Source organism: Martinezella lusitana (assembly GCF_900094565.1).
In the GTDB taxonomy this organism is placed as follows: Bacteria; Pseudomonadota; Alphaproteobacteria; order Rhizobiales; family Rhizobiaceae; genus Rhizobium; species Rhizobium lusitanum.
The window spans coordinates 1-94,816 of sequence record NZ_FMAF01000023.1 but is presented as its reverse complement, the minus strand read 5'-3'; the positions used below and the strand labels follow the sequence as shown (position 1 = coordinate 94,816).

Here is a 94,816-nt window from a genome sequence, read left to right as displayed (position 1 = left end):
AGAGCGGCCTTGCTGATCAACAGGGAGCCCGAAACGAAGGTGATGTCGTAGCCTAACTGGCTGGAGTAAAGCCCGGAGAGCTTCAGGCCGGTACCGGTATAGGTGCCGGCATTGGCACTGCTTGCAGTATAACTTGCAGTGCCTTGCACAAGAGATGTGGTGTAGCCGGACGGGCTGTAAACCAGGGTCCCCACATCGGAAGAGGTAGCCGACCCATCATAGGTCTTGGTACCGCTACCGCCGGTGACAGTGAGGCTGGTCATGAAACTGCGCAGCAACGGCATGGTGTCGCCATCATAGATGCGCCATACAGAGGACGTGCCCCCAGCATCGTCGATGCTCCAGCCGGCGCCGGTGAAGGTCGCCAGAGTTTTCATGGCTGCCGTGGTCAGGCCCGTCACGCTGCCTGGGCCACCGAATATGCCAACCGACTGGCCGCTGGTCTGCGTATCCCAATAGGCCGACGTGATGGCCGAGGCGCCGGCGTTGTTATAGCCCGCAAACCCACCGAGCTGCGTGCCACCAGAGACATAGCCGGTCGAATAGGCGTTGCTGATGGTGCCATCGGTGAAGTTCACGCCGACGAAGCCGCCGATATTGCTCGCGCCGGAAAGACCGATCACACGGCCAGTGGCATAGGCATCGGTGATCGTCCCCTCATTGTGGCCGATGAAGCCGCCGATCGGGCCAGAGCTGCCGGTGACGGTGCCGGTGGCATATGATTGGCTGATGGTACCGCCGTCATTACCGGTGAAGCCACTAGCACCCACGAGGCCGCCGATATAGCCCATGCCGGCGCCCGTATTGGTGCCGGTGACGTTACCCGTGGCATAGGACTGCGTGATGCTGCCGCCATTGACGAGATAGCCGACGAGGCCGCCGATCTGATAGCCCGCGCCGGTGACATTGCCGCTCGCGGAGGCGCGGCTGATGGCGCCGCCGTCATTGGCTCCCACGAGACCGCCGGCGTTGGTTTCCGAGGTGCTGGCGCCGGTGACCGTGGCGCCGGCGGACGCCGAGGAGACGGAGCCGCCGTGCATGTAGCCGATCAACGCGCCCACATCATCATTGCCGGTGATGCTGCCGCCGGAGAGCGTGACGTTGCTGATCGTCGCGCCGTTGGTGTAGCCGAACAGGCCGACGTAATTTGTCCCACTGCGATTGATGGTCAGGCCGGTGATGGTATACGACTGGCCGTTGAAACTACCCGTAAATTTGCTTGAACTGCTGCCGATCGGCACGAAGCCGGAAGCCCCCCAGAGGCCGCCGTAATAGCCGTTGCTGCCAATGGCGAGCGCGCTTGTCATGTCGATGTTCGCCCCCAGCTTGTAGCTGCCGGTGAGATCCTGCGACATCAGTTGCAACGCCGCCGGCGTGGCGATGACTGTCGAATACTCGTTGCGCAGCATCGGCCGTGTCTCGCCGGCGATCATCACCCAGACGTTGGAGAAATCGAAACCCGAATAGGTCGATTGCGCACGGGCGCTGCCGGAGCTGAAGCCGTTGCCCACCACGCTGGTGGACTGGCCCGTCGAATCCATGTCCCAATAGACGTTGGTACTGGTGATGGTCGTGCCATCCCCGCTACCGACGACGCCGCCAGTGCCGCTCGCGCCGGTCACCAAACCGCTGGCATAGGTATCGGTCAGCGTGGAGCCTTGCACCGTGGTGCCGACCAGGCCGCCGATCCCGATGCCCGTACCCGTAACCGCCCCTGTGGCGTATGACGTGGCGATCGAACCGGCGCGGTTCCGTCCAACGAGGCCGCCGACTTCATCCGTGCCGGCCACGCTGGCGGCGGAGGACGAAAGTCCGATCACGGCGATATCGCTCCACCCGACGAGGCCGCCGACCTGTGCGTTTTGCCCGGTCACCGTCCCCGTGACATGGACATTCGACAGCGTACCGCCCGAGAGGCGTCCCGCAACGCCGCCCACGGTGCCGTTGCCATTGATCGACACATTGGAGAGGGTCAGATCGCGGGCCGTACCGAACAGCATCCCGAACAGGCCCTGCGTCGATTGGGTCGGCCTGTTGATGGTGAGGCTGTCGACGAAGTGCCCGAAGCCCGCCAAGGTACCGGAGAAGCCGGAGATGGCCTCGAAGCCCGCGCCGCTGTTCCAGTTTGAGGTCGCCGATGCGTCGATGTCATTGCCGAGAGCGTAACTACCTGAGCCACCAATGCTTTGAAGGGCGGTGACATCGTGAATGAGCGTGTAGGACGTGCCGTTGAGGGAAAGTGAAGCACCGCCATCCGGCAGGGAAACACGGGCGCCGTTGCTGAGGCTGTAGCTGCCGCCATAGGTGAGGCTGACCGCTGCATTGGTGCCGCTCTGGGTCACATCCTTGGAGAGGATCAGGTCGCCCGCGGCCGACAGCGTGAGGCTGGAGTTCGCGTGGCTGTCGGTCAGCGCGCCGTTTATGGTCAGGGCGCCAGACGTGGTGGCGAGCGACAGTGTACCATTGCTTGTGAGGTTGCCGGAAACCGTCAGGGCCTGCCCACTGGTGAGGGCAAAGGATCCGGCCACGCTCGACGCCCCGAGCGTCGACACCAGATTGCCTGTGTTCGTGAGCGTGACAGAGCCACCATTGGCGGTCGTCGCCGTCAGCGTTCCAGCCTGGATCGCGGTACCGCCGGCCTGGCTGATGCCGCCGGAACCCGCGCTCAGCACCAGCCCGCTGCTGGCATTGCTTCCCGAGATGTTGGCGTTGATGAAGACGCCACCCGTGCTCGCATCCGCAAGCAGTGACAATGTGGTGGCGGCACTCCAGGACACGGCGCCATTTACCGTGATATTACCGGCCTCCGCCCCCCCTCCATTGGTCGTGATCGCAACGTTGGTGGACCCAAGATAGGTGCTCAGGGTCGAGTTATTGATGTTGGCGCCGCTGGCCGATGGCACGACGTTCCAAGGGTTGCCCGACACCGTGACCGAGACATTACTACTGCCCGAGGACGAAATGGTGACGTTGTAAGGGTCGATCAGCCATGTGCCGGTCTCACCCTGCTCCGAGAGGGTTGAAACCGTTATCCTGTCACCGAGAAGCAGGTTGTGTCCGGATGTCTCAACCACCCCACCTGCTGCGTTGCCCGCGCCGGTGGCAGTAATGGTGCCTAAGAAGACGGTCGTGTCGTCTGACCACACGACGGCGCGCCCACCGGCACCCGCCGTGCCGTCCACCCGGATGGTGGCACCGTCTGCCACGTAGGCTTTGTTGGCAGTGGAGACGAGTTCGGAAACGAATTTGTGGCTCGCGTTGCTACCGCCCTGATAGTCGCCACCCAGAAGGACAGTGCCACCCGCAGCGCCGCTTGCGTCGATGACGGAGCCGCCTTCTGCGGCCACGACATTACCGGTTATAATAACCGTTCCTCCGACGCCTGTCCCGGTCGCTCTGGCGTCCACCACCGAGCCGACGTCGATGATGGCGCTGCCATCCGAGTCAACGGTAGCTGCCGTGATCTTGACGGTACCGCCGCCCTTGGCGCCCGATGCATCGACGGTCGCGCCTTTCAGCGCAACGGATCTGCCGGTCACGGTGATCTTGCCGCCCTTGCCAGTTGCCGAGCTTGCCTTGACCTTACCGGAGATTGCGACCTTGCCGCCGTCTCCGCCGCCAAGGGTGATCGCACCATCGCTACCCGAGACGCTGTTGGCTTCCACCACGCCGGACAGGTTGATGGAATTGCGCGCCGCATTGCGGGCCGCGGCAGCCTTCATGACCACGGTGCCGCCTTCGGCCGAAATCGTGCCGCCGTTCTCGATCAGCGCGCCATTGCCCTCCGCGCCGTCCTTCGTGGGTACTGCCACCTGCAAGAAACCGTCGCCCGATAGGTCGAGCGTCGCCTGCTCCCCGGAACCCAGGCCCACCTTGCCCATGGGAACGGCAATCAGCCCATCATTCTTCACGGTACCGCCGAGCAGCGCGGCATAGCCGCCACGACCGACGGTGATCACGCCTTCATTGCTGACACCGGCAGACGCGCCATTGCCATTGAAGTTATACTGGCCCTTGAGGAAGTCGTCGTTGGAGATGTCGAGCGTCGAGGCGACGAAGCCGCCACCGACCCTGACCGTACCCGTTGGGGTGATGGCGATGCCATTCGGATTGATCAGATACACCTGTCCATTGGCGCTGAGTGTGCCGGCAATGGTCGAACTCGTGTTACCGGTAACACGGTTGAGAATAGCCGAACCCGTTCCAGGCTGGACGAAGTTGACGCTATTGCCCTGACCGACGGAAAAGCCGTTCCAATTGACGATGGCCTTGTCGGAGCTTTGGGTGATGGTGGTCGATGTGCCCGATGTTGCGATCGCAACCCCACCCGACACTACCTGACCACCTGTGGGAAGATTGTCTGCGGCAAAGGCAGCGTTTCCAAAAACCGGCTGTGCCACAAGCGCCGTCGAGGTCAGCAAAGCGGCCATCAGCCAGCGCTGGCCGTTGTGCGAGCGTTTCGAGTAGATGCTGGCCGAAGGGCGGATCATTATGCAAAATACCTCAATTATTAGAAAGTCAATCAATTCAACGCAAAATGGCACGTTATCGAAACCTGACTCAAAGCGCAATTCTGAGTCGCGGAAATTCCTACACCCAGGGTATAGGGAAAGCCTTTCACCTAGTACTAAAGTTGCGTTTTGTGACTTGTTTTTGTAGTGGGCGCTGGTTGCGTAGGCTTGATGCTTTCGTCGCCAGAGTGACCATGCGAGAACGAAGCCAGACCTGATTGGTGGTCGCGGTAGGAGCCGCGTGATCAGATAGCGGATCTCTGCGACAGTTGGTAAAAGCGCAAGTTTGTTGGTCAGGCGGCGATTGGCGGGTTTGGACTCGTTTCGTTCGGTTTGCCAGCGGCGCTGCGGCGCAAATCGGAGCCCAACTTGGCGAGGAACGCTGCAGCCGCGATGACGAGCGTCATGTGGCGGTACCAGGCATGCCAGGAACGAGCCTCGGAATGGTCGAGGCCGAGATCGGGTGATGTCAGGTTAATTGAGACGAGTTGGGCAATGGGCAGGCTTGCAGTAATCACGCGGCGATGCCTGCCGCATTCCTCCAATGGGCGATCGCCCTCAGGCGATGCAGGTGGACATCGATAGCTGTCTTTTTCGAGCGGGTTGGGACAAAGAGATTCCGAACCGCGGAGAAGACGCTGACGAAACGTTGCAACGCGCCTGCCGAACGGAACCGCTGCATCACCCGCTCCCGTTTCCGCAGCGGCAGGCGCGAGCGGCACGCCAGAGCCAGTGTTTCCGCCTGCCGATCGTCACGACCACCTCATCCAGATGCCACACGTCATTCGGGCTGGGCGCTTTCCGCCGCAAGCGGGCGGCATAGTCGGGGCCGAACTTCTTTGCCCAGCATCGGATCGTTTCATACGAAACGACGATGCCGCGCTCCAACAGCATTTCCCCGATCAGGCGCAGGCTCAATGGAAATCGGAAGTACTGCCAAACTGCATGGGCAATCAGAGACGGCGGAAAGCGATGACGTTTATAATTGACTGGGCTCTGGCTCATCACCGCGAGATAGCCGCAAAATCTTTCAGCTCCAGTTAACCTGACAGCGCCTTGATATCCCCAAGGCCGCAACGATTATCATCGCCCAGACATTCCACCGCCGCAGCCCCGACAGTTCGTGCACGACGGAGCCTCCGTGAAGGGCTTCGGTGCGCGGAACGAAGAGGAACAGCGCCAGGAGCGTGAGGGCACCCAGCGCAGCCATGGCGAGATAGGTATTCCGCCAACCGAGCGTCTGTCCCAGAAACGTTGCCAACGGCGATCCAAAGATCGTTGCTACCGTCAGGCCGGTCATAACGAGCGCGAAAGCCTTTCCTGCCCGGTCCGCGCCGAAGAAATAGGCCGCCACAACTGCTCCCGCTCCAAAGTAGGCGCCTTGCGGCATGCCGCTTATGAACCGGGCAACCGTAAACAGCCCGATATTGCTCGTCATCGACGACAGGACGTTTCCGACGAGCCACAGTCCCATCAGAAACAGCAAGAGATTGCGCCGATTGAGCTTCGCCGCCGCAAGCGTAACGAACGGTGCCCCAAGCACGACCCCGAAAGCATATCCGGTGACCGCGTTCGTCGCGGTCGGAATATTTATACCGAGATCGGCAGAATACAATTGGATAATGCCCATGCTCGCGAACTCGGACGTTCCGATACAGAAACTGCCCAGCATAAGCGCAAAAAGAACGAGCGTCCGGTTCTCATGGGGCGCATTGGATGGAGCAAGTTTCGTTGCCCGACACTGAGCTTCATAGGCTTTTCCAAACATAGATACCACCTCATCGGTCTGTGCCAACGAAACAACATGGATCGGCGCTCGCGCCTCTGTTCTGACCCAGGGTCCGACCGGTGAAGGCACTCAGTCGGTGCGAAATGACGGCAGGGGCGGTCTTTCGTACGCACCAAGCAGGCTCATTCCGGGCATGGCTGTCCGGCGGCTCCCCATTCCGCCATGTCCCGCAAGTGATCCTCGAAGGTTCCCGGCGGCGTGCTGCGACCCTCCCCAGGCTCCCACCCTCGCGGAATGAACCCGTTTAATGATGCATCGTGTCGAAGATGAGCGAGCAGGGCGACGGCATCGCGGCCGCCGTTGCGGGCTGGATCCCTGAGCTGCTTGCAGATTTCGGCGCTACTTCGGCCGTACCAAAGAAACTCCACCGGAGCGAGCTGCCAAGGAATGCCGGCGCGCGGCGGCGCGGGTGCAGGGTCGTTCGGGAGAGTGGACGTCATATGGCAGGTCGAACAGGGTGCCGCCTCGGCGCCAATCCTGCTCACCCCCCCATGGATGTTCATCCCGTGAACGCGAGACCTCGTTTCACCGGCAGGGGTCCAGATCGGAATACCGCCTGCGTCCACATGGCAATTTGCGCAGCGTGGATGGGTAACAACCGCCTCGATTCGTTTCCATGCTTCCATACCTGCCACACGGCTCACGCTACCCGGGGCCAGGGCATCCCTGGAACCTTCACCTTCGGCGTAGACCATCGCCGTGAGAGGGGCCATTATCCAAGCAGCGAGTACAGCGGCAATCAGAGTTCTGTCCATGACCGCGCCTCTCAAACGAAGTCTATGAATTTGTTGAACGGCATCTCGCGGATGCGCTTGCCGGTCGCGGCGAAAATGGCGTTAGCGAGCGCCGGCGCCGCCGGAGGTACCGGCGGTTCGCCGATGCCGCGCACCGTGTAGTCGTTCTCCAGCCCGCGCACCTCGATCACCGGACACTGATACATCCGCATAGCTTCGTGGTGATTGTAGTTGGTCTGCTGGACTGACCCGTTTGCATAGGTGAGTTCGCAGTTCATAGCATGGCCGAGACCCCAGACAACGCCGCCCTGCACTTGGTTTTCGAAATTGACGGGATCGACGATCTTGCCGACATCGGCTGCCACCCAGACCTTGTCGATCCTGATGCCGGAATCCGTCATGGTCACTTCGACGATCTCGGCAACTGCCGTGCCGAAGGCCTCGACGAAGGCGACGCCGCGGCCCTTTCCGTTGCCGAGCGGTCCGTTCCAGCCGGCCATGTCGCCGACCGTTTGCAGAAGCGTCCGGTAGATAGGAATCTTGCACATGTCGATGCGCGCCTGGAGCGGATCGAGTCCGGCCGCATGGATCAGTTCGTCGATGAAGCTCTCTGTGAAAAAACCATTGGCCGAAGCGCCAACCGACCGCCAGGTGGTAGTCGGCGACACGCCCTGCACCTCGAAACTCGCCGCGCGGTAATTCGGGATGTCGTAGTACATGTTCCAGATACCCACGGCCAATTGGCCGTCTGGGGCATTCGGCGGCATATCCATCCGCCCCAACAGCTCCTTGAAGGGAGGCGTTGAGGCCACTTGGACATCGGCTGCCACGATTTTGCCGTCCTTGACACTGCCTCGATACCTGCCTATCGCAATCTGCCGCGGGATATCTTGCAGGAAGTCCTGTTCGCGCGAGAAGACGATCTTCACGGGCGTCCCGCGCAGTTGGTTCGCGATCTCGGCAAGCGCCCTGACGTTTTCGAATTCCAGGCGGTGGCCGAAGCTTCCGCCCGACCACTCGTTGTGGAAGGTGACCTGTTCGGGCTTCATGCCAATTGCTTTGGCCGCAATGTACTGCACCGATTGCGGCGGCTGGTGGCCAACCCAGATTTCCATCCTGTCGTCGGTCACTATGCCGATGCCGTTGAGCGGTTCCAGCGGCTGGTGGCCGACATAGGGCGCTCGATACTCCGCCTCGAGCAATGTCCCCTCTTTCAGACCGGCATCGATATCGCCGTCGTTACGCCACTGCTTGGCGAGGAATTCCGCGGTGAAGGAGGAACGCACGATGTCCCAGTGCCCATCTTGATCGGGCGGATATCTGGACGGTTCCCACACGCACTCGACGCGCTCCGCCGCCTGCATCGCATACCAGCTGTTCGTCGCTATGACAGCGATGCCGTTGGATATCTTCAGGATCTCACTGACACCCGGCATCGACTGCGCCTTGCTCGCGTCATACGACCTGATCGGCTGGCCCTTATTGGGATTGAGTTTGACTGCCGCATAGACCATGCCGTCCATCTTGCGATCGATGCCGAAAATAATCTCGCCCGTCACCTTGGCGCGTATGTCGAGCCGCTCCATCGGTTTGCCGATCAAGCGCCACTGCGACGGGTTGCGCAGCTTGACGTCCGTGACCGGCGGTATTTTCGCCGCTTCGGCCGAAAGCGCGACATATGGCATTCTTGTTCCGTCTGGCAGGATGACGTGGCCAGCCTCGGTGCGAATATCGGCAATGGCGGCGCCGCTCCGCCTAGCCGCGGCAGCTTTCAGCGTCTCGCGGGCAACTGCTCCGGCGACGCGTAGCTTTTCGTAGGTGTCGGGAATTGCGCTCGAGCCTCCGGTCATCTGCAGGCCCGACTGCCTCAGCCATTCCAGCGCAGCCACGCGGCCCTTCTCGGCTTCAAGGCTCTGGTCCGCCGCCATGAAAGGGGCGATCTCGTGCGCGAATCCGGTGTTGAAGTAGGCGGGGCTGGGGCCGGCGAAACGGACCTCGAACTGGCCGAGTTCTAGATCTAGTTCCTCCGCGATCATAATCGGCTGAATGGAACCAACACCCTGTCCGATGTCGGCATGCTGTGCGATAAGCGTGATCCTGTCGGGGCTGATCTCGACCCATGGATTGAAGGCGACCGAGTCCGGGCCGAGGTCCGCCGCCAGCGGGTTAGTCGTGCCGGGAGAAGCGGGATTGTCCTGAGCCTGACCATAGGACCCAAACACCACACCTCCGGCGACGGCAGCGGAGCCGAATACGAAGGCGCGGCGGGAAAGCACCGGCATCGTGCCCATCTCACTTACCTCCGATCTTTTCCGCGGCTGCGTGGATCGCGACGCGGATGCGCTCATACGTGCCGCATCGGCAGAGATTGCCCGACATGACCTCGTTGATATCCTCATCGGTCGGTTTGGGATGCGTTTTAAGCAGCGAGATCACCTGGATCATCTGGCCCGTCTGGCAGTATCCGCACTGCGCAACCTGGTGCTCGATCCAAGCCTCCTGCACCGGGTGCAGCTTGCCGTTGCCAACCCCTTCGATCGTGGTTATCGCCTTGCCGGCAACGTCTGCGATGCGCGCTTGGCAGGAGCGCACGGCCTCACCGTCGACTTGCACCGTGCAGGCGCCGCATTGGGCTATTCCGCAGCCATACTTCGGACTTGTAATGCCAAGCTCATCGCGCAGTACCCAGAGCAAAGGCATCTCGGGTATCACGTCGACTTGGTGCCTCGAGCCATTCACAACGATATCGAACATCGCAAGCCTTCCTTAGTTTGCTGGCACTTGGCTATTGCATGCAAACGTACCGGCGGCTTCCAACGCTGCAAAGGACAATCCGCCAGAATTTACCTTTTTTAACCAGCGATTAGGCCTCGGCAGAGGGGAGCGTAAGGCGAATTCTTTCGGTTTCGACGAACGCTTTTTTGCCATCGCTATTCCTCAGCAGTGGAATGGCGATGCGCACCGGCACTCCGCCGCCGAAGATGATGACCCGCCCGCCATTGCTTTGCTCTATGCCGAAGAGCGGCGCACCGGGTTGCGCCAACTGGCCCAGAGACGGTGGTCTTATTGAATAAACGCGCAGTCAATGCCTTGCCGATGGCGAGATCGCAAATGCTACAAGCGCGCCACCCCTGATCCACGACGGCTATGTTGTAGGCAATGCCGACGCTTGCGGCTTCGGCTTCGCCCGCCGCCAGCATCCGCTTCGCATCGGAGAGACTGAGGGTGGTGCGAGAACAAGGCATCGTCTTTATCGTCTCGGGTTGCTCTTCAACGGTGATCGATGTTTCCTAAGCTATATGCGTGTGGATGGCGCCGAGGTAAAAAGAGGGTTAAATTCGATGGCCTGCGAAAGCTCCCCAGGCTGGGCGTGGGGCGCACCTCGAAACGTCAAGTTTCATTGGGAAGTTATTCGTGAGTGCATGGAACAATCCGGCAGACTAGACGGCAAAACATACTGTTTCGGGGACTACCGGTTCATTCCAGACCGGCAACTCCTGACGCTTGGCGAAAAGCCGCTGCGCATTGGAGCGCGGGCTCTCGATCTTCTCCACCTGCTCGTCATCCACGCGGGGGAGGTCGTCGGCAAGGACCAGTTGATACGGTACGCCTGGCCGGCCACCTTCGTCCATGAGGGCAATCTGAAGGTCAACATCGCAGCCTTGCGCCGCGCCCTTTCGGGAACGGCCTCCGGGCTGTCGTGCATCGCCACGGTGAGCGGCCGCGGTTATCGCTTCGTTGCACCGTTGCGTGTGTACGGAGGAGACCACCAGCCCCCGCTCGAGACACCCAAGGCAGCGGGCTCGGAATTGCCTCTACAGACGGAGGTCGTCGGTCGCGACCGCGCAATTGCAGACCTTGTCGCCAAGCTTTCTGAATGCAAGCTCCTCACGATCGTGGGGCCAGCCGGGGTAGGCAAGACGACGCTCGCTGTCAGACTGACGCAAAGTCTGCTTGACCGCTTTCGCGACGGCGTTTGTTTTGTCGATCTTGCTGCCATCGGCGACCCACAACTCGTGGATGCCACGATAGCGGCGTCTCTGGGGGCCGGCGGCAAATGGACGAACATGCTTGCCGGCATCGTCGAGACGCTGCGCGATCGCGAAATGCTGCTGATACTCGACAATTGCGAGCACGTTCTCAGTACCGCTTCTGCGATCGCGGAACACCTGACGCTCGCTCTTCCGGGTCTTCATGTCATCGCAACGAGCCGGGAGCCGCTGCGGGCGCGATCCGAAAGCGTCTATCGCTTGTCGCCGCTTCCATTCCCGGATGAGCAGGGCGGCGAGAACCGCGTGGAGGCCATGGCCTTTCCAGCCGTCGAGCTCTTCGTGAAGCGGGCGCATGCGGCATACGGCTACCAGGTCGATGATGCCGACTTTCCCGCCATATCGGCGATATGCCGCCGGCTCGACGGGATTGCGCTGGCGATCGAACTGGCCGCATCCAGGCTGCCGGCCTTAAAGCCGCCGGCCTTGCTCAACCTTCTGAAGGAAAGTTTCACTCCGCTCATCGCCCGTTTGGGTGGAACTCCTCAGCGGCACCAGACGCTGCTTGCGACATTGGATTGGAGCTACCAGCTTCTCTCAAAGGACGAGGCCAGGCTCCTGCGTCTTTTGTCGGTATTCTCGGCAAGCTTTTCTCTTGCCGATGTCATCGGTGTGGCCAGCCACATCGACAGAAGCATCGAGGAGATCGCGATGTACACCGAAAGCCTTGCCGCGAAGTCGCTTTTGTCGACCACGCACGATGCGAGCGGAACACGCTATCGGCTGCTCGACAGTACGCGCAGTTTCACCGGCGAACGGCTCGAAACGGCAGGAGAGGCAGTTGATGCGCAATCGAGCCACGCGCACTATCTCCTCCGGCTGTTCGAGCAAGCCGAGGCGGAGTGGTACTGGCGGCCGAGGAAGGAATGGACCGCCTCCTACGAACCGCGCATCAACGACTTGCGCAAGGCGATCGACTGGGCGTTGGGAGATGGCCTTGAGCACGAGGTCGGCGTACGCCTGACGAGTGCCGCAATTCCGCTTTGGGACGAATTGTCGATGGTCGCGGAAAGCCGGCGACGTGTCGAACGGGCGCTGCAATGTGTCGAAGCCTTGTCGCGCTGCGAACCCGCGGTGAAGATGAAGCTCATCGCATCCTATGCCTCGGGTCTCAATTTCTCCGACCGTCTCGGCCCAGAAGCCGACTCTGCATGGATGGAGGCAAATCAACTGGCGCGACAGATCGACAACGTCGACTACCAGTTCCGCACATTATGGGGCCTCGGCATATTGCAAAGCTTCACCGGGCGGCACCGGCAGACGATGGCGACGCTAACGCAATTTGCGCGGCTCGCGGCCGGCCAGCAAGAGGACCGACAGGTGGCTGCCGAGGGCGAGCGCGTCAGGCTCATGGCCGTCTTCTACTGCGGCGATGTCAGGCATGCGAACGATGACCTGAAACGGCTCGCGCGCGACTACGCAGCGACCGAGAAGCAATCTGGCATGGCCCGCTTCCAGATGGATCGGTTCGTATCGATCCGGGTGGCGTTGGCGATGGCGGCCTGGGTTGCCGGAGATCGTAGGGAGGCGGCTGCGGCACTTCGGGACGCGCTCGGACACAGCATCTCAAGCGATCATCTCGTCTCGCATTCCAATGCTCTTGCGCAGGCTGCCCTTCCCATCGCCTTATGGTCCGGTGAATCCGAGATTGCGCGGCAGCACGTCGCGGCGCTTGCCCGCAATCTCACCCTGCGCGAAATCGCGATTTGGCAACCGGTCTGCCGTTTTTACAAGGGTGTGCTCGCGTGCATGGACGGCGACGCAGAAGGGGTCGGCACGATGCGCCAGGCTACCGAGCAACTCATCGCCAACAATTTCCTCGTTCGGGTGCCGTTTTACCTCTCAATCCTTGCGGAAGCTGCGTTGCGTCACGGACGCATCGCGCTCGCGCGCGACAGCTTGAGCGCTGCTTTCAACCGTGCCGACAGACAGGGCGAGCACTGGTCCCGGCCGGAACTGCTCCGCGTGCGCGGTCTGCTTCAGCGGCTGGACGGCGATCTGGCCGGTGCCTCAGAAACCTTGTTGCTCGCTGCGGAGACCGCGCGGGAAAGCGGCGCTCTTTTCTTCCAGCTGCGCGCCTCGACGTCGCTGGCGGAGTTGTGGGCCGAAACCGACCGGCAGGCGGCGGCCGAGCTGCTTTCGCCGGTATATGCCGAATTCGATGACGCACTGCCTTGCGCGAGCGTTGCGAAGGCCCGTAGGTTGCTTGAGGCCCTCGCGCGGCAAGATGAAGTCGCGCGAAAGGGATTATCCTGAATTGCCCTAGCCGTTCTTGTTGGCAACCAGCGCTGGGTCGAGGACGAAGGCTTTTTGCTCGGCGAGGTCGTTTATCTTCGACAGGTAGTCCTTGAAGCGCGAAGTATCGCGGTGCGCCGCGACCGCGGCATTGTCGACGTAGAATACATCGACCACGTAGCGGTCGGCCTTCGCTTGGTCCGCCACACATCCCACCGCAGATTGCCTGGTTCCATCCGGCAGTGGGGCGCCATGCCGAAGAGCAGCGCCTCCAGAGCTCCGGCCTTGCCTGATCTGGCGAGCAAGGTCGCCATGATCTTGACATGAGACATGATCTGCTTCTCCCCGTTCGCTATTTCGCGGTTGCCGCACTCTCGATGAAAGCTGCAACCTCCTTTGGATGCGAGAGCATCACCGCGTGGCTGCTGTCGATCTCAACAGTGGTGGAACCGGCTCGCTTGGCAAATGCTCGCTGGAACGTCGGCGGGATCATCATGTCCTTCTTGGTGACCATGAAGTGCGAGGGCTTGGTCTTCCACGCGACCTTGTCGATCGGGGTCTGCACCGCCTCCAGGCCCCACGGAACCTGGGCGACGGCCATGAAGCCGGTTATCGTGGGATCGACGTCCGCTGCGAAAGCGGTCGGAAATTTCGAGGGATCAACCAGCAGGTAGCCATCCTTCGGCGGCAGCAGGGGCGCTCCCGACTCTCCCGCAGGCACGGGTTGTTCGGCAAGCGATGCCACCGATTCCTTGGCGTCTGGCGCAAAGGCTGCAAGGTAGACCAGGCTCTGCACCTTCGGATTATTGCCCGCCTCGGTGATGACCATTCCGCCATAGGAATGGCCGACGAGGACGACCGGTTTGCTCGCCGCCTCGATCACACGATTGGTGGCTGCAACGTCGCCGCTGAGGCTGATCGTCGGGTTCTGGACGACCAGAACCTCATACCCGTCGCCGGTCAGGAGGTCGAAGACCGCCTGCCATCCGGAGCCGTCAACGAATGCGCCATGGACCAGAACGATCGAGACAGGCTTGTCGGCGGCAAACGAAGCGACAGGAGAGGCAATAATCATGGCGGCGAGAAATCCCCAGATTGTTCGTTTCACAATTACCTCCAAGGTTGGAAACCCACCGGGACGATATCGCAGCGGCTGCAAGGCGGCTGGTTAAAAGAGGTAAAACCGACAGAAGCCACCGGAGCCGCAAACGGCGCTATGATATTACGGGAACGTTTGGGTTTTCCGGACCGGATACGGCCCCAGGAAAAGAATGAGGAGCGCACCGCCGACGAGCAGCAGCGCGCAGGCTTGAAGTATGCCCGCATAGGTGCCCGTGCGGTCGAAAACGTAGCCGAACAGGCTAGGCCCCACGAAGGCGCCAACCACGAAGATGCCGTACAGCGTGGCGTAGGTCGTTGCGTAGCTTCGCATCCCGAGATAGCGGGCCACCAGATAAGCCATCAGATCGAACTCGATCCCGGACGTGAGCCCAAGCAAAACGATCGCGATAGCGGCCGTCGAGAAACTCACACTGTCTTGTGAAAGGATAAGGCACGATACCGCGCCCATCGTGAGGATGACCGTGCCTACCGCAGGCGCCCAGAAAAGATCAACCAGAAGGCCGCCAAGCAGTCGGCCCGCAACGGCCGCTATCCCCACGAGAGAGGCGAGTCGGACGATATCGCCGGGCGGCAGGCGAAGCGAACGAAGGATGTTCTCGATATTGGGCAGCGGCGCAGCGACGGCGAGCGACATCGGAATAAAGACAATGGCGAGGAGCCAGAACGAGCGAGACAGGAAAGCCCGGCCGGCCATCATGCCTTCGAAGTCCTGGCCCGTGGCGGGCCTGACATGAACGTCCTTGCTTTGCGACCCGGCAAAGCCCCAAAAAACCAAGGGGCATGCGATGAAAACCGGTAGTGCGCCCACAACGAGAATTGCAACGCGCCATCCTCCGATCTCGATCAACAATTGGGCAAGCGGCTTCACCGCAAAAGCAAACAGGCCTGCTCCGGACAACACGATGCCGAGGGCGAGCCCCCGGCGCTCGGCGAAGGCACTGTTGATTACCCGCGTGAAAACGACCGGTGTTGCCCCCAACCCACATATCGCTATGGCGAGCCACGACAGATAGTATTGCGCCACCGAGCCGTTCGATGCCGCGAGAGTCATATAGCTCAGGCCCAGGCACGGCAGGGAAATCGACGCCACCGTGCGCGCGCCGAGCCTGTCGATCAATGTCGCGAAAAACGGACCCACGATCAGAACGGAACCGGCAAGCAACGACAAGCCGCCAAAGATGGTCGCAAACGACCAGCCGAATTCCTCGGCAAAAATCGGCGCGAAGACGCCGATCGTATAGAACGGGATGGCGGGCATTCCCAACAACGACCCGCACAGGCCGGCCAACACGAGCCGCCACCCGTCCCGGAACTCTTCGACACCCGTCCCTCTCACTGGAGCATTTCCTTTGTCCGAACCGGCAGGTCAGCGATCAGATCATGGTGCGATGCACAATGTGCAATTTATCGCGGCCTGTAAAGTCGCGCAAGGTTCACGACAATATGAGACGGTGTTCGATTGATCGGCCCATTCAAGGGCTACCTCATAACGTCCGCTTTCATGATGCGGTTGTTGCTGGATCAACATCCGATATGAAGGCGCAAAGCAGTCGTCCCGCGCTTGGCTGCAACGCCATTTTTTTAAAGATCACGACCCACAGTCAACGAAATCGGATCCGTTGATGTGAAGGGATTCGTTACACCCTGGTGGAAAAGCTCCAGACCATGTCCACCAAATATCGCAAGCAGCAGGAAACCGGACAGTTCCCTGCCAATTTCCTCGGGCATTACTACGACGTCTATTGCCTGCTGGACCAAACGGACGTTCAAGCATTCATCGGTACAGATGCATATCGCACCCACAAAGACCGGCGTTTCCCGAAGCTCGACAATCGCGATATCAGCAGCAATCCGGCGTTCAGCCTCTCCGACCCCGATACCTTCGGACTTTACGAACGCGCGTATGAGCGGACCGCCGCGCTATATTACCACGGCAGGCCCACACTGAAAGAGCTCCTCGCGCGTATCGCGTCCAACGCGGAGCGCCTCTAGCGGTCCGGTCGCATCCCGGCTGCTCTTTATAAGAGACTATTTCACAGCTGGTCGCGAATGGATCCCGCAGCAACCGGTCCGGGTACCGGAGAGGAGGTCGACTTCGTGCCGACCGAACTCAAGATCCGTCAATCAGTGAAAGCAATAAGAGGCACCAGTACCTACGGGGGTTGAAGGACTCAGGGCCAAAGTGGTGATTGCCGCCGGGCGCCCGCCATCAGATGTCTGGCTTCCCTTGATGAGCGGGCTATGCGTCCACCGGCTTGCTTAGGATGGTCTACCGCCTAAACGGCGTAGCAACTCCGCCAAGTTGCCGTCGCTGATGAGATGGTCAACGGGGGTGACACAGGAGTTACTTCGAGCCTACTTCGACCTTACGATGCCGCTAACGGCAATTGGCTCCGCCATCTTGCCCAGGGAAGCCTGGTTCCGGATGAAGGTCGAAGTGCGCCGAAAGATTAGGCAGCCCGCGCAATTGCGGCTATGATCTCCTGGAAGATCACGGGAGGCGGCCTTGAGAGCCGGTGATTGATGGATTTTGCGGATCACGTTAAGGAAATCGAGCGGGTCGGACAGGGAAGCAATACAGGGCGCGACGCCATCGTCGTGGAATCCTGGCGACGTTGCCTGGACACCTACCAGCTTGACCCGGCACAGGCGCGCGAGGCGGTCATCGTCTCGCAGACACGGCTGCGCGAACATCGCCAGCAGGCGGAAGACCTCGTGCACATCGCCCGCTCCGGTCTAGAGCGGCTCTACCGGCAGGTTGCAGAGCAGAACTATGTGCTGCTGCTCTCCGACCGTCAGGGCGTTACCGTCGAATTCCTGGGCGATCCGTCCTTCAACAACAACCTGCGCAAGGCGGGTCTCTATCTCGGCTCCGAATGGGCCGAGCCCCGCGCCGGCACCTGCGCCGTCGGCGCCTGCATCGCCACCGGCGAGGCGCTGACCATCCACCAGACAGACCATTTCGATATCACGCATACGCCGCTCTCCTGCACCGCCGCGCCGATCTACGACACGCAAGGGACCCTGGCCGCCGTCCTCGACATTTCGCTCCTGAGTTCGCCGATCCTCAAGGCGAGCCAGAACATGGCGCGCCATCTCGTCTCTTCCACGGTGCGGCGCATCGAGCTCGCCAACCTCATGGCCAGCAGCCGTCACGATCTGGTGCTGCGCTTTGCCGGCGCACCGGAGTTCCTCGACGTCGACCCGGAAGCGGCGATTTCCGTCGACGGCGCGGGCCGCATCACCGGCATGACCCATGGCGGCGCGCGGCTTCTTGCGGCCTCGCGCGGGCTCGACTGGCGCAGGCCCGAGCTTCTGATCGCACAACCGGTCACCGACTTCTTCGAAGCGGGGCTCGACGAACTCGCGTCCCTCACCCGCGCCAGCCTGCCGCAGAACCGGCGGATCGCCGTGCGCGACGGGTCGACCCTCTATGCCCATGCCATCGAGCCGCAGCAGCGCACGGTGAGCGTGCCTGTTGCGCGTCCGTCCCGGCAACAGCCGGCGATGAGCAGCCTGGGCGGCAACGTTCCGGCCGTCGACGAACTCAGGCGCAAGGTGACGAAACTCGCGTCGAGCAGGCTGCCGATCCTCATCCAGGGCGAGACCGGAACCGGCAAGGAATATCTGGCCCGCATCGTTCACACGGTGAGCGGGCTTTCCGGCCGCTTCGTTGCGGTCAATTGCGCGGCCATCCCCGAACAGCTCATCGAAAGCGAATTGTTCGGCCATGCGCCGGGGGCCTTTACCGGCGCGCTCGCCAAGGGCCGCAAAGGCCTGGTCGAGGAGGCGCAGGGTGGAACCCTGTTCCTCGACGAAATCGGCGACATGCCCTACGCCGCACAAAGCCGGCTGCTCAGGGTTCTGGCCGAAGGCGAAGTCCTTCCCGTTGGCGGCTCGGTCCCCCGCAGGGTCGATTTCCGTGTGCTTTCGGCGTCGCATCGATCGCTGGTCGACATGGTTGCGGGCGGCGCGTTCCGCGAAGACCTCTATTACCGGCTGAACGCCGCGGTGCTTACGCTGCCGCCGCTCTGCGAGCGCGAGGACCTGCCCTGGCTGCTCGAACAGCTGCTCGAAAAGCATGGCACGGAGGGCCGACCTCTCCGGCTCTCGGGTGCCGCCAGACTGCTCCTCCTCCACTATGCCTGGCCGGGCAATATCCGCGAGCTCGATAATGCCATTGCCTTTGCCGCAGCGCTGTGTGACGACGGTCTGGTCGAGGTGACGGATCTGCCGGACCAGCTGTCGGGCATGTCCGCGATCCTCGGCGAAGACAGCCATCAAGCCGACCTCAGGGCAGTGCTTCTGACCTGCAAGGGCAATGTATCCGAAGCCGCACGCCGGCTCGGCATCGATCGCACCACCTTGCACCGCCGCATGAGACGGCTCGGCATAGACCGCCCGCATTGAGCCCCACACTGTGGCATCCGCCACAGCTGTTGCGCCGCAGCTGTTGCATGTCGCGCCGCTGCCGGCACGAAAAGCTGAATGATATCAGTCATCGCCCCGGCGCGCGCCGCTGGCATGGGCATTGCTCCTCCCCTGTTGTCAAAGACAGCCAATGGAGGAAACATGCGCGCACTCAGATTTCATGCAGCCAAGGACTTGCGGCTGGACGACATCCCCGAGCCGAAGCAGCCGGGGCCGGGACAGGTTCTCGTGCGCAACCGCTTCGTCGGCATCTGCGGAACGGATCTTCACGAATACAGCTACGGTCCGATCTTCATTCCCAAGGAGCCGCATCCGTTCACCGGCGCGCACGGCCCGCAGGTCCTCGGCCATGAGTTCGGCGGCGTCGTCGAGGCCGTTGGCGAGGGCGTGACGTCGGTCGCCGTCGGTGATCGCGTCTCGATCCAGCCGCTGGTCATGCCGAGATCGGGCGACTATTTCGCCGATCGCGGCCTCTTCCATCTGAGCACGCAGCTGGCGCTGGTGGGACTGAGCTGGGATGGCGGTGGCATGGCGGAAGCCGCCATGGTCAACGAATACAATGTCCAGAAGATCCCGGACGAGATGACCGACGAGGAGGCCGCACTCGTCGAACCGACGGCGGTTGCCGTCTATGCCTGCGACCGCGGCGGCGTGACCGCCGGCAACAGCGTTCTCGTCACCGGCGCCGGGCCGATCGGGATGCTGACCCTGCTCGCCGCCCACGCGGCCGGTGCCGCGCAGCTCTTCGTCTCCGATCTTAACGATGCCCGGCTGGAGCTGGCCAAGAGCGTGCTGCCCGACGTCATCACGATCAACCCTAAGCGCGACAACGTCGGCGATGTCGTCCGCACGCAGACGGAGGGACAGGTCGGTTGCGACGTGGCGATCGAATGCGTGGGCAACGAACATGCGCTCAAGGCCTGCGTCGATGCGGTACGCAAACAGGGCGTGGTCGTCCAGACCGGATTGCACCCGCACGAAAACCCGATCGACTGGTTCCAGGTCACGTTCCGCGACCTCGAGGTCAAGGGCTCTTGGGCCTATCCGACACATTACTGGCCGCGCGTGATCCGCCTGATCGCCTCGGGCCTGCTGCCGGCGACCAAGATCGTCACCAAGCGCATCACGCTCGACACGGCGGTGAAGGAGGGTTTCGATGTCCTGCTCGATCCGGCCGGCACCCATCTAAAGATCCTGATCGATCTTTCGAAATAAGCATCTCTGCGACGCCTGTTCCGGGAGAGGAGCCCGGCCGGCGGAGGCTTTGACGCTTTCTGGAACGCCCCCATGCGGGCGTTCCATGACCACCCCCAAGCATCCACGGAGGAGAAAAAATGCTTGATATCAGCCCCGGAACCAAGATCGACACGATGCTTTCAAAGCTAGGGCAGGCGCTGGAAAGCGGCGACATCGACGCCGCTGTCAACCTGTTTCAGGCCGATTGCTACTGGCGCGACCTGGTGACATTCACCTGGAACCTGAAGACGCTGGAAGGCCATGAGCAGATCCGCGACATGCTGACCAGCCAGCTTGCCGCCACCAAGCCCTCGAACTTCGTGCAGGACACGAAGGAGGCCGCCTCGGAGGCCGGCGGCGTCACCGACGGCTGGTTCGAATTCGAGACTGCGGTCGCGCGCGGCTATGGCCATATCCGCCTGAAGGACGGCCTGATCTGGACGCTGCTCACCACCATGACGGAACTGAAGGGTCATGAGGAGCCCAAGGGGGTTCGCCGTCCGATGGGGGCGGAGCACGGCCATGACCGGGATCGCAAGACCTGGAAGGAAAAGCGCGAGATCGCGGCCGCCGAACTCGGCTATTCGGTGCAGCCCGAGGTCGTGATTATCGGCGGCGGTCAGGGCGGCATCGCGCTCGGCGCGCGTCTTCGCCAGCTCGGCGTGCCGACGATCATCATCGAGAAGAACGAGCGCCCCGGCGACAGCTGGCGCAAGCGCTACAAGTCGCTCTGCTTGCATGATCCCGTCTGGTACGATCACCTGCCCTACATCCCCTTCCCTGAGAACTGGCCCGTCTTCACGCCCAAGGACAAGGTCGGCGACTGGCTGGAAATGTACACCAAGGTCATGGAGCTGAACTACTGGGGCTCCACCACGGCCAAATCGGCGCAGTATGACGAAAAGACCGGCGAATGGACGGTCGTCATCGAGCGGGATGGCAAGGAAGTGGTGCTGCGGCCGAGGCAGCTGGTGCTGGCGACCGGCATGTCGGGCAAGGCCAATGTGCCGAAATTCGAAGGCCAGGACGTCTTCAAGGGTGAGCAGCAGCATTCCTCGCAGCATCCCGGCCCGGACGCCTATGCCGGCAAGAAGGTCGTCGTCATCGGCTCCAACAACTCCGCCCACGATATCTGCGCGGCGCTCTGGGAGGCCGGCGCGGATGTCACCATGCTTCAGCGCTCGTCCACCCATATCGTCAAGTCCGACTCGCTGATGGAGATCGGCCTCGGCGATCTCTATTCCGAGCGGGCGGTCGAGGGCGGCATGACGACGCGCAAGGCCGATCTCATCTTCGCCTCCCTGCCCTACCGGATTATGCATGAGTTCCAGATCCCGATTTACGACAAGATCCGCGAAAAGGACGCGGACTTCTATTCCTCGCTCGAAAAGGCCGGATTCATACTGGATTTCGGCGACGACGATTCGGGTCTCTTCATGAAATATCTGCGCCGAGGATCGGGCTATTACATCGACGTCGGAGCCTGCGACCTGGTCATCGATGGTTCGATCAAGCTGAAATCCGGTGTCGATGTCTCGCATCTGACGGAAAACGCCGTGGTGCTGAAGGACGGCACGGAGCTTCCGGCGGACCTCGTCGTCTATGCCACCGGCTACGGCTCGATGAACGGCTGGGCGGCCGATCTCATCTCGCGCGAAGTGGCCGACAAGGTCGGAAAATGCTGGGGCCTCGGCTCCAACACGACCAAAGACCCAGGTCCCTGGGAGGGCGAGCAGCGCAACATGTGGAAACCGACGCAGCAGGAAGCGCTGTGGTTCCACGGCGGCAACCTGCACCAATCGCGCCACTATTCGCAATACCTGTCGCTTCAGCTGAAAGCCAGGCAGGTCGGCATCGACACGCCGGTTTTCGGGTTGACCAAGTCGCATCACCTGTCTTAGCGCTCATCAAGGGCGCCGCCTTGGCCGGCGCCCTTTTGCTTTATCGGGTGGCTTATTGTATCGAAGAAAATTAGCGATCTTCAACGGCATCGCCGTGCCAAGACCGCTCGGAATACGAGCCAGCTACCGTCTGAAATGGGCACAACGGAGCCGCGAACCATCCTGCTCGCCTTGATGGGATGTGAACCTGAGACCTTGCTATTCCGATTTTCGCTTGGTGCCAGATTATATACTAGTTGCAGGATCTTGATCCCCTCTCAAGGTGGGATCAGCGCCTATATTCGGTCGTGCCTGCCATGCGTCGTGAACTGACGCATGGCCCATTGTTTGTGAATACTGCTTATCAGAACAAGATAGGGCATGAACGACAGAGAAGCGCTTCCAGACATTGATATCGCTGCAGGTACCTGCAACGACGAGGCTGAGGAGATCAGGCGGCTGAAGAAGGAACTGGCTCGCGTCTCACCCCAGAGACGGCCCTCCTTTTTTTGATGGGGGTGCAATCGCTACGTGCGCTTCCTATATGGGTTGCCATTGAAGTTGATCGCGGACGAACAGGCTAATCCGTTGGCTGTGCTTCAACAAAAGTCTTTTGAAGAGGGGTTTTATGCGCATTAAAGAGCCTTTGGTACGATCGGGTTTCTTTTGGCTTCCCGGCAAGGAGGACTACAGAGCACCAGGAACGTTGACGATTTCAGAAGCCGGAAAGGTTCATCTCGAAATCCTTGGGAGTTTTTCCGGCCCGACCGGGTCCGTCGAGGACCTTAAGGATGAGACGCTGACCATCGGACGCGTGGTCGGCCAGATTGAGAAGGAAGGCATGCTCACTCTTGAGCACTGCTTCTATCGGAAGCTGCCTTACGGTTTCGGCGGTGTCATCAAGTCGAAAGTCGAAGCATCCTGGGCAATTTTGGGTGTGGCATTCGACGCCGATGAGGATATCCTTTCGACGAGCAGTACACCTCTGTCCAAGGCTTCGAGGAGTGGCTTCGTGTTTCAGGGCTTTCCCTGTCGTTAATTGATACCCCACTCGTTTACTCCGTCGAGTACCGTCGCCCCGAGCCGATTACCCTATATGAAGGCGATGATTTCACGTTGTCCGTTGGTTTCGGACACACCATGCCGTCCATGACCGACGTGAAGCATGCAGAGATAAATGCCTCGGCTTATCTGAAAATATCAGCCCGGGAACCGCAGAAGCCCGGCTTCTTTACAAACATCGTCACTATGCTTCGAGAGTTTGTATCGTTCGCCGTCGACACCATGGTGTCGGTGACGGAAGTCTGGGCGATCAATAAAGCCATCACGGAACCGATTGGCGAGGGTAAAACCAAACCAGCCAAGATGGACTTGTACTACCGTTCGAAAAACCACCTCGATAAGACGCCCAAAATTGACAGCTTCCGGATGTTGTATCGCTACCTCGATGTTCAGGGTAATTCCCAGAAGATAGTCGCCAGTTGGTTCGAGTTGTACGATGTAATCCTACCGGTCTTGCACCTCTATTTTTCAACGAGAGCAGGGTTACATACATTTCTGGAGGGACGTTTTCTTTCTCTCGCCCAGGCTGTTGAAACGCTGCACCGTCGAACCTCGACTGAAACCGCGATGGCCGCCGCCGATTTCGGCGCCTTGAAGGACCTTCTGATCAAGGCCGCTCCTGACGCGCACAAGGAGTGGATTGGACAGAAGCTGGCTTTCGCCAATGAGATCAGCCTTGCAGACCGACTGAAGCGGATTCTCGAACCATTCAAGGATCGGTTTGGAAGCGACGCAGACAGAAAGCGTCTTGTCCGGTTGATAGTGGACACCCGAAACTACCTGACGCACTATGACCCTAAATCGGAGCACAAGTCGGCTGATGGAATGCCGCTATATGTGCTTTGCGAGAAGATGGAGGCGCTGCTCCAGCTTCATTTCCTGAAAACACTTTCGTTTTCGGATGAGCAAATTGAGGCTGTTTGTGTCGGACCGCAGGCGTTGAAGGACAAGCTCAATTTGCGCCTCACGTAAGAGACGAATTAGCATTACAGTTGCATTTTTGATTTGAGGAGCGCTTGCCTTGCTGCGGCTTGGTGTACCCGTCGCCAAAGCGACCATGTGATGACGCATGAAGGTTCAATTCGCTGTCGTGCGAGGCGTGTTGCGCTCCGGCGGATTTCCTGGATCGACCAGCGGATCAATTGCTGATGCTGTACCCTAAGCGCTGCCTCGTTTTTGGGGGTGGCATAGTGTTGGCGCGATGACGAATGACCGCCATCATGGCGAATGCGAGCATGACCAGCGAGACATGGCGATGCCAGCCGTGCCAGGAGCGGGTCTCATTGTGGTCAAGGCCGAGCTCGTTCTTGGCGGTTTCGAAGCTGTCTTCGATGGCCCAGCGGTGGCTCTCCACGGTCACCAGCTTTTCCATGGATGTGCCAACCGGACACCATGTGGAGAAGAAAGCGAGATCGCCATCGGCGATTTTGCGGCGGATCAACAGCCCCCGTGTCCAGGTGCCGGGGAATGCCGCCTCGAAATCATCGGCATCGAGGTCGGCCAATTCGAGATAGACCCAATCGTGCAGTCGCGCGCCCTTGATCCCATCGCCTGCCGACATGCGTCGCCAGGCATCGTCAGGCAAGGCTTCGGCGATGTCCTTCGCTGTCCCGGCAACGGCCAGCGGTTTGTCCCATGAGCGAAAGAGATGATTGGCGTTCACGCCCAGCACATAGCCCTTGGCGGCTCGTTTGAGCGCCATTTCGATGTCGCCTACGCCATAGACGCTGTCGGCAGCCACCCAGGAAAACGGCACATCCGAAGCGATCGCCCGCTCGATCATCGTCAGCGCCAGTGCCGGCTTGGTCAGAAAGCCGACCGCTTCCGGCACATGAGCGCTGGCCATACGGCTCCTGTCCTCCGTCCAGACCTTCGGCAGATAGAGCGCCCGGTCGATGAAGGCATGACCATGGCGTGAGACATACGATGCGAACACGCCGATCTGGCAATTGGTGATCTTGCCCGCCGAACCTGTATATTGCCGGCCGACACCACAGGATGCCTTGCCCTGCTTGAGAAAACCGGTCTCGTCGATCACCAGGACCGCGTCAGCATCGGCCAGCGTCTCAAGGGCATAGTCACGCACGATATCGCGCAAGGCGTCCGCGTCCCAATGACCACGCCCCAGAATAGCCTGCTGCCGCCATGGGCCGGGATCGTCGGCCGCCTCCGCCCGCATCCATCCCGTCTTGCGTCGCTCTTCTCCCAGCAAACCGTCCAGGAATTGGCTCGCTGAATTCGCCACCCGCTCCTGTGTAAAAAGCGGTCGCATTCGCGCTTTCACATCTCGTAACGAAAACGCCCAAAGCTCCAGCGCCGTCTCTATAGATTCAGGCAGTGCACAAAGATGCAACTGTAATGCTAGCCCGAATTGCTTGCCCGATTTGCAGCGATTAATTAGCCGTGCCCAATGATGCGAACCACCATAGGCCTCGATCGCGATCAACGTTGACGGGCAGGTCGTGAAGAAGAATGGTCGCGTTGCCATATAGTACGCGAGTGACTGCGATGCGTTGAAGCTCACCGCCGGAGAGCTTCAAGCCACGCTCGCTTGCGCGACGCATTGTCATCTAAATACTGTTGTTATAATAACTTGAGTTTAATTTACAGGATTAATGCACGGGCGGACGCCGGAAGCAGCAAATGATGTTTCAGCCGAGAATGCAGAACAAGATCGGAGGCTTTTCCGTCATCGGCGGCATGCATCGTCGCTACTGGAACGGCATGGTTGCCGATATCTGGAACGTCAATTGTGCCGCACAAGCCGGCGGATACTATGTGGCACGCGATCCACGCCTGTTCATCCTTCTGGAGCAGCGTGGGGCAGGTAAGACCAATGTTCGACCCTCGCCTGGCGCGCAAGGCCAGCTGCAGGATTATAGTAGCGGTCGCATCTCCTATATCCCTGCCGGCATGGAGCTCTGGGTCGACATGGCGGGCGTCGAGTTCGTGCGCCACCTCGATATTCATTTCGATGCGGAAATACTCAGCCAGCGCCTGATGGAAAATATCGATCCGGCACAGCTCGACCGGCCACAGTTGCATTTCAACGACCCGCGGGTGATGGCGCTCGCCGAGCTTATCGCCGCCGAATGTGAAAACCCTGAGCCACTGCACGATCTTTACGGCGATGGTCTGACGCTTTCGCTTTTGATCGACGTGTTGCAGTTGCGCGGAACCCAGCCACGCAAACGCAGTGGCCTTGCCACCTGGCAGTTGCGCCGTGCGGTCGACTATATCGAAGAGAACTGCACGCGCGCCATCCGGCTGGAAGAACTGGCTGAATTGACCGGCCTCTCCCAGTCGCATTTCAGCCATGCCTTCAAGGCGTCCACGGGCGTGCCGCCGCATCAATGGCAAACGCAGGCCAGGCTCGAACGGGCGAAGCAGCTTCTTCTGAACAGCGAGATGCCGCTGACGACCGTCGCCGTCGAAACCGGCTTTGCCGATCAGGCGCATTTCACCCGTGTCTTCCGCAAGAATGTCGGCAGCGCGCCCGCCAGTTGGAAGCGGAGCAGGCTTGCCTGAAAACCACAGTCCGCGATCAATTGTACGTTTTGCGGAGAATTGCCCAAAAACATTCAATTTCCCCCGTGACAGACAAGCCGCACCCATAAATATGAATTAACTACTCATCTTATCGAGGGATCGGCCAACCGGCCGAACGGGCGCAAGAATTCGGGACGAATGACGGAAATGCAGGGATTGAAGCAGGAGGTATCGCGAGCGCGGCTCATAGCGACGGGCGCAGCCATTATCGCGCTGCTAGCGGGCTCCAAGGTCATGGCGCAGGAAACGCCGACGGAGCTGCAGCCTTTGGTTATTCAGGGTTCGCAACAGAAGAGTGAAGACAGCGGCACCGCGCCGGTCAAGGGCTATGTCGCCAGGAAGACCACGGCAGGCTCAAAATCCGACACGCCAATCACCGAGGTACCGCAATCGGTCTCCGTCATCGGCCAGCAGGAAATGCAGGATCGCGGCATCACCAACAAGGTGGATGAGGTTCTGCGTTATACGCCCGGCGTCACCGCGCAGCCCTTCGGCAATGATGGCGATACCGACTGGTTCTACATTCGCGGCTTCGACGCGACGCAGAGCGGCGTCTTCATGAATGGCCTGACGCTCTATAGCTACGGCTTCGGTGGCTTCCAGATCGATCCCTATATGCTCGAGCGCGTCGAAGTGCTGAAGGGGCCTTCCTCCGTGCTTTATGGCGGTGCCAATCCGGGCGGCCTCGTCAACATGGTCCGCAAGGAGCCAACGGACACTCCTCAATATTCGACCGAGATCGGCATCAACAATCTCGGCAATGCCTTCGTCGGCTTCGACTTTTCCGACAAGCTTTCGGCCGACGGCGTCTACCGCTATCGCCTGACCGGCAAGATCGCCGGCGGCGACACCTATAGCGACGGCACCCACGACCTGCGCGGCTTCATCATGCCGCAGGTTACCATCTCGCCCGATGAGTCCACCAAGCTGACCGTCTTCGGCATGCTGAGCGGCCTGGACGAAATCCATAGCGGCAACGGCTTCTTCCCCTATGTCGGCACCGTTGTCGATGCCCCCTTCGGCAAGATCAAGCGCGATGCCTTCTATGGCGAGCGAAGCATCGATAATCTCAAATATGCCCAGCAGATGCTGGGCTACGAATTCTCGCACGATTTCGACGGCGGCTGGACCGTGTCCCAGAACGCGCGCTACGGCCACCTCTACAAGCGCGAGGAAGGCCCGTATCTGAACGGCTATGTCGACGGCAATCCGCTCAGCCCTGGTTATGACGATCCCAACTACATGCTGAACCGCATCGGCTTCTTCGAGCGCTCAAAGGTCGATACGTTCTCCGTCGATACGCGCGCGGAAAACAAGTTCGACACCGGACTGATCAGCCATGATTTCCTGATCGGCACGGACTATTCGATCTACCGCCTCGACCAGATCCAGGCGTGCTGCGGCTCCAATCCGATCAGCGCCATCAACCCCGTCTATGGCACGCCGCAGGGGAGCAACTTCGTCTACCTCAATCAGGTCATGACGCAGCAGCAACTCGGTATCTATACGCAGGACCAGATGCGCTTCGGCGACGGCTGGCTGGTCACGCTCAACGGCCGTTACGACTTCGTCGACACCAATTCCGACTCGAAGGTCGGCACGAGCTACAAGTCGAACGTATCAGCGCCAAGCGGCCGTGCGGGCCTCGCCTACGAGTTTTCCAACGGCATCACGCCCTATGTCAGCGCCGGCACCTTCTTCAATCCTCTGATCGGCACCAGCGTTACCGGCGGTGGTCTGACGCCGGAGAAGGGCGAGCAATACGAGGCCGGCATCAAGTATGAGCCCGACTTCATCGACGGCCTGTTCACGGCGTCCATCTTCCAGATCGACCGCAAGAACATGGCGCTGACCGATCCAGTCACCTTCCTGCAGCGCCAGGTCGGCGAGGTCCGCTCGCGCGGTGTCGAATTCGAAGGCAAGGTCAATCTGGATGACAATTGGAAGCTCCTCGGCTCCTATTCCTACACCGAGCTGACGATCACCAAGGACCTCGACTCCTCCATCATCGGCAACTCGCCCTATCTGGTGCCGAATTCCACCGCATCCCTCTGGCTCGACTACGCCTTCACGAGCGATGCGCTTGACGGACTCAGCATTGGCGCCGGCGTGCGCTACCAGGGCAAATCCTGGGCAGACCAGGCCAATACGCTGCGCGTACCCTCGGCAACACTCTTCGATGCGGGCATCCGCTACGAGAAGAAGGGCTGGGGTGCGGCACTCAACGTCGCGAACCTGTTCGACAAGGAATATGTCTCGGGTTGCGCCGGCGCGAATGTGTGCGGCTACGGCGAAGCGAGAACCATCACCTTCAAGCTCAGCAAGAAGTGGTAAGTTGAGAATTTTAGTATACTTTCATTTTCAATCAAGGCAATCCTCGAACTCGTTTCAAACCGAAGGCAACGCTTACGCATGACGACGCAGTGGCTGCGAATTTACCGCGTCGGCGCGGGGATGCTTGCCCAGTCACAGTGCTGCAGCCTGGTCAGCTATTTCCAATGACAGCAGGAAACACCCATAAGCTGTCTCGAAGACAGTTCATTGCGATGGCAGGCGCAGGCGCGATCGCAGGCCTGACGCCGGCGCGCGCGGCGGCGAGCCCGCGTGTGGCGACGCTCGATTGGGCCATTCTGGAAACCCTGCTGGCGATCGGCGCAAATGTGGTTGCCGGCACCGAATTACTGCAATTCCGCGACGTTGCCGTGACCCCGGCTATTCCCGCGGGCGTTGCCGATCTCGGGCTGCGCGGCACGCCGAACTTCGAAGTCCTTTTTGCATCCAGGCCAAATCTGATCTTCAATTCCAATTTCTATACCTGGGCCGACGATCGCATGCGGCTGATCGCACCGGTCGAGAGCCACGCCATTTATCAACCCGGAGCCAGCCCCTACCAGCTTTCGGAACAGGCAACCCTTGCGATCGGCGATCGGCTTGGACTTATGACAGGTCGCGCCCTCGTCGACGCGATGCGCGAAAAGCTCGAAGCCTATCGCGCCAGTTTCAGCAAGGGCGATCACCGGCCGATCCTGCCGATCAATCTGGGCGACGCCAGGCACTTTCGCGTCTTCGGCTCCGATAGCATGTTCGGGGAAGTTCTCACCCGCACCGGCCTGACCAATGCCTGGCCGGATTTGACGAGTTATTCGGCGACCGCACCGGTCGGCATCGAACGGCTAGCCGCCATGCCGGATGCATGGATCGTCCTCATCCCGCCGCATCCGGCCGAAGCTCTGGCGGAACTCCAGCAAAGCGCATTCTGGAATGCGCTTCCGCCGGTACGGCAAGGTCGTGTCCTCATGCTCGGCTCGATCAATCCCTATGGTGCGCTGCCGGCGGCAGAACGCTTCGCCGATCTCCTTGCAGGAGGGCTCAACCGTGCATGGAACGATTGATCGGCCTGTGATTGCCCAAGGCAAATCGCTGGCACGCAACGGTGCTCTGCTCGCCACTCTCTGCATCCTTGCTTTTGCAGCTCTGCTCTTGCTGCGGCCGCAGCTTGCCGCTGATGTACGCGAGGCAGCCGCACTCAACCATATCTTGCTCACCGATAGCCTGCTGCCGCGCTCGGCTATCGCAATCATAGCCGGTGCGGCTCTCGGCCTTTCGGGCGCCTTGCTGCAAAGAGTCTTGGGCAATCCGATCGCCGACGCCTCGACGCTCGGGATCGCCGCCGGGGCGCAGCTGGCGATGACGATCGCTGTCGGGCTCTTTCCCCTGCTGATCGGCCTGCCGCGGGAGATCTCTGCCTTTGTCGGCGGGCTTGCTGCGGTCCTGATCGTTCTGGCATTGAGCTGGCGGCGTGGTCTCGACCCGGTGACGGTGGCGCTATGCGGCATGATGGTGACGCTGGTTGCAACCGCACTTAGCGTCACCATCATTCTCGCACGCGGCGAATATGCAATGTCCGTCTTCATCTGGGGCGCGGGCGCGCTGAACCAGCAAAACTGGGATGGCGTCGTCACGCTTGCGCCGCGCCTGATCATCGGCTTTGCAGCCGCATTGGCGCTGGTCCGTCCTCTGACGGTGATGAGCCTGGACGACCGCAGCGCCAAGAACCTCGGCCTTGCGTTGCACAGCATGCGCCTTGCCATTCTGGCGCTTGCCGTCTGGCTGGCGGCTTCGGTGACGGCGCAGGTCGGCATCATCGGCTTTCTTGGGCTTGCCGCACCTCACATCGCCAGATTCTGCGGCGCGCGGCGCACCCGGCAGCTGCTGATCGCCGCCCCTATCGCCGGCGCCGGCCTGCTGTTCCTGACGGATTGCCTGGTGCAGCTCCTCTCGCCGGGGTTCACCGACCTTGCCCCGACGGGAGCAGCGACCGCGCTCCTTGGCGGACCGCTCCTGTTGCTGCTTCTGCGGCGCCTGCATTCCGGCAATGCGCTGCGCGCCGTTGGCGGCCCTCGGGCACGACTGACTATTGCAGCACCGGGACGAACGCTTGCTTTGCTCGCGCTCGGCTTCGTTCTTCTGATCCTCATTGTTCTGTCGGTCGGGCGCAGTTTCGATGGCTGGCACATGGCGATCGGCAGCCAGTTTCGGGAACTTCTGCCTTTCCGCCTGCCGCGCACCGTCGTTGCAGCAACTGCCGGCGCGATGCTCGCCGCAGCCGGCTTCATCATGCAGCGCCTCACCGCCAATCCGCTCGCAAGCCCCGAGGTCCTGGGAGTGAGCGCCGGCGGCGGTGCGGGCCTGACGATCGCACTCTTTCTCTTTGCATTCCCCTCGCCCGTCGTCACCATCACCGCAATGACGATCGGCGCGCTGATTGCATTCCTTGGCATGATGGCATTCAGCGCGCGTGGCGGCTTCGACCCCGAGCGACTGCTGCTTTCGGGCGTCGCCATCGGCGCTCTCTGCATGGCAATCGTCACTGTCGTTCTTTCACGCGGCGATCTGCGCGCCTATCTCCTGCTGACCTGGCTGTCGGGCTCCACCAATCGGGCCGGCTCCTTCGAAGCCTGGATCGGGGTCATTTCGCTTGTGCTTCTCGTTCCGATCCTGCCGATCCTGAGGCGATGGTTCGATGTGCTGCCGCTCGGCGGCGACATTTCGCGCTCCGTCGGCCTCTCGGTTGCGGCAAGCCGCCTCACTCTGGCGGTTCTTGCGGCCATCCTGACTGCGATTCCCTCTTTCCTCGTCGGCCCGCTCAGCCTGACGGGGCTGATCGCACCGCATCTTGGGCGCCTCATAGGCTTTCGTAGCACCGTCAAACAGTTGGGCGCGAGCTTGTTGCTTGGTGCCATGCTGCTCGTGCTGGCCGATTGGCTGTCGCACATTGTGATCTTTCCCTATGAGGTTCCCGTCGGTCTGTTCGCGGCGCTGATCGGCGGCCCCTATCTCATCTGGTTCCTGACCCGCAAGGAGACGAAAAAATGATTCATGCAAGGGATTTCACCGCTTCCGGCGTGGCAACCCACAAGGATGCCGGTCAATTGCTGGATAAGTTCTGCGCGCGTTTTGCCGAACATGTCACCATCACGAGAAGCGCGGCCGGAGCCCGCCTCGATACCGTCATCGGCAGCGCCGACATCGCCGTCAGCAATGATCGTCTCGACATCAAGCTACGTTGCCCGACGGCAGCCATGCTCTTCACGATCCGCAGCATGGTCGCCGAAAACCTGTTCGAACTCTCCACCAGCAACACGCTCGCCCTCAATTGGGCCGACGGCCCGCAACCATCAGCCATACCGAACTTCCGCGAAATCAGGGTTGTCGATGCCTACCATATCACCCCGCATATGCGCCGCGTCGTCGTCGCGACCGATGATGCCAGGCATTTCGTCGAGGGCGGCATGCATGTCCGCCTGCTCATCCCGCCGAAGGGTCGCGTGCCGGTCTGGCCGCATACGGAGCCGGACGGCCGCATCCATTGGCCGAAGGGCGATGATGCGCTGACCATCCGCGCCTATACGATCCGCAGCATCGATCTTGACCGAGGCGAGATAAATATCGATTTCGTTGTACATGAAGGCGACGATGTGCCGGGAGCGATCTGGGCGATGACCGCGCGCCACGGCGATCGCGCCGGCCTGATCGGCCCCGGTGGCGGCGGCGTGCCAGCAGCGCGCAAACTCATTCTTGCTGGCGACGAAGCCGCGCTGCCGGCCATCGCCCGCATTGCAGCCTCCGTCCCTGCCGATGCCGAGTTGCGGATCTTTCTCGAGGTCGCCGACAAACAAGAAGAGCAGCCGCTGACATCAAGCGCATCAATGGATGTCACCTGGCTGCATCGCAATTATGCCGCTGCCGGAACGACGGATACGCTTGAACGCATCCTGCGCGACATCGTGCCTGCGGCCGATCCGGAAACCTTTGTCTGGGTCGCCTGCGAACAGAAGCAGGCCCGTGCCGTCCGCGCTTTCGTCAAGAGCGAGATCGCCAGGGATCCCGGCACCTTCAGCATCGCCGCCTATTGGCAGCGTTGTTGAGGAAGTAGCCGTTCACCGATGACGCGTGCGGGTGGCGTCGCCTTAACAGGGTGGAACCCGTGGTGAGGGCGTGTGTCCGGTATTTCAGGTAGCAATCGTGCCAGCGGTTTCACGCCAGATCGAGATGGCGTGAGTGCGAAGCTGGCGATGGTCGGTGGCGGTCAAGCATTTCCTGTGAAGAAGAAAGAGATTGGCGATCTGGCCGTGAGTTGAGACGAAATGCTGGCACTGTCGTGCGGACTTGAACCGCATCATTCGTCACTCTCGTCGTCGCACAGCAAGATGAGAATTCTCAGCTCGGTTGTTCAATCCCTTGTGCGAGCGATGCTCCACGCGTGGCATCAACTCGGCCTTTGCGGCCGAATAGGAACGCAGCTTTTCGGTCACCATCACGCGCGGGGCGATACCTTGATCCTCGAGCAGCTTGCGCATCAGACGCAGGACGGCTGCCTTGTTCCTTCGGCTTTGCAGCAGGGCATCGAGGACATAACCGTTTGCATCGACGGCACGCCACAGCCAGTATTTCCTTCCCTTGATCGTCACCACCATCTCATCGAGCTGCCACTTGTCGGCAAAGTGGCCGCGTGAGCGTCGTCTGAGCTGATGAGCGAACTTCAGGCCAAATTTCGTCGCCCATTCCGGGACAGTCTGGAATGAAACGTTGATGCCGCGGTCAGCCAACAGATCCTCGACGTCGCGAAAGCTGAGCGGGAACCGATAATAGAGCCACACGGCGTGGGCAATGATCTCAGCGGGAAAGCGGTGGCGTCTGAGGTGAACATGCGGGGCTTCGGTCATGACAACCCGAATACCAAGTCGATCCCAACCAGGCCGTTAAGGCGACGCCACCCCCCTGTTGCATGATTGAGACAATGTGGCAGGCTTTGCTTGCATCGGCCAAAGCGGCCTTCCCAATTTGATCTAGCTCAAATCATCACCCTCCCGAGAGCGGATATTTCTCCCAACCGACACGAGTCTCGGATTGAAGGAGAAAGAGATGATATCCAGCAACATCGTTCCCGCCATCGTAACGGCAGCCGCATTAGCCACGGCCTGCACAGCGCAAGCGGCTGATCTGGCTGGCGCGCAGGGTGAGGCGCCCGCCGTAACGAGCCAAAGCCCGTGGCAGATACGCCTGCGCGCGCTCGGCGTGATCACCAGGGACTCGGGCCGCGTCGACGGGTTGGCGGGTTCTGACCTGTCCTACTCGAACACGGTCATTCCGGAATTCGATATTTCCTATTTCTTCAACGACAATATCGCGGCGGAACTGATTCTCGGCACGACATATGCCAAGGTGTATGGCAGCGGCGCGATCACAGGTCTCGGCGAAATCGGCAAAACATGGTTGCTGCCGCCCACGCTGACACTGCAATATCACTTTACCGATTTCGGCGCGTTTCGGCCCTATGTGGGCGCCGGCGTAAACTATACGATATTCTACGATCAATCAGGCAAAAACGCCCGCAGCCTCGACGTCAAGAACGCGTTCGGCGTCGCGCTGCAGGCCGGTTTCGACTACATGCTCGATGAGCATTGGGGTCTCAATGTCGATGCGAAGAAGATCTTCCTGAGGCCGGATTTCGATGCCAGTGTCGGCGGTGCCCATGTCAGCGGCAAAGCCAACCTCGATCCGTGGCTCATCGGCGCCGGCGTCACCTATCGCTTCTAGAGCAAATCGAACAGGTGCCGGGCTCCTACCAGCACTTGTTCCCAGCCGATGGGCGCCGCCGTTTCGGAGCGGTAGCCTCACCCCGCCGCGCTCTTGAGCCCCTTAATCTTGTTCTGCCCCCTACCAAGCCAGCAGCGGAGCGATCTAAAGGAGATCAATCGGGATGAGGGCGCGGCTTTTCCAAGATATTCCGAGTCGCCAAGAGCTGGTATTCATTTCCTCCCCTCTACGGCGTAGTCTTCGCTGCCCTCGCTTCCGCTTTATTCGGTGCTCCCCTGTCGACACTTCACGTAGAGCCTCACGACTGCCCGCGCATGACTCGGGGCCGATGTGGATCGCTGCTCCTTCATCGCAATGGACTTGCACCATCTACTGCTTGCGGTTTGCGTCCGCGTTTCCATCAATCTGCCCCTTTTACTTCGGCCATCGGTAAGTGGGGCAAATTCGATGGCGCCACAGCCACTACGGCGTTGCAAAAATCGCCTATTATTTTCGGGTGAACCGTGCGGAGGCTGACATTGCAAGCACGCCTTCGGTCGAAAATCGCACGGCTTCGCGCCTTGAGTTTAAGTCGCGTCGGATCCTGGATCTGACTATTTTGGTTGCTAAGAAATACAGCTTGCCACCCGCACCACAGATGCCGACGGCCCACCGCCGCGCGGCAACATCCTTCCCCGCGGTTTTCTGAAATTCGCTGCCCCAATTTATCGAAATCTGCCGCCGACGATCAAAAACACAATAACCTTTTGCCAGCACCGATCGGCATGCTAGCCTCACATCGGTTTGCGACACCGAAATCCTGTGCCGTTTGGCCATCGGCCTTCCTCCCAATTATCAAGCTGTCGATAACGGCGGCCCACCAAAGAGTTTTGGAATGCGGCAGCTCAAATTCGCCATGCACCAACTTAACTACACTACCGGCGATTTCAGGGGGAATTTCGAGAAGAGTAGAGACAGCATTTTCTCAGCCAAGGACGCTGACATTCATGTGTTGGTGGAATGCGCTGTCGCGAACTACGCCGCTGGCGACTATCTGCTCGAAGCCGACTATCAAGAGGCGGTCATCCACTGGCTGGATCAATACCGCATTCTTTCAGGGCAATATGGCCTGACGATCGTGGTGGGATCGCCATTGCGTGGCAAAACCCAGGGCCGTAAGATGTGCAACGGCCTCGTCGTATTCCGCAATGGTCGGGACGTTCACAGTTACATGAAAACCCATCTGCCAAACTATGACGTCTTCGACGATGTGCGCTGGTTTGAAAGTCGCCTGGACCAAACTGGAACGGACGCCGAGGCTAACGTTTTGATGTTCGATGGGCCTGTGGGAAAGGCAACCATCGGCTTCTGCATTTGTGAGGATATCTGGTTCGACGACGTGACAGATGAACTCAGGCAGAAAGGCGCTGAGATCATCGTCTCCATCAATTCAAGCCCTTTTGCCATCGCCAAGGGCAATTTCCGCCGCAATATCTTCGCGAAACGTGTCGCCGAGACGGGCGTGCCGCTGATTTACGTCAACCAGGTCGGCGGCAATGACGAATTGGTATGGGATGGCTGTTCGGCCACCATCGATCCAGACGGCACGATCTCTGAGATGGAACCCGGCAAGGAAGGCGTCGAGGTCGTCGCGCTTATCGACAGAGACGGTCGTGGCTTTCGAAATGAAGCCTCCAAGGCGCCTGTTGAACTGACCGACGAGCAGGAGCGCTATCTCATCGTCGGCCTTGGACTGCGTGACTATATTGAGAAGAACGACTTCGAGGATGTCGTACTCGGCCTGTCGGGCGGTGCGGATTCGCTCTTGGTCGCCGCGCTGGCCTGTGACGTATTTGGCCCGACCCGCGTCAATGCGGCGCTGATGCCTTCGCCCTACACGTCCTCCGGCTCGAGCAGTCGAGCCAACGATTTTGCCATCGGCGTGGGCGCTGGTTTCAACGCTAGGACACTCCCGATCACAAAAGAGTATGAGGCCAGCAAAGCCAAGTTCCGGGACGTCTATGGGCGTGACATGTCCGGTCTCGCTGATGAGAACCTGCAGGCCCAGATCAGGGGCAATACGCTGTCCGCGATCTCAAACGACCACGGTCGCAGGGCCATCCTGGGCACAAGCAACAAGAGCGAGATTCTGATGGGATACGGCACGCTCTATGGCGACATGCGTGCTGCCTTCAATCCACTAAAGGATTTGTACAAGGCTATCGACGTGTTTCCCATCCTGGAGATGCGTTACAAACAAGCAATCGACCCCGATCCATTGTTCGCGCGCATTTGGTTCCAGGCCTTTGACAAACCGCTCGAACACTATAACGAGGGTGCGATCGCTTCGATGCGGCAGACCATGGAAGCACCGCCGAGCGCGGAGCTAAGGCCGGACCAGCGCGACACCGACAGTCTTCCACCCTATCCGCGCCTCGACGCCGTGCTGTGGGAGATGGAGGACGCCAAGGAGCGTCACACCGATGCCGAGATCGCCGCCAAGCTTGGCGAACCGCTCGAATTTATACAAATGATCCGCCGTCAGGTCCGGCGCTCGGAGTTCAAGCGTTTCCAGTCTCCTCCTGGGCCGAAAGTTCATCGGAAATCGCCAACGACCAAGGATCGTCGTTTTCCCTTAACGGGACGCTTCAGATAATCTTGCGTCGGAACACCTTATAGAGCTCACCTTTGTTGCTTATACCTTTTGACCGGAGGAAGGCTCTCTTGATCAGAGCCGCACGCGAGTAGTTTTTTGAAGATCTGTGTATAAGCGCTCGCTCGGCGAGCTGATTATTCGCTTGCGGATTCCGTACGTGGGGCAAAATGAGTGGCAGGGGCCGTGAAACCCTCTATCGCCGGACGTCACAAACAGCTCTCGACTTGAGCGCGTACAGCGGTCACGATCGAATGCACAGGACGTTTTGCGCCGGCTCGTGACAAGAATCGACCTAGACGGTCACCGATCCCTGGGCCTATTTCACCTGCTCAGGGTCGCGCTCATCTGCAGCGAAACATCGCTTCCCGAAAGACAGAGCGAGAGAGTCCGTTGATCGCTCATTAATCGGCATGAGCGATTATCCAAGGCTGACCGAAACGAGATACGCAATGGTGGAGCATGGTCCCTTTACGTCCGAGTACGATAATCTGTCCAGTTCTGGTGTTCAGCGGCGTTCTCTGGATTTACGATGTAGGACATTCTCAACTTTACGAAGTCGAGACCGCTGCAATATTGCGAGCCCAGAAGGAGGCGGCGTCGCCTGCATCTGCCTCACATATTCCGGATCAAACGACCGCATTCAGAGCCTCACCGATCGTTTCTGCGGAGGCGCTCGCAAGTGGCGACGATCAGGGGATCGTGGAATCCAATTTCTCTGTTGTGGATAGTCTCCGAGATTCGAAAGTCCCAGAAAACGAGATTAATCGAGCTGCATTGGAGAGCCGTTACGTCGATTTCTTTTATGGCGAAATGGTGGACGGGGGCTTTGCACAGTTTGTGGGAGAATCTGAGTGGGACAGCCAAACGGTAGCAATGGTAAGAAAGGGGCTTGTCGACATCAAGGCGTTCCGACATCTAGAGCTATTCGACGACGGGGCGGCCATTGTCGCCGCCATCGATCCAAAGGAGCTACGACAGTTCATTAATACACCCCAACCCAGTTCCAAAGACCCAGTACTTAGGAAACTGAGTTTGATTGATCGTCAATTCTTTGCTGTTAACGACCGAGAAAGCCTCGTAAAATTGAACGCGGCGTGGCTTCGCCAACAGCCAAATTTGATCGCGCTTTCACCAGAGGCCCTTCGAAATGAACTCCAGGGCCGCGGAGTGTACCTCCCCCATCGCGACAAGATCTCAGTGAAGAGTTGATGGACTTAGGCGCGGATGAGCAACCATGATCAACGTCTAATACCCTTTTGAACATGCCCGGCAAGGCGACCGAGACAATTCTTCATTCCAGCAAACCCCGTTCGTTCGAAGCATCAAACTTCCTCACATCACCCCGCAAGCTTCCCTGCCATCGCGCGACGAAAGCTTTGGTCTCCTCAGCAGCAAGATGCGCGCTCAGCGCCTCCTGACCGGTCCAGCGTTCCGCGATCAGCAGCCTACCCGCCGCGGGATCATCAATTGCGGCATCATAGGAGATGTTTCCAGGCCGCTGTCTTGTCACGATCGCAAGATCCTTCAGTTCCGCAAGAAATTGCGGAACCTCAGTAGGATCGATGTGCATATATCCTGTTATTATCAGCATGATGCTTGCCTTACCTGTTGAGCCTTCGGTGGGGTAACTGCGCTCGTGTGGCCTGGTGCCATCAAACCGCCTTGAGTACGATCTTGCCTTGAATGCTCCCTTGCGAAGCGCGCTGATGGGCAGCAGATGCTTCCGCCAACGAAAACATGCTGTCGATGACGACTCGGATTGTGCCGTCGTCGAGCAATCGACCGATCTCACCCAGCTGCGCGCCGTTTGAGCGAACCTGTGTGGATGAGACCGTAATTCCACGCCTTGCAGCCTCCTCCTGACCGGAGAAACCCAGCGGGTTGACGAAGAGGAGAACTCCTGCCGGCTTGATCACGCTTAGGAAACGCTCCATGTTCGCGCCTCCCACGGCATCCATCACCAGATCGAAATCCTGTGCGACTTCTTCGATGGAAGTCTTGGTGTAGTTGATGAACTGGCATGCGCCGAGTTCGCGCAGAAGTACCTCATGCTTGCCGGAGGCGACCGCGGTAACACTAGCACGCTTCCATTTTGCAACCTGAACCGCCAGGTGGCCGACGCCCCCTCCCGCGCCATTGATCAGGACACGTTTGCCCTCAAGTGGAATTGGCGCATGAGGAAATGACTGGAAGGGGTTGGGCGCGTCATGGCCCAGCTCGACAAGAAACTGCCAGACCGTAAGAGCCGACATCGGCGCGCCGGATGCTTGGAGATGATCGATTTTCGGTGGCTTCTTTGCGAGTTCCGATGCGGGTACGCTGACGTATTCGGCGTAAGCACCACTCCCTTTCATCAGGTCGTCGGGGAAGCGGACCATGGCATAGACCTCATCGCCAACACTGAATTGCGTAACCTGTTCGCCCGTTGCCGCGACTACCCCAGACACGTCGGTGCCAAGGATCAGCGGAAAGGTTGCATTGGGTCGCCATTCGGGAGGTAAAGCCCGATAGCCGTCACGCAAATAAAGGTCCGGTGGATTGAGGCTAGCCGCATGGACACGGACCAGCACTTCGCCACTCGCTAGTGCGGGTCGAGGAGCGTTCTCGTAGCGTAAAACACTTGGGCCACCGAACTCGTGCAGTCGGACCGCCTTCATCATCTCAGTCATGGTGCCCTCGTCTCTCTTAAATTGCGTCTTCCGCAAAGAAATAATAAATTTATCTGACATTGATAATCGCGCTTCAATTCGCTTTAGTAGTTCCATGACGGAACAAATTGGCTTGGACAGATTGACAGGTCTTATCGCCTTCGCGAAAGCGGGGTCTTTAGGCAGCTACACGGCCGCGGCGCGATCGCTATCCATTTCCCCCTCGGCCGTCAGCAAGAGCGTTCAGCGGCTTGAACAACGTCTCGGGGTCTCGCTTTTCACCCGCACGACACGCTCGCTGACGCTGACCGCCGAGGGGCGAGAACTGCATGAGCGGGCACTTCGCCTTTTGCGCGACGCAGAAGAAATCGAGCAATTGGCAAAGGCAGCCCGCGCGGCGCCCTCTGGCAACTTGAAAATTGCGGCGTCGCTTCCAATCGGCCTGCATGTCATCGCTCCAGCCCTTGCGGAATTCAGGAAGCGGTATCCAAGCGTTACGATTGACTTGCGTCTCAGTGATCACATGATCGACCTTATCGCTGAGGGGATTGATCTTTCTATCCGCATCGGCGAACTCGACGACTCGCGTCTCCTATCGCGGCGTCTGTCGCCGCATCGGCTGTGCTGCTACGCATCGCCTGAATATTTGGCTGAACATGGCACGCCGGGGCATCCCGACGATTTGGTGGAGCATGAGACGGTCAATTTGCGGTACAAAAGCACGGGCCAGCTTTTTCGATGGCCGTTCCGGATCGGGGAACGTGAGGTCGAAATCGTTCCATCTTCGGGTATCGTTGTCGATGCAAGCGAAGGCGTCATGACCGCAGTCGCGGCCGGCGCGGGGATTGGAATGGCCACAAGTTTTGCCGCGACCGCCTGGGTCAAGCGCGCGCAGTTGACGCCGATCCCTTCAGAATTTGCCGTCGAGAGACACAATGTCACTGCGGTTTGGCCCCAAAGCCGACGCACCAACCCGGCTGTTCGTGCGTTTCTTAAAATGTTGATCGACGCGTTCTAGCTCAGGCAACGGTCTTCGCGGCAGTGCCGTAAGCGAAGACAACGGGAGGCACAGAATCTAGCCCGCTCCCGTTGATGATTATATGACGGCGGTCGCCAGGAAATCTCCGAGAACTGTCATGCGGCGGCAGCTTGTCGACCAATCAAGGAACTTGCTTATGCAGGGCATCTAAAAAGAGGACCTCTTGTTCGTAAGCGTGCCGCGAATACCAAAGCAGCGATCGCGATGACAATCGCATTGAGCCACAGAACCGAAAACTCTTGTCGAGAGACATGAAAGGCGATCGCTGTAAATTGTAGCAGGACCAATCCCGCCGCTGCAGCGGTCGTCAGCCAAGGAAGGATCCCGAGTGCGGCAGGTAAAATAAGGCCTATGGCACCCAAGATCTCCGTCGAGCCGATCATTGTAATCAGCCAGGTTGGAACTTCCAGGGTCCAATTCCAGCCCATCGCCGCCATCGTCTCCGGAGTCTGCGTCAACTTCGTCCAGCCGGCGTAGCCGAAAAACGCGGCAAGCAGTATTTGCCCGGTCCAAGTGAAAGTGCTCGTTTTGCTCATGCTGGCTCCAAGACGATATGTTAAACCGCGCAGTGATCGAACACCACGCGGTATTTGATAGTCTAGACTATCATATGGAGTCAACAGCATGCGAGAGTGGCCGGAAAGTCACCCCAAGGCCAGGGCAATGGCGCGGCGAAGGAGCGAGATCATCGATGCGGCCAGGCGCTGTTTCATCAGAACCGGTTATGCCGGCACCACGATGGAAACAGTCGCTGAGGCGGCCGGTATTTCGCTCATGACGCTGTACAGGTTTGCAGAAAGCAAGGAGGACCTCTTTGCGGCAACGGTCACTGACGCTTGCCGCGCCCGCGATGAAAATGAGCGGCAATACTATGAAAATCTTGTGAACTTGCCGGTCCGGGAGATGCTGATCACCAGTGGGATCGAGATGCGTTTCAAGATTCTGCATCCTGACAGCATTGCGCTCATGCGTCTTATTATCGCTGAGGCTGACTCTTTTCCGGCTCTGTTACCGCTCGCCTATAGGGCGTTCATAGAACACTTCGAAGAACTGGCGTCGCAAGTTCTAAAGATCGGATTTCCTGATCTCTCCGAAGATGTCGATATTCTATCTCGCCGGTACGTGGACTGTCTTCTGGGTACCGATGTTCTCCGCATATTGCTCGGTGACGAGCAATCGGCCTGCAGCCAAGATTTGTCAAAAGCTGAACTGGCTGCCGATATGGTGCTGAACTCAATGGGTTGAGATCCTATCGCGATCTGGGTCTGCGAGGTCGCAGCGAAGACATGGCGGGCTGTCAATCGGACGACTCACTCTAAATTCAATACAGCATGTACCACCTGTATCCTGATACCACGCGGAACTGAGCTAGTTTTGACAGCAGGGGCTCAAGAACCTCGCCGGCCGTTGGCCATTCCGATCGCCCCTGGCGAGCGAAGCTACACTTGCAGCGGATTTAGAAATCTTCTTGATACCGGTGGTGTCGATATCGTGATGCCGGACGTCGGCTACTGCGGAGATACGGCAATGGGGCCGCAAGTTCGGGCCGGCCTGCCAAACAACTACGTGGACGGCATCTAGACGAGGTCTTAATCTCTATCGATTGCCCGAAGCATTGGCTATGTCGTGCCGTTGACCAGGACGGGTACGTTCTCGACGAAATCGTATGGAAGCCTCACGACACCAGGCAGCAAAACGACTGCTGGCTATACAGGTTTTTGTTGCAATCTTTCCGGCTCCATCGATGAAATTTGCACCAACATTCTGTGAAAACGTTCTTAACATTGCGCGTATGACTGATTCAGTAGTTCTCGCCCCATTCCTCGTCTTCGCCTTTCTCATGACACTTGCGCCTGGACCCAACAACGCAATGGCGCTGGCTTCCGGCGTTCGTGTGGGTTTGACTAGATCGTTTCCGCTCATAGGCGGCATTGCTGCTGGCGTCGCCGTGCAAATGTTGGCGATTGGCTTCGGCCTAGGCAAGCTATTCGAGGCCTATCCGGTCACTCACGAGATCTTGCGGATAGGCGGTTCGCTTTATCTCATCTGGCTTGCATGGAAGATAGCGCGCAGCGGCCCAATTGTTGAAGACGCGGAGAGTTCGCCTATCGGTTTTTTGGGCGCCGCCGCGTTTCAGTGGATTAATCCAAAGGCGTGGGCAATCACAGTGAGCGCGGCTGCGACTTATATTCCCAGCAGCGACTATCTGCTGAACATCTCAATCGCTGCGGCTTTGCTGGCTTTTGTGGCCATCCCTAGCGTTGCTGTCTGGGCGGCTGCCGGTCGCCTGCTCCGTAATGTGCTTACCCGGCCAACTTATGCACGTGTCTTCAATCTTTCGGTCGCACTTCTTCTCGTCGGATCGACTGTTCCGATTTTGTTGGGCAATCTGTAGGGGAGCATTCCATAAGCTTTGTCGGCGTCTCCAGTCGATGCATGCTTCAGCGCCATCGTGCATTGGAACACCGTCTATCTCAGCCGGGCCACGACCCACCTGCGCCAGCGGGGCCGTAATATTGCTAACGAGCAGCTGAAGCACGTATCCCCACTCAGTTGGGAGCATATTAATCTCACCGGCATCTATTCCTGGGACGCCGAGCGGCAGGTGGCTGGGGGTTTCAGGCCGTTGCGGCTTACCGGCCGACTTCTTCGCGCGGCGCAGTAGTTGACCTCGTCTATTCGAAAACAATATGGCGCCGCAACCGCTCTATTGGCCCGCCTAGGCCCATTGCGTTCGTTGGTTGGCTATACTATCCGTCGCCTATGAGCACTCTGCGTTCGAACATCAATGTGAAGGCTATTGGCCTTCATTGGCGAGATAATCGCCTCCTGGCCGCCGAAGTCTACGATAGCGAGGGCCGCGTCGCTGGCGTTCGTCCGCTCGGGGGAACGGTGGAGTTCGGCGAAAGCTCGCAAATTGCTCTCAAGCGCGAGTTCCTTGAAGAGCTCGGCGTTGAAGTAGAGGTGCTGTCGGACCCACTGGTCATTGAGAATTTATTCGTCTTTGAAGGCGAGAACGGCCACGAGATAATGTTCGTGTTCGAGATCGAATTTGTTTCTGATGATTATCGACATCACGAAACAATCACCTTCAACGAAAGTGACGGAACATCCGGTGTTGCACGGTGGTACGCCTTGGAAGAGCTTGATCGTCCCGGCTCACCAAGCCTCTATCCCAAAGGGTTGAAGGCACTGCTAGCCAGGTAGCTGCGACTGACCTCCGTTTCCGGCGCAAAACTCTCTTTCGAACATTGATTGGTTGCTTCCACGGCGCTTTTAGTGCGCGTTCACGCGGCGACCCATCTTAGCGTACGATTTTCTGCAAATGTTGTTCGGACCCCAATAGGCCCCTGCTACTCTACGGAAAATCTCTTCGATGTCGCGGGCAACCCGCCGGCGTGGCTGGGGCGAAGCGATTAACCACAGCGCAGGCGGAAAAGCATGTCGAAATCGGCAGCATCTGGGATAGGCAGAACTACACCGGCATTTTCTTGTGACAAACAATGAGCAGCCGGACTTGAATCAGCATGGGATGGCATATACATTATGGCATATACAAAGGAGGGTGTCATATGTCCGTATCATTGCCGTCATCAAGACCGAAAGAAGTGAAGCTGTTCCGCAATAACCGTAGCCAGGCGGTACGCATCCCTGCGGAGTTCGAGTTGCCAGGAGATCGCGTGTTGATCCACCGCGAAGGGGATAAGCTGATCATTGAGCCCGTAACCAAGCCGTCCAATATCGTAGAGCTTATTGCCGATTGGAGGAAGGACACTCCACTCGGGCCTGAAGACCAGTTCCCAGATATTGAGGACGTGCCTGCCAAGCCGGAGAACATTTATTGAGCGGCTACTTGCTTGATACGAACATCATCAGCGACATCATACGCAATCCCTTTGGACCGGTGGCACGGCGCATCGAGGATGTAGATCCCAAAGAGATTTGTACCAGCATCATCGTCGCATCGGAGTTGCGATACGGCTGCGCAAAAAAAGGATCGGCCAAACTATTGGCCAAGGTCGAAAGCATACTCGAAACGCTCCCAATTCTGCCGCTGGATATCCCCGCCGATATCAAATACGGCGACATTCGCGCCGCCTTGGAAGCTGCAGGACAGACCATCGGCCTGAACGATCTGCTGATCGCCGCACATGCTTGTGCACTCGACCTGACACTTGTGACTGACAATATGCACGAATTTCAGCGCATTAGCGGCCTCAAACTCGAAAACTGGCTCGAGTGATAGCGGGCGGCGCCATGGGCGCTGAAGGCAATATGTCGCCGACCTTCAATTTCATCGACATATTGTGTCTGCGCGATCTCCAAATGAGACCGGCATGAAACAGGCGAAGGGTCAGCTTATCGGCTACGCACGCGTTTCTACGGATGAACAGGCAACCGATGCCCGGGAGATCGAGTGACCTGCCACTGAAGTTTCATCCAACGACGACTAGAGCCCCGGCGGTTTTGAATACGCCAAATGGCGCGGTTTGAGCAACCGGCTGAAACGCGAAGCTTTCATCTTGCGCAGTGTTGGAGCCGGTTGCGGCGATGGTCCCGGCAAAGTCTGCCGGGGTTTGGTATCCGAGCGATGAGTGCGGCCGGAAAGGGTTGTAATCGTCCGCCCATTCAGCAATGGCGCGGCGGGCATGATCGAGGCCGAAGAACAGGCTTTCGTTGAGCAGCTCGTCGCGCATGCGCCCGTTGAAACTTTCGACACAGCCATTCTGCATCGGCTTTCCCGGCGCGATGTAGTGCCATTCGACCTTGTGATCTTTCGACCAGGTGAGGATGGCATTCCAAGTGAGTTCGGTGCCGTTGTCGGAAACGACCATTCCTGGCTTGCCGCGTCGTTCGATCAGCGTCGTCAGTTCTCGAGCGACACGTCGACCGGAGATCGAGGTGTCCGGGATCGCTCCAGGCATTCGCGCGTCACATCATCGACAATGTTGAGGACGCGGAAGCGTCTGCCGCAGGCAAACTGGTCATGCACAAAGTCCAGCGACCAGCGGGCATTGGCCTTCGCTTCGACCAGGATCGGAGCACGCGTGCCGACAGCACGGCGTCGGGTCCAGCCCGAGGGGTTCACTCCATAACCGGCTCAATTTTGAGCGGAAACCAACAGCTCATCTAAGCAAGTTATTTTTTTATTTAAATTTAGAATCTAATCTTAGCTCTGGGATGCATGTTGCGTTCGGTGATGCGCAGGAGGCGCAGGAATTGTTGCCAATGTGACCCAGTCTTCGCGACGGGCACGACAGCAACTCAGCGCGGTGGGTATCGATGAAGAACATGAAAATCTCGCTCCAGCTGTTTTTGCTGGTTGGAGCCATGATAACGACTTTCGCAGTCCTGACATTCCTTCAGATTCGGTCCTCAACGACGGCCATCTACCATGAGCGCTATGAAATGCTGCGCACGCAAGTGGAAACGGCTATCTCCATACTGAAGGACTATCAAAGCCGGGTCGAGAAGGGCCAATTGTCGCTTGATGAAGCCAAGAAGCAGGCTTATGGCCAGCTCAACAAGATGACCTTCGAGCCGGACGGATATTTCTACGGATACGACTACAATGTCGTGCTGGTATTTCATCCGACCTCGCCGAGTGTCGGCCAAAGCAACAAAGGCGTGAAGGACGCCAATGGCTTTGCCTATCGCGACGAACTCGTTCGGCTGGGCCGGGCCGGCGGCGGCTATGTCGAGTTCATCGGCCCGAAGCCGGGCAAGGACCCGAATGACCGAAGCTACTCCAAAGCAAGTTATGCCAAAGTCTTCGAACCATGGCAGATCGTCATCATTACAGGGCTTTACACGGACGATCTGAAAGAAGATATCCGATATTCGACCATCAAAATAGTCGGCGGCTCCGCGCTTGCGTTCCTGCTGGCGATTGCTGCGGCCTATTTCATCATCCGAGGGATTTCGCGTCCGCTCAATGCCATCCACGACGCGCTGAATGCCGTGGCCGATGAAGACGTCACCCTGGATATTCCCCACACCGACATGGGCAATGAAGTGGGCAAGATGGCGCGTGCGACCAAGGCACTCCAGGAGAAAGTGCGCGAGCGCCACACTATGCTGGCACGGCAGGAAGAGCAGCAGCACGAACTGGACGCCGAGCGCCAGCGCAATCTTGATGCCCAGCGTAAGGAAGCCGAAGAGCAAACGCATGTGGTCGCCACCATCGGCGTCTCGCTCGAGAAGCTCTCTGTCGGCGACCTCACGGTTCGCTGCGCCGATCTAGGTCCAAAGTACGAGGGTCTGCGCCATAACTTTAACGATGCCCTTTCCCGCCTCGAACAGGCCATGAGCCGCGTCAACCTGAAAGGCACCGATATCAGTGTTTCCAAGGAAGAGATCCGTCGCGCTTCTAACGAGCTTGCACAGCGCACCGAGCGTCAGGCCGCCAATCTGGAAGAGACCTCCGCAGCTCTCGACGAGCTGACGGTGGCGGTTCGCCAGACGGCGGAGGGTGCCCGGGAAGCTGCAAGCCGTGTGGCGTCCGTCAGTCAGGAAGCGCGCCAGAGTGACGGTATTGTCGGGCAGGCGATCGCCGCCATGAGCGGTATCGAGCAATCGGCCACCGAGATCACCAAGATCATTGGCGTCATCGACGAGATCGCCTTCCAGACCAACCTGCTCGCCCTCAATGCGGGCGTGGAAGCGGCGCGCGCCGGCGACAGCGGCAAGGGCTTTGCGGTCGTTGCTCAGGAGGTGCGCGAACTTGCTCAACGCTCTGCCGCGGCCGCCAAGGAAATTAAGGAGCAGATCGCCCGCTCCAGCGGCCAGGTTGAACAGGGTGTGCAAATGGTCGGTAAGACCGGCGAGGCACTGAAGCGGATCTCCAGCCAGATCACCGCCGCCGATGATATCGTCTCGAAAATCGCGCACAGCGCTCAGGAGCAGGATTCGACCCTGCGCTCGATTTCCTCTGCGCTCAACCTGCTCGACACGGCTACCCAGCAGAACGCCGCCATGGCGGAAGAAACGACCGCTTCGGCAGAAGTTCTCGCCAACGACACTGGCGACCTGCTGGATCTTATCCGAGGCTTCCGCACCAATAGCTCTGCAAGCGAGCTATATAGAATAGGCCATCAGATGCGACGCGCAGGCTGAACAGGCCCTCCCAACACCTGTGCTGGATTCGCGATCGCGATGCCGGCGCCGATCGACCAGAATTGTTTTGAGGCCGAGATTGATCGCGACCAGATAGGCGCCTGACGTGACGCCGGCCTACCGCAGGATCGAGGCGCAAGGCAGCCGGAAGAGCCACGGCGCATGCTGAAGCCGGAAAGTTCGTTCCAAGCATCGAGGGTAATGATCGCCTGCAACACCTCCAGCAAGTCCTCCTCTTGGCGCAACATGCCGCACCATTCGTTGAGCCGCTCGTCTTCGTCCCAGTGGAGATCATAGACCATCGGATCTTTTTCGGCCACAGGCGTGTACCCCCGGGCAAATGTTTCGATCCATCTGCTTGAAAAACAGAGTCCACAGTTCCGACGGCACCTTGTTATGTGAAACGAGGAACGGTCTCACACCCGCCCGGCAATGTCTTGTCTTTCGCTTAGCCGTCGCGCGCTTTTTCCTTGGCGATCTGCTGTACAAAATCAAGGAAAGCTCTGACCTTTGCCGGTGGCAGATGGCGCGCCGGATGGTACGCATACAAGGGATAATGTTCGTCCGACCAGTCTTTGAGAATTTGTCTCAGCCCGCCGCTTTTAAGCCAGGGATCCAAACCGATCTCCAGGCTCTGAAAGATACCTTGACCGGCCATGCAGGCGGCAATGGCTGCGGATGGGTCGTCGAAAATTATCCTGCCGTCGACTTTCACGCTGACAACTTCACCACCTCGATGAAATTCCCAAGGGAAAGCTCGGCCGGTTTCCGGGTCCCGGAACAGAATAACTTCGTGACCACTTATTTCCTCCGGTCGGACCGGCTCGCCGAGTTTCTCGAGATAGGCGGGGGCTGCGCAAGTGATGACGCGGATATCCAGAAGCTTTCTTGCTATGAGTGACCCGGCATTCGTCGAGCCAAATCTGACAGCCACATCGAACCCGCTCATCATATCGTCACGCGCGTTCGTCGTCATAAGATCGATTTTCAGATCTGGATATTTTTCGGTGAGCCGCGGAAGCTGAGGCGCTAATACCATCCTTGCGAACCAAGGGTCGATCGATACGCGCAGCCTCCCGGCGACCGCAGCTGCCGATCCCGCGGCGGTCGCGGCGGCCTCCTCCAGACCGGCGACGAGCGGTAGGGCCTGTAGACGAAACAGACGTCCCTCTTCAGTCAGCGCGACGGAACGTGGTGTGCGGTCAAACAGACGTACGCCCATCCTCGTCTCAAGTCGCCCGATTGACCGGCTGACGCCGGAAGGGGTCACTCCCAATACGTCCGCGGCCTTGGCGAAATTGCCGGCGTCGGCAACTGCCAAGAATACACTCACCCCAGTGAGAAGACGTCCGTCAAAACTCATGACAAGGCTTTCGCATTCCGTGGAAAGGAATAACAGTGATTTTTTGTCATTTGTAATATGACTATTATGATCTTTTAGCATGCCATGGCTCTTGATAGGTATTCACCGTCGGCCTTTCGAAGGCGAGCGGTTTACCAGACCCGCGATCCGTCTGGATTCAAGGTAAACAATCATGAATGAGATCACGAGAAGAGCGGTGCTGACGCGCGGCACCATGGCCGTCGCGGCGGCATATCTTGGGGCAAGCGCTGTTCAGGCAGCAAGCCAGAGCCCACGCCTCAAAAATGCGAAGTTTAAGTCCATCGATGCCGCGATAGAGAAGGCAGTCAATGACCGCACGGTCGCTGGTGCAGTAGCTATGGCTGCAACGCAGAAGGGCATCGTCTATGAAGGCCTCTTCGGCAAGGCAAATGTAGACACCGGTACCGCGATGAGGCCTGACACGGTCTTTTGGCTTCTGTCGATGACGAAGGCGATTACGGCGACCGCATGCATGCAACTGGTTGAGCAGGGCCGCCTCAAGCTGGATGACGATGCGTCGAAATACCTGCCGCAGCTTGCTGCACCCAAGGTGCTGGTGGGTTTTGATGCCAACGGTCAGCCACAGCTGCGTCCCGCCAGGAACTCAATCAAGGTTCATCACCTTCTGACGCATACCTCCGGCTACACTTATGCGAACTGGAGTGATGTGATAGTGCGGTACGAGACCGCCACCGGCTTACCCGATATCGCCACCTGCCAGAACGCCGCCTTCAATGTGCCGCTCGAATTCGAGCCGGGGGAGCGCTGGCAGTACGGCATCAGCATGGACTGGACTGGCAAGCTGGTCGAAGCTGTTAGCGATCAGTCGTTGGAAGTCTATTTTCGCGAGAACATTTTCGCGCCACTTGCAATGAAGGATTCGGGGTTTCTGATCAGCAGCGAGCAGAAGCGCCGTGTCGCGACATGCTTCAGCAGAGAGACTGACGGCGGCTTGAAAGCGATGCCGTTCGAGATGCCTCAGAGGCCGGAATTTTTCATGGGCGGTGGCGGCGCATACAGCACCCCGCAAGACTACATGATGCTCCTTCAGGCATTGCTCCATGGAGGCAAGTTGAACGGGGTTCAGATCCTCAAGCCTGAGACCGTCGCGATGATGATGCAGAATCAGATCGGGGATCTGAATGTTCGCAAGATGGAGTCGGCCGCACCGGCCTACTCGAACAGCTTCGATCAGTTTCCGGATCAGAAGCACAAATGGGGCTACTCCTTCGACATCAACACTGAGGCGGGCCCGCACGGCCGCTCTGCGGGAAGCGTGTCCTGGGCCGGACTGCTCAATTGCCACTTCTGGATCGATCCCGTCCGTAAGGTCACCGGATCCCTCTTTACGCAGCTCCTTCCCTTCTATGACGACCGCGTCGTTGCTCTCTACGGCGACTTCGAACGCGGGCTCTATGACGGCCTCGCTTAATCTCTCCTCTTTCTGAATGGAAAATCAGACATGTACGCTATCACTGGAATCACCGGCAAAGTCGGCGGCGCGCTTGCGCGGACCCTGCTTGCAAACGGCAAGGCCGTCCGTGCGATCGTTCGCGATCAGGCCAAGGGCGCATCATGGGCCGCTCTCGGCTGCGAGGTTGCTCTAGCCGAGATGGAAGACGCAAAGGCGCTGTCGGCCGCCTTTGTCGGCGCCGAAGCCGTGTTCATTCTTCCGCCGTCCGAGTTCGACCCCGAGCCTGGCTATCCCGAGGCGCAAAAGGTGATCGACAGTGTCGTCGCCGCTCTAAAGACCGCACACCCGAAAAAAGTCCTCTGCCTGTCGACGATCGGCGCAGACGCGAAAGAGGACAATCTGCTGTCCCAGCGCACGATGCTGGAAAAAGCCCTCAACGAACTTGACCTGCCTGTCACCTTCCTCCGGCCCGCATGGTTCATGGAAAATGCACTTTGGGACGTAGGCGCGGCCCGCGACACTGGCATTCTTTACAGCTTCCTGCAGCCCGCGGACAAAAAGTTCCCGATGATCGCAACGAAGGACATCGGGATCCTGGCGGGAGAACTAATCCAGCAGGATTGGACCGGAAAACGGGTCATCGAGTTGGAGGCTGCTCAGCGTGTATCGCCAAATGACCTCGCGCAAGCGTTCGAAGTTGCGCTCAAGAGGCCGGTGAAGGTCGAGGTTGTCAACCGCGAAACCTGGGAGGACCTGTTCCGCTCGCAAGGGATGAAGAACCCGACGCCGCGTATTCGCATGCTCGACGGCTTCAATGAAAGCTGGATCGAGTTCAAGGACAGCGGCCGCCTCGCGAAAAAGGGAAATACCTCGCTGCAGCAGGTCGTAGACGCACTCGTGGCCGGTGACAACACCGACGATCGCGCCTGATAGAGCGATTAGGATGCAGGGGGTTCTTCCGCCTGCATCTCCAGCTTTGTTGTGGAAGGAGAATATTCAATGGACACAATCGAAACGCAGGGTGTGACGATACCTCGTCTTGGCCTCGGAACGTTCCGGATGCCGGGCGTCAGCGCGCAGCCGGCGGTGGAAACCGCGCTTTCGCTCGGATATCGGCATATTGATACCGCGGCAATGTATGAAAATGAGGCGGCGGTCGGTACGGCAATCGCAGGCTCGGGCATTCATCGTCGCGAACTCTTCGTCACGACCAAGGTCTGGCACGATCAACTGGCGCCGGAAGCTTTGCAGCGAGCCTTTGCTACAAGCCTCGAAAAGCTGAAGATGGACTATGTCGATCTTTTTCTCGTGCATTGGCCATCGGCCGACATGGACATAGCCTCAACCCTGACTGCGATGGCGCGTCTTCGTGAACATGGCTATGCGAGAGCGATCGGCGTGTGCAATTTCAACATGCCAATGATCCGGCGCGTTGTGGAAGACATACGGGTTCCGATCGCAGTTCATCAGATCGAGTACCATCCGTATCGGTCGCAAGCGCCGATGCTTCAGTACCTGCGCACCAAGGGAATTGCGCTGACTGCTTATGCCCCTTTGGCGCAGGGCCGCGCGGCGAGCGACCCAATCCTGCAGTCGATTGGCCTGAAACACAATGTTAGCGGGTCGCAAGTCGCTGTCGCATGGCTCCTCGGCCAGGAAGGGGTGATCGCGATCCCGAAGGCTGCGCGAACCGAAACTCAAAAGGCAAATCTCGATGCAGCATCGATCCGGCTGGATGACGAAGACCTCTCCTTGATAGCCTCCCTCCCCAAGGACCAACGCTTCGTCAATCCGCCTTTTGCGTGTGACTGGAATGCCACCGACTGAGACTGGCGATTATTCAGGAGCGCTTTCGGTCACGACAGTGAGCGAGCAGCGTGTCCTCTACAGTGAATTCGTGATCGCGCACCCTATGGAGGGCGGCGCTGTATCAGGCGCCATGTCCCAAACGTGGTCGCCTTTCGGCGAAGAGGCTTCACTGGGTCAACGTCGATCCAAGTAGTTCCTGACAGCCGATAAAATCGAATGATTAGAATGAAAAGGATAGCGTTTTGGATACTGATTTCGACGTGGTGCGACCGCTGGGCGTCATTGAGGAGTTCTTCTGGCTCTTCGATCACAGTTGTCCCAAGCATTTCTGTATCGTCGCAGAGATAAAGGGACGAACTCTCGTGACTGATTGGAGGGCGGCTGTGGATGCATTGCAGGCACGTCATCCAATGCTGTCTGTTTCGATCGATTCCACGCGACAGCGAGTACCCCACTTCCACCGATGCTCCCGACGCCCCATCCCGCTGCGCGTCGCGCCTCCTGGAACAACGTGGGAGAGAGAAGCGGAACGTGAGATCAGTACGCTGTTTGATCCGACGAAGGGGCCGCTTGCTCGCGTGGTGTTGATCCATGAGCTTGAGAAGTCGTTCGTTCTGCTGGTCACCCATCACGCGATTGCTGATGGCTTGTCATCAATCTTTATGCTGCGCGATTTACTTTCGGCAATTTCAGGGCAGCGACTGGATCCCTATGAATTCCCGCCCTCGATCGACCAGAAATTGGGTGTTCCTACACGGCCATCATCGGCGCCTGGCAAGAAATTCTCGCACACGCTGGCTGTCGAATGCTTGAAAAAGCCTGTGCACGTCACAAGCCTCATCCTCAAACCCGAAACGACTGGCCTACTTCGCGAGCGTGCTCGTCTTGAACGGACCACTATACACGGTATCGTTTGTGCCACAGCAACTTTGGCAGGGCGCAGTATTGACCCAACGTGGCGCGACGGTGCGGTAAGCATCTTCTCTCCGGTGGACCTTCGCAAGCTACTTGAGCTAAACGACGAGTGCGTTGTTGCAATAGCCAAAGCTACAACGTTGATCGAACCCAACGCGCCTGACGATGCGTGGGAGATGGCTAGGTCCGTCACTGCTTCCTTACTTCCGCTTAAGACGCTAGAAGGCGGAGCGCCCGTATTCAGTGCGGTCTATGATGCAATGTCGACTGACATGGATGAAGCTGAAGGCGCTCGTTTCAACGCAGACGCCTTCTCCGAAACCATGCTTGTCTCCAATCTTGGGCAGCTTCCTTATTCCTCATCGATCGGAAATCTGACGATCGAGGCTCTTTGGGCTCCTGTCGTCCTTCGAGGCCATGATGGCGAGCAAACCATTGGCCTCTCGACCGTCAACGGCGCGCTCCATCTCGTCCATTCCAGCTGGTACCCTCTGCCCGGCTTCTTAGAAGAGATCGAGCACAGACTGCAAAAGGCATCGATTTGACCTCCACACGCCCCAAACGAGCATGACGATGTTGCTGCGGTACTGCCAAGTTGTTTGAGGCTGGCGTGTCAGGTATCGACGCGCAATGAAATTGCCGCGCCTTTTTCCCCGGCTGAAGGGGTTTCGCTTTCCGCGTGAGATTGTTGCTTATGCGGTGGGGGCCTATTACCGGTTTTCGCTGAGCACGGCGGATGTGGAAGACCTGCTTGCTGAACGCGGCGTGATCGTTAGCCGGGAAACTGTTCGATTATGGATTAATCGCTTTGACCGCCATTTTGCCACCTGCATTCGCAGGGACCGCCCCAAGCCAAATGACAAGTGGCATATGGATGAGTCCGTCATTGCAATCGGCGGACAGAAGTTCTGGCTCTGGCGGGCGATCGATGCGGATGGCGATATGCTCGACATCTTGGTTCAGCGGCGCCGCAACACCAAGGCGGCCAAGCGTTTCTTCTCCGGACTGGTCAGGCAATTTGGCGAGCCGCGCGTCGTCGTCACGGACAAGCTTGGCAGCTATGTCAAGCTTATACAGACCCTGGCGCCGGATGCCGATCATCGGGCGCATAAGGGCGTGAACAACAGAATTGAAAACTCGCACCGGTTGACCCGAAAACGCGAGAAGATCATGGGGCGGTTCAAATCGCCTCGTCAGGCGCAACGCTTCCTGTCAGCCCATGACCAAATCAATACGATCTTCCGCGCTCGCCGCGACAGTCTTACCGCCATTTCATACCGCCATGCACGGATTGACGCATTCGGCCTGTGGGCCGAGTACACCGCCGAAATGGCGGCGTAAAATAGCCGCCCCGTAATGGCACGCGACCAGCCTCAAACAACTTGGCAATACCGGTAGGACAAGTGCTCAAGCCGGTCATTGGAGCGGTATATCCGCTCACGGCTACATCGGACGCCCATCGCCGGATGGAGGCGGGCGGGTTGTCTGGGAAGGTCGTTCTGACGGATTTTCCTGAATAACGCAGGCACACGGTAAGTCCGACCAATCGCCTTGATGGGAATTAAACCGGGGGCCTTGCTTTCGTAAGTACCTTGGATACTTGATTTCCTTAAGGCACTTGACGCCTCACCCGTGCGGTCGCAGTTAGATAGTTGTTGCGACGGAAGCCTAGCTCAAGATTAGCCTGATAACCCAATGCGTTTTAGCGCGGTCGATGACACGACTAAAATCCAAATCTCGAAATGGGCCTCGTCGAGCAATGGCGTTATCTTTCGATCAGTCAAATTGTTTGATTGGAACCAGCTGATGACTGCTGGGAAAGGCATCCAGTTTCAAGTGAGACGTGGCACGCTAACGCTGTCAACTATGATAGAATTTTCCGCCGGACATTGCGGCGTTCGGCGATGTCGCATTGTTTCATTTACCCACCCGCGAGCCTTTGCTCATAAACTCTGGCAGTTTCGCCGGTCGCATCTTCCCACATGTCAGGCTCAATATCCCTAAGGGCAGATGACATGACATCGCCCTTGGAAACCACCATTGTCTCAAGCGGCCAATCGTAGAAACTCTTAACCGCTCGAAGCTCTTCCTCAGAGTTGTCGTACTTTGACCGTGACAGGCTCTGACGATATCATAGCGTTGCGCAACGGCCGACCAAAGACAGGAACGTCTATCTCAAAGACATCCCCTGCCATCGTTGTCACGCCATTGGCGCAACTGAGGATCGCTGCGCCGAAGAAATAGGCATGCAGGTCGCCTGGGCGGCGAAACATCTCATAACGAAAATGATAATGTTCCAGATTCTGGATCGAATGCGACATATTCGCTTCGCCGCTCAAGAACTCACCTTGCCAGATCGATGCGCCGTCGCGCAGAATCTGGATCCGGCCCTCAACATTTTGCGGCAAGGTGCCAACAAGCATTTCAGGGCCAAAGGAGCAAGCCCTGAGCTTGGAATGCGCCAGATAAAGATAATTCTGCGCTTCCGTCACTTGGTCCGAGAACTCGTTGCCGATCGCAAAACCGAGGCGCCAGGGCGTACCATCCGGGCCGATCAGATAAAGACCGACGATCTCGGCTTCCTCGCCACCGGCCAAGGCAAAGGATGGCAAGGGTAACGGCGCTTCCGGCGGCACAACACAGGTGCCAACCCCCTTGAAAAACCACTCCGGCTGCACGCCGATCTCGCCTTCCGCCGGCTTTCCGCCGTCGAGACCCATCCGAAAGATCTTCATAGAGTCAGTCATCTCGGCTTCGGGGCCGTGAGCAAGGTCATGCATCCGGTCCCTGGCATCGGCGCTGCCGAGATGGGTCAGACCGGTACCCGTGATCAGGAAGCGCGCCGGTTCCGGGTGGTCAAGCGGTGGCAGGATCCGCCCTTCCGCGACAATGGCGTCGTAGTCTTCGCGTTCGTCGCCGAGCTGGCCGGAGACGACCTCATCCAGACTGATACCCGAGGAGATGGCTGCCTGCGCCAGATCGTAAACGGTGTGCTCGCGTGTGGTCAGACGAAGCTCGCCATCAGCACCGACGGCGCCGACACGCCGCTCGCCGCGTCTATTGGTGAACTGAACGAGGCGCATTTGGGCTCTCCGTGGTTTGGTCGATCACTATCGCCTTCTCGAGGAAGGCGGCGGATCTCAAAGGTTTTGGGACGGGCACCAGCCCGATGAGACGGCAGGCAATTGATTAGTGATGAAGCCGGAAGCCTCAACGCGCAGGACATCAGCCGCGGAAATAAGCGAATATTTTAAGGCCACACCTAAATTGTTCTGTTATACCGAACGACGTTCTGTTATACAAACGATAGAGCGCTGGAGCGGACCTGTCAACTGCAGGGCCGACTGGCCTGCATCCCACCCGTTCAACGAGGCTTCCGTGAAAGAAGAAACGGCCAAGACCGACGACAAATACGCACTTCGCAGCGTCAGCCGCGCGCTCGATATCCTCCATGTCCTGGGTGAACACAGCGCCGAGGGAATGACTGTCGCAGAACTGGCCGACAGTATCGGGGTGTCGAAAAGCACCGCATTTACCCTGCTGCAGACCTTGCTTGCGCGCGGTTTCATCGCCGATGAACGGCTCGGGGGTTCACGACGTTACCGGCTCGGACTGGCGCTGGTGCATCTGGGTGATCGCGCCGCCGCCAACACCGGCATCACGCAGATCGCCATGCCGCTGCTGCAGCAGCTGACCCAGGAAACCGGGCTCACATCTCGCCTTGCCGTCCTTGACGATGGCTACGCGGTTGCCATCAGCCGTGTCGATGCGCCGGGCATATTCCGGCTGGCCGGCTCGTTGGGCACCCGGGAATTGCCGCATTGCTCGGGTGTCGGCAAGGCCTTGCTGGCCTTGCTGCCACCGGCCCGCGTCTTTCAGATCCTGAAGCGGATAGGCATGCCGAGCCGCACCGAACATACGATCACCGAACCTGCCGAGCTTGTGAAGAACCTCGTTGACGTCGCCGACCGCGGCTATGCATTCGACGACGAGGAAGACAATCTCGGCGTCATATGCGTGGCAGCTGCCGTTACCGACCGCAGCGGCGATGGCGTTGCGGCCATCAGCGTCACCAGCATGAAGGGCGGGCGCAGCCTGGAGGACATGCATGATCTCGGCCGCGCCGTACGGGCGTGTGCCGACAAGATCAGCCGATTGCTTGGCGCGAACATTCCTGACGCCTGATTGAGCGAGCGGCGCGGCCGCTGACGGCATAGCAAGACGCACGCCGACCTGCAACGACGACAGTTGACAAACCCACGAAGACACCCCTATCATCCGTATAACCGAACGGCGTTCCGTATAACAGAACAATTTTGACAGACATCCCGGAAAAGAACTGAGGGCATCCTGGGGAACGGGTGCACCTTTCAGTCGCCCGGCTTTTCAGAAAGCTTTTACGTGACGACATTCTCGGACATGTTCAATTTCGATGGCTTCAGTGACTACCTGCCCGATCTCGTGCTGGGAACGATCACCAGCCTTGAACTGACGATGTGGATCATGCTCATCAGCCTGCCTTGCGGGCTTCTGCTGGCTCTGGCCAAGGTCGGGCGTTCGAAGCTGCTGCGGGTTCTTGCTTCCGCCTACATCGAAATCATCCGCGGCACTCCGGCGCTTCTGCAGCTGTTTTATATCTATTTCGTTCTTCCGGCTTTCGGCATCCGCCTCAACCCTTTCATGGCCGGCGTCATCGGCCTTTCAATCAACTGCTCGGCCTATCTGTCCGAGGTTTACAGGGCCGGGATTGTCGCTGTTCCGAAAGGACAGGTGGAGGCTGCCAAAGCCTCTATGTCGAACGGGTCACGCAGGCCGATACCGGCTGCGATTTCGATTTCCTTGTCGGCTGCCGCGATGCCGGCATCCCCCGTAACTCCCATTAGGCGGAACGCATGATGAGCAACCAGCCGATCAATTTTGCCAGCTATCCAAGCCTCAAGGGCAAAAGCATCTTTATCACCGGCGGCGGCGGCGGCATCGGCGAAAGCCTGGTCAGGCATTTCTGTGCCCAGGCCAGCCATGTGGCGTTCGTCGACATCGCCGAGGAACCGTCGCGCAAGCTTGTCGACGCGATCGCGGCTGATGGGGATCGCCCACCGCTTTTCATCCCCTGCGACATCAGGGATATCGAGGCCCTGAAGGCAGCGGTTGCCGAGGCCGCCGAGCGGAGCGGCCCGATCCAGGTGCTCTGCAACAATGCCGGCAGCGATGATCGCCACCAGACGGAAGACGTGACAGTCGCCTATTGGGATGATCGCATGGCCGTAAACCTGCGCCATCAGTTTTTCGCCGCGCAGACCGTGCGTCCCTATATGAAGGCCCTTGGCGGCGGTTCGATCATCAATTTCGGCTCCATCACATGGATGGTCGGTGACCCCGATTGCCCGGCCTATGTCACGGCCAAGGCCGCTGTCTACGGCATGACGCGTGCCCTGGCGCGGGAACTGGGGCCGGAGCGGATCCGCGTCAATTGCATGGTGCCGGGCTGGGTCATGACCGAGCGGCAGATGCGCCTTTGGCTGACGCCAGCCGGCGAGCGCCAAATCGAGGAACGGCAATGCCTTCCCGATCGCCTGCAGCCTTCCGACATCGCGCGCATGGCCCTGTTTCTCGCCGCCGACGACAGCGCCATGTGCACCAGCCAACAGTTCATCGTCGATGGGGGCTGGGTATGAGATCGAGGGAAACCTATTCGGAAAGCCGTTTCACAACCGGGTCGAACGGAGGTCCCCAGCCGGTCTGGTGACCGTCACACGACCACTGCGATAATTCACTTACCGATCGCATTTGAACACCAAACAAAAAAGGGAACGACAATGGGATTCAAGACGCTTTTTACAGGGATGGCCGCCGCCAGCCTTGCCGTGTCGATGATGGCATCGGCCGCCTTCGCCGAAAATCTCCGCGTCATGGCCTGGGATGGCTATGCCGACAAGGACTGGGTGAAGGAATTTACCGCAGAGACCGGCATCGGCGTCGATGTCGTCTTCATCGGCAGCGATGATGAAGCATGGGCAAAGATGAAGGGCAGCGAAGGCAAGGATTTCGACGTTTTCGCCGTCAATACCGCCCAGCTCCAGCGCTATATCACAGCCGACCTGGTAACGCCGATCGACGTCGATGCGCTGCCGAACCAGAAGGAAGTGCTGCCGCGCTTTCGCGATCTGACCACCGTGCATGGCGACACCAAGGACGGCAAGGTCTACGGCATTCCCTTCTGCTTCGACTCGATCGGCCTGATTTACGACACCGACAAGGTCAAGCCGGCGCCGACATCGATGTCGGTCCTGTGGGACCCGGCCTACCAGGGCAAGGTGCTCGCCTATGACAACGGCGAGCACAATGTGTCCTTCACCGCCCTCACCCTGGGCTACCAGGATCCGTTCCATCTCGACGCGAAGCAGCTGGCGGCCGTCCAGGCCAAGCTGATTGACCTTAAGCACAATGTGCTGAGCTTCTACACGACGGCTGACGAGGCCCAGCAGATCTACAAGGCCAACGACGTCGCGTTGATCTGGGCCAACTACGGCCAGCAGCAGCTCAAGGCCCTCCAGGCCATCGGTGCCCATGTTGCCTACATCAATGCGAGCGAAGGCGCGCTGGCCTGGCTCGACAACTGGGTCATTTCAAAGGGCGTCCACGACAAGTCTGCGGCCGAGAAGTGGATCAACTTCATGATCTCCAAGACGGTCAGCTCGCAGCTCTCGGAACGGACCGGCTTCGGCAACACGGTCACTGCAACGGCAAGCGCCGGCGGTAATGACAAGCTGATCTGGCTCGACAATGTCGAAGATCCGCTCAAGCGTTCGGATATCTGGAACGAGGTCAAGGCAACGCCTTGATCCTCAACACGGACTCTTCTTGAATAAGGTGGCCCGGCTCCTTCCGGGCCACCGCTTCCTTCAGACCGAGAGTATAAGATGACACAATCTCTGGACCTGCTCAGTCTGCGGGCCGTTTCGAAAAGCTATGGCCCGGTACCGGTGCTGCACGAGATCGATCTTGCTATCCGGGATGGCGAGTTTCTCACGGTTCTCGGACCTTCCGGCTCCGGCAAGACAACGGTATTGCGCCTGATTGGCGGCCTTGAATCGGTAACATCGGGGGCAATCTATCTTGATGACCGCGATATCAGCCGCGTGGCGATCAATCGTCGGCCATTCAACACCGTCTTTCAGGATTACGCGCTTTTCCCGCACATGACCGTTGCTGCCAATATCGGCTATGGTCTCTCCATTCGCCGCAGGCCTCGGCCCGAGATAAAGCGCCGTGTGACGGAGGCCCTGGATCTTGTCCAGCTCGGCAAATTCGCTGACCGCTATCCGGCGCAGCTCTCCGGCGGCCAGCGGCAGCGCGTGGCCCTGGCGCGCGCACTCATATGCGAGCCACGCCTCGTCCTGCTCGATGAGCCGCTTGCCGCGCTCGATTTGGAATTGCGCCGCCAGATGCAGGAATTCCTGAAATCGATCCAGCGCGAAATCAAGACGACCTTCCTTTTTGTCACCCATGACCAGGAGGAGGCCATAGGCATGGCCGACCGGATCTGCGTCATGGAGTCCGGCCGCATCCGCCAGCTTGGAACCCCGCATGAACTCTACTACAGGCCCAGCTGCGAGTTCGTCGCCCGCTTCTTCGGCGAGAACAACCTGGTGCCAGGAAAGCTGGGCGTCGTCGACGGTGACTTCCGTGCGATTGATACGCCGCTCGGGCGGCTCAGCTGTTGCATCGGAAACCAGCCGGATCTGCGGGCGGCTGCGGAAGGCCAGGCGGCCTTTGCCGTCTTCCGTCCCGAGGCGCTGAGCCCTGCAGGTGCGGAAGATTGCGTCAACCGCTTTTCCGGCTCGGTGAGAGACTGCGCCTTCAGCGGCTCATCAACCGTCGCCCATATCGATGCAGCCGGACAGCATCTCCGGCTGCGCGTCCCCAGCCGCGCCACAGGAAGCCAGTTTCGGCAGGGAGAAACGATGGCGCTGTCCTTTTCCGCGCGCGAATCCCATCTGGTGCTGGCATGAACGGGCGCTCAGGCCGATATCAGGCGCTTGTCACGCTGCTCGCTTTCGCGCTGCCGGTCTTCTTTATCGTCGCGCCGTTGCTGATGTTCCTCGCCTACAGCTTTTTCAGCGTCGACCACGGGGAGATCAACTACACCCTGACCGTCGCCAACTACGTCCGCTTCTTCACCGAGCCGGTGTTCCTGCCGATATTCTGGAGCACCTGCGTGCTGTGCCTCTCGGTGTCGGTCATCTGCGTGCTGCTCGGCTATCCCGCTGCCTATTTCCTGACGACCCTGCATGGGCGCTGGCGATACATCATGCTGATGATGCTCATGGTGCCGCTTCTCATGAGCTACGTCATCAAGATCTACGCCATCCGCAGCATCCTCGGACAGAGCGGCTTTCTCAATACCATGCTCGTGGGACTGGGTATCCTGGAAAAGCCTTCGTCACTCTTCGTATTCAACATGAACGCCATCCTCCTTACCCTGACACTGCTCCTGATCCCCTTCGCCATTCTGCCGATCTTCCTGACGCTTGAGCGAATTCCGCAGGTGCTGCTGCGCGCCTCCGCTGATCTGGGCGCAAGCAGCATCCAGACATTCATGCGTATCACGCTTCCCTTAAGCGTTCCCGGCATCGCCTCAGCTGCGAGTTTCGTCTTCGTCCTTGCCATCGGCGACTTCCTCACACCGCAGATGGTTGGTGGCGTCAATGGCTTCACCTTCGGCCGCATTCTCTACAGCCAGTTCGGAACGGCGTTCAACTGGCCGTTTGGCGCGGCCCTTTCTGTCGCACTCGCCGTGGTCGTCATCGCCGCGATCCTGGCCGGCGAGCGCTTCGGCCGCCAGAAGGGACTACCCCGATGAACACTATGCGCCTTTCCACCATTCTGCTCGCAGCCATCACCGCGCTGGTCGCCATATTGCTTTACAGCCCGCTGTTCGTGCCTATCGTTTCGTCGTTCTTTGTCATAAACCACGGGCAGGCGGACTGGTCGACGCCGACGCTTTCCGCCTACATCGCACTGACTGAAAACACCGACGTATTGGCCGCCCTGCGTGCCACCCTGATCGTCGGCCTGTGCACCGTCGTGCTTTCCGTTGTCTGCGGCACGCTTCTGGCGCTCTACTATCACAGTCATCGTGCAGGTGGCGGTGCCTTGCAGTTCATCGTCTTCCTCCCATTCCTGATGCCGCCCGTCATCAGCGGCCTGGCGCTGCTGATCTTCTTTCGCGAGATAAATTTCGATCGATCGCTGGTGACCATCGTCATCGGGCACACCATTTTCGTTCTGGCAATCGTCTACCGGACGATCCTGACCCGTCTGCAGTCCGTGAGCCGGACTTTGGTGGAAGCCTCCTATGATCTGGGCGCAAACGGCTGGCAGACGTTCTGGCGCGTGATCCTGCCCAATCTCTCCAGCGCCATGGCCGGCGGTGCGATCCTCGCCTTCGCGCTGTCATTCGACGAGACGATGATCACGATCCTCGTAACCGGCACCCAGAGCACACTGCCTGTGCGGCTCTGGGCGATGATGCGTCTCGGTTTTTCGCCTGACATCAACGCGCTGGTCGCGCTCGTCCTGCTGTTCACAGTTCTCCTGTGCGGCCTGACCGCACGCTTCCTCATACCGAAGCAGGTTGCCGGCTTTCATGGATAGTGAGAGCATCGTGAATTTTACCGGGAGCTGAGTTGGATGTACTATGAAACCGTGCGCGTTGCAGACGAGCGTCTGCCGGACGCGCTGATTGTGACAGACTCCCGACGCTCTGCTATTTTCCCCCGCGAGCGGCAGACTCTACGATTGTCTTCGATCGCTTTTCTTGTATTTTATCAATAAAATCATTGATTTATCCGCGCATGATCTTGATGTTCATTTGCCTCTTTTCACGAGAGTAGTCACGTAATCTTAAGCGAGTAACCTATCCTTGGAGGTCCGCGCCACTTGGCCTAAGTTCTGATTGAAGGGAACCGAACTACCGACCCCCGTAAATAAGCGCAGAAGATTAAGCTACTTCGAACTTTATCCTTTGCGCCCCTTGCCATAGTGTCATCTTCCCAAGTTCTGCAGGCTGATCCAAATTCGAGGTAATCGTAATAAAGTGATTGCCGGCAAGCTGGCCCATCTTGGACGAGAAATCGACACCGCCATAGGCAATCAGGAATTCGGTTTCACTGATGCCACCGGGATAAAGGATGATGTGGCCAGGTGCCGGATGGCTGGTGTGGTTCTCATAGCTCACGCCAAATTCGTAATTGCCCAACGGTATCCACACCTTCACCTGACCAGCGGACGTGCACGATCTTTCCGCTGAGCGGCATCTGTTTAAGGAATGCCTCGCAGGTTTTCGGCGCCTTCTCGGTTTCAAGCTTTGCATCGAAGGTGAAGGGGCCGGCGATGATTTTCAGTTTCATTGTCATGTCGCTTTATGCCTGGCCGCGAATTCCAACGGGGCGCGTGGTTGCTGGGCGATATTTGCCCTGCCCCTTCTTGCCGACCAGAATACCATCCTCGACCATGACAGCACCCGCAACGATCGTTGTAACTGGCCAGCCCGTGACGTACATGCCTTCATAAGGGGAGTAATCGGACCCGTCATGGAGTTCGGCGTGTCGGATCGTTCGCTTGGCCTCCGGGTCCCAGATCGTAATGTCGGCATCTGCACCGATCGCGATCGACCCCTTCTGCGGATAGAGGCCATACGTCTTTGCATGATTGGTCGAAGTCAGGGCAACGAAACGTGGCAGATCGATGCGACCTTTCATCACTCCTTCGGAGAATAGGATCGGTAGTCTGGTCTCGACGCCCGGAATTCCGTTTGGAATATGCCGGAAATTGACAGAGCCCTTTGGATTGAGCTTGTCTTGCGGGTCATCATAACGAAACGGGCAGTGATCCGACGAAAAGAGATCGAATACACCCGTCTCAATCCCCTGCCAGCAGTCCGCCTGTGCAGCCTCATCTCTCGGCGGCGGCGAGCAGACCATCTTGGCGTCTTCCCAATCCATGCCATCAAGATCCTTGGCAGTTAGCACCAGATATTGCGGGCACGTTTCCCCTACCACCTTCACGCCTCGCGCACGCGCCCTTGCAATCTCGTCCATGGCTTCGCCGTTGGATACGTGGACGATGACGATCGGCACATCGACGACCTCCGCCAGTGACAGCGCGCGATGTGTCGCTTCACGCTCGACGGCAATCGGACGCGTCGAGGCATGCGCGCGGGGTGCCACGTCGCCGGCAAGCTCGTGCTTTGCGATCAGGAACAGGATCGCGTCCTCGTTTTCGCAATGGACCATGACGGTGGCGCCCGTCTCGCGCGAGACGTCCAGCACCTTTAGAATCTCAGCATCGTTCAGGCGCAGACCCTCGTAGGTCATGAAGACCTTGAGGGAAGTGTATCCACCGGCAACAAGCGCCGGCAGTTCCTGACCGAGAACCGATGCGGTCGGATCCGAGATGATCAGATGAAAGCTGACGTCCGTATAGCATTGGCCGTCGGCAAGAGCGTGATAAGCCGTCAACGCTTCCCGCATTGACTGTCCCTTCTCTTGCAAACAGAATGGCATGATCGTTGTGTTGCCCCCGAATAGAGCGGATAGCGTGCCGCTCTCGAAATCATCTGCCATGACAATCCCTTCCCCGGAAGGCTGGGAAATATGTACATGGCTGTCGATGCCTCCGGGCAGCACGAACTTGCCTGAAGCATCGATGCGGCGCTTGCTGCCGGTAAGGTTTTGGCCGATCTGAACGAACTTGCCATCCTTGACGGCGATGTCGGCTGCAAAAAAGTTAGCTGCCGTCGCGACCGTGCCATTGGCAATGATCAAGTCGAATTCGCTCATTTTCTGCTACTCGCCCGGATTTCATTGGCAGCACGGGCGGCGTCGACGACAGCCGCCCCGGTCTTTCGGCTATGATCAAGCATCAGCAGGCCTGCAAGGGTAGCGTCGGCCTTGACGATCGCCTCGAATATCGCCTGATGCTCGGCAACAGACTCTTTCCAGCGCTGTTCCGAGATCAGTGTCTCGTGGCGATTATGGACCGACTGCTTCGTCAACGTCATGTGGGTGTTCGACAAGGCCGGATTGCCCGCAAGATCGACAATAAGAGCATGAAGCTTCTGGTTAGCCTTGAAATAGCTCTTCTGGTTCCGCTTCGCGTAGGCCTCGCCCATCTGATTGTGCAGACGCTCGATTTCGGTCAACGCCTTGGGCGTCAGCTTCGAAACAGCGATTTCGATGGCATGCCTTTCGAGAGCGCCAAGCACATCGAACACATCGAACAGTTCTTCGGCAGAAAACTGGCGCACGCGTGCTCCGCGACCCGGCAGCAACTCAAGCAGCCCCTCTGACGCAAGGAGCTTCACCGCCTCGCGCATGGGCGTGCGCGAAACGCCGATCGCCTGGGCAAGGGCAACTTCGTTCAGCCGCTCGCCAGCAGGCAAGTCGCCACGACTGACCATTTCGCGAAGCTTGTCGACGACGTGATGATGGAGGGACGCGCGCTTTATCGCCACCGCATAAGGTGCTGGCGAAGGCGTATCATCGTCGTCATCCATGACTGTTTCCCCGACTGTTCTCACCCTTATCCGTCTCACTGATATCGAACTGACCGGTCATCGAGCAAGCATTTTGCATGCTCAAAAATCAAGCATTCTGGCCATATTGAAAGCATGGATACAATTACATAAATAATGCACTTTGTAAAGATACATAATATAATCAACGAATTAGAAATTGGCATATTGCTTGCAAAGCCTGTCATGTCCGCCACATTAGCAGAAGGTGTCGCCTCCATGGCCATAAGCAAATTCGCGATCGCTCGCATGCAAGCCTACCGCTCCCATACGTCACTCTGGATTGCAGCGACCCTGTCGCTCGGTCTGCTCCATGGCATTGCCCATGCCGAAACCCCGAAGGACGTCCTGATCGAGGTCGCCGAACACGGCCCGAACTCCCTCGACGCCATGGCTCCCGCTGCAAACGAATTCGCGCAGATGGCATCCTGGCAGCTTTACGATCGCCTGATCACCCACGGTACGAAAACCCTGCCCGATGGCAAGGTGATGTATGATGCCACCAAGATCCAGCCGGAGCTTGCCAAAAGCTGGGAAATCCAGGACGGCGGCAAGACCCTGATCTTCCATCTCCGCGAAGATGCAACCTTTCACGACGGCTCACCCGTTACCGCCGATGATGTGAAATGGTCCTTTGACCGTGCCGTTTCGGTCGGCGGCTTTCCGACGGTTCAGATGGCGGCCGGCTCGCTGACCGATCCGAAGCAGTTCTCCGTCGTTGATACCCATACCTTCAAGATTACCCTCCCCGTCGCCGACAAGCTGACCCTGCCGGATCTGGCTGTCCCCGTTCCCTACGTCGTCAACAAGAAACTTGCCCTGCAGCATGCGACAACCGACGATCCCTGGGCGTTGAAGTGGACTTCGTTGAACGATGCCGGCGGCGGCCCATTCAAGGTAGGAAGTTGGAAAAGCGGCGACCGGATCGTTTTCGACCGCTTCGACAACTGGAAGTCTGGCCCGACGCCGGCGCTGAAGCGTGTCGTCCTGCGCGAGATCGCATCGCCGGGCACTCGCCGCGCCCTGCTTGAGAAGGGCGATGTGGACGTATCGGTCGGACTGCCTCCGAAAGATTATGCCGAGCTTGCAGCCGCAGGAAAGGTCAACGTCGTCGGCACGCTGATGCAGAACGAACAGTTCAACGTTGACCTTAACGTGACGATGAAGCCATTCGACGACAAGCGCGTACGCCAGGCGATTGCCTACGCCCTCCCCTACGACAGCATCATGAAGCAGGCGCTCTATCAGCGCGGCGAACCGCTCTTCGGCGCCGATCCGTCAGCCCCATACGCGCCGAAGTGGCCGGTGGCGTCGAAATACAACACCGATCTCGATAAGGCCAAGGCACTTCTGAAGGAGGCCGGCTATGCCGACGGCTTCAAAACGGATCTTTACATCGACATGAGCCAGACGACTGTTCAGGAGCCGATGGCACTGCTCATTCAGGAACAGCTCAAAAAGATCGGCATCAGCATCGAGATCCACAAAGTACCGGGCTCCGAATGGTTCGCCAAGATGGGCTCAAAGAGCATGCCCATGGACATAAACTACTTCTACGGCTGGCTCGACTATCCGGAGTACTTCTACTTCTGGACCTATGACGGCAAGAACAACAGCGTCTTCAACACCGCCAACTATTCGAACCCGGAGTTGGACAAGTTGATCGACCAGGCTCGCTTCGAGAGCGATCCGAAAGCCTATGATGCGATCATCACCAAGATGAACGGCATCGCAATGGATGATGTGCCGCGCGTTCCGGTTGCCCACCTCTACTCTGACATCGCGATGCAGAAGAACGTGAAGGGCTATGTCTATTGGTTCCACACGCACCTCGACCTGAAGTCGATCTCGAAAGAATAGAACGCAACGAGGGAGCCGGATTCCGGTTCGGCTCCCGACCGAATTCCCGGATCGACCATGCGCCCGAACTGGCGCGGAGATTGAGCCCTTGAAGATAGTCCTCAGTTTTGCAAAGCGAATTGCCACGGCAATTCCAAGCGTCATCGGTGTCGTGATCGTGACCTTCGTGCTGGCGCGCGCATTGCCGGGCGATCCAGCGGCCTACTATGCGGGTTCTTCGGCAACGCCGGAAAGCATAGCGCAGATCCGCACGGCGCTCGGACTGGACAGACCGCTCTGGTTTCAGTTCGGTGACTATGTCAGCCGCGTGCTGCATGGTGACCTTGGAATGTCGCTATCCAGCGGCCAGCCTGTTTTCCAGGACCTCGTAACGCGGCTTCCCGCCTCGATCGAACTGACGCTCTGTGCACTCATCTTCGCAATGCTCATCGGCTTGCCGCTTGGCATCGCCGCTGCAACAAGGCCCGGAAAGATGATCGACCACCTCTGTCGCATCATTGTCTCCGTCGGCGCTGCCTTCCCGACGTTTTTCGTTGCGCTCGGCCTTGTCTATGTCTTCTATTTCAGACTTGGCATCGCACCTGAGCCGCTCGGACGGCTGAACGACACCTATTTTTCAGTGCCGCCGACCATCACCGGGCTCTATCTCATCGATACACTGCTTGCCGGCGACGTTTCTGCCTTCTGCGCATCCCTTTCACAACTGGTGCTGCCTTCGATTTCGCTTGGCCTGTTTGCGCTGGCACCGATTGCGCGCATCGCCCGCGCATCGATGCTGGCCTCGCTCTCGAGTGATTTCTGCCGTACCGCACGTGCGATGGGCCTCTCACGCACAAAGGTGATTTATGGACACGGCCTGCGCAACGCCATGCTTCCCGTCATCAACATCCTTGGTATGGTCTTTTCCTTTCTGCTCGGCGCCAACGTGCTCGTCGAGCAGGTCTTCGCCTGGCCGGGCATCGGCGCCTATGCAGTCAATGCAGTCATCACGTCGGATTACGCCGCGGTCCAAGGCTTCGTGCTGATGATGGCCATCCTTTACATCCTGCTTAATCTGGTGGTCGACCTCGCGGCCGCCGCTATCGATCCGAGGGTTCGCTACGATGGTTGACGCAGTCTCTTCGAACGCCCATGCCAGCACCTTCTGGCGTGATGCCCGCCATATGGCCGCGGAAAACAAGCTGACGCTGGCCGCGGCGATCATCCTGTTGCTCTTTGTCGTTATCTCGATCTTCGCTCCATGGCTCATTCCATATGATCCACTGGCCGTCGACACATCTGCGGCGTTGAAGTCGCCGACCCTGACGCACCTGTTCGGCACGGACGCGCTCGGCCGTGACATCCTCAGCCGCGTCGCCATCGCCACGCGACTGGATATCGGGATGGCAATCGGTGCCGTTGCGCTTTCCTTCATCATCGGAACGGGAACAGGGGCAATCGCCGGCTATTTCGGCGGCTGGATCGACGCAATCATCGGGCGCGTCATGGACACGATCATGGCATTCCCGCTGTTTGTCCTGGCGATGGGTATCGTTGCTGCGCTCGGCAACAGCGTCGAGAACATCGTGCTGGCAACGGCGATCATCAACCTGCCCTTTTACTCGCGCTTTGCGCGCAGCGAGGTCAATGTCCGGCGCGACATGACATTCGTCGAGGCAGCCCGAATGGGTGGCAACCGCTCGTTACGGCTGCTGACCTTTCACATCGTGCCCAACATTCTGCCGACAATGATGGTCCAGGGTTCTCTCAATCTCGGCTGGGCGATCCTGAATGCGGCAGGCCTTTCCTTCATCGGCCTCGGCGTGCGCCCGCCGACGCCAGAATGGGGGATCATGGTGTCTGAAGGCGCGTCCTACATTTTCTCGGGCGAGTGGTGGACCTTTGTCTTTCCGGGCGCGGCCCTCGTCATCACCGTTTTCTGCTTCAACCTCATCGGTGATGGCCTCCGGGATATCATCGATCCAAGGAGACGCACATGACCGTCCCTTTGCTCTCAGTCAAAAACCTCAGTGTCAGCTTCAAAACGCGATCCGGCACGGTCAAGGTGCTCGACGACGTCAGCTTCTCTCTCGGCAAGGGTGAAGTGCTCGGCATCGTGGGTGAAAGCGGTTCCGGGAAATCCGTCCTTTCCTACGCACTGATGGGACTTCTCGACGAGAACGCCGAAATCAAGGCCGATGCCATCGAATTCGGTGGTATCGACCTTGCCGGACCGAACTCGCCGCTTGCCTCCATCCGCGGGCGCGAACTGTCGATGATCTTCCAGAGCCCGCGCACGGCCCTCAATCCGATCATGAAGGCCGGCAGGCAGATCGAGGACGTGTTGAGGCGGCACGGCGCCGTGACCCGCTCGAATGCCCGGGCGGCTGCCATCGCGGCACTGGAAAAGGTGCGCATTCCCGACCCGGAAAGACGTTACAATGCCTATCCCTTCGAGCTCTCGGGCGGGATGTGCCAGCGGGTGATGATCGCAATGGCGCTGTCCTGCTCGCCATCCCTTCTGATCGCAGATGAGCCGACCACAGGCCTCGATGTCACGACCCAGGCCGTCGTCATGGATCTCATGCGCGATCTTGTCCGAGAGACAAGGATGTCCTCCATCCTGATCACCCACGATCTGGCTCTCGCCGGAGAATATTGTGACCGCATCGTCGTTATGCATGCTGGCCATATGGTTGAGATGGCACCCGCCAATGAGCTTCGGGCACATTTCGCGCACCCCTACACAAAAGGGCTTTTCGCCGCCACGCCGACTGCTCATACCGAGCTTGAGGACCTGTCTTCGATACCCGGCAGTCTCCCCGACCTCACGCGCGACCTCCCTTCCTGCCGGTTTCTCCATCGCTGCGACAGGCGCCAGCCCGATTGCGAAACCGGGCATGTCGCGCTCGCGCCCCTGGGCAATGATCACTCAGTCCGCTGCAGGCACCCGCTATGACAGTTTCCCATACTCCCTTGATGAAGGTTCGTGGCCTTTCGAAGCGCTTTCCCGTCGGGACACTAAGGCGCAAGATGTTGCACGCGGTCGACGAGGTCGATCTGACGATCGGCGAAGGTGAGTGCCTCGGCCTGGTTGGCGAATCCGGATGCGGAAAGTCGACCCTGGCGCGCGTCCTGGCGCGCCTGGTCGATCCGACCGTCGGCGAGATAGAGCTCTCAGGCGTCGAAATCGGCAAGATCCCCGCCAGGAACTTTGGCGCCTCCTCGCTCAGACGCGATATTCAGGTCGTCTTCCAGGATCCGACCGAGAGCCTCAATCCCGGCTTCACCGTATTCCAGGCCATAGCTGATCCTTTGAGGCGGCTTGTGGGCGGTTCAAAGGAAGACATTTCCGCCATGGTGCTTGCGGCACTGGACGATGTCGGCCTTCCACGGGAGTACGGCAGTCGCTATCCGCATCAACTGTCCGGTGGTCAGAAAGCACGCGTCGGTATTGCGCGCGCCATAGCAGTCAAGCCCAAGCTGCTTGTGCTGGATGAGCCGACCTCGGCCCTTGATGTCTCGGTGCAGTCTTTGATCCTGCACCTTCTCGCCAAGCTGCAGAAGCAACGCGGCATGAGCTATCTGTTTGTCTCGCATGACCTCAATGTCGTGCGCCTGCTCTGCGACAAGATAGCGGTGATGTATCTCGGCCGCATTGTCGAGTTTGGCCCGTCGAAGTCGGTCTTCCATGAACCCCGTCACCCCTACACACGCGCGCTCATTGACGCGATCCCGGATCCGGAGCGTAGAAGTGACGATCGAACCAAGCTCGAAGGCTCTGCATCGAGTCCCATCGATCCCGATCAGAACGCCTGCCGCTTCGCCGGAAGGTGCCCTGTAGAGCTACCCATATGCACCACGGCAATGCCACCTCTCACATCTCATGGAGTTGGCAGCCTCGTCGCGTGTCACCGCGCGACCGGAGGAAATCCCTGATGACCCGCATACTGCTGTTCAATCCCAACACCTCGACAGAAGTCACCGACCTGCTCGTTCGTGTGGCAAGGCCCTTCCTTTCGCCGGGATCGACACTCGTCCCAGTTACGGCTCCGCGGGGCGTGTCCTATATTGCCACGCGGGCTGAAGCCGCGATCGCGTCCGGCATTGTGCTCGATGTCCTTGCTGAGCGAGAAGGCAGTTTTGATATTGCGATCATCGCTGCCTTCGGCGATCCGGGCCTCGGAGGCGCCCGGGAGCTGATGTCCGTCCCGGTCATTGGACTTGCCGAAGCTGCAATGCTCAGCGCCTGCATGCTTGGTCAACGCTTCTCGATTGTTTCTTTTTCGCGGGCACTGGGTCCTTGGTTCCGCGAATGTGCTGCAATGCACGGGCTTGTGGAAAGATTGGCAAGCATCAGGTTGCTCGACGAGCCGTTTGCATCGCTGGCGAATGTACAGGACGAGAAGGAAGAGCTTCTGATCGACTTGTCCAGAAAAGCTATCGACGAAGATGGTGCCGATGTCATCATTCTCGCTGGCGCCCCTCTGGCAGGCCTCGCATCGCGTGTACGCGAACGGGTTTCCGTCCCCGTCGTCGAATCCATCGTCGCGGCCGTGAAACAAGCAGAATTGCTGGCCGCGCTCAATCCGAAAAAGGCATCCGCTGGCACGTTCAGACGCCCCGATCCAAAAGCCTCGCTCGGCCTCTCCCCTGCGCTTGAGCGGTTGCTGCTGGCTGAGCCGGCCGAAAAAGCGCCATCACCATGAATATTTCCCCACAAGGAGGGTTCCATGCTTATCGATGAATACCCAACCATGACAGCGCGTCATATCGCTGAACAGGTCGCATCCGGAGCGCTATCGGCACGCGCCGTCCTTGATGCTGCGTTTGCGGCGCTCGACAAGGTCGAGCCTGTTATCCACGCCTTTGCAACGTTGGCCCGCGAGGAAGCCTATAAAACCGCCGGTGCGTTGGACCAGCGGATCGCGCGTGGCGAGCCGGTCGGCCCGCTGGCGGGTGTACCCGTCGCCATCAAGGACCTCGTTCTGACGAAGGGTCTCAGGACGACGTTCGGCTCCAACCTCTATGCAGACTATATTCCCGATGAAGACGACATCGTCGTCGAGCGACTGAAGGCGGCCGATGCCATCATCCTCGGCAAGACGAATGTTTCCGAATTCGGCTTCGGGGCACACGGCAATAATCTCCTGTTTCCGGCAACCGGAAACCCATGGAACACGGATCGCTCTCCTGGCGGCTCCAGCGCAGGTTCGGCCGCCGCTGTCGCGGCCGGCGTGTGCCCCATCGCAATCGGAAGCGATGGTGGCGGTTCTGTCCGACTACCGGCCGCCCTCTCGGGGCTTGTCGGTGTCAAGGCCGCAATGGGGCGCGTTCCGCTGTGGCCGGGATGCCGCGACATATCACTTCCGGGGGTCTCCGGCTGGGAGTCGATCGAGCATATCGGACCGATCGCGCGCGATGTCGCTGACGCCGCCCTCATGCTATCTGTCATCGCTGGTCCCGATCCGCGCGATCGCTGGTCGATCCCCTGCGCAGACCTTTCATGGACCGATATTGCTCCGCTGCCCCCTGGCACCACGGTTCTCTACTGGCGAACATGGCATGATCAGACAATCGAGCAGGGCCTCAAGGACGCGACAGAAAAGGCCGTCGCTCTTTTGGCTGAAGCCTGTGGTCTCCAACTGACCGTTGGCGCTCCGCCCGAAATCGACGTGCATGCGACATTCAAGGCAATGGTGGCGTTGGAGACCGACCTCACCGGCTTGCGCAAGCTGCTAAAAGACAAGCCGGTAGCGGTCTCGCAGGCGGTGACCGCTCTTCTGGCTGAATCACGCCCGTTCGAGGACGCGACGGACGCGATTACCGCGCGCAAGGCCTTTGCCGACGAAATTGCCAAGGTCATGAGCCATTATGATTTCATCTTGACGCCAACCCTTTCAGTCACCGCCTTCGCCAAGGACCAGGATGGTCCCTCGATAATTGATGGCAAAACCATAGCGCCTTACGAATGGTGCCCGTTCACATCACCCTTCAATCTTACGGGACAGCCGGCGGCCAGCGTGCCGTGCGGCCTGGTCGGTGGCTTGCCCATCGGGCTGCAGATCGTCGGCCAGCATCTCGGTGACGCCAAGGTGCTGTCCGCAGCCGCAGCCTTCGAGGCTGTTTTGCCGAAGCTCGGCCGGCCACCCATTCATGCTTGACCCATCTCATCTTCAGGACACGTCAGTGAACCCGCTTCGCATCGGAATGCTCACCCCTTCATCCAACACGGTCCTCGAACCGGTCACCACGCAGATGCTCAAGGACCTGCCCGACGTGACTGCGCATTTTTCGAGGTTCCGAGTTACCGCAATCGGCCTTGACGCCGCACTGCTGAACCAGTTCGACGACCGCCCGATGATGACGGCGGCAGAGCTGCTTGCCGACGCGAAGGTCGATGTCATCGTCTGGAATGGCACCAGTGCCGGATGGCTGGGTCTGGACAGCGATCGTCGGCTTTGCGAGCGTATTACCGAGGTGACCGGCATAAAGGCGTCGACGTCGGTCCTTGCACTGTTCGATGTCATGCACCAGAGGAAGGAGAGCCGGATCGGTCTCGCCTCGCCCTATACGTCCGATGTGCAGGCTGCCATCATAGAATCATTCGCGAATGAGGGGATCGAGGTCATCTGCGAAAGGCATCAGGGCATCCGGGACAATTTCAGCTTTAGCCAGGTTGGTCCCGAAACGATCGCTGGGATGGTTGCCGAACTGGTTCCTTCGCAGCCGGACTCGGTCGCTGTCTTCTGCACCAACCTGGCTGGAGCGCCTCTCGTCGATAAGCTGGAAGCCGCTTACGGTATCGCAATCCACGACAGCGTCGCGACGGCCATCTACGGTGCGCTGGCGACGATCGGTTACGACTGCTCGCATGTCAAAGGCTTCGGAAAGATGTTTTCCAAAGCCTGAGAGTTTGTTGTCGCGCTGGGATGGCACTGTCGAAGCGCAATCGTTGACGATCATGCAAGGTGTCGTTTTACATTTAATCGCAAGACTCCGCATGCAATAATTTCAACGAGACAGCGCCGCACTTAATTTGAGATTCTGGCTTCGATTTTGGCACTTAATGTGAGATTCGCCGCCGTAGGAAGGATGGCTACCTACGGCCAATCTTCATCCGAAAATACCAATTATAACAAATGGTTATCGCCAAACCGGAAGGCGCCAAGCGCCAAAATCGCGCTGAAAAATCTCAAATTAGGTGCCATCATCTGCCGAAACGGGCGCCTTGCCCGCCGAGGTCCTCGAAGAGATCGAAACTTATTTCCTCGGATGCATCGACGATCTTTCGAGCCGGATCGACATGGCCGATTATGAGCCCGACATACTCGAGAACGGGCTGAAGGTTGTCTTTTGCGGCCTGAACCCGGGCATTAGCACGCAATCGTCGGGCCACAGCTTTTCGACACCGAGCAACCGATTCTGGAACGTAGGCCAAATCTCGTGACAATCTCTACGCCGGTCGCTCCAATGGCGCGCCGAAGATGATTTCCTGATAGGCGGCAAGCAGGGCAGGTTCCTCTATGGAGCCGTGATGGTGAAGCTGACGCCAGACGCCGTCGATCCGGGTGAACCAGCGCGTGGTGCGAATGCGAAGCTCGATACTCCTGCCGGCCGTGACGCAGCTTCCTCTCTCTCGACCGACGAACAGGTGCCAGTCATCGCCGCCCTGGCTGGTAAAATCGTGGAATGCGACCCGGACTTTCGCCTTCCCACCAAACAGCTTCGCATAGCCCTCGCGGATCGACGGCCATCCGCGCCGGATGCCTCCGATCGGATTGTCCATGCTTGGCCTGTCGCCATCAGCCCAGTTGGCGGCAAGTGCTTCCAGGTCGCCGGCATTGAAGGCGCGATAAAAGCCGATGAGCGCATCAAGGGCGCTGCCATCTCCCACCATGTTTTCGCTGCCGGTAATCTCAGTCAAAAGTTCTGCCATGTCTAATTCTCCTGCTGTTATGAATCATGATCCTGGGCGTGCTCCCGCGGGGTGCGGATAAACACTGCGACGGAGAGGTCGATCGCCAGGGCAAGAACCATGGCGCCGGCCCCGATCAAGAAGAGCATGCCGTAGTTTCCGCCGGTTCGGGCGAAGATGAAGGAAAGTCCATAGGCGGCGGCTGCCTGAAACAGTGCGAAGAATACGGTTGCCAGGCTCCAGGCGACTTTCTGTTGCGCCGGATGGTGCGGCAGCAGTTCTGCGATCCTGCCGAGCATCAGGGGAACCGTGCCGGTCACGAAGGCGCCGACGATCAGGCTAGAGGCGATGAGCCAAGCCTGCCCGAGGCCAAAGGCGGGAATGGCGACTGCGACAGCCTCGAGAAGAAAGGCGAACCGCAGCGCTGCGGCAAAACCCGTGCGATCAGCCAGATGGCCGGCAAGGAGCGGGCCGATGGTGGCGCCGAGGCCAAACAGCACCCAGTATTCGGCGCCGACCTGCAAGCCCTCTCCGAATCCGCGGGCAACGAAATCCACGAGGAAGATCATGTGCGGAACCCAGCCGGCGGCGTTCAGCGCATATTCAATGTAGAGCGCGCGCAGCGTCCAACGTTTTGGCACATGTGTGGCATGGTGGGACGCGGTGGGGTGATCGGAGACGGCGCGTGGCCATCCGGCCCAGGCAATGATGGTGAGCAGCAGCGATAGGGCGCCGAGGCCAAGCCATGTCTCGCGCAGCCCCTGTTGCAGCAGCGGAACCAATGTGCCCGATAGGGCAACACCGGCGCCGATGCCCATGAAGATCACCCCGCTGGCAAGCCCTCGGCGAGACGGTGCGATCAGCGGCAGGACGGTCGGCGCCGCGAGTACCATCAGGGCGCCACCGGCAATGCCGGCTGTGAAACGCCATGCGAAGAACCATGGAAAGCTGACAGGAAAGGCGCAGGCAAAGAAGGCTGCCGTTGCGGCAAGCATCATGATCCTGAGCGTCAGGACACTGGAAATACGAGCAGCAACCGGGCGTCCGAGTAGAGCGCCGACCAGATAACCGGAAAGATTTGCGGCACCGAGATAGGCGGCTGCCGAAGCTTCGAACCAGTGGGCATCGACGATGGCAGGCAGAAGCGGCGTATAGGCGAAACGGGCAAGGCCGATGCCGATCAGGCAAGCGCAGAATGCCGACAGGATGGCACGCCATGCCATCGGGGCATCATGATGGTTCCGATCGGTTTCGTGCGTAGCAGCGTCGGTCATGGGAAATCTCTCAGCGATCAGTGCTTGAGAGAATACGCCACGCGTTATATCATAAAAACTGAATTATTATGAGAGCAGCTATCTCTATTGGTGATAAGTATGGACGTATCCGATCTTAGGGTATTCGAAGCGGTATCGCGGCACGGCAGCATGAACCGGGCGGCGCAGGAGCTGCATACGGTTCAATCGAATGTGACGGCGCGGATCCGGGCGCTGGAAGAAGAGCTGGGTGTCAGCCTGTTCCAGCGGCATGCAAGGGGCGTGTCGACCACGCCGGCGGGACAACGAATTCTGCCATTTGTCGGTCGCATCACCAAGCTTCTGGCCGATGCCCGCACCGCCGCCAAGGATGATGGTGAGCCGGGCGGAACGCTTTCCCTCGGCAGCCTGGAGACAACCACGGCATTGCGATTGTCGCCGCTTCTCGGCCAATTCGCCAAGACCTATCCACAGGTACGTCTTGTCGTGACAACAGGCACGACCCGCCGGCTGATCGACGATGTCGTTTCATGCCGGGTCGAGGGTGCCTTCGTGGCGGGTCCCGTCAACCACCCCGATCTCGATCACGAGGTGATCTTTCAAGAGGAGCTTGTTCTCGTGACAACGCCCGCCATTCGTGGAGTAGAAGATCTGGCCGGCATTGTCGATCTGAAGACCATCGTCTTCCAGATCGGATGTTCCTATCGGCAGCGGCTGGAGGCGCTTCTGGCCGATATGGGCATAATCACATCGAAGCCGCTGGAATTCGGCTCCCTCGACACGATCATCAGCTGCGTGTCGGCGGGCGTCGGTGTCACGCTGCTGCCAAAGGGTGTTGTCGCCGCCGCCTGCGGGGATGGCCGGGTTGCGATCCACGAGCTTTCGCCGGAACGGTCGATGGTGGATACACTCTTCGTACGCCGATCGGACGCCTATACGACGAGCGCCATGACCGCGCTTCTCGATATGCTCCGTTCGACGCGTACGGACTAGCTCGAAGCCATGATTTCCTGCCAGGCGCTGTAGGCGGAAAGCACCGTTTCCATCTGTGCGGTATGGCCGGCGATGAATGCGTCGCCATAAATGGTCTCGTCCGGATATTCGGTGATCAAGGTCATAGGCACCGTATGGCGATCGTCGATGTTGGCGAGGCAGGGGAAGCCATTGATGATGCGGAAGCCTGTTTCGCCTGCATGGATTTCATAGAGTGCGATCTGGCGGTCGTTGTAATCCAGCAGACCCGGTATGGCGCCGAGGTGCCTGGTGACCTTGTCGAGAAGCTGCTCGGCCTGAGCCGCCCAGCCGGAATGATAACGGGCAATCAGGAAAAAGCCTTTCGGCAGCGTCCACATGGCGAAATTGCGCGGAACGTAGCCGGAAAGCGGGCGCGTCCATTCATGGGCTGGGTAGCCGTGCAGGTTGACGTGCAGCTCCGCTCCGCTCAGCCTTTCCGCCTGGAAGCGGATTTTCTTTTCAAAGAGATAGGGGCCGGCGGTCTCTTCGGTCCGATATTCGAGATCGTCGCCGAGCGCGGTGTAGCGGGCGGCATGATACATGTGGCGCGGGCTGTCCTGGCGCAGGCGCTGATGAAGGGCGTAGCCATCCGGGTTTTCCAGCGGCGAGATGGTGAAATGCGCGCCTTCGAGCTTGGCAAGCCGACGCGCCGCACGCAGGGCTCCCGCCCCACCGGTCGTCTCGTTGGCATGCTGACCGCCGCTGATCATCACGGCCGCGTTGCGGCCCTTGATATAGCGGGCTCTGATTGTGCGGCCAGAGCGAGTAACGGCCTCAAATGCCTCGCCGCCAATCTCGTCAAGCTCGGCCTCGATCTGCTGCACGGCCAGAGGTTCCGTTGCCGTCTCGATTTGCTGTCCGGCTCCATCCCAATAGCGAGACGTCAGCGGCTGCGTTCCTATTCGGACGGAAATCTCGCCGGAGGAGAGCAGGATCTGCGGAACGATCTGACCCGGCTTCAAGCCGCGGTCGCCGAGCGGGCGGCCGGATTTTTTCTGAAAGAATTCGAGCAGCGAAAAATAGAAGTCCTCATGCAGCGCCTCGCGAAGGCTCATGACTTCGTCGCCGATGGGCAAGGCCTCGTCCAGCGCCGGCAGGGCAACGCGAATATTCAGTTCCTCGAAATAGGGTTCGCTTGCGCCCCAGTCGAAGTGCGTGACCGCGTCGATCGCCTCCTCGAAGAGCTGCTCATAGTCCGTCGCGAGCCGTTCGCCTGCCGCATCGCCATCTCGGATCAGCCAGCCGGTCGGAGAAACGCTGGTTTCCTCGGCCGCATCGACATGCACGCGATTGGGCGCCAGCACCTTCGATCGACGTTCCTGGCCGGCATTGCCTTTCAGCAGAACGTCATAATGAAAGTCGCTGTCGGCTCTTGCGACAAAGGTGATTTCGCGATTTCCCACCATTGCAGCGAGCGGATAGGCTTCAAGGCGAAAGCGGTTATCCGGTGCGTTGGGATGAACCGGATAGCGGATCTCGATCGCATTCACATCATGCAGGTCGATTTCCTCGATGAAGGCATTGACCAGCGGCTTGTAGGCGCTGCGGATGCGGGCCTGCACGCCCTTTTCCCTGAGTTCGCGCTCTGCCTGCTGGCGGCTTTCTCTGTCATCGAAGGTCCAGGCCTCGAAGTTCTGGCCAGGCTTGGCATCGGCAACAAGGCGCGACAGCGTGCGCTCAAAACGTCTCTCGAAAATCATAGTCATGATATCCTACCTTGCCGTTCTGCCAGTCGGATCGAGGCTGTCGCGCAGCCAGTCGCCGAGGAGATTGAAACCGAGCACGGTCAAAAGGATTGCAAGGCCAGGGAAGAGGCTGACCCACCACGCTGTCTGCAGATAGGTTCGTCCGTCGGCCAGCATGCCGCCCCAGCTCGGAATTGTCGGGTCGACACCCATGCCAAGGAAGGTGAGGCTGCTTTCCAGAAGGATGTTGTTGGCAATGTTCAGCGTCATCAGCACGATCACCGGGCCGACGAGGTTCGGCAGCAGATGCTGGAAGATGATGCGCCAGTCTTTGACGCCGATCGCCCGTGCCGAGAGGATGAATTCCCGCTCGCGCAAGCTCAGCACCGAACCGCGCACGAGGCGTGCATATTGCACCCATTGCGAGACGATCAAGAGGATGATCGTATTGGTGAGACTGCCGCCGACGATGGCGATGAAGGTGATTGCCAGCAGAATGAAGGGCATGGCGAGCTGAATATCGGCAAAGCGCATCAGCAGCATGTCCCAGATGCCGCGATAGTAACCCGCGGCAAGGCCGACCAGCACTCCGAGAACCACGCCGCCGATCACGGAGGTGAGGCCGACGGTCAGCGATATCTTGCCACCTGCGACGACGCGAGCCAGCACATCGCGCCCGAGCGGGTCTGTGCCGAAGGGATGGGCGAGGCTGGCGAAGGGTTTTGCAAGCCTTGCCATCAGATCGATTTTTTCGGCGCCGCCGGGAAAGAGCACATCGGAGAGAAGCACGGCAAGGCAGATGATGACGGTGATCAGGGCTCCAGCGATGAATTCGAAGCTGTAGAAACGCGACCGGCGTGAAATCGTGGCGGCCATCAGCATTACTCCGTGCGGATACGTGGGTCGACGAGGCCATAGGCGATGTCGACGAGAAGATTGACGCCGACGATGAACAGCGCCAGCACGGTGATCACGCCTTGCAAGACGGGGTAGTCGCGGGCACCGACGGCGTCGAATGCCAGCGTGCCGAGACCGGGCCAGTTGAAGACGCGCTCGATGACGACGATGCCGCCGAGCAGCCCACCGAACTGGATGCCGAAATAGGTGATGAGTGGTATCGCGCAATTGCGCAGCGCATGCTTGTACAGCACCTTGCTTTCGCTAAGACCCTTGGCCCGCGCGACCATGATATATTGCGACTGCAGCGTCTCCAGCATGGCGGTACGCACCAGGCGCACATTCGTTGCCGTTAGGATAACGCCCATCGTCACGGCCGGCATGACGTAGCTCGAAATCCCGACCATGCCGCTTGGCGGCAGCCAGCCTAGCGTGATGGAAAACAACAGCACCATCATCAGCGCCAGCCAGAAGTTCGGGAAGGAGAGGCCGAGCAGCGAGAGAACGCGGATGATCTGATCCGCCGTCTTGCCGCGTGCCGTCGCCGCCTTGATGCCGAGCGGGATGGAGAGCGCGATCGACACGACCATGGAGATGAAAGCAAGCAGCAGCGTCGCGGGCAAGGCATTGGCAATCAGCTGGGAAACCGGCGTGCCGCCGGTGAAGCTGCGGCCGAAATTGAGCGTCAGCAGCCCCTTCAGAAAAGTGAAATACTGCACAAGGAAAGGTTGATCCGTGCCAAGGGCTGTGCGGATACGGGCCAGGTCGTCCTCGGTCATGCTGCCACCGCCCTGAAACATCATCACGGCAGGGTCACCGGTGAGGCGGATAGCGAAGGAGACGAGAAGAGTGATGGCGATTACAACGAAAATCGCCTGCAGCAATCGCTTGATGAGAAAACCGGCCACGTTCTTACCCCGAGAGCTTTCGGATGACGCCGCCGGCCGGGCCGGCGGCGTCTGCTTGATGATTAGTCGACGGTGACTTCGTTCAGCTTGATGCGGGTATCGGGTGCGGGCACGAAGCCCTTGACCCGCATGCTTACGCCGTAGATTGCATTGCTGTTGTAGAGCGGCAGTTCGAGCGCCTTGTCGGCGACATACTTGCCGATGTCCTTCAGCACCTTTTCGCGCTCGGCGCGATCGGTGAGCGGGCGTTGCGATTCCAACAGCTTGTCCAGAGCGGCATCCTTTTCATACGGATTCCACTTTTCGCCGGAGTGATACATCGAATAGGCGGTGTTGTCGTAGTCGAAGGTCCAGCCGCCCCACTTCTGCTGGAACATCGCGCCGGTCTTGCCCTGCGGGATAATGTCGTTCAGCAGAACGTTGGTTTCATACGGCTTGATGGTTGCGGTGAGGCCGACCATCTGCAGATAGCTTGCGACGACCTGCGCCACCTCGTTCATCGTCGCGTCATTGCCCCGAATGTCGATCTGCAATGCAGCGCCCGGCTTCACGCCGGCTTCGGCAAGCAGCTTCTTGGCGCCTGCGGGATCATAGGGAAGCGGCTTCAGGTCGGGATCGTAGCCGAAGGACAGTGAGTTCTGGAAGCTGACGATCTCGGTCCCCTGGCCTGCGAGGATCGACTTGACGATCGTGTCGCGGTCGACTGCCATGATGATCGCCTTGCGCACGCGCGGATCGGCGGTGATGCCATCGCGGGTGTTGAAGCGCAGCGCATCAACCGTCGGGCCGGGAACGCTGGCGATTTCGAGCTTGGAATCGCCCTGAATGACCGGCAGCATGCCGATTGGGATGGTCGGCGGAATGACGATATCGACGCGGCCTGCCTGAAGCTCGGCAACGGCCGTCGCCGGCTCGCTGATGAAGCGGTATTCGAGCTCCGAAAGCTTCGGCGCACCGCCCCAGTAATCAGGATTGGCTTCGAGCTTGATGTTCACCTTCGGCGTATAGGAGGCGAACTTGAAGGCGCCGGTGCCGACCGGATTGAGGTTGAAGTAATCCTCACCCTTTTCCTTGATGTATTTCGGCGGAACGATCATCGCGCCGTAGCCGGCAAGCTTCGTCAAAAGCACCGGATCGGGCGTCTTCAGCTTCATGTCGACCGTATAGTCGTCGATGATGTCAACGCTTTCGATCGCGGTGTAATTCGAGCGCTGCGGTCCCTTTGCGCCCTGTTCGCCCAGCAGGCGGTCGAAGGTGAACTTCACCGCTTCGGCATTGAAGGGCTCGCCGTCATGGAACTTGACGTTATGACGCAGCTTGAAGCGGATGCGCTTGCCTTGATCCAATTCCTCCCAGGATTCGGCAAGACCGGGCACCAGCTTGAGATCGGGGCCGCGATAGGTGAGCCCGTCGAAAATGTTGGTCGAAACGGCGGCCCATGCCACCAGGAAGGTGTCGATCGGATCCCAGCTGCCCGGATCCTGCGACGACGAAACCGTCAGCTTGCCCGCCGCGAAAGCCGGAGCAGCGCTGATCGCGACACCCGACATGACAAGTGCTGTCAGAGCGGTCTTCAGTCCCCATTTCATTTTTTTCATTGAACCTGTTTCCTCTTCAGATCGATATTGCGGTTTGCGGTCGTTCAGGCGCTCTTGGCGATAAAATGGCCTGAGGTGATTTCCTCGTGAGCCAGGATCGGCGGCTCGTCGCCGACCCGGCGGACGGGATTGGGGATCTCGCCTTCCAACAGGGCGGTTCGGCGCTCCTGCGTCGGATCGGCGATCGGCACGGCTGAAATCAGGCGTTGCGTATAGGCATGCATGGGGGTTTCGAAGACCTGCCGGCGGCTGCCTATTTCCATGATCTGGCCGAGATAGAGAACGGCGACGCGGTGGCTGATCTTCTCCACGACGGCCATATCATGGCTGATAAACAGATAGGCGAGCCCGCGTTCGGCCTGCAGGTCCATAAGCAGGTTGATAATCTGGGCTTGGATCGATACGTCGAGGGCAGAAAGCGCCTCATCGGCAATGATGAGCTTCGGATCGGAGGCAAGCGCACGGGCAATGCAGACGCGCTGCCGCTGGCCGCCGGAAAACTCATGCGGATAGCGATCGGCATGGGCTGACGTCAGGCTGACGCGCTCCAGAAGCTCGTCTACCCTGCGGCGTACCGCCTTTGATCCAGATATGATGCCATGGGTGTTGATCGGTTCCGCAATCGAGAAGCCAACTGTCTTGCGCGGGTCGAGCGAAGCAAAGGGATCCTGGAAAATATACTGCACGTCACGGCGAAGCCGGAATCGCTCCAGCGCCGACATGGCGGCAAAACTCTTGCCGTTGAAGGTGATTTCGCCCGAGCGCGCTTTCTGCAACTGCTGGATGGTGCGGCCAATCGTCGACTTGCCGGAGCCGGATTCGCCGACAAGGGCCAAGGTTTCACCGGGATGAATATCGAAAGCGACCTTTTGGACGGCACTACAGCGATGCGTGACCTTGCCGAATATATTCTTTTTGATATCGAAGCGCACGAAGAGGTCGCGCACGGACAGGAGCGGCTGCTGGTCGTAGCGGGCGGTATTCTGGATCCGTTCCTCACCAACGATCTTCGGCTCGCCGCCGTCGAGAACGGTCAGCGGCATGCGCTTCGGAAAATCCTGGCCGGTCATGCTGCCAAGCTTCGGCACTGCGGCGAGAAGCGCCTTCGTATAGGGGTGCTTGGGATTGGCGAATATCTCACGAACCGGGCCTTCCTCGACCTTCTTGCCCTTCCACATGACCACGACATCATCAGCCATTTCGGCAACCACGCCCATGTCGTGAGTGATGAAGATCATGCCCATGCCGAGATCCTTCTGCAGGTCCCGCATGATGTTGAGGATCTGTGCCTGGATCGTCACGTCGAGCGCTGTTGTCGGCTCGTCGGCGATCAGCAGCTTCGGGCGGCAGGCAAGCGCCATGGCGATCATGGCGCGCTGGCGCATGCCGCCGGAAAGCTGGTGCGGATAGCGGTTCAAGAGCGCCTGCGCATCCGGCAGGCGCACCATTTCCAGCAGGCGCTGCGCCGCCGCCATGGCAGCGGATTTGCCGATCTTCTCATGAAGGAGAAGGATCTCGCAGATCTGGTCGCCGATAGTGAAGACCGGATTGAGCGAGGTCATCGGCTCCTGGAAGATCATGGCGATCTCCTTGCCGCGAACGGCGCGCATCTCCTTCTGCGAGAGTTTCAGAATGTCCTTGCCGTTGAAGAGGATAGTGCCTGTCTCGAAGCGCGCGCCCATCATGTCGCCAAGGCGCATGATGGAAAGCGATGTCACCGATTTGCCGGAGCCGGATTCACCGACGACTGCGAGCGTTCGCCCCGGCTCGACCGAAAAGGAAAGCCCTTCGACCACGCGATTTTCGCCGAACCGAACAGTCAGATCCGTTACGGACAGAAGCGGTTTGTTGTCGTCTGCGGGCGTGGTCATGCGCTTACCTCGGCATTGGGAAGATCGGTCATGGCATCCGAGATGATAGCCGTGTTGTTCCTTGCATCGATGATGCAGGAGCATTCGCAGAGATCGGACCGCTGCATGCTCATGCCGACACCCGTTGCAGCCTGACAAAGGCAGGCGATGTTTTTCTACAAAACAGGCGTCTCATGAACATCTGTATCTGCGTTCCCGTTATATTTGTGAGGACGTGAGATAGCATCAAACGACAATATGGTCTATATTGTTCAACAATTTTCATGTTGCCAATCAAAAATGGGGGCAAATCTGCGCAAAATCGTCCTTATGACCTTGCCGTTGACAGGCCGATAGCCGCAGACACGCGGAATACCCACTCGGTTTCCAGCAAGTGCCTGATATAGCGGGCGTCGAAGACGATTGAGTGCAGATGCCGGGAGAGCGAATGAAGCAGACAAATCTTGCCAGCATCGAGCCGACGATTGTCGCGGAGACAGGGCAGACGGTTGCGGAACTGACCGCCGCCCGCATCCGCGAGCGCGTGATCAGCGGCACGCTCTCGCCTGGCAGCCATCTATCCGAGGCGGCTCTTTGCGAGGAGTTGCAGGTCTCGCGCAATACGCTGCGCGAGGTTTTCCGGCTGCTGACGAAAGAGGGTGTGCTGCGCCATGAGGCCAATCGCGGCGTCTTCGTCTCCACGCCGAGCATCTCGACGATCATGGATATTTTCCAAATTCGTCGTCTGATCGAGTGTTCGGCACTCGCCAATGCGCATCACCGTCACCCCAGCGTTGCCAAGATGCGTGCCGCCATCAATGCTGCCGTTCAGCATCGTGAACGTGGCGAATGGCTGGAGGTCGGTAGCGCCGATATCGCCTTTCATGCCGCGATCGTCGAGCTTGCCGACAGTCCCAGGCTTTCGGCCTTCTATGCGCAGATCTCGCTTGAGCTGCGTCTCGTCTTCGGGCTGATCCGCGATCCCGAATATCTGCACGCTCCCTATGTCGGCCAGAACGCGACTATTCTCGCGCATCTGGAGGAGGGGGCGCCGGCGAGTGCTTCCGACGCGTTGGAAAAATACCTATTCCAGGCCGAACGCTTCATTCTGGCTGCCTATTCGCGAGCAATGCCTGGCTGAAGCCCGCCTACCGTCGTTGATATGATGAATGATGTGGACAATCCACGTCCGAAGGGGGCAAGCGCAATGCAAGCATTTGCGTCTCGATCACCTTTGACGGAAGGACATCCAGCGCCTCGCGCTGACTGCCACCCGGTTAGGCCCAACCGACGACACCCTTTATTTCCAGGAAATCGTGGATTGCCCAGTCGGCATATTCACGCCCATTTCCCGATTGTTTGTAGCCGCCGAAAGGTGCGAACGTGTCCCAGGCTGGATAGTTGAGATAGACCGAGCCGGCGCGCATGCGTTTCGCGATGGCGCGTGCGTTATCGATGTTCGTCGATTGAACATAGGCAGCAAGGCCGTACACGGTGTCATTTGCAATGCGCACGGCATCCTCCTCGTCCTTGTAGGAGATGATCGACAGAACCGGGCCGAAGATCTCCTCGCGCGAAATCGTCATTTCGGGCGTCACGTGTCCGAAAACCGTCGGGCGGATATAATAGCCACGGTTCAATCCCTCCGGCCGGCCCAGGCCGCCCGTTACCAAGGTCGCACCCTCGCTGATGCCGCTTTCGATCAACCGCTGGATCTTGTCGTATTGGATCTGGCTGACGACTGGCCCAAGATCGACGCCATCGGCGCGCGGATCGCCTGTCTTGAAGGCCTCGGCAGCCTTCCCGGCGATTGCCAAAGCGTCCTCATGACGGTCGGCCGGCACCAGCATACGGGTCGGCGCATCGCAAGACTGGCCGGTATTGCTGAAGCAACCCTGGACGCCCTTGGTCACAGCAGTCTCGAAATCCGCGTCGGGCAGGATGATATTGGCCGACTTGCCGCCAAGTTCCTGAGCGACACGCTTGACTGTGTCGGCGGCAGTTTTGGCGACGATGATACCGGCACGCGTAGAACCCGTGAACGAGACCATGTCAACATCCGGATGCCCCGCCATGACCTGCCCGACATCGGGACCGGTGCCGTTCACCAGATTGAAGACGCCCTTCGGCGTACCAGCCGCCGCCATCACTTCCGCAAAGATGATGCCGCTGATCGGCGCGATTTCCGAGGGCTTCAAAACCACGGTGCATCCTGCCGCGATCGCCGGCGCAACCTTGCAAACGATCTGGTTCAGCGGCCAGTTCCACGGCGTGATCAGCGCGCAGACTCCGATCGGCTCCTTGATGACAGTGGTTGAGCCGCGCTTTTCAGTGAACTGATAGTCCTCGAAAGCGGCGATGGTCGCTTCCATGTGTCCGCGTCCGGCCCATGCCTGGGAATCCCGCGCGAACGGAAGAGGCGCGCCCATTTCCTGGCTGACTGCCTGAGCGATATCCTCGAAGCGCTCGTTGTAGCATTCGAGAATCCGTTTTAGGAGCACCAGACGCTCTTCCTTGGACGTCAATGAAAAGCTCGCAAAGGCGCTCTTTGCCGCTGCGACCGCTTTATCGACGTCTGCAGCCGAGCCTGCGGATATTGCGGTATAGACTTCCTCCGTCGATGGATCGATGACCTCAATCGTCTTGGGGGCAACGGGATCGACCCAGGAACCGTCGATGAAGAATTTCAGGTGATTGTTCATGTGTTCTCCATTGTCGTTGGTGTGCTCAGGCCGGAAGTATCGGGCAAGAGGCGCCTGGTCGGAGCGAGGCAAAGAAGCGGTCGCCAGTCGCCAAGGCGGCATGCGCTGATTGCCTGGGTATGTCGGCCGTCAGGCTATATTTGTCTTCGGCGAGAAGATGGACTCGCAAACTGCGCCCATGGAAAACGACGCCTTCCACAGCGACGCCGACTGAACCTTCGCTGCGTTCGTGCGAGACCAGAATATCCTCAGGACGAACACCTATGATCACGCCATCGCCCGACCGCAGCTCGATGGCTCCGGTTGCCGGCATATCGAGGGAGAGAGCGCCGGCGGCGAAGCGCAGGGTCCCCGTTTCGCGGCTGACCAGGCGTGCATTCAGCAGGTTCATCGTCCCGATGAATCCTGCAACGAAGGTTGTCGCCGGCTGATCGTAAAGCACTGATGGCGAGGCGATCTGCTCAATAGCAGCCTTGTTCATGACGACGATGCGATCGGATATCGACAGAGCCTCGGTCTGGTCATGCGTGACCATCACGAATGTCGTGCCCAGCTCCCGCTGCAACCGTTTCAACTCCACCTGCATCTGCTCGCGCAGATGCGCGTCGAGCGCGGAAAGAGGCTCGTCGAGAAGAAGAACGCGTGGTTCGCAGATGATCGCTCTTGCAAGCGCCACGCGCTGACGCTGGCCGCCGGAAAGCGCCTGAACGCGCTGATTGATCTTGTCGGCCAGCCCAACCATGTCGAGCGCTGCGGAAACGCGCTTACGGCGCTCGGGGCCGGCAATCTTTCGGAGCGATAGGCCGAAGCCGACATTTTCGGCAACAGACATGTGCGGGAAAAGCGCATAGTCCTGGAACACCGTGTTGACCGGACGGTCGAACGCGCGAAGGAGCGTAATGTCTCTTCCGTCGAGCCGAACCTCTCCCTCGGTCGGAGCTTCGAAGCCCGCGATGACACGCAGCGTGGTGGTCTTGCCGCAGCCCGAAGGACCGAGAAGGCTCAGGAACTCTCCTTCTGCAATCGAAAGGTCGATATTATTCAGGCCGACAATGCCGCCTGCGAAATGCTTGGAGACCTTCTCCAGGCGAAGCAAGGCATCAATCGCCATCACGCGCCTCTGAAGGCTTCGTCGTGTTCACCCATACGATGGTGCAGCGTTCCGTGCCGGGATTGCGGAAAGAATGCAGCAAGGTGCTCTTGAAAGCGAAACTGTCGCCGGTCTTTAGCAGATATCGCGTGGAATCAACTACCAGTTCGGCCTCACCGGTCGTGACGATACCGAATTCGTGGCCGCTGTGGGCATAGGCATCCGTGCCGCCACCGGGCTCGACGGTGACCACCATGCCGGTCAGGGATGCACCGGGAGGCGACAGAAGATCCTTGGTAATCCCTTCCGAATGGACCGGCAAGGGACGACGGCTGGTTGCCCGCACGCAGTAGAGGTCGTTCACGGGCTCACTGCCGTCGGCGATCAGCGCTGACGGCTCCACGTCGAGTGCTGCGGCCAGCGGCCAGATGACACGCACGCGCAGCGATGACATACCGCGTTCGATCTGGCTAAGCGCCCCGATCGATATTCCTGCTCTGGACGCAAGATCCGCCAGCGACAGGTTCTTTTCGAGCCGCAAGGCCCGCACGCGCCGGCCTACGCGGACATCGGCCTCATCGGCCTCACGCTCCGCCCTGCTCGTCAATTCGTCCGCGTCCATCGGCTCTCCATATTCAAATATTGGAAATGGCCCGGACAATCGCATCCGGGCCAAGAATAGCAAGCTCAGCCGCCTGCCTTAACCTTCTCAAACATCTTGGCAAGATCGTCGTTCTGCTTCATCGGGCCGGTAAAGACGGTCGATTTCAGCATGGTTTCAGGATCCGGCGGGAGCTGCAAGTTCTCCAACTCGTCCTTTGGAACAGCAGCAAAGGCGGATGTAGTCGACGCACCATAGCCGTAATTTTCGATGAGTGCCTTGCCCGATTCCGCCTCAAGTCGGCTATTGATGAAGTCATAGGCAAGATCGGTATTCTTCGCGTCCTTGAGCATGACGAAGCCGCAGGCCCAGGTGAGCATGCCTTCCTTCGGCTTCATGAATTCCACCGGCACGCCCTGCTTCTTCAATGCGACTGCGGATGCGTTCCAGGTCATCGCCGCAACTAACTGGCCGCTTGCGAGCGATTGTTCGACGGAGGTCATGTCGGTCGTATAGGCCGAGACGAGCGGACGCTGCTCACGCAGCTTGTCTGCAACCTTGCCCAGCTGTTCCTGCGTCATATCGAAGGGGCTGACGCCGGCCAAAAGCGCGGCGACGACCGGCGTATCGTGCACGGCATCGATCGTTGCGATGCGGCCGGCATACTGCTTGTCCCACAACAGGTTCCAGCTCTGTTCAGGATTCTTCACGAGGTCGGTGCGATAGAGCACAGAAGTGTTGCCCCAATCCCAAGGAACCATCCAGACCTTGCCCGCGCCGGCCTGAATATCCGGCAGGTTGCGGAAGACCGGGAAGATCTTGTCCCAATTCTTGATCTTGGCGGTATCGATCGGCTGCAGCAAGCCTTCCTTGTTCCAGCGGGCAATCTTGTCATAGCAAGGATGTGCAAGATCCGGGTGGAACCCGGCCTTCACCTTGGTAAAGGCATCGTCGTCGTCGCCGAAGACGGAGATGTCGACGCCGTCGGGATGGGCCGCAGTGAATGTCTTGTGAAAGTCGGGAAGCTCATAGCCCGACCAGGTGAAGTAGGTGAGTTTATCGGCAGCCAAGGCCGGCAGGCCAAGCGACAGCGAAAGGGCCACAGCCGTGAGGGCGCGCGATGCACCTCTGGCGAAACTTCCTCGATGATCATGTTTCATGGCAGTTCCTCTTGTGATTTTTCTCATTTCAGGCACTGGAAGACGTAGAACGCGAAAGCCCGCGCTGCCGCAAAAGCTCGGCGCATCCGGCAATGATGATCGACACCGCGAGAATGACCGTTCCGAGAGCCATCACTGTCGGAAGCGATTTTGGAAACCGCAGTTGGCTCCAGATGTAGAGTGGAAGGGTCGGCTGCGTGCCGGCCAGAAAAAAAGCCACGATGAATTCGTCGAACGAGGTGAGAAAGGCGAGCATAAAGGCCGAGCCGATGGCTGGTAGCGCCAGAGGCAGCATGATGCGCCGGAAAATGATCAACTCCCCTGCCCCGAGATCCTCGGCGGCCTCGGGAATGCTGCGCGGAATGGACGCGAAACGGCCGCGCATGATGATGACCGTCGTCGGCAGGCAGACGAGAACATGGCCGAGCACGATCGCGAGCCGCGAGGGACCAAAGCCCAGCAGGTTCACGAGGATCAGCAGCGAAATGCCGACCACCACGCCGGGAATGAGGATCGGCAGGCGAGCGATACCGGAGATAAGCTTGGCGAAGGGAGAACGAACCTGCGTATCCATATAGGAGATGGTGATGCCGCAAAGAGTAGCGATAACTGCCGCCGCGAGACCGATCGAGATGCTGGTCATGAGCGCGCCAGTCAGTGTCTCGTTTCCGATCAATGTTTCATACCAGGCGAAGGTGAAACCCTTCAGCGGAAAGGCGGCCTGTATGGAATCGTTGAAAGAAAAGAGCGGTATCAGCGCGACCGGCAAATATAGGAAGACCAGGTAAAGCCCGACATACCAACGCAGCCATCCCCCTCTTGCAGCGTTCATTTGCCGGCGCTTCATGTCCGGCTCCCAAATAGGCGGTCCGCCTGGCGGACAACGAGAACCACGGCAAGAATGACCAGCATGACCATAACCGCCAGAGCGGCGCCGAACGGCCAGTCATTGGCCTTCCCGAACTGCGCCTGCACCAAAGAGCCGATCATCGTGCTTGTCGGCCCGCCGATCAGAGCCGGCGTGACGTAGTCCCCGACTGTCGGCACAAAGACGACGACGGCCGCCGACAGTACCCCCGGCATGGAATTGGGCAATATGACTCGCCGAAATGTCGTGAAGGGCCGCGCTCCGAGATCGGCCGCCGCCTCCACTAACGATCTCGGGATGGTCTCGAGCGCGACGAAGATCGGCAGGATGGCAAAGGGGGCATAGGCGTGGGCAAGCGTCAGCACCACGGCCGACGGGGTATTCAGAAACAATGTTGACGGCTCGGACGAAAGACCGGAGAGCATCAACGCCGAATTCAGCACGCCATTGTAGGCAAGCACGATTTTCCAGGCGAACACGCGCAGCAGATAACTCGTCCAGAACGGCAGCGTAACGAGGAAGAGGATCAGGCTGCGGCGCTGGCCGGCATGAAACGCGAGATAATAGGCGACCGGATAGGCTGTCACGACCGTTGCAAGCGTTACGAGCCCAGCGATCGTCAACGATCGCAACACTACGAGCCCGTAGAGCGGATCCGAAATGACAGTGGCGAAGTTCTGCACAGAGATGCCGGCGCCCAACAACGAACCATCATTGATACGAAACGACAGGAACACCACAAGGCTGACGGCAAAGAGCACCAGCACGAACGTTACGATCGCGCCGGGCGATAGCATGGCGCCGCGGAAGATCCGTGTCCTGTCGAATATTCGAGACGGAACGCCTTGATTGATCATGGTGCGGCCTGCAATAAAATGAAATTCAGCTTATATTTTTCATTTTTATGAAAAATGTCAAGCGTGATATTCCATGCTCATTTTTCGAGAGCATCCAGCAGCCGATACCAGGCAATCGTCGCGGCGACACCGACCTGCCGGAACGCGTGAAGAGGAATAGGCCGGATGGGGGTGACGGGAAAAGGCAGCACGGCGCGATCTCCGGTGTCGATGTAGCGGGCAAACCTCTGGCCGAGCGCTGTCATCACGCCGACGCCGCGCCCCTGGCAACCGACGACGGTCAGCAATCCGGGCTCCGGCTCATGGATGTGCGGCAAGTGATCGGGCGTCATCGCAACCCGGCCAAACCAGCGCCTGGCAATCGGAATGTCGGCAAGCTCGGGATAAAGACGCCGCATCGCACGCTCCAGATGCTTCCAATCGCTCTTGCTTTTTGGCTCCGCCATGCGCCCCCTGCCGCCGAGCACAAGCCTCCCGTCCGTACTCTTGCGATAGTAGACGAGGATTCTGCGGGAATCGGAGACGGCTTGTTCGTCGGGCAAAATGATCCGTCGCAAATGGTCCGGCAGCGGGTCCGTCGCGATCTGAAATGAGTGCAGCGGCACGAAGGAACGGGCAAGGCCCGGCACAAGTTGGTCGCTATAGGCATTGGTGGCGATGATGACGAATCGCGATCTTACGGATCGGCCATCGGCCACCTGAACGACCCAGCCGCCATTTTCCTGCCTGACTGACCGCACCTTCGTGCGTTCGGCGATCTGAACACCTGCCTTAGCAGCGGTCGCCGCCAACTCGCTGACGAAGGATAGCGGATTGATGATGCCAGCGCGACGATCGAGCCAGCCGCCGAGATAGCCGCGTGCACCAGTCAGGGATTCGATCTCGCGTGCGTCCAACATGCGCACATCGGCTCCTCGGGCGCGCCATTGCGCATCGCGCCGTCGCGCAGCTGCAAGTGCCTTTTCGGTGTGGGCGGCCTGGATCCAACCATTTCGAACCCGGGGAACGTCGAGAAGCTCTCGACTAATGAGATCGAAGACACAATCCGCCGTCGAGGCCGCAAACGCGATCAAAGTCTGTCCCCGCGCCTCCCCAAAATTCTCAAGCAGCCAATCCGGATCATATTTCAATCCTGGAATGACCTGGCCGCCGTTCAAGCCGGACGCACCTTCGCCCACGGCCTTCGCCTCGAGCACCCTCACTCTCTTGCCCTGCCGCGCCAGATCAAGCGCAGCCGACAACCCCAAAAAGCCTGCTCCGACGATGACGACGTCTACACTTTCTGCCGGGGAAAGCGGCACGTCGATGGCTGTGCTTCGCGCATTGGCTCGCCAAGCGGACTGAAGTTCAAGGGGCAACGGCATTTTGATCTCCGGCAATAACCTGAAAATCACTAACTTAATTTCATAGATATGAAAATAGAAATCTTGCGTGGAAACGATGCAATCGCGAACTCAGGCGATTCAAGCTGCTGACCACCAACGCATCGGTGCGGATGACGCGCTGCCGATCCAGCGGATGTAGCGGCTGTCGTTTTGTATTTAATCGGGTGTTCCTCACTTTGTGTGGTGGTGAAGCTGATTGAGTGGCAGCATGCGTGACCTGCGGAGTACATTCACGTGTGATAAGCAGGCCGACTGGTGCCCAGCCAGCGCCGGGGGCGGGTGAGAGTACAATGCATTCTTGGGCGATTTCCCGTGGGATCTGGCTATGCAAACAAAGGCACGGAATTCTCTACGTCGAGAGGAACGCGCCACCCGCTGGAGCTGCTCAGTGGCTTCGCCGGTCCATGATCCATCAAGAAAGGCGCTGACTGGGTACGGTCCGAGAAAGATAAGGGAGATGCGCGATCGATGTCGTATGAATTGAGAGCCGTTACCATACCAGACGACTGGCGCGCGATGCACGACATTCGGCAAAAGGTGCTGTTTGCGCCGGGTCGGCATTCGATCTCTTACGATGAGAACCACCCAGATGATCGCGCCGATGGAAATACACCCTTCCTTCTGTTTGAGAACGAAGAGCCGCTCGGGGTGGCGCGGCTGGATGAACGGGGCGAAACTGGCATAGTGAGACTTGTTGCTATCGTTCAGCACAAACAGCGAAAGGGATACGGTCTCAGGCTAAACAATTTCATTGAGGCAGAGGCCAAAAGACGCGGGGTCCGCATTCTCCGCGTTAATGCTGCCCCTGACGCGGTAGGCTTTTATCTGAAGGCTGGGTGGTCTGAGAAGCTTTGGGACCCAACAGAATTAGTGGGTCTTGGCCAAGGAGCGATCCAGATGGAAAAGGTGATTTGCGAATAGCAACATAGAGTCGTGACCGAGACGAAGACAGTATC

General features: G+C 59.0%; 76 protein-coding genes and 11 pseudogenes. 51 read left to right on the top strand and 36 right to left on the bottom strand.

Annotation, left to right across the window (positions count from 1 at the left end):
* From GA0061101_RS29390 to GA0061101_RS29360, 7 genes and pseudogenes are all read right to left on the bottom strand, one after another.
* Positions 1 to 4,490: beta strand repeat-containing protein (locus tag GA0061101_RS29390; RefSeq protein ID WP_141694133.1), on the bottom strand; the 4,490-nt coding region annotated here is incomplete at its 3' end.
* Positions 4,491 to 4,804: 314 nt separating this feature from the next.
* Positions 4,805 to 4,972 (bottom strand): annotated as a pseudogene (locus tag GA0061101_RS29385) (IS701 family transposase); the annotation flags it as partial.
* 53 nt (positions 4,973 to 5,025) lie between these two features.
* Positions 5,026 to 5,516: pseudogene (locus GA0061101_RS29380) on the bottom strand (IS6 family transposase).
* Positions 5,517 to 5,568: 52 nt separating this feature from the next.
* Positions 5,569 to 6,279: pseudogene (locus GA0061101_RS29375) on the bottom strand (MFS transporter); the annotation flags it as partial.
* Between the two features lie 143 nt (positions 6,280 to 6,422).
* Entirely contained in the window at positions 6,423 to 6,740 is a 318-nt protein-coding gene (locus GA0061101_RS40375) for a hypothetical protein (protein ID WP_245297603.1), read from the bottom strand.
* A 326-nt stretch (positions 6,741 to 7,066) separates the two neighbouring features.
* Positions 7,067 to 9,325, bottom strand: coding sequence for a xanthine dehydrogenase family protein molybdopterin-binding subunit (locus GA0061101_RS29365; RefSeq protein ID WP_092576442.1), 2,259 nt, complete (start codon positions 9,323 to 9,325; stop codon positions 7,067 to 7,069).
* 1 nt (position 9,326) lies between these two features.
* Positions 9,327 to 9,788, bottom strand: a complete 462-nt coding sequence (locus GA0061101_RS29360) for a (2Fe-2S)-binding protein (protein WP_092576439.1) — start codon at positions 9,786 to 9,788, stop codon at positions 9,327 to 9,329.
* A gap of 34 nt (positions 9,789 to 9,822) precedes the next feature.
* Between GA0061101_RS29360 and GA0061101_RS41160 the strand changes: the two genes are divergently transcribed.
* Positions 9,823 to 10,104: a hypothetical protein gene (locus GA0061101_RS41160; RefSeq protein ID WP_162734489.1), complete on the top strand. Its 282-nt coding sequence runs from the start codon at positions 9,823 to 9,825 to the stop codon at positions 10,102 to 10,104.
* A gap of 352 nt (positions 10,105 to 10,456) precedes the next feature.
* A complete protein-coding gene (locus tag GA0061101_RS29350) occupies positions 10,457 to 13,339 on the top strand; it encodes an ATP-binding protein (RefSeq protein WP_167669614.1) in 2,883 nt (960 codons plus the stop codon).
* Positions 13,340 to 13,345: 6 nt separating this feature from the next.
* Here GA0061101_RS29350 and GA0061101_RS40960 read toward each other — a convergent pair whose 3' ends face one another.
* The 3 genes from GA0061101_RS40960 to GA0061101_RS29335 all read right to left on the bottom strand — a co-directional run bounded on the left by GA0061101_RS40960 (position 13,346) and on the right by GA0061101_RS29335 (position 15,731).
* Positions 13,346 to 13,525, bottom strand: a complete 180-nt coding sequence (locus tag GA0061101_RS40960) for a hypothetical protein (RefSeq protein ID WP_312865293.1) — start codon at positions 13,523 to 13,525, stop codon at positions 13,346 to 13,348.
* A gap of 145 nt (positions 13,526 to 13,670) precedes the next feature.
* A complete protein-coding gene (locus GA0061101_RS29340; protein ID WP_047641246.1) occupies positions 13,671 to 14,393 on the bottom strand; it encodes an alpha/beta fold hydrolase in 723 nt (240 codons plus the stop codon).
* 147 nt (positions 14,394 to 14,540) lie between these two features.
* Positions 14,541 to 15,731: an MFS transporter gene (locus GA0061101_RS29335; RefSeq protein WP_141694131.1), complete on the bottom strand. Its 1,191-nt coding sequence runs from the start codon at positions 15,729 to 15,731 to the stop codon at positions 14,541 to 14,543.
* 356 nt (positions 15,732 to 16,087) lie between these two features.
* Here GA0061101_RS29335 and GA0061101_RS29330 point away from each other — a divergent pair, with 356 nt between their 5' ends.
* From GA0061101_RS29330 to GA0061101_RS40950, 7 genes and pseudogenes are all read left to right on the top strand, one after another.
* A complete protein-coding gene (locus GA0061101_RS29330) occupies positions 16,088 to 16,432 on the top strand; it encodes a hypothetical protein (RefSeq protein WP_208865041.1) in 345 nt (114 codons plus the stop codon).
* A gap of 531 nt (positions 16,433 to 16,963) precedes the next feature.
* Positions 16,964 to 18,850 carry a sigma-54-dependent Fis family transcriptional regulator gene (locus tag GA0061101_RS29325; protein ID WP_047641243.1) on the top strand — a complete coding sequence of 629 codons (1,887 nt, stop codon included), beginning with the start codon at positions 16,964 to 16,966 and terminating at the stop codon, positions 18,848 to 18,850.
* 162 nt (positions 18,851 to 19,012) lie between these two features.
* A complete protein-coding gene (locus GA0061101_RS29320) occupies positions 19,013 to 20,086 on the top strand; it encodes a 2,3-butanediol dehydrogenase (RefSeq protein ID WP_092576460.1) in 1,074 nt (357 codons plus the stop codon).
* Positions 20,087 to 20,205: 119 nt separating this feature from the next.
* Positions 20,206 to 22,008: an NAD(P)/FAD-dependent oxidoreductase gene (locus tag GA0061101_RS29315; RefSeq protein WP_047641242.1), complete on the top strand. Its 1,803-nt coding sequence runs from the start codon at positions 20,206 to 20,208 to the stop codon at positions 22,006 to 22,008.
* A gap of 607 nt (positions 22,009 to 22,615) precedes the next feature.
* Positions 22,616 to 23,026, top strand: a complete 411-nt coding sequence (locus GA0061101_RS40800; RefSeq protein ID WP_131512104.1) for an ApeA N-terminal domain 1-containing protein — start codon at positions 22,616 to 22,618, stop codon at positions 23,024 to 23,026.
* Positions 23,014 to 23,412: pseudogene (locus GA0061101_RS40955) on the top strand (ApeA N-terminal domain 1-containing protein); the annotation flags it as partial. The gene GA0061101_RS40800 and the pseudogene GA0061101_RS40955, both read left to right, overlap by 13 nt.
* 3 nt (positions 23,413 to 23,415) lie before the next feature.
* A complete protein-coding gene (locus tag GA0061101_RS40950) occupies positions 23,416 to 24,021 on the top strand; it encodes a HEPN domain-containing protein (RefSeq protein ID WP_342587930.1) in 606 nt (201 codons plus the stop codon).
* Between the two features lie 166 nt (positions 24,022 to 24,187).
* Here GA0061101_RS40950 and GA0061101_RS29300 read toward each other — a convergent pair whose 3' ends face one another.
* Positions 24,188 to 25,387 carry an IS701 family transposase gene (locus GA0061101_RS29300; RefSeq protein ID WP_141694134.1) on the bottom strand — a complete coding sequence of 400 codons (1,200 nt, stop codon included), beginning with the start codon at positions 25,385 to 25,387 and terminating at the stop codon, positions 24,188 to 24,190.
* A gap of 305 nt (positions 25,388 to 25,692) precedes the next feature.
* On the opposite strand from GA0061101_RS29300, the gene GA0061101_RS29295 reads away from it, so the two are divergent.
* From GA0061101_RS29295 to GA0061101_RS29275, 5 genes are all read left to right on the top strand, one after another.
* Positions 25,693 to 26,577: an AraC family transcriptional regulator gene (locus GA0061101_RS29295; protein ID WP_186453544.1), complete on the top strand. Its 885-nt coding sequence runs from the start codon at positions 25,693 to 25,695 to the stop codon at positions 26,575 to 26,577.
* Positions 26,578 to 26,736: 159 nt separating this feature from the next.
* Positions 26,737 to 28,932: a TonB-dependent siderophore receptor gene (locus GA0061101_RS29290; protein WP_047641240.1), complete on the top strand. Its 2,196-nt coding sequence runs from the start codon at positions 26,737 to 26,739 to the stop codon at positions 28,930 to 28,932.
* Positions 28,933 to 29,144: 212 nt separating this feature from the next.
* On the top strand, positions 29,145 to 29,990 hold the full coding sequence (locus GA0061101_RS29285; protein WP_245297601.1) for an ABC transporter substrate-binding protein: 846 nt from the start codon (positions 29,145 to 29,147) through the stop codon (positions 29,988 to 29,990).
* Positions 29,991 to 29,997: 7 nt separating this feature from the next.
* Positions 29,998 to 31,974 carry a Fe(3+)-hydroxamate ABC transporter permease FhuB gene (gene fhuB, locus GA0061101_RS29280; RefSeq protein WP_047641436.1) on the top strand — a complete coding sequence of 659 codons (1,977 nt, stop codon included), beginning with the start codon at positions 29,998 to 30,000 and terminating at the stop codon, positions 31,972 to 31,974.
* Positions 31,971 to 33,026 (top strand): siderophore-interacting protein, encoded by a 1,056-nt coding sequence (locus GA0061101_RS29275; RefSeq protein WP_047641237.1) that lies wholly within the window; start codon positions 31,971 to 31,973, stop codon positions 33,024 to 33,026. The genes fhuB and GA0061101_RS29275 overlap by 4 nt, the downstream gene beginning before the upstream one ends.
* 84 nt (positions 33,027 to 33,110) lie before the next feature.
* Here GA0061101_RS29275 and GA0061101_RS29270 read toward each other — a convergent pair.
* Positions 33,111 to 33,824: pseudogene (locus GA0061101_RS29270) on the bottom strand (IS6 family transposase).
* Between the two features lie 199 nt (positions 33,825 to 34,023).
* Between GA0061101_RS29270 and GA0061101_RS29265 the strand changes: the two are divergent.
* The 3 genes from GA0061101_RS29265 to GA0061101_RS29250 all read left to right on the top strand — a co-directional run bounded on the left by GA0061101_RS29265 (position 34,024) and on the right by GA0061101_RS29250 (position 38,542).
* The gene (locus GA0061101_RS29265) at positions 34,024 to 34,698 is read left to right on the top strand and encodes an OmpW/AlkL family protein (protein WP_047558445.1); all 675 of its coding nucleotides are present in this window, start codon (positions 34,024 to 34,026) and stop codon (positions 34,696 to 34,698) included.
* 808 nt (positions 34,699 to 35,506) lie between these two features.
* A complete protein-coding gene (gene nadE, locus GA0061101_RS29255) occupies positions 35,507 to 37,333 on the top strand; it encodes an NAD(+) synthase (RefSeq protein ID WP_141694130.1) in 1,827 nt (608 codons plus the stop codon).
* A gap of 501 nt (positions 37,334 to 37,834) precedes the next feature.
* The gene (locus tag GA0061101_RS29250) at positions 37,835 to 38,542 is read left to right on the top strand and encodes a DMP19 family protein (RefSeq protein ID WP_141694129.1); all 708 of its coding nucleotides are present in this window, start codon (positions 37,835 to 37,837) and stop codon (positions 38,540 to 38,542) included.
* A gap of 82 nt (positions 38,543 to 38,624) precedes the next feature.
* Here the strand turns inward: GA0061101_RS29250 and GA0061101_RS29245 are convergent, their stop codons facing one another.
* Positions 38,625 to 38,924, bottom strand: coding sequence for a putative quinol monooxygenase (locus GA0061101_RS29245; RefSeq protein WP_092576428.1), 300 nt, complete (start codon positions 38,922 to 38,924; stop codon positions 38,625 to 38,627).
* A 61-nt stretch (positions 38,925 to 38,985) separates the two neighbouring features.
* Positions 38,986 to 40,002: an NADP-dependent oxidoreductase gene (locus GA0061101_RS29240; RefSeq protein ID WP_092576452.1), complete on the bottom strand. Its 1,017-nt coding sequence runs from the start codon at positions 40,000 to 40,002 to the stop codon at positions 38,986 to 38,988.
* 94 nt (positions 40,003 to 40,096) lie between these two features.
* Between GA0061101_RS29240 and GA0061101_RS29235 the strand changes: the two genes are divergently transcribed.
* Positions 40,097 to 40,999 (top strand): LysR family transcriptional regulator, encoded by a 903-nt coding sequence (locus GA0061101_RS29235; RefSeq protein ID WP_092576425.1) that lies wholly within the window; start codon positions 40,097 to 40,099, stop codon positions 40,997 to 40,999.
* A 155-nt stretch (positions 41,000 to 41,154) separates the two neighbouring features.
* On the opposite strand, the gene GA0061101_RS29230 is transcribed toward GA0061101_RS29235, so the two are convergent.
* The gene (locus GA0061101_RS29230) at positions 41,155 to 41,556 is read right to left on the bottom strand and encodes a DoxX family protein (RefSeq protein ID WP_052224330.1); all 402 of its coding nucleotides are present in this window, start codon (positions 41,554 to 41,556) and stop codon (positions 41,155 to 41,157) included.
* An 88-nt stretch (positions 41,557 to 41,644) separates the two neighbouring features.
* Here GA0061101_RS29230 and GA0061101_RS29225 point away from each other — a divergent pair, with 88 nt between their 5' ends.
* The 8 genes and pseudogenes from GA0061101_RS29225 (at position 41,645) to GA0061101_RS29195 (ending at position 45,263) form a co-directional block, all read left to right on the top strand.
* On the top strand, positions 41,645 to 42,265 hold the full coding sequence (locus GA0061101_RS29225; protein ID WP_092576423.1) for a TetR/AcrR family transcriptional regulator: 621 nt from the start codon (positions 41,645 to 41,647) through the stop codon (positions 42,263 to 42,265).
* A gap of 129 nt (positions 42,266 to 42,394) precedes the next feature.
* Positions 42,395 to 42,481, top strand: a pseudogene (locus GA0061101_RS41155) (hypothetical protein); the annotation flags it as partial.
* Positions 42,482 to 42,539: 58 nt separating this feature from the next.
* Positions 42,540 to 42,708: pseudogene (locus GA0061101_RS40365) on the top strand (IS6 family transposase); the annotation flags it as partial.
* Entirely contained in the window at positions 42,687 to 43,415 is a 729-nt protein-coding gene (locus GA0061101_RS29215) for a LysE family translocator (RefSeq protein ID WP_197070353.1), read from the top strand. The pseudogene GA0061101_RS40365 and the gene GA0061101_RS29215, both read left to right, overlap by 22 nt.
* Before the next feature lie 15 nt (positions 43,416 to 43,430).
* A pseudogene (locus tag GA0061101_RS40945) lies at positions 43,431 to 43,685 on the top strand (Tn3 family transposase); the annotation flags it as partial.
* A 98-nt stretch (positions 43,686 to 43,783) separates the two neighbouring features.
* On the top strand, positions 43,784 to 44,227 hold the full coding sequence (locus GA0061101_RS29205) for an NUDIX hydrolase (protein WP_047557140.1): 444 nt from the start codon (positions 43,784 to 43,786) through the stop codon (positions 44,225 to 44,227).
* A gap of 365 nt (positions 44,228 to 44,592) precedes the next feature.
* Entirely contained in the window at positions 44,593 to 44,865 is a 273-nt protein-coding gene (locus tag GA0061101_RS29200; protein ID WP_047640007.1) for an AbrB/MazE/SpoVT family DNA-binding domain-containing protein, read from the top strand.
* Entirely contained in the window at positions 44,862 to 45,263 is a 402-nt protein-coding gene (locus GA0061101_RS29195) for a type II toxin-antitoxin system VapC family toxin (protein WP_047640009.1), read from the top strand. The genes GA0061101_RS29200 and GA0061101_RS29195 overlap by 4 nt, the downstream gene beginning before the upstream one ends.
* A 193-nt stretch (positions 45,264 to 45,456) precedes the next feature.
* Here GA0061101_RS29195 and GA0061101_RS29190 read toward each other — a convergent pair.
* A pseudogene (locus tag GA0061101_RS29190) lies at positions 45,457 to 46,088 on the bottom strand (integrase core domain-containing protein); the annotation flags it as partial.
* A 215-nt stretch (positions 46,089 to 46,303) separates the two neighbouring features.
* Between GA0061101_RS29190 and GA0061101_RS29185 the strand changes: the two are divergent.
* A complete protein-coding gene (locus tag GA0061101_RS29185; protein WP_047640011.1) occupies positions 46,304 to 48,136 on the top strand; it encodes a methyl-accepting chemotaxis protein in 1,833 nt (610 codons plus the stop codon).
* Between the two features lie 24 nt (positions 48,137 to 48,160).
* Here the strand turns inward: GA0061101_RS29185 and GA0061101_RS38910 are convergent.
* Positions 48,161 to 48,453 (bottom strand): annotated as a pseudogene (locus tag GA0061101_RS38910) (DUF1612 domain-containing protein); the annotation flags it as partial.
* A 131-nt stretch (positions 48,454 to 48,584) separates the two neighbouring features.
* Complete coding sequence (locus tag GA0061101_RS29175; protein ID WP_047640099.1) at positions 48,585 to 49,499, bottom strand: LysR family transcriptional regulator; 915 nt, start codon at positions 49,497 to 49,499, stop codon at positions 48,585 to 48,587.
* A gap of 172 nt (positions 49,500 to 49,671) precedes the next feature.
* Between GA0061101_RS29175 and GA0061101_RS29170 the strand changes: the two genes are divergently transcribed.
* From GA0061101_RS29170 to GA0061101_RS40795, 6 genes are all read left to right on the top strand, one after another.
* Positions 49,672 to 50,952, top strand: a complete 1,281-nt coding sequence (locus GA0061101_RS29170; protein WP_047640012.1) for a serine hydrolase domain-containing protein — start codon at positions 49,672 to 49,674, stop codon at positions 50,950 to 50,952.
* Positions 50,953 to 50,982: 30 nt separating this feature from the next.
* Positions 50,983 to 51,864: an NmrA family NAD(P)-binding protein gene (locus GA0061101_RS29165; RefSeq protein WP_047640013.1), complete on the top strand. Its 882-nt coding sequence runs from the start codon at positions 50,983 to 50,985 to the stop codon at positions 51,862 to 51,864.
* A 69-nt stretch (positions 51,865 to 51,933) separates the two neighbouring features.
* On the top strand, positions 51,934 to 52,761 hold the full coding sequence (locus GA0061101_RS29160; protein ID WP_092576417.1) for an aldo/keto reductase: 828 nt from the start codon (positions 51,934 to 51,936) through the stop codon (positions 52,759 to 52,761).
* Positions 52,762 to 52,985: 224 nt separating this feature from the next.
* Positions 52,986 to 54,203: a phthiocerol/phthiodiolone dimycocerosyl transferase family protein gene (locus tag GA0061101_RS29155; protein ID WP_047640015.1), complete on the top strand. Its 1,218-nt coding sequence runs from the start codon at positions 52,986 to 52,988 to the stop codon at positions 54,201 to 54,203.
* An 85-nt stretch (positions 54,204 to 54,288) separates the two neighbouring features.
* Positions 54,289 to 54,999, top strand: coding sequence for an IS6 family transposase (locus GA0061101_RS29150; protein WP_092576414.1), 711 nt, complete (start codon positions 54,289 to 54,291; stop codon positions 54,997 to 54,999).
* A gap of 62 nt (positions 55,000 to 55,061) precedes the next feature.
* Positions 55,062 to 55,178 carry a zinc-binding dehydrogenase gene (locus GA0061101_RS40795; protein WP_280951446.1) on the top strand — a complete coding sequence of 39 codons (117 nt, stop codon included), beginning with the start codon at positions 55,062 to 55,064 and terminating at the stop codon, positions 55,176 to 55,178.
* Positions 55,179 to 55,748: 570 nt separating this feature from the next.
* Here GA0061101_RS40795 and araD1 read toward each other — a convergent pair.
* Complete coding sequence (gene araD1, locus GA0061101_RS29140) at positions 55,749 to 56,741, bottom strand: AraD1 family protein (RefSeq protein ID WP_092576411.1); 993 nt, start codon at positions 56,739 to 56,741, stop codon at positions 55,749 to 55,751.
* A gap of 295 nt (positions 56,742 to 57,036) precedes the next feature.
* On the opposite strand from araD1, the gene GA0061101_RS29135 reads away from it, so the two are divergent.
* From GA0061101_RS29135 to GA0061101_RS29105, 7 genes are all read left to right on the top strand, one after another.
* On the top strand, positions 57,037 to 57,843 hold the full coding sequence (locus tag GA0061101_RS29135; protein ID WP_047640018.1) for an IclR family transcriptional regulator: 807 nt from the start codon (positions 57,037 to 57,039) through the stop codon (positions 57,841 to 57,843).
* Between the two features lie 216 nt (positions 57,844 to 58,059).
* Positions 58,060 to 58,554, top strand: a complete 495-nt coding sequence (locus GA0061101_RS41150) for an amino acid ABC transporter permease (protein ID WP_245297600.1) — start codon at positions 58,060 to 58,062, stop codon at positions 58,552 to 58,554.
* The gene (locus GA0061101_RS29125; protein WP_376774260.1) at positions 58,551 to 59,333 is read left to right on the top strand and encodes an SDR family NAD(P)-dependent oxidoreductase; all 783 of its coding nucleotides are present in this window, start codon (positions 58,551 to 58,553) and stop codon (positions 59,331 to 59,333) included. Before GA0061101_RS41150 ends, GA0061101_RS29125 begins: the two co-directional genes overlap by 4 nt.
* Positions 59,334 to 59,474: 141 nt before the next feature.
* The gene (locus GA0061101_RS29120) at positions 59,475 to 60,500 is read left to right on the top strand and encodes an ABC transporter substrate-binding protein (RefSeq protein WP_092576401.1); all 1,026 of its coding nucleotides are present in this window, start codon (positions 59,475 to 59,477) and stop codon (positions 60,498 to 60,500) included.
* Positions 60,501 to 60,578: 78 nt separating this feature from the next.
* Positions 60,579 to 61,670 (top strand): ABC transporter ATP-binding protein, encoded by a 1,092-nt coding sequence (locus tag GA0061101_RS29115; protein ID WP_092576398.1) that lies wholly within the window; start codon positions 60,579 to 60,581, stop codon positions 61,668 to 61,670.
* Positions 61,667 to 62,521, top strand: coding sequence for an ABC transporter permease (locus GA0061101_RS29110; RefSeq protein ID WP_047557183.1), 855 nt, complete (start codon positions 61,667 to 61,669; stop codon positions 62,519 to 62,521). The genes GA0061101_RS29115 and GA0061101_RS29110 overlap by 4 nt, the downstream gene beginning before the upstream one ends.
* Positions 62,518 to 63,315, top strand: coding sequence for an ABC transporter permease (locus GA0061101_RS29105; protein ID WP_092576395.1), 798 nt, complete (start codon positions 62,518 to 62,520; stop codon positions 63,313 to 63,315). The genes GA0061101_RS29110 and GA0061101_RS29105 overlap by 4 nt, the downstream gene beginning before the upstream one ends.
* 346 nt (positions 63,316 to 63,661) lie before the next feature.
* On the opposite strand, the pseudogene GA0061101_RS29100 reads toward GA0061101_RS29105, so the two are convergent.
* The 3 genes and pseudogenes from GA0061101_RS29100 to GA0061101_RS29090 form a co-directional block, all read right to left on the bottom strand.
* Positions 63,662 to 64,070: pseudogene (locus GA0061101_RS29100) on the bottom strand (DUF3830 family protein).
* Positions 64,071 to 64,082: 12 nt separating this feature from the next.
* On the bottom strand, positions 64,083 to 65,501 hold the full coding sequence (gene hydA, locus GA0061101_RS29095) for a dihydropyrimidinase (RefSeq protein WP_092576392.1): 1,419 nt from the start codon (positions 65,499 to 65,501) through the stop codon (positions 64,083 to 64,085).
* Positions 65,498 to 66,217 carry a GntR family transcriptional regulator gene (locus GA0061101_RS29090; RefSeq protein ID WP_092576389.1) on the bottom strand — a complete coding sequence of 240 codons (720 nt, stop codon included), beginning with the start codon at positions 66,215 to 66,217 and terminating at the stop codon, positions 65,498 to 65,500. The genes hydA and GA0061101_RS29090 overlap by 4 nt, the downstream gene beginning before the upstream one ends.
* 237 nt (positions 66,218 to 66,454) lie before the next feature.
* On the opposite strand from GA0061101_RS29090, the gene GA0061101_RS29085 reads away from it, so the two are divergent.
* From GA0061101_RS29085 to GA0061101_RS29050, 8 genes are all read left to right on the top strand, one after another.
* Positions 66,455 to 68,095: an ABC transporter substrate-binding protein gene (locus GA0061101_RS29085; protein WP_092576386.1), complete on the top strand. Its 1,641-nt coding sequence runs from the start codon at positions 66,455 to 66,457 to the stop codon at positions 68,093 to 68,095.
* 94 nt (positions 68,096 to 68,189) lie between these two features.
* A complete protein-coding gene (locus GA0061101_RS29080; RefSeq protein ID WP_167669615.1) occupies positions 68,190 to 69,206 on the top strand; it encodes an ABC transporter permease in 1,017 nt (338 codons plus the stop codon).
* Complete coding sequence (locus tag GA0061101_RS29075) at positions 69,199 to 70,074, top strand: ABC transporter permease (protein ID WP_080760535.1); 876 nt, start codon at positions 69,199 to 69,201, stop codon at positions 70,072 to 70,074. Before GA0061101_RS29080 ends, GA0061101_RS29075 begins: the two co-directional genes overlap by 8 nt.
* The gene (locus GA0061101_RS29070; protein WP_092576381.1) at positions 70,071 to 71,033 is read left to right on the top strand and encodes an ABC transporter ATP-binding protein; all 963 of its coding nucleotides are present in this window, start codon (positions 70,071 to 70,073) and stop codon (positions 71,031 to 71,033) included. The genes GA0061101_RS29075 and GA0061101_RS29070 overlap by 4 nt, the downstream gene beginning before the upstream one ends.
* Positions 71,030 to 72,013: an oligopeptide/dipeptide ABC transporter ATP-binding protein gene (locus GA0061101_RS29065; protein WP_092576378.1), complete on the top strand. Its 984-nt coding sequence runs from the start codon at positions 71,030 to 71,032 to the stop codon at positions 72,011 to 72,013. Before GA0061101_RS29070 ends, GA0061101_RS29065 begins: the two co-directional genes overlap by 4 nt.
* Complete coding sequence (locus tag GA0061101_RS29060; protein ID WP_092576375.1) at positions 72,013 to 72,783, top strand: aspartate/glutamate racemase family protein; 771 nt, start codon at positions 72,013 to 72,015, stop codon at positions 72,781 to 72,783. Before GA0061101_RS29065 ends, GA0061101_RS29060 begins: the two co-directional genes overlap by 1 nt.
* Before the next feature lie 24 nt (positions 72,784 to 72,807).
* Complete coding sequence (locus GA0061101_RS29055) at positions 72,808 to 74,238, top strand: amidase (RefSeq protein ID WP_092576372.1); 1,431 nt, start codon at positions 72,808 to 72,810, stop codon at positions 74,236 to 74,238.
* Between the two features lie 25 nt (positions 74,239 to 74,263).
* Positions 74,264 to 74,986 carry a maleate cis-trans isomerase family protein gene (locus tag GA0061101_RS29050; protein ID WP_245297599.1) on the top strand — a complete coding sequence of 241 codons (723 nt, stop codon included), beginning with the start codon at positions 74,264 to 74,266 and terminating at the stop codon, positions 74,984 to 74,986.
* Between the two features lie 544 nt (positions 74,987 to 75,530).
* Here the strand turns inward: GA0061101_RS29050 and GA0061101_RS29040 are convergent.
* Both GA0061101_RS29040 and GA0061101_RS29035 read right to left on the bottom strand, forming a co-directional pair.
* Positions 75,531 to 76,013: a YybH family protein gene (locus GA0061101_RS29040; RefSeq protein ID WP_092576368.1), complete on the bottom strand. Its 483-nt coding sequence runs from the start codon at positions 76,011 to 76,013 to the stop codon at positions 75,531 to 75,533.
* Positions 76,014 to 76,030: 17 nt separating this feature from the next.
* Positions 76,031 to 77,266: a YbfB/YjiJ family MFS transporter gene (locus GA0061101_RS29035; RefSeq protein WP_092576365.1), complete on the bottom strand. Its 1,236-nt coding sequence runs from the start codon at positions 77,264 to 77,266 to the stop codon at positions 76,031 to 76,033.
* Positions 77,267 to 77,365: 99 nt separating this feature from the next.
* Here GA0061101_RS29035 and GA0061101_RS29030 point away from each other — a divergent pair, with 99 nt between their 5' ends.
* Positions 77,366 to 78,238: a LysR family transcriptional regulator gene (locus GA0061101_RS29030; protein WP_047557215.1), complete on the top strand. Its 873-nt coding sequence runs from the start codon at positions 77,366 to 77,368 to the stop codon at positions 78,236 to 78,238.
* Here GA0061101_RS29030 and GA0061101_RS29025 read toward each other — a convergent pair.
* The 5 genes from GA0061101_RS29025 to GA0061101_RS29005 all read right to left on the bottom strand — a co-directional run bounded on the left by GA0061101_RS29025 (position 78,235) and on the right by GA0061101_RS29005 (position 85,218).
* On the bottom strand, positions 78,235 to 79,965 hold the full coding sequence (locus GA0061101_RS29025; RefSeq protein ID WP_092576363.1) for a M14 family metallopeptidase: 1,731 nt from the start codon (positions 79,963 to 79,965) through the stop codon (positions 78,235 to 78,237). The two genes, GA0061101_RS29030 and GA0061101_RS29025, sit on opposite strands and share 4 nt — an antisense overlap.
* A 6-nt stretch (positions 79,966 to 79,971) precedes the next feature.
* Positions 79,972 to 80,820, bottom strand: a complete 849-nt coding sequence (locus GA0061101_RS29020; protein WP_047557571.1) for an ABC transporter permease — start codon at positions 80,818 to 80,820, stop codon at positions 79,972 to 79,974.
* A 5-nt stretch (positions 80,821 to 80,825) separates the two neighbouring features.
* On the bottom strand, positions 80,826 to 81,749 hold the full coding sequence (locus GA0061101_RS29015) for an ABC transporter permease (RefSeq protein WP_092576360.1): 924 nt from the start codon (positions 81,747 to 81,749) through the stop codon (positions 80,826 to 80,828).
* Positions 81,750 to 81,811: 62 nt separating this feature from the next.
* The gene (locus GA0061101_RS29010) at positions 81,812 to 83,347 is read right to left on the bottom strand and encodes an ABC transporter substrate-binding protein (protein WP_092576358.1); all 1,536 of its coding nucleotides are present in this window, start codon (positions 83,345 to 83,347) and stop codon (positions 81,812 to 81,814) included.
* 44 nt (positions 83,348 to 83,391) lie between these two features.
* A complete protein-coding gene (locus tag GA0061101_RS29005) occupies positions 83,392 to 85,218 on the bottom strand; it encodes an ABC transporter ATP-binding protein (RefSeq protein ID WP_092576355.1) in 1,827 nt (608 codons plus the stop codon).
* Positions 85,219 to 85,645: 427 nt separating this feature from the next.
* On the opposite strand from GA0061101_RS29005, the gene GA0061101_RS29000 reads away from it, so the two are divergent.
* Positions 85,646 to 86,338: a GntR family transcriptional regulator gene (locus GA0061101_RS29000; protein WP_167669613.1), complete on the top strand. Its 693-nt coding sequence runs from the start codon at positions 85,646 to 85,648 to the stop codon at positions 86,336 to 86,338.
* Between the two features lie 136 nt (positions 86,339 to 86,474).
* On the opposite strand, the gene GA0061101_RS28995 is transcribed toward GA0061101_RS29000, so the two are convergent.
* The 7 genes from GA0061101_RS28995 to GA0061101_RS28965 form a co-directional block, all read right to left on the bottom strand.
* Complete coding sequence (locus GA0061101_RS28995; protein WP_047640044.1) at positions 86,475 to 87,899, bottom strand: aldehyde dehydrogenase family protein; 1,425 nt, start codon at positions 87,897 to 87,899, stop codon at positions 86,475 to 86,477.
* Positions 87,900 to 87,924: 25 nt separating this feature from the next.
* Positions 87,925 to 89,010, bottom strand: a complete 1,086-nt coding sequence (locus GA0061101_RS28990) for an ABC transporter ATP-binding protein (RefSeq protein WP_092576350.1) — start codon at positions 89,008 to 89,010, stop codon at positions 87,925 to 87,927.
* Positions 89,000 to 89,611 carry a helix-turn-helix domain-containing protein gene (locus GA0061101_RS28985; RefSeq protein ID WP_047557238.1) on the bottom strand — a complete coding sequence of 204 codons (612 nt, stop codon included), beginning with the start codon at positions 89,609 to 89,611 and terminating at the stop codon, positions 89,000 to 89,002. The genes GA0061101_RS28990 and GA0061101_RS28985 overlap by 11 nt, the downstream gene beginning before the upstream one ends.
* A 65-nt stretch (positions 89,612 to 89,676) precedes the next feature.
* Positions 89,677 to 90,750 carry an ABC transporter substrate-binding protein gene (locus GA0061101_RS28980; RefSeq protein WP_052212243.1) on the bottom strand — a complete coding sequence of 358 codons (1,074 nt, stop codon included), beginning with the start codon at positions 90,748 to 90,750 and terminating at the stop codon, positions 89,677 to 89,679.
* A gap of 28 nt (positions 90,751 to 90,778) precedes the next feature.
* Positions 90,779 to 91,597, bottom strand: a complete 819-nt coding sequence (locus tag GA0061101_RS28975) for an ABC transporter permease (RefSeq protein WP_234903842.1) — start codon at positions 91,595 to 91,597, stop codon at positions 90,779 to 90,781.
* Positions 91,594 to 92,475: an ABC transporter permease gene (locus GA0061101_RS28970; protein ID WP_092576346.1), complete on the bottom strand. Its 882-nt coding sequence runs from the start codon at positions 92,473 to 92,475 to the stop codon at positions 91,594 to 91,596. Before GA0061101_RS28970 ends, GA0061101_RS28975 begins: the two co-directional genes overlap by 4 nt.
* A 77-nt stretch (positions 92,476 to 92,552) precedes the next feature.
* Positions 92,553 to 93,839 (bottom strand): NAD(P)/FAD-dependent oxidoreductase, encoded by a 1,287-nt coding sequence (locus GA0061101_RS28965; RefSeq protein WP_092576344.1) that lies wholly within the window; start codon positions 93,837 to 93,839, stop codon positions 92,553 to 92,555.
* A gap of 489 nt (positions 93,840 to 94,328) precedes the next feature.
* Between GA0061101_RS28965 and GA0061101_RS28960 the strand changes: the two genes are divergently transcribed.
* Positions 94,329 to 94,781: a GNAT family N-acetyltransferase gene (locus tag GA0061101_RS28960; protein ID WP_245297598.1), complete on the top strand. Its 453-nt coding sequence runs from the start codon at positions 94,329 to 94,331 to the stop codon at positions 94,779 to 94,781.
* The last annotated feature ends 35 nt before the right edge of the window (positions 94,782 to 94,816 follow it).

What these genes read in the sequence shown, in the direction of transcription:
- GA0061101_RS29065 (WP_092576378.1), top strand. Translation starts at nt 71,030, where the DNA reads ATGACAGTTTCCCATACTCCCTTGATGAAGGTTCGTGGCCTTTCGAAG.
- hydA (WP_092576392.1), bottom strand. Translation starts at nt 65,501, where the DNA reads ATGAGCGAATTCGACTTGATCATTGCCAATGGCACGGTCGCGACGGCA.
- GA0061101_RS28995 (WP_047640044.1), bottom strand. Translation starts at nt 87,899, where the DNA reads ATGAACAATCACCTGAAATTCTTCATCGACGGTTCCTGGGTCGATCCC.
- GA0061101_RS29175 (WP_047640099.1), bottom strand. Translation starts at nt 49,499, where the DNA reads ATGAGTTTTGACGGACGTCTTCTCACTGGGGTGAGTGTATTCTTGGCA.
- GA0061101_RS29060 (WP_092576375.1), top strand. Translation starts at nt 72,013, where the DNA reads ATGACCCGCATACTGCTGTTCAATCCCAACACCTCGACAGAAGTCACC.
- GA0061101_RS29225 (WP_092576423.1), top strand. Translation starts at nt 41,645, where the DNA reads ATGCGAGAGTGGCCGGAAAGTCACCCCAAGGCCAGGGCAATGGCGCGG.
- GA0061101_RS29030 (WP_047557215.1), top strand. Translation starts at nt 77,366, where the DNA reads ATGGACGTATCCGATCTTAGGGTATTCGAAGCGGTATCGCGGCACGGC.
- GA0061101_RS29035 (WP_092576365.1), bottom strand. Translation starts at nt 77,266, where the DNA reads ATGACCGACGCTGCTACGCACGAAACCGATCGGAACCATCATGATGCC.
- GA0061101_RS29215 (WP_197070353.1), top strand. Translation starts at nt 42,687, where the DNA reads ATGGAAGCCTCACGACACCAGGCAGCAAAACGACTGCTGGCTATACAG.
- GA0061101_RS29115 (WP_092576398.1), top strand. Translation starts at nt 60,579, where the DNA reads ATGACACAATCTCTGGACCTGCTCAGTCTGCGGGCCGTTTCGAAAAGC.
- GA0061101_RS28965 (WP_092576344.1), bottom strand. Translation starts at nt 93,839, where the DNA reads ATGCCGTTGCCCCTTGAACTTCAGTCCGCTTGGCGAGCCAATGCGCGA.
- GA0061101_RS29075 (WP_080760535.1), top strand. Translation starts at nt 69,199, where the DNA reads ATGGTTGACGCAGTCTCTTCGAACGCCCATGCCAGCACCTTCTGGCGT.
- GA0061101_RS29070 (WP_092576381.1), top strand. Translation starts at nt 70,071, where the DNA reads ATGACCGTCCCTTTGCTCTCAGTCAAAAACCTCAGTGTCAGCTTCAAA.
- GA0061101_RS29090 (WP_092576389.1), bottom strand. Translation starts at nt 66,217, where the DNA reads ATGGATGACGACGATGATACGCCTTCGCCAGCACCTTATGCGGTGGCG.
- GA0061101_RS28980 (WP_052212243.1), bottom strand. Translation starts at nt 90,750, where the DNA reads ATGAAACATGATCATCGAGGAAGTTTCGCCAGAGGTGCATCGCGCGCC.
- GA0061101_RS29040 (WP_092576368.1), bottom strand. Translation starts at nt 76,013, where the DNA reads ATGGCAGAACTTTTGACTGAGATTACCGGCAGCGAAAACATGGTGGGA.
- GA0061101_RS29005 (WP_092576355.1), bottom strand. Translation starts at nt 85,218, where the DNA reads ATGACCACGCCCGCAGACGACAACAAACCGCTTCTGTCCGTAACGGAT.
- GA0061101_RS40950 (WP_342587930.1), top strand. Translation starts at nt 23,416, where the DNA reads ATGTTGTATCGCTACCTCGATGTTCAGGGTAATTCCCAGAAGATAGTC.
- GA0061101_RS29205 (WP_047557140.1), top strand. Translation starts at nt 43,784, where the DNA reads ATGAGCACTCTGCGTTCGAACATCAATGTGAAGGCTATTGGCCTTCAT.
- GA0061101_RS29125 (WP_376774260.1), top strand. Translation starts at nt 58,551, where the DNA reads ATGATGAGCAACCAGCCGATCAATTTTGCCAGCTATCCAAGCCTCAAG.
- GA0061101_RS29235 (WP_092576425.1), top strand. Translation starts at nt 40,097, where the DNA reads ATGACGGAACAAATTGGCTTGGACAGATTGACAGGTCTTATCGCCTTC.
- GA0061101_RS29320 (WP_092576460.1), top strand. Translation starts at nt 19,013, where the DNA reads ATGCGCGCACTCAGATTTCATGCAGCCAAGGACTTGCGGCTGGACGAC.
- GA0061101_RS28975 (WP_234903842.1), bottom strand. Translation starts at nt 91,597, where the DNA reads ATGAAGCGCCGGCAAATGAACGCTGCAAGAGGGGGATGGCTGCGTTGG.
- GA0061101_RS28990 (WP_092576350.1), bottom strand. Translation starts at nt 89,010, where the DNA reads ATGGCGATTGATGCCTTGCTTCGCCTGGAGAAGGTCTCCAAGCATTTC.
- GA0061101_RS40800 (WP_131512104.1), top strand. Translation starts at nt 22,616, where the DNA reads ATGCGCATTAAAGAGCCTTTGGTACGATCGGGTTTCTTTTGGCTTCCC.
- GA0061101_RS29350 (WP_167669614.1), top strand. Translation starts at nt 10,457, where the DNA reads ATGGAACAATCCGGCAGACTAGACGGCAAAACATACTGTTTCGGGGAC.
- GA0061101_RS29110 (WP_047557183.1), top strand. Translation starts at nt 61,667, where the DNA reads ATGAACGGGCGCTCAGGCCGATATCAGGCGCTTGTCACGCTGCTCGCT.
- GA0061101_RS29340 (WP_047641246.1), bottom strand. Translation starts at nt 14,393, where the DNA reads ATGATTATTGCCTCTCCTGTCGCTTCGTTTGCCGCCGACAAGCCTGTC.
- GA0061101_RS29315 (WP_047641242.1), top strand. Translation starts at nt 20,206, where the DNA reads ATGCTTGATATCAGCCCCGGAACCAAGATCGACACGATGCTTTCAAAG.
- GA0061101_RS28960 (WP_245297598.1), top strand. Translation starts at nt 94,329, where the DNA reads ATGTCGTATGAATTGAGAGCCGTTACCATACCAGACGACTGGCGCGCG.
- GA0061101_RS29200 (WP_047640007.1), top strand. Translation starts at nt 44,593, where the DNA reads ATGTCCGTATCATTGCCGTCATCAAGACCGAAAGAAGTGAAGCTGTTC.
- GA0061101_RS29285 (WP_245297601.1), top strand. Translation starts at nt 29,145, where the DNA reads ATGGCAGGCGCAGGCGCGATCGCAGGCCTGACGCCGGCGCGCGCGGCG.
- GA0061101_RS29085 (WP_092576386.1), top strand. Translation starts at nt 66,455, where the DNA reads ATGGCCATAAGCAAATTCGCGATCGCTCGCATGCAAGCCTACCGCTCC.
- araD1 (WP_092576411.1), bottom strand. Translation starts at nt 56,741, where the DNA reads ATGCGCCTCGTTCAGTTCACCAATAGACGCGGCGAGCGGCGTGTCGGC.
- GA0061101_RS29000 (WP_167669613.1), top strand. Translation starts at nt 85,646, where the DNA reads ATGAAGCAGACAAATCTTGCCAGCATCGAGCCGACGATTGTCGCGGAG.
- GA0061101_RS29025 (WP_092576363.1), bottom strand. Translation starts at nt 79,965, where the DNA reads ATGACTATGATTTTCGAGAGACGTTTTGAGCGCACGCTGTCGCGCCTT.
- GA0061101_RS28970 (WP_092576346.1), bottom strand. Translation starts at nt 92,475, where the DNA reads ATGATCAATCAAGGCGTTCCGTCTCGAATATTCGACAGGACACGGATC.
- GA0061101_RS29120 (WP_092576401.1), top strand. Translation starts at nt 59,475, where the DNA reads ATGGGATTCAAGACGCTTTTTACAGGGATGGCCGCCGCCAGCCTTGCC.
- GA0061101_RS29055 (WP_092576372.1), top strand. Translation starts at nt 72,808, where the DNA reads ATGCTTATCGATGAATACCCAACCATGACAGCGCGTCATATCGCTGAA.
- GA0061101_RS29240 (WP_092576452.1), bottom strand. Translation starts at nt 40,002, where the DNA reads ATGACTGAGATGATGAAGGCGGTCCGACTGCACGAGTTCGGTGGCCCA.
- GA0061101_RS29275 (WP_047641237.1), top strand. Translation starts at nt 31,971, where the DNA reads ATGATTCATGCAAGGGATTTCACCGCTTCCGGCGTGGCAACCCACAAG.
- GA0061101_RS29105 (WP_092576395.1), top strand. Translation starts at nt 62,518, where the DNA reads ATGAACACTATGCGCCTTTCCACCATTCTGCTCGCAGCCATCACCGCG.
- GA0061101_RS29165 (WP_047640013.1), top strand. Translation starts at nt 50,983, where the DNA reads ATGTACGCTATCACTGGAATCACCGGCAAAGTCGGCGGCGCGCTTGCG.
- GA0061101_RS29020 (WP_047557571.1), bottom strand. Translation starts at nt 80,820, where the DNA reads ATGGCCGCCACGATTTCACGCCGGTCGCGTTTCTACAGCTTCGAATTC.
- GA0061101_RS29230 (WP_052224330.1), bottom strand. Translation starts at nt 41,556, where the DNA reads ATGAGCAAAACGAGCACTTTCACTTGGACCGGGCAAATACTGCTTGCC.
- GA0061101_RS29360 (WP_092576439.1), bottom strand. Translation starts at nt 9,788, where the DNA reads ATGTTCGATATCGTTGTGAATGGCTCGAGGCACCAAGTCGACGTGATA.
- GA0061101_RS40375 (WP_245297603.1), bottom strand. Translation starts at nt 6,740, where the DNA reads ATGACGTCCACTCTCCCGAACGACCCTGCACCCGCGCCGCCGCGCGCC.
- GA0061101_RS28985 (WP_047557238.1), bottom strand. Translation starts at nt 89,611, where the DNA reads ATGGACGCGGACGAATTGACGAGCAGGGCGGAGCGTGAGGCCGATGAG.
- GA0061101_RS29245 (WP_092576428.1), bottom strand. Translation starts at nt 38,924, where the DNA reads ATGCTGATAATAACAGGATATATGCACATCGATCCTACTGAGGTTCCG.
- GA0061101_RS29365 (WP_092576442.1), bottom strand. Translation starts at nt 9,325, where the DNA reads ATGGGCACGATGCCGGTGCTTTCCCGCCGCGCCTTCGTATTCGGCTCC.
- GA0061101_RS29010 (WP_092576358.1), bottom strand. Translation starts at nt 83,347, where the DNA reads ATGAAAAAAATGAAATGGGGACTGAAGACCGCTCTGACAGCACTTGTC.
- GA0061101_RS29265 (WP_047558445.1), top strand. Translation starts at nt 34,024, where the DNA reads ATGATATCCAGCAACATCGTTCCCGCCATCGTAACGGCAGCCGCATTA.
- GA0061101_RS29160 (WP_092576417.1), top strand. Translation starts at nt 51,934, where the DNA reads ATGGACACAATCGAAACGCAGGGTGTGACGATACCTCGTCTTGGCCTC.
- GA0061101_RS29185 (WP_047640011.1), top strand. Translation starts at nt 46,304, where the DNA reads ATGAAGAACATGAAAATCTCGCTCCAGCTGTTTTTGCTGGTTGGAGCC.
- GA0061101_RS29325 (WP_047641243.1), top strand. Translation starts at nt 16,964, where the DNA reads ATGGATTTTGCGGATCACGTTAAGGAAATCGAGCGGGTCGGACAGGGA.
- GA0061101_RS29170 (WP_047640012.1), top strand. Translation starts at nt 49,672, where the DNA reads ATGAATGAGATCACGAGAAGAGCGGTGCTGACGCGCGGCACCATGGCC.
- GA0061101_RS29150 (WP_092576414.1), top strand. Translation starts at nt 54,289, where the DNA reads ATGAAATTGCCGCGCCTTTTTCCCCGGCTGAAGGGGTTTCGCTTTCCG.
- GA0061101_RS29290 (WP_047641240.1), top strand. Translation starts at nt 26,737, where the DNA reads ATGACGGAAATGCAGGGATTGAAGCAGGAGGTATCGCGAGCGCGGCTC.
- GA0061101_RS29295 (WP_186453544.1), top strand. Translation starts at nt 25,693, where the DNA reads ATGATGTTTCAGCCGAGAATGCAGAACAAGATCGGAGGCTTTTCCGTC.